A 115,343-nucleotide genomic window follows, 5' to 3' on the forward strand; every position below is an offset into this window, starting at 1 on the left:
TTCCCGACTGCTGGCTGTACTCATAATAAACTTTGATGTTGTCAAAAGCTTTGGTTGTCTTGATCTGGGCGGTTTTATGTTCCCAGTCATGGGACCTGGACTTGTTAAAGTGGAAGGTAAAGGTTTCTTGTAAAGTCGTTCCGCTGTACGTTTCGATGATATAACCGTAGATTCCTCCGTTTGGATTCGGATTTTGTACTTTGGAGAAACCGGATACGGTCAGCAGAGCCCCGGCTCCGCCGCTGAGCTTGACATCCTGGCGCAGCGATTTCCACAGGGCGGATTTCCCGACGATGCGGAAGGAGTGGTTGCCCGCATGTTTCTCCGTCGTATCAATTCCGTCTACACCCGTGGAAATCTCCATGCTGCCGTCGGCCAGCCAACGGTCCGGAATGTTATCGGCCGGGTCGGAATCGCGTTCAAGATCCCCGTTTTCCAGGACGTTATAGGCTCCGTTAAACTCTTCCTCCACTTGAAGACCGTCGAAATAGTAATCCCCTATCTTTCCTCCTGCCGAGACATAGGCGCGAATCTGTAATTGGTTAATACCGGCAGGGAAATCGCCCGGATGGATGACGACATGCAGTCGGGTCGAGTCTTGATTTCCGGTAATGCTGGCACTCCGATAGGCAATGTTTTGATAGACGCCATCCTTATAGCCGAATACGTAAATCGTGCCCTGTCCATTGGCATTCACTGTTTTTACATTTCCGCTGAACACATACGTTTTGGCTGGATTATAGGGGATGAGCTTTCCGCCTACAGCCGCACTCGTCTGTGGGTTGGAAATCTTCACACTCCTGCTCCCCAGAGTCACACCATCTGTAGTGAGTCCGGGGCTTGCCCACGAGAATGTCGCTGTCCCCGCCTTGGTTTCCCAATCATCCGGCCAGTTGTCCGCATTCCGGTCCAGCTCAAAGCTTCCATTGTTGGCCAGATTGCTGCCGGGGCTCATCGCGGATGTTTCTTCGATCACGTTTCCGTAAGCATCATATTTGGTCGCGGAAGATTTTTCGGCCGGGTCCGTGGTTGATGTCTGATTCGTTTTATCGTCGTACTCATTGGTTGTGGTATTGCCGTTGGCATCCGTTTCTTTGATCGGGTTGTTGTTTTCGTCATAGGTGGTGGTTGTGGTTTCGTTTAATGGATTGGTCACTTTGGTCAGGTTGCCGTTGGCATCGTATGTGTAGTTATAGGTCGCCGAGCTGTTGGCTGCGTTTGCATTGGCATCTTTTTGGCTGACCAGCTGGTTTTCATTGTTATAGGTAAAGGTTTGTTTGTAATTGAGGCCGGCCGGGTCCTGGGTAATTTGCACCACATTGCCGTAGTCGTTGTGGGTGTACAGGGTTTTAGTTCCCTTCGGATCGGTGACGGTGGTGAGTTTGTTTACCGTGTCGTAGGCAAAGGTGGTGGTCGCTGTCTGGACAGACCCGCCTACAGTAATGGGATAAGCAAGCGTCTGAACCTTGTCATCGGCGGTGTAGGTCACGGTTTTCTTGTTTCCGTTGGGATCGGTAAAGCCTTTCAGGTTATGGTTGGTTTCATATTCATAGGTGACGGTAGACAAGCTGGTACCCGCTGCATCTTTCTTGGTGACGCTGATCAGGTCGCCGCTTGCGTTGTAGCTGTACTCGATGGTTCGGCTGGCCGGGTCCGTGATCCTGGAAATTCGGTTATTGGCATCATAGGTGATGGTACTGATGCGGTTCGATGCATCGGTGATTCGGATCGGGAGAGCCCCTGAATAGTTAATGGTGGTGGTGTTCTCGTTCGGGTCGATCATTTTCCATATATAGCCGGTGGTCGTGAAAATGTATTGATTTTGGGATGCATCTGTCAGGGTATAGGTACCGTCGGCATTTTTCTTCAGCTCCAACTGAAGAACCTGGGAAGTATCATAGGTTCCATCCCCATTGGGGGTAAAGCTGTGCAGGGTGCCATCGGCGTCTTTGTACTGGATCGGTCCGTCTCCGCTGTCATAGAGATGCTGTTCGATATTGGAGGTCCAGCCGTAACCGAACAGCCCCGATGTGTTGGCCCGGCTGTTGTAGGCTCGGGAAACACTGGCAGGGATGCCGCGGCCCGGAATATTCAGGTCGGATTCGGGTAAGTAGAAGTTTCCGTTATAGGTGTTGACATTGGTTGCCGCAGATGTCCAGAATGGTTCTTCTCCCAGCGGACTGATCGTATAGGTGATGACCAGCTTGGGCTTTTGGGTCGGGTCGGTCGCATAGTCACTGGAACGAAATGATTTCCGGTCATTGGTTTCGGTCTGATGGCGAAGGGAGACTCCGTAGTTTTTGGTTGTCCCGCTGTACCAGCCCCGGGCGAGGGAAGTCAGATCCCAGCTGTATTCGCCTGCACCCCCGACGGTGGTCGAAGAAAGGAGGCTCCCAATGGACGGCTGATTGTTCCAGGTGACACTGGATGAAGACCAGTTGGAAGTGACCGGATACAGGTTGACCTGCTGGTTGGCCACCGTGGAATACTGGTTTAGGTAAAGTCTGGCTGAGCTGATTTGCGCTCCGCTCAACAGCGGTTGCAATTGAAACTTGATAAAGGAACGGGTGATTCCGTAGTCTGTATAGGTTCCGGTAATCAGGTAGGTTAGACTGCCATAATTGGTTCCTTGTACGGTTGTGTCCTTGTTACCGACAAACGCATCGTACGTATCGTTGGTTCCCTGGATCGTTAAGGAAGGGTCAATCGCTACCGGATAAGCACGTTTGGGATCTTTCAGCCATTCTTCGTCTGCTTTCACATCGAGATAGGTTTTGTTCCCTTCCGTGCGCAGTTCCAGTTTGACATCATGGGAGATGGAATCTTTCGCGTCTACCATGACCGGACGGGGGATGGTAAACAAGGCTTTCCCTTTGCTGTCGACAAACTGGATGGACCCGTCTTTTTGCGGGACGGGCTTCGCATGTTGCACGTTCATGCCCATGGTAAAGGTGGATTTCCCATTGTATTTGTGAAGAATCCATTCTTCTTTCACGCCGGAGTTGTCCGTGTGATAAACCAGGTCGGTCTCCGGATAAATGCCTTTGTAAGAGACTTTATTATTCTTCGTTTGAGCAGGCACATTTGCACCGTCGATCAGGTGGAAATCCACTTTGGCTTTTCCCAGTTGGAATCGGACCAATTTTTTGGATTTTGATTGTTTTGCGAATCCAATGCGGAATTTATTGGCTTTGTTGATGTAAGGCAGTTCGGGGTCCAGTGCTTTCGTTCCCGAAACAGCTACGACCTGGTTGTCGATCTCTTTCCAGGCGCCATCTTCCTGGTAGTGGACGGGTTCCAGGTATTCTTCCTGAATGTACGTTTTCCCGTCTCCTTTGATAAAGGTTTTGGAGTTTTCGGTCCTCAGCTCCACGACTTCCTGCCGGCTGTTAAAGAGTTCCTTTTTCGCCTTATCGGCTGCGTAGGCATCTGAGTAACCGGGTAAAAGAGTTGCACCCATTAAAGAGACAATCACAATGACAGAAATCCAGCTAAGCCTTTTCATCCATCTCTGACTCATGTGCTCTCTCCCTTTGTTAGGATGATTGGTATTGGTGAAAAGAACAGCAGGATCGGATGAAGATCAGCTCCCTCCTTACGCCTTAAGATCGCGATTTTTTAACAGATCGTTAAAAAACATTGTCAATTTAGTGACGTTTATAATTTACAGTCTTCTCATGTAATTTGTAAATATATTTTCCATTCGGACTTATATTAAATTTATGTTACGAAATTAAAGTAATAAATTTACCAATCCATGATGTGAGATTGGATAATTAGGAAAAATTTTATATTATATCTGGATATAAAGAAGAAATAGGGAGTTTTTACCGGTAGAAGAGATGACAATTTATGGGGATTTATTTGGTTGTTTCAACAGCAGTGATTAGCAAACTAAAAACAGAAACCAATTATTAGCAGGGAAAAAGGGGTTAAATCATTCGCAGCGAGAGCGGATTCATTGGAGTGCTTGTTGTTTTGGCTGGAAATGATGCGGTGGATAGAGTTATTTGGAAGATATTCATCTCAGATATGACAACATAAGTACGCAAAATATAAGATCTTTGGCAAGTTGCAGGTGGGAAAGAATCAACAATATAACAAACCCCGGTACTCACATTAAAAGTGAATACCAGGGTTTGTAGATGGAATGCGGAACTTCAATATTTTTAGAGAGACTCATTGTCTTTATGTATCCCTGACGCATGCATCCAATGTAGAAGGAGCCTACTTTTCACCTTCTTTACGGATCGGGTTCCGTATCATCGCCGAAGAAATGGATTTTCTCATTCATAAAAAGAACCTCCTTTTTCCCTTATTTAAGGTTCTGGTTCCGGATCATCGCCATAGAAACGGATTTTCCCGTCTATAAAAAGACCCTCCCTTTTCACCTTCTTTAAGGCTCTGGTACCGGATCATCGCCGAAGACACGAATCTTCTCACTCATAGGAAGAACCTCCTTTATTCATAAAGACCTTTAGCCTTGTAATAGAGTTTCGAATATTTGATGTAGTTGGTCTCGTCTCCCAGGAAGAGATATGCCTGCATCAACCCGTGGAGAGCCTCCAGGTTGGTATGTTCATCTGAATGGAGCGTGCAGGCTTCCGCAAATGCGGCCCGCGCCTCCTCATACTTGGCCTCCGACAGAAAGACCTTTCCGATCGAGAGCAGTGCTTGAGAGTATTGTACCATGTTATTTTCTCTTTTCGCAATTTTTTTCGTTTTCTCTAATATCTCACGGGCCAGCGGATAGTCCTTTTTTTCGATATAGACGATGCCGAGTCTGAGGCGGGCCTCAAGGATTAACCACTGCCTTCGTGAAATCTTTTCTTTCAGGTCGATTGCCGCCCGGAGGCATTGTTCCGCCCGGTGCAGCTTTCCGCTTTCCCGGTAGATGTCCGCCAGGGTGATGTACAGCTCTACTTCCCGCTCATGATTATAATTGATCCTGGCGATTTCCAGCCCTTTTTTCGCACAATCCGCCGCCGAGTCGTAAAGTTTGATGTCCTTTTTGAGCTTTGCTTTTAAAACATAGACCCCGATCGCGGCCCCAATATTGATCTCAAGAGAATCTATTTTGATTTCATCCAGTGTTTTCAACGCTTCTTCCGGCCGGCCGAGAGACCGTAAAAAGATTGCCTTATTCGTTAACAGATTGATGTAGTAATATCTCCGCTGTCCGTCGAGATCAAAAATCTTCAAGGCTTCCTCCACATAGCGCAACGCTTTCTCCTTATGGCCATGTTGTATGAATGCAATGACGGACAGGTGGGTCAGACAACAGGCTTTTAAATTGGTTCTCTCGTGATCTGTGGTTTTCTCCAGTAGTTGCAGGGCCCGATGAAAATAGTCAGCGGCCCGGTCATACTGCTCCACATTGTAAAAACAGACACCTTTGAGAAAATCGAGATGCGGACCCTTGTATTCAGCGGGGAGCCTGGATAATTCCGACAGTGTATCCCGCGGTTTGGAATTGGCTTTGTTTTCAAGGATCAAGAGATAAAGATTCCGGTCTTCTTCTTTCTCTTTTTCCAAGTCGGACAGTTCCGATAAATCAATGTCCAGCTTGCGCAAGATATACTGGACTTTCACCGGGTTCTGGCACAAGCCGCGCTCGATGGCCGACAGGGTGGTGCGGGGAATATGCTCGTCCGACAGATCCTCTTGCCTTAAATGTCGCTCTTTGCGCACTTTTCTGATTAATTTTCCGACCTTCTCAAAATCCATTACAAAATCCCTCCTTTTTTATCATTATTCACCATTTTTCTCCCATAGGCAATCATGATCGGAATGATTCATCATGACGAATGAAAAATGGTAATGGAAGCCATTTGATCCGATATGACAGGAACAGGAAAAAAATGAATCTAATTTCTGTAATTTGTTGAACACAATTTTCCAGGTTCCTATACTGTAATTAATCCGGATATTCAGAAAAAATTCAAAAGGGTTGTTGCATATGGTGATACCATTTGCTCCGCGCAAGAAACGTCCGGGCGCCGATGTAAACCATCTGACACACGCATTTATATTTTTAAAAACCCCGGACGGAAAATCCATCATCCTTCGCCTGGCTGATGTACAGGTGAAAACCGCAAACAGCCAAACGACCATCACGGGAAAAAGCATCCGCTTGCTGCGAAGGGAGGGAAAGAAAGGAGTTAAAATGTGAACGCATGCACAAAACATCCCGAGGCGGCAACCGGTGGGGTGAACAGAAAAAATGAGGTTGACTGTTTATGTGATTCGATTTGACCGGTTCAGGGAAGAACCAAAAAGGGGGGAGAGATGTGGAAGAAAGAGAGATTGTAATCAGACTGGACCGAGAAGCCAAACGGATCGTTTGCCGTTTGTTGCGTCAACATGTAGAAGCGCTCAAGGAGAAGGCAGAGGGGCAAAAAACGTTCACCCGGCTGCTGCTGGCACATGAAATGGACCGCACCAGCTGTGTTCTCGATCAAATTGCCACCCAATGGGCACAGGCGCTTCCATCATTGCCTGCAATGTCAGCTTTGCCGGAGCCGGATGCTCCTGAACAGTGAGAACAGGATGGGACAAGCTTGATCTCCTTGGTCTTGCAGACCTGAGTGTGAACGGATCTTGAGACATTTATCAAATTGAAAAGCGGTATCAACCATGACTGGGTGGATGATGCCGCTTTTTCTATTTTTCGATCAGGGCGCACCCGGGAAGAACACGTCCGCTTGTAAGGGAATAAATATAGAATTATAATAAAAATAAATACAAAAATGATGTAAATAAAAAATTTTATACAAACTCCATTGTTCATTGACAATCTTTTGACAGCAGATAAAAAAAAGAGCGCTATTTTTTGAGTAGAAGCCATCCCATAGGAAAAGGTGGAGCGACATCATGAGGCATAGGTGGAAGGTTTTTTACTCATTTATTTTCGTGCTGAGCCTTTTGTTTCCGCTGGTTCCCGAACGATCTGATGCCGCCGCTTATTCGGCGACGGTAGCCCAGGTGGTGGACGGGGATACGATTCACTTGACCGAGTCCGTTTTGGGAACGACAAAGGTTCGCCTGTTGTCCATCGATGCGCCTGAAACCAATTACAACGGGCAGGCGCAAAATCCGTGGGGAACAAATGCGAAAAACTATCTGGCTCAGTTGTTGCCCCCCGGAACCCGGATCACCATTGAAACCGATGTAGAGGAAAAAGATGCGTATGGGCGTCTGTTGGCTCATGTCTGGAAAGGAACCCTGGATGTGAATAAAGAGATGGTCCGGCAAGGGCATGCGGTCACCTATTACATCTGGCCCAACATGAAATACTTTGAGGACTATCAGTCTGCTTATCTGGAAGCAAGACAAGCCGGCAGGGGGATGTGGAATCCGTCCAACCCCATTCCGGAACTCCCGTTTGAATTTCGGGATCGTGTTTCGGGAAGCAGCCAGGATAAATATGTAGGGGATTACTACACGAAGAAGTATGTCGACCCGGCCGACTATAAACAAATTCCGATTGAGAACCGCGTCTTTTTCTTCACCGAAGCCGATGCCCAGTCGGCCGGATATTCGAAAGAAGGGGGAGGCCAACCCCCGGCCGGGCTGTATATTAACGAAGTTCTGCCGGCTCCACAGTCCAGGTATACGCAAGAATTTGTCGAGATTTACAATGCCGGTTCTTCTTCCGTCGATCTCAGCGGCTATGTGATTGACGATATTACAGGGGGCGGTTCAGCTCCGTACACCATTCCGTCCGGAACGGTCATTCCCGCCAAAGGTTATTTTGTCTGGGAAACCAACAACTACTTTAATAACGCCGGGGATACCGTTACGCTCAAAGCCAGGGATGGTACGGTCCTGGATCAATACTCCTATTCCGGTACCGCTTACGACGCATCCTGGTATCGCAAGCCGGATGGCGGGACCTGGAGCTCGCAACAAGATACGACTCCGACCAAGGGAGCAGCTAATTACTGAATACGTTAAAAAAGCGCTGTTTTCTCAGTTTTTAAGAGAGAACAGCGCTTTTTTCGGGTTGGAATGTGTTTATTCACGCTAACAGAGCTTCTAGCATCTTTTATGTTTACTCGGGTATAATTTTTGTACAATGGGATAATTAAAAATATTTTATACTTAATGGTATTACTTCGTAGCCGGACACTCCATGGAGGAATGGGGTGAATGGCTGTGATGAAGCTCTTGAGGAGAGCAGATTTCTTTTGAGGTTCCATCATTCATGAAAAGGGTGAATTCACATGCTGGAAGGGAAAGTTGCCCTGATCACCGGTGCGGGTACCGGAATCGGGCGGGCGATCGCCTTGCGTTTGGCCCGCGAGGGGGTGCGGATTGTCATCAATTATTCTCGCTCTCAAAAAGAAGCGCTCGAGACGCAGAAAGAAATTGACGCTTGCGGGATTCAAAGCCTGCTGGTTCAGGCGGATGTAGCGGATGACGCGGAAGTTCGCCGGATGGTTCAGGAAGCCGTCAATCAGTTTGGAAGGCTGGACATCCTGGTGAATAATGCCGGCGTGACCAATTTTGTTGCCCATGATGACCTGGAAGGCCTCAAAGATGAGTATTGGGACCGGGTGATGAATGTAAATGTAAAAGGCGTGTTTCATTGTTGCCGGGCCGCAGCCGCTGAATTGAAAAAGCAGAGGGGGTGTATTATCAACATTACCTCCATCGCGGGGATGACCGGATTGGGAAGTTCGATCGCTTATGCCGCTTCCAAGGCGGCGGCCATCAGCGTGACGAAATCATTGGCTAGGGTGCTGGCGCCGGAAGTGCGGGTGAACGGCATTGCTCCCGGAGTCGTTCGTACCCGGTGGGTGGAGGGGCATGAAGATCATGTGGAGAGGCTTGGCAGCGGCACCCCGCTCGGAAGGGTGGCGACTCCCGAAGATATTGCCGAAGTGGCGTTTTCGTTAATTGCCCATTCCCATTTTGTCACCGGGCAAAATATCGTTGTCGACGGCGGAATGTTTATATAAAAATAGCAAACAGAAAGCCTGCTCATTTCCGTTTGCAAGAAATGAGCAGGCTTGTCTTGTTCCTGAACTGCTTCCAAATAAATCGATATGCTTAACCGTTGATGGAAGCTTCATTCAATAGGGAGGATTTTTATTTTCTGGAAAGCTGGATATAAGCAGAAGTTCCTTTATTACCGACCTTTTTCAATTTAAATTGAAGTCCGTATTTGGGCAGGATCTTGCCTACGGTATCCACACCTTTTAATGTGTAATCATTTCCGTCGTAGAAGGTGGATACCCCCGGGAGACCGGGATAGTGCATCGAACCGAATGTCGCATAGTTCTCAATATGGATGTCGGAGGTCCGTTTGAAGTTGAAAGCAGCGTCTACCAACTGATAACGGTCCGTTGCGGGTGTGCCGGTGCTCCAGTAGTGAATGCGTTGGTGTGCGTCAACGACCCCGATCATTCCTTCTCCCGGATGGAGGCTGGTGTTGTTATCGAGATAGCGGCCGTCATAATACCAGACGATCATTCCCGGGTCGCTGGTAATGAAGCTGTTGCCGCGGCGCAGGTTAGCCAGGCCCCGGTCCACCCCGTTATGGGTGCGCCACTCGATCAGGTAATAGCTGGGATACATTTTACCTTTTCCATCGAAATGGATAAAGCCGGACAGTTCAAATTTCGGCGTGCCTTCCGCATCATCAAAGAAAACTTGGGTTCCGTCTGCGGTTACGGAGATGTTATCTGCATAAAAGCCTTCCTGCACCCAGCCGGCATCTGTAACATAGTTAAATTCAACTTTGATTTTTTTGCCGGCAAAGGAGGAAAGATCCAGCTCCTCTTTCACCCAGCCGCCGGTGGTGTCATCATAGGAGGTTAGCGTTGTCTTCTGGTTGGTTGCGACATCAATGATATTGACATACAGATAGTCGTATCCTGTCTCAATATCCCTCCAGGAATCGAAACTGAGGCCGGCCTTTGTCACGCCGGTCAGATCGATCTCCGGAGAGGTCATCCTGGTATTGACATTGTCGCCCAAATCGGAGAAGTAAGCATATTTTCCGGCTGCCGGTTGGGTAGGAGGTTTCTTTTCCACATCAGGCAGATTCACTTTTAAGACTTTATTTTCCGGTTTGAAGCTTACCGCTTCATTTACTTTATAAACCAGGCGTTTGTTCATGTTTTGATGATCGATCTCTACAGGAGAAATCCATTTTCCCCCGTAAGTTGCCTGTAAAAACATTTTGGACCACGGATCAAAGCCGGTCGGTTCCGTTCCCGCGATTTTGCCGTTCCATGAACCGCCGGACATCAACGACCAGGTTCCGACCGGGGAACCAAAACCTTGTCCGGTCGTATCATAGAGATCAGGCAATCCCAGGTTATGACCGTATTCATGGGCGAAAACCCCGACGGCACCATCTTCGGGTTGAATCATATAGTCATACGCTTTAAGTGTGGTTCCCGGAATCGCTGTCGGGGATTTCAGCGTCCAGCGGTGGGACCAGATCGCATCGCTTCCAAGCTCACCACCGCCTGCTTCTTCACCGACACCGGAGTGAACCAGCATTAAGTTATCCAATAATCCGTCCGGCTCCATCACTTGTTTGTCCCAGTCGATATCGTACGGATCGCGTTGATCGTAGAGCTTTTCCTTTCCTTTAATCGCTTCGCCCACCTGGCTTAATGTTTCCACAACCAGACCGCGGGGATCTTTATCATTTTCCGCAGCGGTTCTTTTGGACTCCATCCAGGGGGTTACCACACCATCCACGGTCCAGGTTCCGCCGGATTGTTGATAGTAGTATTGCGCCATGGTAGTCAGCTTGAGACCTTCCGGAGTCGTATATCCGTTTGGATTAAACAGCATGTTGCGGTAATGCTCCGGGTTAAAATCCTTGGTGTAGAGATAACCCTCTTCAGGTTTGAGACGGTTATGACTGTAGTCCGGGAATTCCACCAAGGCCATCACGATCCGATCTTTGTGGGCCTTTCGCGGTTTGGCATGGCGGGACTGGCTGTCTGCCTGTTTGGCCCCGCGCTGTTGGACACCTTTCAGGCCTTTTTCCGCTTTTTTGCCAAAGGTTGTGGAAGTGTCAATGCCACCATGAACACTGTGCTTGACCACATATGCCTCGACCGCTTTTTGGACTTCTTTTTCCGAGGCATCCCGGTCAATCTCTCCGCGCTGGATTAGCGCCTTGGACAAACGATTGAAGTCAACGGTCGCCCAATCCACATGCTTTTCATGTTGATCATTCGTGCTCGGTCGCGCAGAAGCCTGTGGAGCAGCGGCAAATACCCCAAGCACAAGAGCAGAGGATAAAACACCAGCCATCGTTTTTCTGAATTTCAATACGGTCACCCTTTTCCGGATTGGACTTGTTCGCACTATTCCGACAGGGAGGTACGGTATGTAAATAAATTCCGATTACTAGACTGCCGAGTCGAAATAGTCACAACTCTATTATATTTAATTATTGGAATATGTCAAAATAAACATAAAAAATATTATAATTTGTAGTATTTTATCTATATCCCTTGTTTAATTGATACACTTGAATTTCGTATTCTCAAGCCACATTTCACCGCATTTTTTTCTATTTGAAATCCGCATTCATCAAACGGGATTGAATGATGATTCTCTTTTATTCAATGTGAATCATGTATAATGGTACAAGCAGCATTCCGATTCAACGTAAAAGACAGAAACATTCGGCTCAATTTCTACTTGCGATTTGACGGGGACAAATTTCAGGGGAAGAGGGATGAAATTCCAGCATCAGAACCAGTCGCTGGCCGGCTAGTAGGGAACCCTTCAGTGGAAGGTGGATGGAGAGATGGAAATCAGCCTGTTTGTTTTATTGGCCACGGCAACCATTGTTTTGATTCCGCTTTTCATTTCCTATCAACAACATCTTGGCTTGGAGAAAGAAATTTTGTGGTCGACGCTGAGAGGCTCTGTCCAGCTCCTGTTGATGGGCTATGTCATCACATGGATCTTTTCGATCGAAACCGGATGGCTGTTGACAGGGCTTCTCTTGCTGATGATCGGCATCGCTGCCGAAAATTCATCCAAGCGCGGAAAATGGTTGAATCGTTCTTTTCTCATCGCTTTTACCGCCATTTTTTTGGGAGAAGCCGTTTCGCTTTTTGTATGGCTGATTTTTGATGTGGTTCCCTTCCGGGCTCAATATGTTTTGCCGATGAGCGGGATGGTGATCGGAAATACCATGGTCATCACCGCGCTGTCCTTTGAGCGGCTCTATCATGAATTTCAGCAAACCAAGGAGCAAATCATGGGTAAGTTGGCGCTGGGAGCCAATATTCGTCAGGCAAGCCAGGATCTGATCGAGACGACGGTCAAATCCGCGCTGATCCCCAGTATCGATTCATTTAAAACGATCGGACTGGTCCATTTGCCCGGAATGATGACAGGGATGATTATCGCCGGAGTTTCTCCGGTTACCGCTGTCAAGTACCAGATTCTCATCATGATGAGCTTGATGGCCTCTTCGGTGACATCCGCTTTAACAGTCAGTTTTCTCAGCTACAGGTCCTTGTTTAGAGCTTCGATATTCTAGAGCGCTTTACATAACCTGGATTTGAGGGAACAAAAAAACACCCGGTCTGTATGCGGTACAGAAGCCGGGTGTTGTTTTGAATCGGGACGGGCGACAGTGGCAAGAGTGAAAACAAAACATTGCGGAACGTGATTGCCTATTTTTCTTCCCCTTCTTCCACGCGGAAGCAGCTTTTGATTTCCTTGGTGACATCCATGTCTCTCAAGTAGAGGAGGGCCAGATCCAGGTCTCTTTTGGAGATCTTATGGGTGACCAGAACAATTTCGGCATGTTCTCCGCCATGATGAGGCTGCTGGATCACCTGGGCGAGGGAAATATGATTGTCGGCGAACAATTGGGTTATTTTTGCCAGCACTCCCCGTTTATCAGCGACGACCATGCGCAAAAAGTACTTGGAAAACTTTTTGTCATCCGTCTTTAATTTCTTTTCTTTATAAGGGGCGACCATGCCGCGGCCATTGACGCCCAGCTTCATGTTCTTCACCACAGTGACAAGATCGGAGACCACAGCCGTGGCCGTCGGCAGCTCTCCGGCCCCCGGCCCGTAAAACATGGTTTCCCCAACGGCTTCGCCATGCACGCAGACGGCATTAAATACTCCGTTGACAGAAGCCAGGGGATGGGATTTGTGCACCAGGGTCGGCTCTACGCTTACTTCGATCTCGTCATCATCACGTTGTGCCAGACCCAATAGCTTGATTTCATAACCCAGTTTTTTGCCGTAGGCGATATCCTCTCGCGATATATGGGAAATCCCTTTTACATCCACTTCATCCAGATTGACCGGCACGCGAAATCCCAATGTGGAGAGGATGGCCATTTTGCGGGCAGCATCGAGGCCTTCCACGTCGGACGTCGGATCCGCCTCAGCATATCCCAGTTTCTGGGCTTCTTTCAGGACCTGATGGTAGTCGGCGCCTTCCCGGCTCATTTTGCTCAAAATATAGTTGGTGGTTCCGTTTACTATCCCCATCATCTTTGTGATCCGGTCAGAAGAAAAGCTTTCCACCAGAGCGCGCAGGATCGGAATGCCTCCCGCCACGCTCGCTTCGTAAAACACATCACAGTTGTTTTCCTGGGCAGCGTTTAAAATCTCCGCTCCGTATACCGCCATCAGATCTTTGTTGGCCGTAATCACATGTTTCCCCTGTTGGATGGCAGCTAAAATCAACGGCTTAGTCTGTTCAACCCCGCCCATCACTTCAATCACAATATCAATTTCCGGGTCATAGATGATTTCGTCCGCATTTGTGGTGAGAAGCTGCTCATATCCGGTTAAACTTCGCTTTTTTTCCTTATTTTTTACCAGAATTTTATGAATCCCGATACGAAGCCCGGTTTGCTTAAACAAATCCTCTTGATGAGCGGATACGATCCGGACCACCCCTGTTCCGACCGTTCCAAATCCCATAAGGCCTACGTTGACTGATTTCCTCTCCATTCCGTATCCTCCTGTTGTGTCCGTGAGTAGTGAACATATGTGTATCAATTGAAGACAGTATAACCAAGAACAGCGGGAATGGCAACAGACAAAAATGAGCAATTTTTGTCCAAATCGAACGAATTGTCAGGCTGTGGCTCCAAATCAACCAACTTACAGGTTTTTCGACAATGTTTCGCGCTCCATCCGAGTTACAGGATCGCCTGCTTGATTGTCGCCGCAAATAACGAATCCCCGCGTATGGTACTGCGGGGATTGTTTCAGTGCATCCATTGTCTGCGATACATTGGATCACAATCTTCTTCTGAAGGCAATTTACCCTTGGGATCGGGGAACAGGATACGCAACACTTCCCTTCCTGATTCAGGGACTTTGATGAACTCCACCTGGTATTTTCCTCCGATCATCGCGTCATAGCGTTTCCCTTCCTCAAACACTTTACCTTCTTTGATTTGATCCACAAGTTCACGAAATATTCCCTGTACCGCTTCATGGGAAATGGGCAGAACGATTTGCAAATCCGGATGATTGAAGTTCTCGGAGAGACCGTGGGTATGGGCGTCGATCCGATTTCCATCGGTCTGGTAGTGGATGTACCAACCGTACTTCTCAAGCATCTCATTTTCCCAGTTTTTCGTATCATCCCTTGAGTCCATCGGAAATCCTCCTGATCGCTTTTTCCTAGTTTCAGCATTTCCCGGCATTTCAATCCCAACTGATGGACTCATGGCCGGAAAGCACGCTTCGCACATGCAAGCCGGCCCTTGCCGGAGGGCTTATGAGGTAATGTAAAGGCAGTTTGTTAGGATTGTTTTGAAAAATTTGATGATATCACTATATGTTTGGGTGATATTGCGGTTTAATTATTATAGGAGACGTTTTGATGATAAATCTTCATGGAGCGGGGGATGCTGACATCAATGAATAAGGGACATGAGTCCATTTTTTGGGGAGGTTGTTCAGAATGAGTAAACGCCAGGTGCATATTGTCGGAATCTGCGGGAGTCTGCGCAAGGATTCATGGAACCGGAAGCTGCTCTTCAATGCGAGTCAACTTCTGCCAAATGATTATCGGTTTACTCTGGCTGATATCTCATCCATTCCGCCGTTTAATGAAGACCTGGAAAGCCAACTGCCGCAGCCGGTGACGGATCTTGCTCGATTGGCCGAATCGGCGGATGCTTTCTTGATCAGCACCCCTGAATATAATTACTCGGTGCCGGGGGTTTTGAAAAATGTATTGGACTGGCTGTCCCGTCCATCCGCCGGGGCTCCGCTCGCTTTAAAACCCGTCGCGATCATGGGGGCGACACCGGGGCTATTCGGAACCGCGCGCGCCCAAACTCATTTGCGGGACATCCTGTTCGGCGTCAATATGGTTCCCGTCAACCGGCCGGAGGTGCTCGTCCCACAGGTACACACCAAATTTGATGAGCACGGGATGCTGACCGATGCAACGACCCGTAACTTTCTGCAGCAACTGATGGATGCTCTCGTTGCTTCGATCCGGTGAAAAAACAGTTTCATCTAAATGAAGAAATCTTCCTTTTGGCGGTCGATTCGCCGGAAGGAAGATTTCTTTTAAATCAAGATCTCATCAATCATCTGTACATTCATGTACCCGCACTCCGGGCAGTAAACCAGATGAGGGCAGCGATGGGTGGCCGCGTCCGGCAAACCATCCGTCATTTTTAAATCCTCAATGGGGCGGTAGGGGCTGTAGTCGGCGTAAAAATCCGGCAATCTTCCGTGATCCTCAAGCAAGTTCCCGCAGTCGGGACAACCGGAGAGAAAGTCGCTAAAACTGTTACAAACAGGGCAGGCGTAGGACTCTTGTTTGTTCATCGTTGATTCACCACGGGTCTTTCTCTTTTCCCATTAGCTTGTCACTTTCCGATCAAATCATTCAGCGGGTCAGGTTTAAAGGGGAAGAAAAAAGCATTCATCTGAATGTCAGATGAATGCTTTGCTCACAGATGAACTCACAGTTTGAGGTTGGAGCTGTGCATAGGCTGCAATTTGGCTTCGGGATCCAGATATTGTTTTGCGTTGTTGACTGCGGTCGGTGCCTCACCGAAGCCGACAGCGATCAGTTTGACTTTGCCGGGGTATGTGGCAATATCACCCGCAGCGTAGATTCCGGGAATATTGGTTTCCATTCGTGAATTTACTTTAATGCTTCCGTTTTCAATTTCAAGCCCCCACTCCTGGATCGGGCCCAGGGATGAGACAAAACCGAAGCTGACGATGACGGCATCCACGCTCAACTCTTCTTTGACACCGCTTTTTTTGTCAACGATGGTTACTTTTTCGATGCGTTCTTCCCCATGTAAGCTTTCGATTTCACGGGGTGTAATCACTTTGACCGTTGAGTTCATCATCTTTTCCACACTGTGTTCGTGAGCGCGGAATTTGTCGCGCCGATGAATGACGGTTACGCTTTTCGCGATGGGTTCCAGCATTAAGGCCCAGTCCACGGCGGAATCGCCGCCGCCCGCGATCAGGACATCTTTATCCTTAAATTGGTTCTTGTCTGTCACAAAATAATGCAGATTGGTTTTTTCAAACCGTTCGGACCCGGGGAGCCCGAGCTTGCGCGGTTCAAAGGCCCCGCAGCCTGCCGTGATAATGACGGATCGGGTCAGGTGCACCTGTTTTTGGGTAATAATTTCGAATAAACGTTCTTCTTTTTTGATCACTTTCAATACTTTTTCATCCAGACAGTACTGCGGTTGAAATAGATTGGCCTGTTCGATGAGATTGTCAACCAGTTCTTGGGCGAGTACTTTGGGAAAGCCGGCCACATCATAAATATATTTCTCGGGATAAAGGGCAGAAAGTTGTCCGCCCAGCTGAGGCATGCTTTCAATGACTTTTACGGAAGCCTTGCGCATTCCCGCATAAAAAGCCGCGAATAAACCTGTGGGACCGCCTCCGATAATCGTAATGTCCGTAACCGAGTGACTGTTCAACTGTTCAACCGTCAACGACCGCACCTCCGGCATATTCGAAAAATGATGGCACAGATATGTTATCACATTATCTATATCATACCACTAGAAAAGAAGAGAAGGAGTTATGGAGGAAAGTAAAAAAATTACCAATAAATCTATGCGGATATTAAAGGATATTTGGATACAATGTGAACAAAAACCTCTTGCCAAAAGTTCGTGAAAATCATATCATAATCATTGGCATGATTCAATAAGGATGTCGACTTACCATTGATGAAGATTGTGAGATTGTAATCATATATGAAATATGTAGATGGATGTGATCAAGGATGAGTGTACCTAAAATTGTTATTCTGGGCGCGGGATACGGCGGTTTGATGACGGCAAAAGGTCTCCAGAAAGAACTTAATCACAATGAAGCGGAAGTGACGCTAGTCAACCAGCATTCGTACCATTACATTACGACCAAGCTTCATGAACCGGCGGCTGGCACTTCCCATCATGATCATGCTCGCCTTTCCATCGCTTCTGTCATCAATACGAACAAGATCAATTTTATTCAGGATCGGGTAACGGCCATCAAATTGAATGAGAAAGAAGTGCATCTGGAAAACCGCGAGCCGCTGAAATATGACTATCTCGTGATCGGTTTGGGCAGCGCCCCGGAAACCTTTGGCATTAAAGGGCTTCTGGAAAATGCTTTCTTCATCCGCAACATCGACAGCGTGCGCATGATACGGGAACATATGGAATATATGTTTGCCCGTTACCAAAATGAGAAAAAAGAAGAACTCATCACCATCGTCGTGGGCGGGGCCGGATTCACCGGAATTGAGTATGTAGGAGAGCTGGTGGACCGTATGCCGGAACTCTGCCGCGAATATGACATCCCGCTCGAAAAAGTGCGCATTATTAACGTCGAGGCGGCGCCTACCGTTTTGCCCGGATTTGACAAGGAACTGGTCGATTACGCAGTGAAATATCTGGAAAGCAAAGGTGTGGAATTCCTCATCAGCACGCCGATCGAGGAATGTACCGAAAAAGGCGTTATTTTAAAAGGCGGAAAAGAAATCAAAGCTGCCACCGTTGTTTGGACGGGTGGGGTACGCGGAAACAAGCTGGTTGAGGAATCAGGAATTGAAACCATGCGGGGCCGCGTAAAAGTAGACGAATACCTGCGTGCGCCCGGTTATGATCATGTGTTTGTCGTGGGCGACAGCTCCCTCGTATTCAACGAAGAAGAACGCCCCTACCCGCCGACGGCGCAAATGGCTACCCAACAAGGTCAGCACTTGGGCAAAAATCTGGCAGCTCTCATCCGCGGCGGAGAGATGAAGCCGTTTAAATACATGCCCAAAGGAACCGTCGCCTCGCTCGGACGCAAAGAAGCGATCGGGGTTGTGGGTGACAAAAAGTATGTGGGCGGCATGGCAGCCTTCTTGAAAAAAGTGATCGATCTTCGCTGGCTGTTCTTGCTCGGCGGTGTTTCCCTCGTTCTGCGCAAAGGAAAACTGTAACCAAGAGAAAAGGCTCCTCTTTCAATAGGAGCCTTTTTTATTGATTCAATATTTTTTGCAATACTATAAAAACAGAAGGATTTACGAGTTGTTACCGCTTACATTGAGCGAGAAGTGGTAACAGGCAGAAATCTATTACTTTGCTTATGATATGATTATATGTATAATTATCAGAAAATGTAATTAAATGAGAAAGAGGTGAACGAAATGAAAAAATATACTCAAAATTTAAATTGCAACTATTGTGGCGGAGACGGGTATGTGCAATTGTTGCTGGGTGGTTCGGAAACTTGTTATGCATGCGGGGGAACCGGAAAGAAGGCTAAAGAAAAACAGTGCTAGTTTTAATAGACGAAAATTTCACAATTTTATATCAATTTTTGAAGGCGGCGCAGATCCGGCCGCCTTCTCTATTTCCCGAACTTTTTATAACGTATTCAACGCATCCATGATTTCCTGATGAGAGATGCATGTGAACATCGGCACGTCCCGCAATGTATAGCGGCTTGCTTCTGTTTCGCGCAGTTCCTGAACCAAATTTAAAAAGTCTTTGGGGTCGTCCGTTTCAAAGGCTACCACAAACTCCTGATCGTCGATCCCGAAGCTGTATGTGGTATTCAGTTTGACCGACGGATATTTGCTTCCCACCTGGATATGCTCATCCATCATGCCCTGACGGGTTGGGAAGGAGAGTTGGTACCAGTCGCGCGTTTTCACGAACGGATAGATAAACAGGTATTTACTGCGTCCCGGAATAATATGTGTACGCGGGTTTTGATGTTCCGGATCCATCTTATCCACATAAACGCTTCGCTTGGTCAGCGAGAGGAAAGAATATGTGATTTCGAGATATTTCCCCAAACCTGTTTTCATCAACTGGCTGGTCATTTCCTGGAAGACTTCCAATTCGTTGGCAATCCTCCACAACATGATTTCAGCATCCGCCCGGATCCCAACCAGAGAATAGGAGAGGACAAACATGCCGGGACGGTTTTGGTACTCTTTGACGACAGCGGCAAACTCCTGTTTTCCTCTCTCTTGTTCCTCTTCACTCAATCTCCGCCAGGCGGGGTCGACTTTGAAGAAGGAAAAGTTGACAAATTGGGTGGGCAAAACGGGACGGGACCCGGCCTCAGCAGCAGGCCTTGTTCCCGGTCTGCCGGGGAAAGAAGGTCTATCTTGTGGACGCATGAATGTTCCTCCTTTAAGGTAAGTCCATCCCTTATTGTAGCGAATGTCCGCAGAGGGAAGCAAACGGCCTTCGGCATTGTCAAAAAATTGACTTGAACGCTGGAATTGTTCAAGGTTTTGTATGGATTGGTCCGTTGACCTTGATCCTTATTTTCTGTAAAATGAAGGGCGGATTTAAAGATATGGAGGCGATGACTATGAGTCAGCCCCTGCTTCATGTAATGGCTGTCCAATCGATCAGCCTGCCGCAGTTAATCATTTCCATTCCGCTTTTTTTTGTGTTAACTTTTGGCATTGGCTTTATCCTGAACATGATCCTGAAAACGACATGGTTGCCCTTGGTCGTATATCTGGGCATTGTGATATACTTTTTGTTCAACCTGTCCACGTTGCGCGTACCGGATCTGACTGTGCTGATTTCCGGTCTCGCAGGGGCGGTCGGCGGCGGATGGACGATCAAAACGCTGCGGGCAAAAGGATATCGGATGTTTTGATAAGTCTTTCCTCCAGGAAAGGCTTTTATTTTTTTTCGCCGCATCATACGTCCTGCAAAACAAGGATTCGGTTGCGGAAAAAACGGTCTAGCCGGACGAATCCTTCACGATGGTACTCAGGAAAGGACGCTCGGGATCGGGAGCCAGAAAATGTTCGGGATAAAGCAGATGGGCCAAGTGTTTGATGCCTGTCAGCAGCCGGGGGGAGGGGCGGCAGTACCATCCTTCTTCGAGAATATGTATCCGCGAATCCCGGGCAAATTCTTTTCCTTGCCATTCTGCTCTTGAGGTGATCAGTTCTTTTTTTACTCTGTGCATGGGGATTCCTGTCCATACGATCAGCGCGAGATCAGGTTGTCTGGCTGCGACATCGCTCCAGTCTGTTTTTACGCTTTCCTGGTCCATATCTTCATAAATGTTGATGGCTCCCACCAATCGGCTGACTTCGGTCAGCCAATTCCTCCGTCCGGGAGTAAATACCGGTTTGGGCCACCATTCCCAATATAGCCGGAAAGGGGTAGTTCTTTTGGGGATGTGATTCCGGATCTGATCGATTTCAGCCAGGAATTGTTCGGCCGCATGATGAGCCTGTTGGTTTATGTTGAGCGCTTTGCCCAGCGTTTTCATGTCTTCGGCAATGTCTTCGATGGATTTGGGATTCAGCACGATGTAGTTGAATCCGGCTCGCTCCAGGCGTTCGATATTTTTTTCCATGCCGGGAACGCTGAGGGAGGCCACAACTAAATCCGGTTCCAAAGATTTGACTTTTTCGATATTTATGTTCAGATCGGGGCCCAAGCGGGGTAAATGGTTCCACGCAACAGGCCAATCAGAATAGTCATCCAGTCCCACCACTTGGTTTTCCATCCCGAGAAAATACAGGATCTCGGTATTGCTGGGGCAAATGGAAACAATTCTTGTCAATGGAGATCCCTCCTGGAAAAATTAATACCAGAGCCAATACATCAGCAGGGCTATGATAATGCCGAACCAGGCTCCTGTGAACACTTCGATGGGCTGGTGTCCCAGGATTTCTTTTAACTTTACCCGGGTTTCCGCAGACGGGTTGCCCTTGAAATGGCGCAATTCATTTAACAAAACGGAAAAATCCTCCACCAACTGGTTCAGAACTTGTGCCTGCATGCCTGCATGCCGCCGGACTCCCGCTGCATCGTACATCACGATGATCGCAACGATGGTGGAAATGGCAAAGGGAGAAGAGTCCCAGCCGCTCGTCAGGCCGACGGAAGTGGCGAGCGAGGTGACGGCCGATGTGTGTCCGCTCGGCATACCTCCTGTATTGACCAGCCAATTCCAGTCCCATTTTCTGGTGATGGTGTAGTTCCACGGAACCTTTAAAAATTGTGCCAAAGAGATGGCTACCAAGGAAGTCCATAATGGAAAATTGGATAATGCTTCAGCGAACATAGACAAAATGCCTTCCTTTCCTTCGCTTCGGGGGACCTGATCTGTCTCCGGTCCGGTCTTTGATTTTGGATTGAGGCGGCCGTGGGCGGCCGTTGGCCGGAGTATGTGAGATGCTGATAAAACTAAGTATTTGTTAAACTATTTCATTATATATCATTGTGATGCCTATGTTAAACTGAAACCACTTCCGGGATGGATTCTGTAATAAGCCGCAATCCTGCCAATCTTTTTATGCTTGAATCTTTTATGATTCCTGCTCAAATACCATAACTTGTTTTGCATACGAATGGGATAAAGAATATCGATCTGTGCCAAATTCCGCAAAAATCAATGAATAGTAAAGGATTTTGCTGATAATGATGAATTTTAAATCGAATGGATAGGATATTGCGGTTTACAAGTTTTTAGGGAATGATAAAATTATTTTGCTAACTGATATAGCTCGATATTTTAAATATATCTGAATACTTGATCAAGTTTGATTTTGGTGCTAGAATTCTATTACTCTCTCAAATGTCATTCCAAGGGGTATGAGATGTATGTGGGATTATCTGCCTAATCCATTGCCCATTCATAATGAGCTGAAATGTCCGCAATGCAACGGCCGTTTTAAGTTCGGTGATAAGGACAAGGTCCATCAGGGATTAACTTGTCCCCATTGCCAAAGGGTCAGCAAATTTTCCGATTGCATCTCCGAAGAAGCCATTTTTTATGAACTTACTTTGGCCCGCAAAAAAATGGAAGCAGCGCTGTTTAAGTCAAGAAAAAACCCCGGGTGTTCACGGTTTTCTCGAAATCAACGGCGCTGAACCCATGAAATGCCTGGCTTGCGGTCAGCCATGGATTCAAAGCCTTGTCTGTCATACGAAAGTATGGTATATTAATTTTCGTCTTTCACATCATTTGCCGAAGTGGCGGAATTGGCAGACGCGCACGACTCAAAATCGTGTTCCCAAAAGGAGTGTGGGTTCGAGTCCCACCTTCGGCACCAGATCCACAGACCGGATTTCCTGCCGGCGATCTCCAAATAACAAATGAAACCCTGTATTCCTAACGGAGTTTCATCGATCCCGTCATTCCTATTCATTCAGTCTTCATTCGCTCTTGGATTGCATGACAGCAGCCGTTTTATTTTGTCATCTGTTTTTGGAATGTTTTTTAAATTCCGTCATTACTTATCAAGAGATTGGGATCCTGCGGGTGAAGGGCTTTTTTTGGTCGGCTGCATGAGAACGTTCGCCTTTCAACATTTCCTCTTTTTCAGTTTTCATTTTTTCGAATCATCTTCCCGCTCCGAATTCGCAGCAGCCGTGTTCTACGGATATTCCGCATGGCTTCTTTCTGAAAGTGGCGGGGCCGGAAGGAGGGCATGAGCGAGCAGTTCTTTTTTATCCGGTTCTTCATAAATAACATCTAAGAGGTGTTTGAGCACCAGGTAAGCGGAGAAGGGTTCCTTTAAATAATTTTCGGTGTAACACAGATGGGTTTCCGGACAGAGTAGAATGGCTTTTAACTCCTCCAGCTTGTTAATTCTCTTCTTGATGATTCTGAGCACTTCAGGCTGATCCCCCGTCAATTCCCCGTCTTTCCAAATCAGGGTGATGTGATCGTACAACCAGCCTTTGATCATAAACTCCATTCCGGTTTTCTCCTTTCAGTTGTACAAACTGTGTTCCAATCGGTTCCGAACTCGATGTTTATAAGATATAAAGTACGTCAGAGCGGGAAAAGATCCTTCCGGAATGAGTATATAGGGGGGAGGCCGGTCTGGCAAGATTCTCCCAACATGGGGGAGGATAGAGGAAACGGATGGGTGAAAATAGAAAAAATATAACAATATAAATGATAAATGAGGGATGAGATGACTGCGGAAATCGGAATCATGAACAAGATGGCGGTGGCATTGGCGGCGGACAGTGCCGTAACCATCGGGATTCATAACGGGCAGAAGATCTATCATTCTGCAAACAAGCTGTTCGCTCTTTCCAAATATCATCCGGTCGGGATCATGATCTATGGAAACGCCCAGCTCATGGGAGTCCCCTGGGAGACGATCATCAAAGTATACCGGACGGAGCTCGGTCAGCGCAGTTTTCGCACACTGCAGGAATACTGCGAGGATTTTATCTCTTTTTTGAACACGAATAACGTCTACTTCCCCGAATCGGAGCAGAGCAGGTATATGCAAATCACTGCCTATCATTACTTTCAAAAAATAACGGAAGATATTGAAAAAGCGATCATTGAAAAGCTGAAAGGACAAAATTCAATTTCCGAACATGAGACGGAAGTGATCGTGCAGGACATCATCGCAAAGCATTATCGACAGTTGAAAAATATTGAGAGACTGCCTGCTTTTACGGAACAGTTCAGCAAAAATTTTATCAAAAAGCACCGACCGGTGATTGTAGAAATTATAAAAAAAGCTTTTGAGGGATTGCCTTTGGGCGATGTTCAAGTGGATCAGCTTCTTTATATTTGCGCTTGTTTATTTACGAGGAATCGCTTTCCGAAAGAAACTTCGGGCGTCGTGATCGCCGGGTTCGGGGAAGATGAAATCTTTCCGTCACTGTTTTCCTACAATATCGAGTGCATCATCGATAACACCTTAAAGTACAGGCGGGAGCAGGCCGAGAAAATTGGCGAAGAGACGACGGCGGCCATCATCCCTTTTGCGCAGAGTGAAATGGTTTATACGTTTTTGCAAGGAATCGATCCCAATTTGGACCTGATTTCCCGTTATTACCTGCATCATGTCTTTTACAGTTTTCCGGAGATTATTACTGAAGAATTGCTGAAAAAAGAAAGCAAAGAAATCAAGAAAAAGGTAAAAGAGAAATTAAGAAAATCAACGCTGACATTGTATAATAATTATATAGAACAACTGGAGAAGATCAGATTTGAACAATATACGCAACCCATATTGGATATCGTGCAGTTTTTGCCCAAAGATGAGCTGGCGGCGATGGCCGAATCCCTGGTCAACCTGACGTCCTTCAAGCGTAAAATAACAGTAGGTGCCGAGACGGTCGGGGGCCCCGTCGATGTCGCTGTCATATCCAAAGGAGACGGCTTCATTTGGATTAAACGCAAGCATTATTTTGAAGCCAAGTTAAATCCTCATTTTTTCGACCACTATACAAGAGGTGTTCAAAGTGGAAAAGAATAAAGTATTTCCGTCACTGGAAGAATGGGAAAAAGAATACCTGCCTGCCCGGGTCAGACAAAAAAAATACGAGGCGTTCAGAGAAGACCCCAAATCGGTGGGAATCGCCCTGGCCAAGGAGTCATTGGATAAGCTGAAAGTGGAGCTGACCGAATGACGTTCTGACTTGCCTTCTGCCTATGCAGAAGGCTTTTTGCAAACTGGCCGGGGATGTTTTCCGATTTGTTGTAAAAGTTGGACGAGTGATCAGCTGTATGGGAGAAATGGGTTATAATAAAAAAAGGAGGTGTTGCCGATGAAAGTCCCCATTTACGGTCAGAAGACCAAATACTCCTATGCCGATTACCTCAAGTGGAATGACGATGAACGTTGGGAACTGATCGACGGTGTTCCCTACAATATGGCTCCGGCACCTTCCTCCAAGCACCAGGAAATATTGGGCAACATCTTCGGGATCTTTTATAACTATTTAAACGGAAAACCGTGCAGAGCCTACCTGGCTCCGTTTGAAGTGAGGCTGTCCGAACACGATGACGACCATGAAACGTTTCATGTGGTTCAGCCAGACCTTTCCATCGTCTGTGATCGTAAAAAAATCGATGAACGCGGTTGCAAGGGAGCCCCTGACTTGATCGTGGAAGTGCTGTCCCCGGGGATTTCCGCAAAGAGAGACAAAATATACAAATTCGACCTCTATGAAAAATTCAAGGTCCAGGAGTACTGGATCGCTGATCCGCACAACGAGAATATTGAAGTCTACACGCTGCAAGATGACCATTTTGGTGAACGGGAGGTCTATACCCTGGGTGATCAGTTTCATGTAAGCATCTTTGACGATTGCGAAATTGATGTGAATCACATCTTTAAGGAGCCTTTTTAGTGAGAGGCTTTTTCTTTTTGCTCTGATCAAGCGGGGCGGCAAAAAAGGGAGCCATTGAAAGGAAAAGAAAAACCCCCGCTCAGGCGAAGGGTTGATTGTGAACTCCCGAGGTAGCCATTGAAAAGGAGTCCGCGAAGGAATTCAGATGTTGGCTTGAAACATGATGTGTGAATAAAAATACAATTACTATTATACTCATTCGACGGGCAAATGCAAATAGTTTTATCCCGGGGATCATTGCGTCAAAATGGATCGCAGACGAAGATCCCCGTCCGCTTCGCCATTGGTGCCCCTGGTTTGCCATAAAACCGGGAGAGACGCCATTCATCGATCCGTCAAAACATTTTGATCACCTCTTGCGAAGCGCTTTCAAATTCTATATACTCTAACTAAACCGGTTTACTAAACCGGTTTATCTCAAAGGAAGATTGAACATGAAAAAAGTAACCATGGCGGACGTAGCAAAATATGCGAATGTCTCAAAGAGTACCGTATCTCAATTTTTAAATCAACGATACGACTTCATGAGTCAAAAAACAAAGGAACGCATTGAGCAGGCGATCCGGGAACTGGGTTATCAGCCTAATTTCGTTGCGCGGAGTCTGAAACAAAAGAAAACTTCCACGATTGGCGTCATCGTCGCCAATATTTTGCACACCTTTTCCACTCAGGTGATCCGGGCCATTGAGGATGCGTGTCATGAACATGATTACCACGTCATTGTCTGCAACGCTGACGACGAGCCGGACAAAGAAAAGAAATACATCGACATGTTGACGGCAAAACAGGTGGACGGGCTGATTGTTTTTCCTACAGGTGGAAATGTGGATCTTTATCAATCCATGGTTGAGGCGAAGTTACCGCTCGTGTTTTTGGACCGGATCGTTTCAGATGTCTCGGTTGACGCGGTTCTTTTGGATAATGAAGCGGCTGCTAAGATGGCGGTGAACCATTTCATCAGCAAAGGCTATGAGCGAATCGGAATGGTTACCACTTCATTGATCCGTCACGTGACCCCCAGGGTTGAACGGATCGCCGGATTTAAAAAAGCTCTGGAGGAGAACGGGATTCCGGTATGCGATGATTATGTGAAAGGCCTTGAAGTAGAGTGGATCAAAGAGGGGTTAGAAAAGATGTTCTCTCTGGATAAACCCCCGCAGGCCCTTCTGGCCGGAAACGATCTGGCACTGATGGAGATTCTAACTTATGCAAAACGGAACAGCCTCACGATTCCCACAGATCTGGCAATAATCGGAATCGACGAAGTCTCCTTTGCGGATCTTTATCACCCGCCCTTGACGACGGTGAGACAACCTGCCTTTGAAATGGGGAAAAAAGCGGCTGAACTGTTGTTCGAAAAAATCGACGATCCGGATTCCCGGAAGAAAGCTTGTGTTTACCGATTCGCACCGGAGTTGATCGAACGCGCATCCTGTTGACTGCCATTTAGCTGTGAAAGAGAGTGATCGATTCGTGTTGGATGTAATTACCATCGGTGATGCCCTGATCACCTTTCAACCGTCAACAAGGGGGCCGATGAGGTTTGCCCATACATTTGAACGGAAGGTTGGCGGGGCGGAGTTAAACTTTGCGATCGGTTGTGCCCGGCTGGGATTGAAAACAGGATGGATCAGCCGTCTGGGCAATGACGAATTCGGCCGATATATCCAGCATTTTGTGCGCGGAGAAGGGATCGACATTTCCCGGGTCCGGCTGGTGGACGGCTACCCGACTTCTTTAAATTTCAAGGAAATGATGGAAGACGGAAGCGGACGGACGTTTTATTACCGTTTTCATTCGCCGACATCGACGATGACGCCCGATGATCTGGATGAAAATTATTTTAAGCGGGCAAAGGTACTTCATATTACGGGGGTGTTTCCCGCGATCGGCGGACGAAACTATGACATCATCAAACGAGCGGTTGAATTGGCGAAACGGCATAGGTTGTTGGTGTCGTTTGATCCCAACATCCGCCTCAGACTGTGGGGACGAGAAGAAGCGAAAGAGAAGTTGACCGCGTTGCTGCCTGATGTCGACATCATCCTGACAGGGGAAGATGAGGCAGAGCTGTTGCTGGGTGTCAAAAGTGTCCGCGCAATCATTCACAGCTTATCCGATTTTGGCATCGGCTGGATCGCCGTCAAACGGGGCGAAAAAGGAGCTGTTGGGCATCACAATGGAGTGACGGTTGAGTCGCCTCCGGTAAAACCCCGAAAAGTGGTGGATACCGTCGGGGCCGGGGACGGTTTTGATGCCGGATTCATTTACGGTGTGCTGCAAAATTGGCCGCTCGACCGAACACTGGCATTCGCCAATACGATCGGATCGATGGTCGTCAGTGTTTCAGGAGACAATGAAGGGCTTCCGTATCTGGAGGACGTGCTCATTCAACTGGGAGAAAAAGATTTTATCGAGCGGTAAATCGGGCAAGATGGGTTCACAGCATGCAGGAATGAAGGTAAGGTGGAGATCAGATGAGTTTATTGGAGCAGATAAAGGAAAACGGGATCGTAGCCGTCATTCGCGGTGCGACCACTGAAAATATTGTGGAGATTGCCAGAGCGCTCAAGAACGGCGGTGTGAAAGCGCTGGAAATTACGGTAGAAACGCCGAAGGTTCTCTCGATGATCGAGCGGGTGTCTGATGCATTCGGGGAGGAAGTGATCGTCGGTGCAGGTACGGTGCTCGATCCCGAAACAGCGAGAGCGGCCATTATGGCGGGGGCGAAGTTCATTTTCTCACCAACCGTTCATCCGGAAACGATCAAGATGGCTAAGCGTTACGGCGTGATCAGTATTCCCGGAGCGTTAACGCCGACTGAAATTTTAACGGCATATGAAAATGGGGCGGATCTGATCAAAGTATTCCCCGCCCATGTATTTGGTCCGCGTTATATCAAGGATATCCACGGGCCGTTACCCCACATTCCGCTGATGCCCACAGGCGGACTGGATGTTGACAATGTGGGGGACTATATCAAGGCTGGGGCTGTCGCCGCGGGAATCGGCAGTTCATTGGTGAATACAAAAAAACAGATGGACAGCGACTTTTTTATCGAACTGGAAAATAAAGCGGCCCAATTTGTACAGGCAGTGAAGGAAGCAAGAGCGTAAGATCGCCAAAGCGGGAGAAGTTCAACTCTCAGTGGAGCGGAGACGGCCAACATATGCTGGAGCGGGCCTTCATTCCATGGGTTGTGCCGTGCGGTCATGGACTGTATTTGTTGCAATCTGCATAACCAGAACAAACGGCGAGTAACACTGCCGCTGCATCGGAAACGGAGTCGCCAAAACGATTTCCGAGCGGGTCATAACAGAGCAATTTACCCCCAGGCTGTGTTCAGAATTCATGGCTGATTTTATAGGTGGTGTTTTAAAGATCAATCCCCAATCGGCCCGCAACCACTACTTTGTCTGATAAAAAAAGATCGTCGGGAGAAGCTAACGGCTGATCCGTCAGTTGGATTCCGACGCTTAAATAGGCATTGGTAATCAGCGTGGAACAAATAAACCGCCCGTGATTTTCTCCGCTTTGAGGCGGGATGCCGAATCCATACCGCAACAATTCCTTGAGGATGGCGGCATAATCATATTCTGTGCCGATCTGGGCTTTGACGTATTGGAGAATCTTGTTTTGTTGATCCCGGGTAAGTTTCGGGTATCGCAAAACCAGTGCATCCCCGAGAAAATCATCAATCGGTCGGTAATCCACTTGGCGAAATATTTGAGCCTCGATGCCTAAACGCCTTTCGGGATCAGCGATGATGGCTGCATGGCACCAAGGGGAATCTGTGATTACATCAATAACCGTACCCAAAATACCTGAGCTGTTGACCAACAAGATATCGGCCGGTTGCAGTGTCATAAAGTCTCATCCCTCAGTAACGATTTCTGGTTCCTTTTTCCATCGGCGTCTTCAGGTGAATATTTTCAACATGAAGGTGTCTACTCAACGCTTATTCGTTATTCTTCTTATTTGAATGGAGAGACATTCATCGTCCTTCATGTCCAATCTTGTTAAGTAAAAACGACGGTCACTTCACAGCCTGCCGGGTTCTGCGTGTCTATGGCTGGTGATCGTTGATGGATATAAAATCAGAGGACTCCTGCTTTCATCAAGGAGTCCTCATTTTTGTTGAAAAGGAGGGGCGGTTGACTTTTCTTATAATCAGATCCGGTTCTTCATCCGACAGGATTTCGCCGGAACTTTCAGATCTATGAGAACATGAGGCGCTGGCGTGACTCCGATGCCCTGCGGGGGAGTATTCAGGGGGGATCGACGGGGCTGAGCACCATTACCCCGGCTACGATTGTTTGACGCATGTGAGGATGATCTGCCTGTGGCTCGCTTTTGGGGGGTTGCCTTACTTCCGTATGCCCGTCTCGGTGGCCAGACGGGTGTAGGACCGGGTCTCTTCCTTGACAAACCGGGTGAAGTCAGCGGAATTCAAATATGAGCTCTGCACGTGGATATTGTTCAACTTTTTCAGAAACGCCGGGTCTTTCACCATTTTGGCGATCGTTTCATCCCACTTTTTCACCACGTGTGCCGGTGTGCCGGCCGGCATCGACACCCCCGTCCACCATTTGACGCTCATGCCCTTGATCCCCTGTTCTTCCGCTGTTGGTACATCCGGGAAATATGGACTCCGTTTTTCTGCCTGGACGGCCAATATTTTTACCTTGCCCGCCTTGGCCATGGAATACACCTCTGCCACTGAATGAACGGCCAACACCGCGTGTCCGCCTGCAACCTTGGGCATGGAGTCGGACGCTCCCTTCGTGGTGATCATCCGCGTCTTGGAGAAATCAACGCCAATCGCTTTCAACCATTCGGCCACCCCGAAAGCCGAAGTGCCGGCAGGTCCGACACTGGTCCATGTCAGTTGCTCGGGATGTTTTTTCACCCAGTCGGAAAACTCTTTAAAGTCTTTCCAAGGAGCATCCGCTTTGACCGTAAAGGCGATCGGGTCCTCCACGATGCGGCTGACAAACAGGTGATCGGAGAGCTTCACCGGCGGATCAGCCATCCCGGCGGCCATCATCGTCGTGCTCGACACGTTGTTTGCCATTACCGTATACCCATCGCGGGCGGACTGTTTCAACACGTATTGTGCAGCGACAGCCCCGCCTCCGCCCGGCTTATTGACCACGACCACCGGTTGCCCCCATTCTTCGCTCAGGTACTCTGCGACTGCACGCGCCACCAGGTCGGTACCCCCACCGGGAGCAAACGGAACCACGTATTCGATCTGCTTGGCGGGGTAGCCGCTGCCGGACTCAGCCGTTTGACCGGCCGGATCCGAAGCGGAAGGGAGGGGAGAACATCCCGTGACAAGCATGACGCCTGTCAACACAATCATGAGCATAAGCGGCAAACGGTTTCTCTTCATTGGTTTAAAACCCCCTCGATGGAAAGGACATCAGGCAATCTCCGCCTGCTGTCCGGTTTCTTGCCTCACCCGCTGTTTGGTGCGCCGCATCAAGTTCAGCGAGAGAAACAGCAGTGCCACGGACAGCACGATAATGGATAGAGAGAGTGGACGCTTGAAGAAAATCAGGGGATTGCCGGCAGACATGGCCATCGATTGTATAAATGATTGTTCCAGCATCGGCCCGAGAATAAAGCACAAGATCAACGGCGCTACCGGCCAGCGATATTTATGCAAGAGATAGCCCAACACGCCAAACACGAGGGCGACACTTACGTCGAACAGGCTGTTGCGTACCGTGTAAGCGCCGATCGTGCTTAGCATGAGGATGACCGGAGCCAGGATCCCGTACGGTACCCGGGTCAACCGGGCCCAGATGCCAACCAGCGGCAGATTCAGCACCAACAGCATGAGGTTGCCGATAAACATGCTGGCGATCACTGTCCAAACGAACTTGGGATTTTGTTCAAACAGTACCGGACCGGGAGCGAGCCCGTAGATCATCAGACCGGCCAACAGGACTGCCAATGGAGGAGAGGCAGGGATCCCCAATGCGAACAGCGGGATAAAACCTGCGGAGCTGGTCGCGTTATTGGCCGCTTCAGGAGCCGCTACTCCCTCCATCGCTCCTTTGCCAAACTGGTCGGGGTGTTTGGATGTTTTTTTCTGCAGGTCGTACGCCAAAAACGTGCTAACCGCCGCCGAACATCCCGGCAACAAGCCCAATAGAAAGCCCACCAATCCTCCCTGAAACATCGGTTTCACACTTTTGCGCAAATCCGCCATGCTCGGATAAATGCTGCCGATGTTGCCGAATGAGACGGCTGTTCGCTTTTCTTCAATTCCCTTCAATACCTCGGTGACGGCAAACAAGCCGATGATGATACTGATCATCTCAAAACCGCCGGTGAAGTCGTTGCTTCCGTAGGCAAACCTCGGCATTCCGGAAGAAGGGCCGATTCCCACCATGGACAGCAGATAGCCGAACACCCCCATGATCAAGGCTTTAACGATGGAGTTGCCGGCCAGATTGATCATTACCGTCAACGCCAGAAGCATCAGGGCAAAGTACTCCGGCGGACCAAACTTTAACGCCTGATCGGCCAGGAAGGGAGCGAAAAAGACCAGGCCGATCACGCCAAGCGTACCGGCGGCGAAGGAGGCGATGGCCGCCACTCCCAACGCAGGTCCTCCTCTCCCCTTTTTCGCCAGCGGGTAACCGTCCAGGCAGGTGGGCACGGAAGAAACCTCGCCGGGGATATTCAGCAAAATCGCTGTGGTCGACCCTCCATACATGGCCCCGTAGTAAATGCCCGCCATCATGATGATCGCCTGTGTGGGTTCCAGCACTGTCGTCAAGGGGAGGAGGATGGCAATCGCGGATGTCGGCCCTAACCCGGGCAATACACCCACAAACGTGCCCACCAGCGCACCGATTCCCGCCATCAGCAAGTTTTGCGGGGTCATCGCCTGCATAAAACCGGAAAGCAGCAGCTCAAAAGTTTCCATGCTCTCCCCCTCCTGCTAGAGTTTAAACAAACCGACGGGAAACGGAATTTTTAGCCACACCGCAAAGATCAGGTAGATCGACGCCGTCAGTACAATGGCAAAAACCAGCGACACGTGCCAGCGGTACGGCCCGATCTGTTTGAATAAGCCAAAGGAGACCAGGAGTGTGCTGAGCGCATATCCCAGGAGAGGAATCAAATACCGATAAGCGAACATTAAAGCGATAGACCCCAGAATCACGCTCAACCGGGGCTTTGCCGGAAATGGCACATCTTCCGGTCCGTTCCTTTTGGTAAACAGCAACAGCGCTCCCAGCACCACCAGTATCACGCCCAACAGGGCAGGCATCGTATGGTCGCCGACCATCGGGCTGGATCGATACGGATACAACCGGACCGCCTCGATGAGTGCGGCGATCCCCAGGATGATCCCCAGCAGCCCGCCTGCCCTGTCCGCCGTGATCTTTCTTTGAGACATGACACCCCTCCTGTTGGATGACCCATTTCATTTCGCATCTGCCGGGATGCAACAGATCAGCGGATCAAACTACAATTATTTAAACATTTATTTTATCAATTTTCAATATATTATAAATTATATATCATCATCGCATTTAGAAGTAAAGGGAATGGAAATGGCGTAAAATTCTAATGAAACATATGATTCTGTATTGGCGATTACAGTGGAGTCAACGAAGATGTAGGAACAAAAGATACGTATTCTCATCTATCTGTTCCCCATTGAGCCGTTGCGGAATGCGTTTTCGAAAGAGCTTGGGCGTCTCACGGATACCAGATCAATAAAAATGTGGTGATGGGATCATGCGCTATTGTAAAGCGGAGGAATTGATACAGTTGACGGAGGGAATCTTGCGCCGGTTGGGTGTTCCCGAGTTAGATGCAAAAGTAACTGCGGATTCTTTGGTCCAGGCCAATTTGGAGGGAACCGACAGCCACGGAATCAGCCGGCTGCCGATCTATGCCAGGCGATTGATGGATCAGCGGATCAATAAGAATCCGGATATCAAGATCGAGCGAAGCGGTTCGGTAATCAAAGTGGACGGAGATAACGGTTTAGGCCAAGTGGTCTCCTACCGGTCCGTTCAGGCGGCGATCCCTGTAGCCAAAGAAACGGGGATTGCGGGCATCGCCGTTCACCACAGCAATCATAATGGAACAGCCGCTTATTATTGCCAACACGCTTGTCGCGAAGAGATGATCTTGATTGCAATGACCAATTCCCCGTCCGGAATGATTCCCCACGGCGGAAGGCAGGCTTATCTCGGCACGAACCCCATTGGCTTCGGCTTTCCCGTGAGATCAGGCCCTCCCGTGATTGTGGATATGTCCTCCAGTGTAGCGGCCCGCGGAAAAATCATTCTGGCTGCCAAAGAAGGGAGGGAGATCCCGTCCGGGTGGGCAGTGGATGCCGATGGAGCGGTAACCACGGATCCGGTTGCCGCACTACAAGGAGGGGTGTTGCCTTTTGGAGGTGCCAAAGGATTTGCGCTGGCGACCGCAATCGAGATTTTGGCGGGGGTGCTTAGCGGAGCAGGCTTTGGCCCCCATGTGCAGAGCATCTATCATGACCGTCACGGGGCAGCTGATGTCGGGCATTTTTTTATCCTGCTTAATATTGCCCATTGGATGCCGATCGAGGCATATTATGACCGGCTTGATCAATTCATCAAAGAATTAAAAGCCATTCCTTTGGCCAAGCATGCGGAAGAAATCTGTTACCCTGGGGAGCGCCGCTTTCGCAGGTGGCAAGACCGGCGGAAAAACGGAATTCCCCTGTCCGGAGATGTGTGCATGGAGTTGCAGAAATTAGCAAAAATATGCAGGGTTCCATTTTCACTCGCCGACGAACAGGGCGGGGACACACGTCAGGGGGAAACCCATTGATCCCGGCTTGTATGATGTTGGATTGTGGACGGGACCAAAGAGAAAGCCGATTTTGATCCTGCCTTGAAACCGCTCGACCTCCTTGAACCAACAGGGATTTTTGAATTTTTTGTTTAATGTTCTATTGATGAAAGCATGAAAGGAGAGAAATCATGAGCAGGCGGTTCAGTTCTTTGTTGGTGAGTGTGATGCTGTTAACTGCAGGATTTTTTGCAGGGGTATTTTTTGGTCTGAACAGCGAAGCGGCAGTCGCCGATCAACCGGCCAAATCCCGGTGGGATCATCCGGTAAAATCACGGTTGGACAAGATTTTAAAAGAAGGCAAAATCCGTATTGGCACGACAGGGGATTATAAGCCGTTTACCTATTGGAATCCCGAAACCAAACAGTATGAAGGATATGACATCGATGCGGCCAAAATGTTGGCCGGTAGTTTGGGGGTAGAGGTGGAATTTGTCCGGACCTCGTGGCCCACGTTGATGAGCGATCTTCAAGAGGATCGATTCGATCTGGCTATGGGCGGAATCTCAAGAAATCTGGAGCGGCAAAAGAGGGCTCATTTTTCGGCCCCTTACATACGGGACGGGAAATCACCTTTGATCCGGAAAGAAGATAAAGAGCGTTTTAAAAGTCTGCAGGACATTGATCAGCCCTCGGTCAAAATCGCGGTGAATCCCGGCGGAACCAATGAAAAATTTGTGCGGGAGAATATTAAGCATGCCCAGGTGACGATCATTGAAAATAACCTGGACATCCCAAAGTTGGTGGCCGAAGGAAAATTTGATGTGATGATTACGGACAGCGTGGAAGCCCGATTCTATGCCAAACAAGATGAGCGTTTGTACGCCGCGCTGGCCGACCGTCCCTTTACGGTCCATGAAAAAGGGTATCTCATGCACCGGGGAGACTTAGACTTTCAAAATTGGGTCAATCTCTGGGTGGAAGAGATGAAATTGCAGGGTAAATTTAGGGAGCTGGAACGGAAATGGATTGAATAGGGATGGAAACGGGTGGCCAGGGGAACCTTGATGCCGTGATTCCTGTTTAGCCGCTCATCGTTGAACTGTTTGCTAGCTACCCCTGTGTTCACGCAAAGGGGGCAGGCCGGAGGTTAACCGGTTTTTCAGGTTGACCTCCTTATTTGTATTTAATGACAATGATTTTGCCGGTATAAAAAAGAAAATCAATTCATTGCGTTTTCAATGAAGGGATCGTCCATTCATGATGGACTGAATAGGATTAAGAATAAAATGAACATTAAAAATAATAGGATCATTCCCGTCTTTGTATTAGCATTCTGTTAAAAAACCTCCTTAGGATGAAAAACAGAAATGATTTCTGTATAATAAATGTATAATCATTAGTCAAAAGTTCTATTGTTTTGTCACCGGATTGTTCTGAAAAGTTACCTCTGAAACGATTCGGCACGTTTCCGGTCAACATCGGCAGCGGTGTAAGAGTTCGGGTCGGGTGACAAAGGAACGATTCCGGTCTTAACTAAGGGAGGTTCGAAAATGAGTGCGCATAAGCCCAACCCTAATGTTAAAGGGTCCAGGAATAAACTGCAATCGAACCTCGAAAAGCGACTAAAAGAATTGGATGATCGTCTTAAAATCGCCTTGGCGCAGCGAGCACTTCGAATTCATAACGAGGTGGAAAACATTTATCGAAAATTTGGATATGGGTTTCCCCCGGATGACGAAGACGACGATAAACCTTTGCACTGAATAACCCCTTCAGTTCCTTGTGTCTGGACAGGGCTCTCGGTATGAAACCGAAAGCTCTTTTTTGTTTTCTCAGGGTTTTGTGGGGAGGATGTTCATTTTCCATCGTTCTTTCGTACAGATCCGGCAGGCGTGAATAAGCACCAACCACAAAAGAACTTATACTCATTTTTGGACCGGGTATCGTTTTCCAAACCGGCTAAGAATCGGGCCGGACGTTTATGTAGAGGAGATTTCCCGCCAATCGGGGTGGCCCGCCCACGGTCGGTGTGAGCGGAAATCCAGCGATCCGATAAGCGGATCAGGCGCACAGCACCGAGTGAAGGATGGCCAGATTGGCTTGTTCATTCAGCCGGACTTGGTCGGCGTAACGCCAGATGTCGGCAGGCGTCAGCGGCAGTTCTCCGCAGATGTCGATTCCGAGGACGTTTTTCTCCCGGATCAGCGTCTGCAGGGTTTTGAGCAGTTCCCGTAAATGCATATTTCCATGGTCCCAGTTGGTGACGGCATGCGCACGATCCAGAACGTCTTTGTCAATACTGATGTAAATGTCTTCGGTAGGGATTCCGGCAAGCAGCTTCTCCGCATCGCCTGCGTTTGGCCACAGAACGATTTTACTTTGTGTATCGAGGGGACCGAGATTCTGCTCTCTGCTGACACCGACGATCACCGCCTGCCGGAGATGCGGTAAGCGAAGGACCGCTTCGGACACCCACGATCCGCAAGACAACAACCCCGGCACGCCGCCCGGAAGCTTTGCATCCGTATGGTTGTCGAATAAGATTAGGCTGAACGGACGGTTGATCTCGCTGAGCAAAAGATAGGTGACATAGTGATAATTTCCGTTTCCGATAAACGTGATGCCGCGGCGGGTGCGGCCGGACAGCCTGTTCCCGATTTCCGTTAACGCCCGGTCGGCGCAAAACAGGTTGGCCTCGGTGACATCCGAAAGATCGATCCACTCGCCGGCAAAGCCGGACAGCTTGCGCTGCCAGAGATAAGCGTCATCAAAGTTCAGCAATGTCACGTCATGATGAAGGAGTCCCATGATCATCAATTCCTTTCCTTGCGAGAATCGAAATGGAGGATCAGGTTTTCCTTTCATGAAGTGTCAGATATGAACTTTGTCTATACATTCATGATAGCAAATGGATGCAAAGGGTTCTATCTCCATCATGTTAGAGTCTGAACAATGGTAAAATTGGCTCTTAGTCCAGCGGGTGATTACTCAAAAAAGTACTCGGTTACATAAGGAGAATGAAGCATGGAAGATCAAAAGAAATCAGATAAAAAGAATTTGGAAAGAGGGCGAATCAGGGAATGGGTGCGGGATGCAGTTGAAGAAGGACTGATCCATATGATAGGAAACGCTGTCTTTAAAGGAATTCGCTTACCCGTCAAATGGATGGGGAGAATCTTTTTTGATTGAGATTGATTCGAGTTTCTTTTCCCCGCTCGTTCAGTTCCCTGTCGATTTTTGTCACAAAACGGCCGGTTTCATCGTCATAGGGAGTGAAAATGAAGTTGGGAGTGGATGATGATGAAACGGTTATTTGAAGAAGATCATAAGTGGGATGCAGTCATTGTCGGCGGGGGATTGGCCGGTCTGACGGCTGCCACATTTCTGGGGCGCTCCGGCAAATCGGTGCTTCTGTGCGAGAAGGCGGACCGTATGGGAGGGCGAGCTCAAACCCAGGACAAAAACGGCTGTTTGTTTAATCTCGGCCCCCATGCCCTCTATAAAAAAGGGGCGGGCATGAAAATTCTGTCTGAACTCGGAATCGAACCGCAGGGAGGAACTCCTCAAATCAACGGTAAATTGGTTTATGAAGGAACGATTCATCCCATGCCTCTCTCTCCGGCTTCCGTGTTCACATCCAAACTGTTTGCCTGGCAGGAGAAAAAAGAGCTGGGAAGCTTTCTTCAACGCCTTTATAAGACGGATTATACACAGCTGTATGGCATCAGTTTGGAAGAGTGGATCGGTGAACAGATCCAATATGAAAAAGTAAAGAAGTTTTTCCTTACTCTTTGCCGCCTGGCCACTTATACGAATGAACCGGAACTCGTGAGTGCGGGGATTGTAATCCGGCAATTGCAAATGGCTTCCGACGGTGTGCTCTATCTTCACGGAGGCTGGCAAACGCTGATTCAAAGTTTGCAGGAAAAAGCGATTCAGGCCGGGGTACGGATCTGTTCGGGGGCAAAGGTGGCTGAGATCCGTGGGGCTTATCCGGAAATGGTAGTGAGACTCGCCGATGACATCAAAATCCGGACTAAATATGTGATTTCCACAGCGAGCCCCGCTGAAACGTTTCAAATGGTTGAGGAAGCAGACAAAACCGGCCTGGCTGCCTTGAAAGAGGAGCTCATCCCCATTGAGGGAGCTTGTCTCGACCTGGCATTGCGGCGGTTGCCCCGTCCGGAGCTTTCCTTTGCTCTTCATCTGGAACAACCCTACTATTATTCCAATCATTCCAGAGTGGCCCGCCTCACGGAAAACCCGGATCATGTAGTCATTCATCTCTATAAATATTGTAGTTCACGGGAAGAAGCGGATGCGAATCAACCCAAACGGGAGCTGGAAGAGTTTTTCAACCTCATTCAGCCGGGCTGGCAACAGGAGTTGATCACCATGAGATATCTGCCGCGAATCAGGGCTTCACACGGATTGATCACCCCCCTGAGAGCCGGGCGGTTGGATCAGGAGAGCACCATCGTTCCCGGGATCCCGGGTCTGTTTCTCGCCGGGGATTGGTTGGGCAAAGACGGGTTGCTCGCAGATGCTGCCATCAGCAGCGCAAAAAGAGCGGCCGCGCAGCTGATTCAGCATGAATGGAAAGAGGGTGAGCTTCATAGAGATCACACCGACATTCTATCAAACCTATAAACCCCTACTGTTTTCCCTTGCTTACCGACTGCTGGGCAGTGTGACGGATGCGGAAGATATGGTGCATGAAATCTTCATTTCTTGTGAAAAAGTGAAGCGGGGACAGGTTGAGGATGTAAAAGCCTATTTGTGCAAGATGATTACCAACCGATGCCTCGACTACTTGAAATCAGCCCGCAAACAAAGGGAGAGCTACATGGGTCCCTGGCTCCCCGAACCCATCATCATCGATGAAGAAACCGAGAGACCCGATCGAAGAGTGTTAACCCGTGAATACCTCAGCATCGCCTATCTCGTCCTGATGGAACGCCTTACCGCGACGGAACGGGCTGTATTTGTTTTGCGCGAAGTGTTTCAATTCGATTACCGGGAAATTGCCGAAATCGTGGAGAAAAGTGAAGAGAATTGCCGCAAGATTTTCAGCCGGGCCAAGCAAAAGCTGGATGCCCGCGATCCCGAACCGTCCGCGAATTACAAACAACACAAAGGGATTTTGGAACGCTTTGTCCAAGCGATCCAAGCAGGAGACAAAGAAGCGATGCTCCGCCTTCTTTCCAAGGATGTGATTCTCTATACGGACGGTGGGGGCAAAGTCAAAGCAGCCATCAATCCCATCCAATCGTCCAACCGGGTGTTACTGTTTTTGCAAGGTGTATACAGCAAAAATTCGAAGCTGGACCATTCTGTCATCGTCAACCTGAATGGCACCCCCGGATTGCTCTTGTTTCGGGGTGAGGAGCTGGACAGCACCCTGTGCTGCAAATTTACCGACCAAAAAATTGAAGCGATCTATATTGTTCGAAATCCGGATAAACTGCATCACATCCGCAATCATATCGGAATGACAAGAAAAAAATCAACATGAAACCCGACTTTCCGGCAAAACTAAAAATCATCGGAGAAAGGAAGGGTTTCCATGCACGAACCAAAACATCCCCGCGAGGCAACAGAAAATGAATTTTTCTTCACGGAAGAAGAATCGATATCAGCACCAACGGATCCGGACGATGATTGTCTGGATATACGTATTCCCGCCCATGAAGTGAATGAGTTGCCAGACTAGTACCCCTTCGCAGTCGGACCCGGCATGCTCCATTCCGGAGTGGGCCGGGTTGTTTGTTAACCGGTAGGGATTATTGTCTTGATGACGGATGATGCGGACCGGCCTAGTAGGCATAATCGGTTCTTTGAGCGTTTTCCAATTTTTATGTTGCAAGCCGGTCAACATCGTTAATCGCGAGAGGAAGAGTTTCTTCTCATGATCTTCTGAGTTGATATCCAAAATGAATGGCAAACGAGCAAAATAGATATAATTGATTGAAATTTCAGTATAAAAGGGTTGTGCTACGATGCCTTGTTCCGTTACAGTTAAAAGTAGAGGATGTGGAAGTCGTTGGAGTTCTGCACAGTACAGCACCAGTGCGAAATGAGGGAAAGAAAAATAATACTGAAAGGAAAACGTATAAAATTGATTCCGTGTTCGGTCCGGATTGCCAAGCTTATCTTCGATGAAGACAGAGATCAATTGAGCCGTCTACTGGGAGCAAAAGTACCATCAGAATGGCCGACACAGGATACGAAAGACATTGTTCCGTTGTATTTGAGCAGCTTGGAAGCTGATCCGGAGATGCTAGGCTGGGGAATCTGGATCGCTATTCATCAGAAAGAGAATACGGTAGTGGGAGATATGGGATTTAAAGGAAAGCCGGACGAATCCGGGACCGTTGAAATCGGCTACGGCATTATTCCCTCCTACCGCAACAACGGATACGCTACAGAAGCTGCGGGACTGCTGATCAATTGGGCCTTTTCCCATTCTGCTGTCAAGAAAGTGATCGCCGAATGTCTGCCCGATCACGCACCTTCCGTGCGCGTTCTTGAAAAGCTCAACATGCAGCGCACAGTTGTAGAAGACAACATGCAGAAGTGGGAGCTGACCAGACAGGGCACTTGATTGGGACTCCCGGATTACGGTTGGCACTCATCATACATGACCCGCCGGATGGTTCAGTCGATCCTCCCTTTCCTGCTACCGGTGACAATGTGTAAAACAACGCGACGATGAAATCAGTGCTGTTCACGGAGAAAAAGCAGGGGTACGCAAGTAACGGAAATCTGACAAAATCGAAAAACTGCTTAGGATACTTCAATGATATACGAAGTTATTTCTTTTACTTTTGCGTTTTTGCCTGCACTGCTGAAGCGGTATACATGACAAAAAGCAAATTCTCTTTTATTTTCCATTTTAAATACACCATTCACAGAACCGGTGTTCCCGTGCGTGATGATGTTGCTGATCGATAATTCTGTGGCTCTGTGAACCATCATTTGTTGAAGAGCGTCGACAAACCGATCTTTCCCTTGGATCTGTTTGCTGCCTGCTAAATTCCACAATAGATTGTCCGCAATATGTTCAGTAATAAAGCCAATATCCCTTTGTACAAAAGCTATGTTGAATTCTTTCAGAACCTTCTTTTTAGGTGCATTCCCACAATCTTCAGCGCATGTAATCTGCAGGTCTGTGTATTCGGGATTGATGCTGCCCATTGTTTTCCTCCTTGATCGTGCCTTTTTGCCCCTCTCCAATGAATAATATCATTCTCATGTGCCTACTTGGAAGTTTATGACACTTTTCTGTTTAGTTTGATTATCGTACTTGTGTAAGAGCCGGCAATCAAGCTTTTTATGACGATGGGCTGTTTCCGGGTATCAGCCCGGCCATTTGGATGCCCACGGACCGATTTCCCTCATGATCGGTTCAACTTCTCTGCCTATTTCCGTCAGTTATATTCGACTGGGGGACTTCAGGATCAATTATACGGGTGACCATTTCGGCAGCTTCGAGCTCCTTTAATCACTCAGACAGAAGACGGCCGCTCATACGGGTATCCCCTTCCAACTGACAAAAAGTTCGGTCCGGATCGAAGTTGAAACAAAATCATAATTACCATTTCTTTCCTGCTATCTCCATTGCTTCGTTAACAGGGCATTTCTTTTGTTGTTTCAAACGGATAAATCCCTCTGATTTGATCATGGTTATATTTATAAAAGTTACTTGAAATATGTTAGTTACTATTATATATTTTTATTACAGAAAGTAAGTAAGGTGAAACCGAACTTGCCAATCAGCTTTTTCTTTTCAATGCTTCAATACGTGCTTTCAGTAGTCTGGTTATTCATAAATCACTTATGAAAGGAAGGTCAATTGGACATGAATAAAGGTCTGAACATTGCAGGCAAGGTACTTCTGGTCGTCGTGGGTTTGTTTTTTGTGATGAACGGTTTTTTCAAGCTGTCAGGGGCCGAGCAAGCGGTTACTTCGTTTCAGAAATACGGATTTCCTGATTGGTTCCGGGTGTTGATCGGTTTGGCAGAACTTGTGGGCGGAGCCGGTCTGATCTTCCGGAAAACATCTTTCTATGCTGCTGCTTTGTTGGCGGCCGTTATGGTTGGAGCGGTTGGAACCCATTTGCTTAACGGTGAATTTGCGGCGCTGCTCATGCCCATTGTCCTTTTCGTGATCCTTGCCATAACTGTTGTGAAGAGAAAGCCGGCAAAACAGGTTGATACCCGGCAATAAATAGGAGGTTTTCGAGTGGTTCCGGCTTTATTTATCGGTCACGGTTCGCCTTATCTGGCTGTGCAGCAAAATGAATATTCACGCTTCCTTCACCAATTGGGCCAACGGTTCAAACCCAAAGCGATTGCGATATTCAGCGCACACTGGGAAAGCGAGACTCTTTCGTTGACGTATACGGATGATGTTCTTGATACGGTCTATGACTATTACGGTTTTCCGGAAGAGATGTACCGGGTGAAATACCCGGCAAAAGGTTCTGTCAAAATTGCGGAGATCCTCGAAGATCGGTTCGATCGTTACGGGATCAAAACAAGAAGGGAAGAAAAGCGGGGATTGGATCATGGGTCGCATTGCGGCATATGTATCCAGACGCTGACATCCCTGTCATTCAATTATCCGTCCATCCTTTCCTGTCACCCAAGGAACAGTACAATATTGGCAGGGCGCTAAAAGGTCTCGGATCGGAAGATATTCTGGTCATCGGCAACGGAACAACCGTGCACAATCTTCGCTGGCTTTTTCCCGACGCTGAGGAACCAAAACCTGAAGCGATACAATTTGATGATTGGATCATTGAAATGGTACAAAAACGGGATATCGACTCGTTGGATCGTTATCTGGAACTGGCTCCCCATGCCCGGCTGGCAGTTCCGAGAGCCGAACACTTCGTTCCGCTCTTTCTGGCCATGGGCAGTGGTGATCAAAGCAGGACCCCGATTGTCATTCATCGATCGTATGAATTTGGTACATTGAGCAATTTGTGTTTCGAATTTTGAACGCTCCCCCGCCAAAGAAGCGGGGGCTTCTTTTTCACGCTGCTGTGAAAGAAGGAGACTTATAAGAATTCGATTCCTTCACAAATCATCCGTGGATCCACACGTAAGGGCTGAATCCGAAAAATAGCGGCAAAAAAATTTTAAGATTTTTCTAAATTAATATTCACAGGGCATCCGCCCAATGAATAGGATGACGATGTGCATGATGCCATTTTTTCGGATGGAGAGTGGGCAAAGGATGCTGATGACCCATGAGAGAGCCATGCGATTAACCCTTGGTCAAATGAGGGAGGCGATTCGAAACGGTCTGAAGAAAACGGCGTTCCCCAAAAAGATTATCGTTGTGGGGGCGGGCATGGCCGGTCTGGTCGCCGCGTCGCTGTTGAAGAAAGCAGGACATGAAGTGAAAATCCTGGAGGCGTCGGATCGGGTGGGAGGGCGCGTTTACTCCATTCGTTCTCCGTTCACCCATGGAGGGTATTTGGAAGCGGGAGCGATGCGTATTCCCAATACGCACCATCTGACCTTGGATTATATCCGCAAATTCCGGTTGCCCCTGAATGAGTTCATCAATGCCATTCCCAACGACATTCATTATGTGAACGGAGTGAAAACCCGCGCCCATGTGTACCAACGCAATCCGGATATCCTGCGCTACCCGGTCGCTCCCCACGAAAGGGGCAAGACGGTGGAGCAGCTCCTGGAGGAAGCGGTCCGGCCCATCGTCGACTTTATCCGGGAAGATCCGGAACGGAATTGGGATATCGTGGCCAGAAACTACGACCATTATTCATTTGAAACCTTTTTGCTGAACAATCCGGTCGGGAAATCGTTGTCTCGGGGCGCTCTTGAAAAGTTGAAAGTCCTGATGGGTGTGGAGGGGTTTCCCGAACTTTCGTTCTCGGAAATTTTCCGGGATATCGTGGATATCATTTTCAATCCCGATATCCGCTTCTATGAAGTGGAGGGCGGCAACGAGCGGCTACCCCGATCTTTTTTGCCGCAGTTGAAAGAGAATATCCTTTTCCGGCACGAGTTGAAAAAGATTGTGCAGCACCGGGACAGCGTGACGCTTCACGCGATCCATACCGTCACCAGGAAGCCGTTGCAACTGACGGCCGACCTGGCGATCATCACCATTCCGCTCACGTTGATGCAATTCGTGCAGGTGGAACCCCGGGAGTCTTTCAGCCGCGACAAATGGCAAGCGATTCGCGAACTTCATTACGTCCAGTCGGATAAAATCGGAATCCAGTTCAAAACCAAGTTTTGGGAAAAACATGGCATGCGCGGCGGAAAAACGATCACCGACCTTCCCATCCGTTTCGCCTATTATCCCAGCCATGGCATCGGCGAACCCGGGCCCGGCGTGATGTTGGCCAGTTACACCTGGGAAGATGATTCATTGCTTTGGGAGAGCAAGGGAAAAAAACGAAGCATCGAAGAAGCCTTGAGACAATTGTCCGTCATTCACGGAAAACAGGTCTTTCGCCACTTTCAGACGGGAGTTTACCACAGTTGGACCACTTGGCCCTACTCCGCCGGCGCGTTCACCATCTTCAAACCGGGGCAGCGGACGGATTTCGGCCACCGTATCGCTTCACCGGAAGGAAGGGTTCATTTTGCGGGCGAACACACCTCGGAAATCCACGGCTGGATTCAGAGCGCGATCGAGTCGGGGATCCGCGTCGCCTTTGAAGTGAATGACATTCCCAAGTTCATCTCCGCCGGGAAATGAATGGAGTCCGGTAATTTCTCCGGTTTGAACAAAAGGGTCTGGGGATATATTTTAAAAGATTACACATACGAGACGGTTAAATAGCCGTCTTTTTTGCTGATACCGCTCCGAATTGAAGATTCAACTCATGGAACGGGATCAGAAGTATCTTTTTACACTACTTATCCATCGCTTTTTTTGTGTATACTAACCAAAGAAAATACTGGAAGGGGAAAACGAATGAAGATACAACATGCGGATCGGAAACCCAACCGTCTGATCAACGAAAAATCGCCTTACCTCCTGCAACACGCCTACAATCCGGTCGACTGGTATCCGTGGACGGAAGAGGCGTTTGAGAAGGCAAAAAAAGAAGATAAACCGGTCTTTCTGTCGATTGGCTACAGTTCATGCCATTGGTGTCATGTGATGGAGCGGGAATCGTTTGAAGATGATGAAGTGGCGGCCATCCTGAATGAGCACTTTGTGTCCGTCAAAGTGGACCGCGAGGAACGGCCGGATGTGGATCATGTGTACATGACCGTGTGTCAGGCGATGACCGGCCACGGGGGTTGGCCGTTGACGATCATCATGACTCCGGAGAAGAAACCGTTTTTTGCCGGCACCTATATTCCCAAGGAAGACCGGTACGGGCGCACGGGTTTGATCAAGCTGTTACATAAAATCGTCGGGCTGTGGAAATCGGAACGGGGCAAGGCGGATGAGATGGGCAACCGGGTGGTGGAAGCAGTCAGGGGCTATCTCAATCCGGTGGCAGAGGGAGAGCTCGAGGCGGGTGTGCTGGATCATGCGTTTGAACAGTTTGCCCGGCAGTTTGACGATCTTTTCGGAGGTTTCGGGGATGCGCCGAAATTTCCGCGTCCGCATGATCTCCTATTTCTGCTGAGGTACTGGAAACAGAACGGGGAGGAAGAAGCTCTCCACATGGTGACGCATACGCTGGACTGCATGCGGCGGGGAGGCATTTATGACCATGTGGGATACGGCTTTGCCCGTTACTCGGTGGACAGGGAATGGCTGGTTCCCCACTTTGAAAAGATGCTTTACGACAATGCCCTGCTTGCCCTGGCTTATCTGGAGGGGTATCAAGCCACCCGGGATGAAAAATACGCGCAAACGGCCAGGGAGATTTTCAAATATGTGCTCAGGGACATGACCTCTCCGGAAGGCGGCTTCTATTCAGCGGAGGATGCCGACTCGGAAGGGGTGGAAGGCAAGTTTTACGTCTGGACTCCGGAGCAGATTGTAGAGGTGCTCGGCCAGGAGGAAGGGGAACTGTTCTGCGCTTGCTATGATGTGACCGGGGAAGGGAACTTTGAAGATCACACCAGTATCTTGAATCAAATTCATGTTTCGCTGGAAGAGATTGCGCGTGAGCGGAAGCTGACCCTGGAAGAGCTCGAAAAAAGATTGGAAGATGCAAGGGAGAAGCTGTTTACAGCCAGGGCCAAACGGGTTCATCCGCTCAAGGACGATAAGATTCTCACATCCTGGAACGGGTTGATGATTGCCGCCTTGGCCCGCGGGTTCAGGGTATTGGGCGAAACGGAATATATCGAAGCGGCTTCGGAGGCGGTTCAGTTTATCAACCGCAAATTGCGGAGAGAAGACGGGCGTTTGCTGGTGCGCTACCGGGACGGGGAATCCGCCTATCTCGGCTATTTAGACGACTATGCGTTTCTGTCCTGGGGATTGATGGAGTTGTATGAAGCCACCTTCCGGGCGGAATACCTGCACCAGGCGATTGATCTCACCAAGGAGATGCTGGAATTGTTTGGCGATCCCGAAGAGGGGGGGCTTTATTTCTACGGAAAAGACGGGGAAGAGCTATTCTCCCGGCCGAAGGAGATTTATGACGGAGCTGTGCCGTCCGGAAATTCGGTGGCCGCATACAACCTGATCCGGCTGGCCAAGCTCACCTCGGATGAACGGTTTATACAGGAAGCGGACAAGCAGTTAAAAGCGTTTGCCAAGTCGGTCGCCTCTTCGCCGATTTCCCATTCTTTCTTCCTGCTGGCGATGCAGTTTGCCCTCGGGCCGAGCAAGGAAATCGTGATTGTCGGCGAACCGAATGATGTCAGTACCAAAGAGATGATTCGCGTGGTGCAGCGGGCTTATCTGCCGGATGCGGTTATCGCCATGGTTCCGCAGGGGGATGATGTGAACACGATGAAATTCTGGATTCCCGATGCGGATGAAAAAGCGGCGGGAACAGACAGCAAAGCGACCGTCTATCTTTGCGAGAATTATGCTTGCCAGGCGCCGATTACTGATGTGGAGGAATTGAAGAGACAATTGGAGATACGGACAGGATGACAAGCGGATCTGAAGGGGAGAGTTTCGGGTGAACCTGAAGAAACCATAGGGAACCGGAAATTGTTTCCATGCGGCTGAAGCGGATAAAAATTCCGCTTCTTTTTTTTGCAATAGGTATTTACAATATTGATTCTTATATTATAATTATTATAAAAATGTTTCTCTAAACAAAGATAGTTGCCTTGAACAAAAATAAGAATCATTATCAATGCGGCTCCGGTCGGAGTCGCATCCGCCGTTATTAGGGGATTAAAAATGATCATTATTCTCATGTAGAAACGGGTGAGGAGAAATGAGCGCATCGATGGCGATGTGGAAAAATGAGGGTATAGAAAAGATGGGGAAAACACCGTCTCAACCGCAAAAAACTTCCGATCTGTCGGCATGGTTCAAGCGTCATGGCGAAATGGCGGCTGCTCTCGTGAGTGGGGGACTGATTTTGTTGGCCTGGATCTTGGAGGATCGATTTTCTGCGATGGCGATTCCTCTTTATCTGATCGCCTACGCAGCCGGGGGATTTGTGAAGGCAAAAGAAGGGCTGGCCACGCTTGTGCGGGAGAAGGAATTGGATGTCAACCTGCTGATGCTGTTGGCGGCGATCGGTGCGGCTGCGATCGGTTATTGGACCGAAGGAGGCTTGTTGATCTTTATCTTTTCCGTGAGCGGGGCCTTGGAAACCTATACCATGGCCAAAAGCGAACGGGATTTGTCCGCTTTGATGGAGATGAAGCCGGACACGGCCCGGCTCTACACGGAGACGGGAGAAGAAAAGCTGGTTCCCGTTGAAGAGTTGCAAGCGGGTGATCGGGTGGTGGTCAAGCCGGGAGAGCGGATTCCTGTTGACGGAATCATCCGGGAAGGGGGCTCTGCGGTGAACCAGGCGGCGATTACCGGTGAGTCGCTGCCTGTGGATAAATGCGCGGGAGATGACGTGTATGCGGGTACGGTGAATGGGTCCGGTTCCTTAATTGTCGAGGCGAAGCGTACGGGTGAGAACAGTTTGTTTTCCAAGATCATCCGTTTAATTGAGGAATCCCGCACCCGGGTGCCAAAAAGCCAGCATCGCATCGATCGACTGGAAAAAGGGTATGCCAAAGTGATTCTTCTGGCCACCCTGCTCCTCATCGTGTTGCCTCCGGTCCTCCTGAACTGGAGCTGGACAGAGTCATTGTACCGGGCGATGGTGTTTCTGGTGGTGGCTTCTCCGTGCGCCCTGGTGGCTTCCATCATGCCGGCCATTCTTTCGGCGATTTCCAACGGGGCACGCAAAGGAGTGCTGTTCAAAAGCGGAATCCAGCTGGAAGCGCTCGCCGATATTCAAGTGGTCGCATTTGATAAAACAGGAACACTCACGAAAGGGCAGCTTCAAGTGACCGACTGGACCGGATACGGAGAAATGAACGGGGAGGAGCTGCTGCAGGCTGCCGGCTCGATTGAAACGCTGTCTGAACATCCCGTTGGAAAAGCGATTGTGGAGAAAGCGAAGCAGATGAATCTCCCCCTCACCCGTCCTTCCGGGTTACGGGCAATGTCCGGATGGGGAGTGGAAGCGGAATATGACGGAGCGCTTTGGAAAATTGGAAAACCGGGGATGTTTCCATCGATGGACGGGACGATCCGGCAAGATGCGGCCAGATTGGAGCGGGAAGGAAAAACGGTGGTGCTCGCAGAGAAAGCAGGGAAGATCGTCGGATTGATCGCGCTGCGCGATGAGATTCGCCCTGAAGCCTGCCGGGCCATTCAACAGTTGAAGCGAATGGGGATACAAGTGGCGATGCTGACGGGGGACCAGCGCATCACAGCGGAAGCGATTGGCCGGGAAGCGGGGATTGATCGGGTCTACAGCGGGCTTCTCCCGGAAGATAAAGTGAAAAAGATTGAACAACTGGGGCAAACCGCGGGCAAAGTGGCGATGATCGGCGATGGAGTGAATGACGCGCCCGCGCTGGCCGTCGCTCATGTCGGGATTGCCATGGGAGGAGCGGGCAGCGATGTGGCCTTGGAAACCGCTGACGTGGTGCTGATGAATGACGATCTGGAGAAGGTTTCCCATGCGATTCAACTGGGGAAACGCATGAAGCGGGTGGTAAAACAAAATGTCTGGTTTGCTCTGTCGGTGATCGTCCTCTTGATCACGCTCAACTTTTCGCAAGCCGTCTCATTGCCGTACGGAGTGGTGGGACATGAGGGAAGCACGATCTTAGTGATTTTAAACGGTTTGCGGCTGTTGAGATAAAAGTGAAGCGGAAAAAGGAGCCCGGAAAATGTAACGTTCCGGGCTCGATCTTTGATTATAACGTCGCTTTGCCTCTCTTCAGATCGAATTGATGGGGTTTGAAGGAGACGAGGCGGCCGGTGGTATGGAAAATGCGGTGCGGTTTTGTTTCGTGACCATGTTTCGCCAGCCAGGCATATCCGATTTTTTTCGCCTCTTCATCTGTTTGGGCGGAGATGGGTTCATCGTAGAGCTTGTTGCCGTTTTCATCATACACGGTCATATGATACATCACAGTTCACCTCAATAAAAGAGTCATGATTTCCTAATGATTTTATTATAGTCATTTTTGCAACATTTCGCCTTCCATGCTTTTCCTGCGGCAACACATTTATAATTCCGCATGGTCCAAGGCTTTTTTCAAGTCCTTTCGGAGTTCCCGTTCCACTTCCGCTTGCTGCCCGTTTTCCGTACGAACCAGCACGCGGATGACGGCTTCGCTGCCGCCGATATTTTGTACGCCCAAAACTTTCGGCCCTTCCACAACCCCTGTCAGGCGCTTGGCCAGTTGCTCACACTCTTTTTGCAATACTTCGATCGCCCGTTCGATATCCGCCTCGGCCGGGATCGGAATATCCACTTCCGCCTGCCTGAGACCGCGGGAATGGTTGGTCAAGGCTTTGATGTCCCGGTTGGGGATGAAGTGAAGATCTCCGTTATCGGCCCGAATCTTGAGCACGCGCAAACCCACATCTTCGACGGTTCCGGAAAAACCGTTTACGGTTACGCGTTCGCCTACATTGATCTGGTTTTCCATCAACACGAAAAATCCGGTGACGAGATCGCTGACCAAATCCTTCGCCCCAAACCCGATGGCCAGGCCGATGATCCCGGCGCTTGCGATGATGGCCGAGGCATTGATGTTGAATTCACCTAAAATGGCGACGATGGTAATAAAAAAGATGGTGTAACTTGCCAAATTCGTGAGCAAGCTTTGCAAAGTCTGAATGCGGTGCTGCTCTCCCTGGCCCGGCGGACGCTTGTTCGTCATCACCCGGCGGATCAGTCTTTTAGCGATTCCGTTGATCACAAAGGCAACGGCCAAGATGATGATGCTGGTCAGAATGGATTGGACAATCGGCAACATCAGCTGACTCCTCTCTCCATGTTCATGATCGGTAAAAGTTCCATGATCTGCGGTCAGGTGGATTATAGCATATTATTTCGTATTGCTGACCATTTGGCAAAGGTTCTATAATCGGTCTAGACTTGATTTTTCTAACAGGGGGCAGCCGATATGGTACATACGTGGTCTGTGAAACGGTTTCGGATTCTCGTGCTCATCGTGGGTGTAGCCGGGATGTCCCAAGGGCTGCTCATCCCGCTGTTGACGACTTTGCTTGAGGAGCAGGGTGTCAGTTCCAGCCACAACGGATTGAGTGCTGCGGCCTTATATGCGGGGATTTTGCTCATGTCTCCATTCTGCGCTCCCGTTGTGAAGCTGTTGGGATACAAACGTTCCATTATCGCGGGTTTATGGGTGACCACTGTGGCCGTCATTTTATTTCCGGTGTATACCGGGATCTGGATGTGGAGTTTCCTGCGCTTTTGGGTGGGAGTGGGAGACAGTCTGCTTCACTATGCCACCCAGCTTTGGATTACCCTGACGGCACCGGCTGAGGAACGCGGGAAACGCATTTCTCAATATGGCTTTGCCTATGGACTGGGCTTTGGGATCGGCCCGCTCGGCATCAACTTATTGCAATGGGGTTTCTATGCTCCGTTTTTGGTACTGTTGGCCGTTTTGGCGGTGACATTTTATTTTGCCGGACAGCTGGACTCACCTGCATGGAGATCAGAGTCGACAGGTGAAGGGCATACGGGAAAAAACCGGGCGGGGTCTGTCCGGATTTTCGAAATTTACCGCGTGGGGCTCATCGCGTTGTGCCCGGCCGTGTTGTACGGATTGTTGGAAACGGCTCTGGCCGGCAGTTTCCCTGTTTACGGGCTGCGGGAAGGAATGTCAAAAGCCTGGGTTTCCGTCTTGATCTCCGCATTTGTCTGGGGGAGCCTGGCTTTTCAGGTTCCGCTCGGGATCCTGGGGGATAAGATGGGGCGCAAAAAGTTGCTGATGGGTGTATGCTTGTTGGGCGCGATCGGAATGGGCCTGATCCCTTCGCTGATCCCCAATGTGTATCTGTTGTTCATCGCGTTTGGGTTGACGGGCGGTCTGGTTGGCTCCCTCTTTTCGCTCGGGCTCGCCCATCTCACCGATTTGTTGCCTCCTTCCCATTTACCGACAGCCAATGCTGTCGCCTCCGTGCATTTTAGTGTCGGAAGCATTTTAGGGCCCTATGTGGGGGGACTGCTCATTCAATGGACAGGTGGTAAATCCTTATTCTATTTTCTTGCATTCTCTTTGCTTTGCTTCGTTCTGCTGGCGAGCCTTTACCGCGTGAGGGAGAATACGGCGGAAAAGAAGAAGCCAACAACGAAACCTGCCGTCTGATGGGTTCATGGCCGGCCGGGCTGAAACTGGCTGAATTTCTGGTTGAGGGCTGAAAGTGCCCTCTTTTTCTTTTTTATCAACATTTTTTTAATGATCGTCCATCGAGGGCTGCCTGACCACCCCTGTCTTTGCCCGCTTCACAAAACCGGTATCGGAAATCAAACTAACTTTACTAAAAATACTATAAAAATCCCAGGAAAATGTTACCTGAAGGCGGAGGGGACAGAAAAAGGAAGAAAACGTGAAAAGCCTGATATCACAGGGTTTTCTGCGTTTCTTGTCTGGAGAATTCGTAATGTAAATCGACAAATTACTCTTAGATGTATAAAATTTACAGCCAATTTCCCCTCGGGTCTATGTTAATATGTTTGATGTATTACGAAATTCAACAAAAAAGGGAGGATACGATGAAACTTACTATTAAATGGAAAAAAGTTGTCGTCGCTTCTGTAGCCTTGTTGTTGAGCACTTCGATTCTGCCGCTCGGACATGCCGATGCAGCATCCAAAACATTGAACAGTTCGCAACCCTACTCCTTGATCGAATCCCTCTTTGGTAAAATGGGTTTGGGAACATTCCTGAATTCGAAAAATACAGGAACAACCAAATATTCGGTCACTCCGGTGAATGCCCAACCCGCTGATTCGACTGCCCAACAAAGCAACAGCAGCGACCAAGTCGTGCCGAAGCCAAACCATCAGCAAGCAGCTGGGGAAGAAACCAATACCAGCTGGGGAGACAAAATCATCGCAACTGGTGAAAAATATATGGGTACCCCGTATAAATTCGGTGCTCCCACTACAACCACGAAAGTATTTGACTGCTCCTCGTTCGTTAAGCGAGTGTTTGCTGAAAACGGAATCGATCTCCCCCGTACTTCCAGACAGCAAGCTGAGGTAGGACAAGAAGTTTCCCGCAGCGAGTTGCAAAAAGGGGATCTGGTCTTCTTCAAAATCAGTAGCCGTCCTGGCATTGGACACGTCGGCATTTATGCTGGTAACGGTAAATTGCTGCACACTTGGGGTCCCGGAGGCGTCCGCTACGATGATATGAGCGACGGATGGCTGGATCGGGGCTTTGTGAAAGCTACCCGTGTTACCCCGGATACCGTTAAATAATGTGGAAATCATTCAACCCGCCCTCAGATTACAGGGCGGGTTTTGTTTGAAAGTTTAGAATAATGGAAGTCACAACGAAACCTGGCATGATGGTTCGGGAAGACTATTCAAGTACATAGGAATGTTGGTTTTGGTTGCTTACCTTCTCATCTCCCATCCATTTCCTGACCAGGTGAGGGACAGAGGTTGCCCGTTTTCTCCTGTGACCGTTGGATCTTTCAAATACCACCCTCTGCCGTTAACCGTTGCGTCCGTATGGTAACGGAAACGGAGGTATTTCATTCCCTTTGGAATGGCAATAACGTGCCGCGTCCATCCGTCACTGCTTCCCGTATAGGAGGAACCGATGGTGGACCAGTTGACCCCGTCGATGGATGCTTCGATTATGCCAAAGTCAGCTCCGGGTTCGATGCGATACCAGGTGGCAAATGCGAGTGTGCGTGTTTCCGGGCCGGATGAATCCGGGAGTTCCGCGGTTAAGGTCCGGTCCAAATGGTCCCCGTAGCCGGAAAACCAAGCGGGGGAGTGGCCGGGAATGGGAACCGGGATTGCATCGGCAGTCAACCTGGCTACCTGACGGCGTACAGGATTGGTGGAAACCGTTTGGCGGGTCGGGTGAACGCGATTGGTTAACGTGATGGCGATTGCGGCTTGATCCCGATTGATGACGATCGATGTGCCTGTATATCCGGTATGCCCCATCGCATGCGGACTGGCCAGCGCATCCATAAACCAGCCTTGGTTCAATTCCCATCCAAGTCCGTGGTCATCGCCGGGAAAGGCCTGGTTTTGGTTTTCTTCCATCCATTCCACGGTTTCGGGTTGTAAGATGCGGGTGTTACCATACTTTCCCTTCATTAAGATCATGTGCGCGAACGTTACCAGATCGCGGGCGGTGGAAAAGAGGCCGGCATGTCCGGCCACGCCGTCCAAAGCGGCGGCATTTTCGTCATGCACTTGTCCCCACACCAATCCGCGTCCGGTCCAAGGCTGATACTCCGTGGCGGCGATTCGTTCTTTTAAAGAGGCGGGGGGATTGTACATGGTATCCTTCATGTGCAGAGGTTCGGTGATGTTTTCCCGGATAAACACATCCAGCCGTTGGCCGGATAGCCGTTCCACCAGCGCTCCCAGTGTAATCATGTTTAGATCGCTGTAGACATAAGTGGTTCCCGGCGGATGGTCAAGGGGATAGGCAAAGACGATCTGCAAGCGTTCTTCACGGTTTTTGCCCATTTGCCAAAGGGGGATGCCGGGGCGGAAACCCGAAGTATGGGTCATCAATTGGCGAATGGTCACTTTTTCTTTTCCGTTTTGCGCAAACTCCGGTATGTACCTGGCAACCGGGTCATCGAGCCGGAACTTCCCCTGCTCATAAAGTTTCATGGCAGCGGTGGAGGTGAAGATTTTACTGATCGATGCAAGGTCAAAGATCGTATCTTCGCTCATCGGAATCGGCTTGTCCATCGGCGTAAACCGGTCATCCTGGTACCTGGCGGCATAACCGTATGCCTGGTGTTTGACAATGGCGCCCCGGCGGGCGATCAACACAACCGCTCCCGGCATCACGTTGTTTTCGATCGACTCTTGCATAAAGGGATCAATCGCTTTGAGCGGCTCTCTGTCCATGCCGGCAGAGGCGGGAGTACCGGGATGGAGAACAGGACTTGACGGAAGAGGATGATCCCATGAGGACGGACGGGTCGATGAAGGATGCAGCTCTTTTGTTTCCTTCTGTTCGATGCTTAAGCCGGTTGAGAGAGAAGTTCCATTTGCCCGGACTTGGAACGGAGTGAGTAACAAAACCAGCACCAAGGCAAGCATGAAACGGCGACAACGCTGTTGCTGCATGGCGAACCCTCCCATAATCTCTGATAAGACTATTTTAACAAATGAAATCAGATAATTTTATATTAAATTTAGAATCGGAATATTTAGTCCATCATTTGAACTTTTCGCCATTGTCCGCTTCCATCACACCAGCCGCAGGAATGGATGATTGACAGGTAGAGTGAGCAGTTATATACTTGACAACAATTGTTTTTTTCGTATTACGAACCATCATTTGCACAGAGCGATGTGATCACGGATACTGGAGGATGAAAAAATGGAGAAGCAGTCTTGGATGTCGCTCCGGTTCTTTACCTTTTTCTTTACGTGGGGCGTATTTATTCCGTATTGGACCGCATGGTTAACGACCAAAGGATTTTCAATCGAAGATGCCGGACTGTTCGTCGCGGTGGGCCTGATCGTTCGGGCCATCGCCACTTTCTATATTTTTCCGGCCTTGTGCAGAAGGTTTCCTTTATCTTCATTATTCAAATGGGTTCCGCTCATCTCCACGGTCGTGTTGCTCGGTTTTATCCCCTTTGATCGGGTTGAGATTCTCATGGCCGTCACAGTGATCTTTGCGCTCACCTATCCGATCTTATTGCCGATGAATGAAACGATGGCGACGCTTCTGGCCAGGGATCATCAGCTCGATTACGGAAAAAGCAGATTATGGGGGTCCGTGGGGTATATCGCGGCTCTGGTTTTAACCGGATGGCTCACTTCCCGCTACGGGGACACCCTCATCGTATATATTATGCTGGCCAGCTGTGCCGTTTTATCTCTGCAAGCTTTTGCGGGAGAGGCGAAAACGGTGCAATCCAGGCAGGAACAAGCGAAAGCGCCGTTGATGGATTTATTTAAATCACCCGCGTTTGTCATCTGTCTGGCCATTTGCATGCTGATTCAAGGAGCCCATGCCGCCTATAACGGTTTTGGCGTCGTTTATTTGCAGCAATTAAAAGTTGACAATACCCTGATCGGATGGATTATGGTGTTGGCGGTCATTTCGGAAATCGCCTTTTTCTATTTGTCGAAACGTTTCTTTACAAACATGTCCGTTCCGGTCATGTTTACAATCGCCGCTATTTCATCGGTCATCCGATGGTTGGCCGTATACCTTTTCCATGATGTCACGGTTTTTCTCCTTTCGCAAACTATGCATTCGATGACATTTGGCTTGACCCACTTTGCATTTATCAAGTTCGTCAACGAACATTTGCCGGGCGATACGATCGCGCCCGCCCAAGGAGTGTATTCCGCGTTAGCCATGAGTCTGTTTCCGGGAATCCTGACGGTGGCGTGCGGCTACTTATATGCCTTTTCCTCTCATCTGCCGTTTTTGGGGATGGCGCTTGTATCTTTTCCCTGTCTCTTCCTCTGTTATATGTTGCAGAAGCGACTGGCCGGGATGCAGATGAATTCGTCATTTCAGCAGGGAGCCGGCGCGGTTGCGCGGGCGAAACCATGAACCATGCTCAGCGGGAGGGAACCTCATAACTCCAGCCGTCATGAGCCAAGTAGGTACGCGGAAAAATGGCTCTCGCTTCCGCAAGCATCTCTTCACATTCTTCTTCCGAATAGCGGGAGCTGATGTGGGTGAGGATGAGTGTCCCGACCTGCGACTGGCGGGCCACCTCTGCCGCCTGGACGGAGGTGGAATGAAAAAAGGCTTCGGCCAGCGCTTCTTGTCCGGCTCGCAAAGTGGATTCATGAATCAACAGATCCACCTGTTCAGCCAGTGCAAAACAGGTGGCTGTCATCCGGGTATCACCCAGAATGGCTGCCTTCATCCCCTGTTTGGCGGGGCCCAGAAAATCGCGGCCGTCGATCACCCGGCCGTCCGGGAGTTCGGCGGTTTCTCCGCGTTTTAAACGTTGGTAAACCGGGCCGGGGGGAACCCCTATTTGCTTGAGGCGTTCTGCGTCGAGCGATCCGGGCCGGTCTTTCTCTTCAATCCGGTATCCGTAAGAAGGGAGGCCGTGTTCCAGCAATCCTGCCGTGATGGTGAAATGTTCGTCTTCTGCCGTGAAACCGTGCTCCACTTCCACGATGTCCAGCGGATAGCGCAGGTGGGTTTGGCTGGTTGCAAGCGCAACCTCCACAAAGGTTCGGAGTCCTTTCGGTCCGTATAAAGTGAGCGGGGTTTCCGTTCCTTGAAAGGAGCGGCTTCCCAATACCCCGGGTAACCCGAAGAGATGGTCTCCGTGAAGATGGGTGATAAAAATCCGGTTTACTTTGCTCAAAGTGACCGGAGATGATAAAATCTGATGCTGAGTGGCTTCACCGCAATCAAACAGCCAGGTCTGTCCCTGATAACGCGGCCAACTGAGTGCCAGCGATGAAACATTGCGCATCTTGGAAGGGACTCCGGCCCCTGTGCCTAAAAAGTACAGTTTCATGAGAATGGTTCCTTTCCTTCTTTTGGAATTTTTTAGAGCGGGCGGATGATCAGGAGAGAAGAGCAAAAATAGGCAATGATTTTTCCCGTTTATTCTGATAGGCTTATACTATTAAAAATACCGAACATGAAGGGAAAGGGGAATTCCCATGCAGAAGAATTTGACGAACTCCACCAGACCTCCTTTCGCTTCCCTTGTGCGGGAGTTGCCGTCGGTCGTGCCGTTTGTCCCTCCCGAAGCGTTGGAGAGGCAGAGCGGGAAAAAGATTCAGATCCGGATTGGAGCCAATGAAAGCACTTTTGGAATTTCTCCTCTCGCGCAAAAAGCGATGGCCGAAGCCGTTACGGAGATTCACTGGTACGGAGATTCGGAATGTTATGATCTGAGAAGCGAATTGGCCCGTATTCATCAGATCCGGATGGATGAGATCGTGATCGGGAGCGGAATTGACGAACTGTTGGGACTGATTGTGCGAGCCTTCTTGGAACCGGGCGATCGGGTGGTCAGCTCGCTGGGTGGGTATCCCACGTTCAACTATCACGTGGCCGGGTTTGGAGCCAAACTGGAAACCGTTCCTTACCAAAATTTCATGAATGATCTCGATGCGTTGGCCGCCAAAGCCGTGGAGACGGGAGCGAGAATGGTTTATCTGGCCAACCCCGACAACCCGACCGGCACCTTCCATTCGGCCCGTGCGCTGGAAAAATTTATGGACAAATTGCCGAAGGACTGTCTGCTGCTGCTGGATGAAGCTTATATCGAGTTTGCGCCTGCCGCTGAGACCCTTCCGCTGGATCTGGAGAATCCCCGGATCATTCGCACCCGCACATTCTCAAAAGTGTACGGGATGGCCGGAGCAAGAATCGGATATGCGCTGGCGGAACAAGAAATCATCCGGGCCATCGACAAAATCCGCAACCACTTTGGCGTCAACCGGGTGGCCCAGGCGGGGGCGATCGCATCCCTTCAGGACACCGAGTTCCTCCGTCACGTGGTTCAAGCGGTTGCAGAGGGAAGAAAAGAATACGAGCAGCTCGCAAAGAAACTGGGCTTTACCGCCATTCCTTCCCACACCAACTTTGTTGCCATTGATGTCGGCTGTGATCAAAAGGCGGCGGCGATTCGTGAAGCATTGTTTGAAAAGGGGATCTTCATCCGCGTTCCCCAGGTGGCTCCGCTGAACCGCTGTTTGCGGGTGACCGTGGGAACTCCCGAAGAAAGGCGCATCTTTGCCCAAGCGCTGGAAGAAGTTGTTTCAGAATGATAATTGTCACTACCTGCTGAGTGTCCAAAACGGGAGTGACTGTGAGACCGCCGGATACACCATCGCTGAAACAAAGAGCTTTGCCTTCTCCTGTGGGAAGGGCAAAGCTCTTTTTGTTTTCAGGCTTGCATGGCTGCCTGAGCATTGTAATCCAGGACCCATTCCGCCGCTTCAGCCACGGATTTGGCAGTGTGTCGGGCTTCTTTTTGCACTTCCGGATCGGCATGGAACATGGCAAAGCTGTGCGGGGTGAGCTGAAGCATGGAGATATCATTGTAGGAATCCCCGATGCATGCCGTTTCGTGAGGCTTCAGATCCAGCTTGTCGAGCAATCGCTTTAAACCTGCTCCTTTGGAGATGTTGGGCGGCATCAGGTCAATGCAGTCTCTGTCCGAGATGAACGTATCCACGCGGCCGGGAAATTGCTGATGAACTCGGGTTTCCAATTGCCTGATCTTCCCGATGTCCCCGATGAAACAAATTTTGCTCGGCTGAATGGTTGTGCCGATTTCTTCGAGAACACCGGGATGCTCTTCCACGGGAAACATCATGCGGGATTCAATCCGGCGGACATCTTCGGTGACGGAAGGGACCAGCATCCGGTCTTCCATACTGATGAAACCAACCAGCCCAAACGGAGCGGCTGCTTCATACAGATGGCGGGCCAGGTTGCCTTCAAAGCTTGCCGCAAGCAGTCGCTCGCCCTCACGGGTGTATACGAACGCCCCGTTTTGGCTGATTCGGTGAAACGAACCGCCCAGTTGTTCCATCACCGATACCAGCTCCTTGTCCATTCTTCCCGAAGCGAGGCAAATGTGAATTCCCGCGTCCATCAGGGCGCGAATGGCCCGGCGGTCGTCTTCGCTGATCTGTTTTTCGTCATTAAACAAAGTGTTGTCCAAATCGCTCACAAATAGCTTGATCATGGCCTCTCTCTTTCTATCCGTAAAATACAATCTCTAGCTTACCATAATCCGGCGAACCTGTCAGGCGGGGCATGTTTTAAGGATCACCCAAATGTTACGGAATATTAAAGCCGGTATAAACCTTTTATGTCAGGATCGGAATAGGGGAGGGATCTGATGAAGAAGGATTGTGGGGATGGGAAAGGGTAGGGTATAATTGACGGTTGTAAGAAACGAGAAATTTTAGGGGATAGAGGAATGAAGCTCATAGTCACAATTTTGCTGGTGATGGGAAGCCTTCCCTTTATTGCATTTTTCGCATTTTTCGTCTGGTTTCGCGCGATCAAAACCCCGAAGCCGCCGTACAAACAGCCTTCCCGTTGGCTGAAGCCGCTGGAATGGAAGGATGATCAGGTGACGGTTGGCTGGGTAGGGCATTCAACAGTATGCATGAATGTTTACGGCACAAAAATCATGACCGATCCCGTGCTCGGGAATCGGGTGGGCCAGCATTTGGATTCAGAGGGCCGATGGCAAGTGGGCCCCAGACGCCATACCGCTCCTGCCCTCTCCCCGGAAGATGCGGGCCGAATCGACCTGATATTGCTGTCTCACGCTCATTTCGACCACTTTGATATCCCGACACTTACCAAATTGGCTTCTCCGGACACGCGGGTCATTACGGCAAAAGGAACTTCTCACTTGCTCAAAAACATCCCGTTCGGGCAGGTGACGGAGCTGGACGGGGAAGAGAGTGTTTTACTGGACGATGGTGTCAAGGTGACGGCTGTTCCGGTGAAACATTGGGGGAATCGCTATCCCTGGAATCGAAGTTACGGGCATACCGGCTATTTGATTGAAAAAAACGGCACCCGCATCTTTTATCCCGGTGACACCGCCTACACGCCCGGCTTCCGCAAGCTGAGGGAAACAGGGGAGATCGATCTGGCCTTTATGCCGATTGGAGCGTATGCTCCGGATGCCTTGCTGAGGGCCCATTGCACCCCTGAACAGGCTTGGGAGATGTTTCTCGATACAGGGGCGAGATGGCTGGTGCCCATTCACTGGGATACATTTGTGCTCTCCCACGAACCGGTGGATGAACCCATCCGGCGGCTATTGGAAGCAGCGGGGGATCAACAAGACCGCATTGTGATCAGAGAACACGGCGCCGTGTTTCAATTCGTGAAAACACCGGTCATATCCGAAGGCAGCCCATTTCACACGGCGGGATGAAATGGGCTATGTCTTGGCTGAGAGGAGAAGCTGCCGTTTGGCGATGGCCGCTTTGATGGCCATATAAGTGACCTCTTCGGGAAGGGCATCCTTGATCGGGCGCAGTTTTTGCGCACCAAGTTCTTCGATTTTCTGCATGATCAGTTCTTCATGCTCAGCGGGGATGAACCGGTTCCAATCCAAAGGAAGGCCATCCACTCCGCAGCGGAACAGATGATCTTCGATGGTTCCCGTGGAGAGTCCGCGCGTTTCGGCAATGTCGGCGATCGATTTTCCCTGTTGGTAGAGGCGGTAAGAAATCAAATGGCTGGGTTCTTTTTCGCTTTGTCCGGGCTCTGCCTCGTGTGTCACCAGAGGCGAGATGCCGTTTTGTTTCACATATTGTGCGATCACGGCCAAAAATTCTTCACCGTACATTTGATATTTCCGCTCACCCACTCCGGAGATGAGGAGCATGGCTTCTTTGTTCTGCGGCAGACGTTTGCACATTTCCTTCAAGGTACTGTCCGGAAAGATCATATACGGCGGTATTTGTTCCCGCTGTGACAGTTTCAGGCGCACGGCCCTTAATTCTTCAAACAAGCCGCCTGCCTGCCCGGACTGTTTCGGGCCATCTTTATAGATCTTTCTGAGTCCGGTTACTTTCCGCTCTCCTTTCAGCACTTCAATGGCTTTCGGTGTCAGTTTGGCAACCGGCAGCGAGTGGTTGTTCAAACGGATGTGAAGATAACCTTCGGCCACCAGTTCCAGGCAGAGCTGGTGGATTTGTTTTTCCGTATACTCCTTCATGATTCCGTATGTAGAGAGCCCATCCAATTGCCATTCCAAAATCCGCTTGCTTTTGGAGCCTTTCAACACTTTCGAGACCGTCGATAACCCGAAACGCTCCTTCATCCGCTTGATGCAGGAAAAGATCTTTTGTGCTTCGGTGGTGAGATCGATTTCCTCTTCTTCCGTCAGTTTGCGGCAATTGCTGCACTTTCCGCAAGGCTCGCTGCCCGGATCGCCAAAATATTTCACAATCGTGGCTTGCAGGCACTGGCTGGTGTAACAATAATTGTGCATCTCTTGAAGTTTGCCGAATTCATGCTGTTTTCGCTCGGGAGAAAGCTCCGATTGTTCGATGAGAAACTTTTGCGTGTGCACATCCTGCGGACTGTACAGCAAGATGCATTCGCTCTCCTCCCCGTCACGGCCCGCCCGCCCCGCTTCCTGGTAATACGATTCCAGGTTTTTGGGAAGGTTGTAGTGAATGACAAAACGGACATTGGATTTGTCAATTCCCATGCCGAATGCATTGGTGGCGACAATGGCTTGCAGCTGGTCATAGGAAAATTTCTCCTGGGCCCGTTCGCGTTCCTCGTCGCTCATGCCCGCATGATAGGCGGCCGTGGCAAATCCTTGCCCGGAAAGATCCTGATGGAGCTGGTCCACCTCTTTGCGGGTAGAGCAATAAATAATCCCCGTCTGCCGCGGATGCGCTTCCAGATACGCTCTGATAAACTCCCGCCTGTCTTCTTCATGCCTGACAGAAAAACTTAAATTGTCCCGCTGCAATCTCGTTGCATAGATGTGAGCCGGCTCGATGGATAAAAGGGAAGCGATGTCTTCGCGCACCTCAGGCGTTGCCGTCGCGGTCAGGGCAGCGATGATCGGCTTTCTGGGCAACTGCCGGATCATCTGGGCCATCGACCGGTAGCTGGGGCGGAAATCATGTCCCCATTGCGAGATACAGTGCGCCTCGTCGATCGTGACCAAATAGACGGGCAGGGTCTCAAAGATGGCGCGAAAGCGGCCGGATTCCAACCGTTCCGGCGCAATATACAGAAGCTTGTACTTCCCGGCCGTCATTTCCCTGATCCGCTCATCCATTTCTGTTAGGGTAAGTGAACTGTTTATGTATGTAGCGGGAATTCCCAGCTGTCTGAGCCCGTCCACCTGATCTTTCATCAACGAGATCAGCGGAGAGATCACAATCGTGATACCCGGAAACATCAAGGCCGGAATCTGGTAGCAGATCGATTTCCCTCCGCCGGTCGGCATAATTCCGAGTGTATTGTAGCCAGCCAGGATGCTCTCGATGATTTGCCGCTGACCGGGCCGAAAAGAAGAGTGCCCGTAGTACTTTTGCAGCAGTTCTTCCGCTTGCCGGAGCGTCAACGCCGATCGCCCCTTTCGACAAAAATCGTTCTCTATTTCCTATATATTACACGAACAAGTGTATTTGAGGACAGCCTTTCTTCCTGATTCTCACTTTATAAAAGAAGTCAAAGGAAATAGAGTTGCAGTGAACGACAGGCAATCTGGCAAGCAAAAATGAAAGATCTATGAAAACCAGCCGTATTGTTCTACAATAAATGGGCAAAGATTCGCAGTCCAAGGGGGGACCCTCGTTGCTGTTTATAGATAACCAGAACATTACCGATCCGCGCATCAATCTGGCGATTGAAGAATATGCGCTCAAACATCTCGACATGGAGGATACGTACCTGCTTTTTTACATCAATGAGCCTTCGATCATTATCGGGAAACATCAGAATACGGTGGAAGAGATTCATGTCGACTATGTCCGTGAACACAATATCCATGTCGTGCGCCGCTTGTCGGGAGGCGGGGCGGTCTACCATGACCTGGGCAACTTGAATTTCAGCTTTATCACCAAGGACGACGGGAAGAGTTTCGCCAATTTCCGCAAGTTTACCGAGCCGGTGATCCGGGCCTTGCGCAAACTGGGTGTTCCGGCGGAGCTGAGCGGGCGCAATGATATTCTCGCAGACGGGAAGAAGATCTCCGGCAATGCCCAATTTTCCACACGCGGCCGCATGTTCAGCCACGGGACGCTGATGTTTAACGTCGACCTGGAGCGGGTGGTCCAGGCACTCAATGTGAAGCAGGAAAAAATCGAGTCCAAAGGGATTAAATCGGTGCGCAGCCGGGTGGCCAACATCAGTGACTACCTGAAAGAGCCGATGACGATTCAGGAATTCAGACAGGTGCTCCTGGATTCGATTTTTGAAGGGCAGGCTCCCGTCCCTGAATATATTCTCACGGAAGCGGATTGGGAGAAGATCCGCGAGATTTCCAAAGAGCGCTACCAGAATTGGGACTGGAACTACGGCGAATCTCCGGAGTTTAACGTCCGGCACAGCAAGCGCTTCCCGGTAGGTTCCATCGATATCCGCCTCGAAGTGGGAGAAAAGGGAATCATCCAAAACTGCAAGATTTACGGGGACTTTTTTGGTATCGGAGATGTCGCGGACATTGAACAGCGCTTGATCGGCAAACGTTATGACCGGCAAGAGATTGAGCAGGCGTTGGCCGATGTGGACGTAAAACATTATTTTGGAAACATTACGCGGGAAGAATTCATCGATTTGGTGTATTAGTCCGGCGTGGGAAACACTTGGTTTTTCCTGTATACGAAAGGAAGCCAAGTGTTTTTTTGTTCAAACACAAAATATTAATCATAATGGTGGAATGCGAATGAACAGGATCATCATCTTTCGGTGCTTGGGGGAGGCGGAGGGAAGAAGCGTTAAAAGGAACAGACATAAATTTTTATTTATATATCAATGCGGTTCCATTTTTTTGATATGATTGAATTGCAGGTAAATCATTCGTTTGAGGGGGAGCATGAATGAAAAAGCCGTTAAGCCAAACATGGGATTTGGATGTGTTTTTTCCGGGCGGAAGCCGTTCCAAAGAATTTGCTGCCTTTCTTCAGCGATTGGAGAAAGATATTGAGCATCTGCAAAAACAGATCAAACAAATGGAGGTTCCCCAATCCACGCAAGCAACCGGAGATTTGGTCCAAACGGTCTACCTGGCCGATGAGATCCAGGGGCGGCTCAAGGAAGCGATCGCCTTTACGGAATGTTTGACTGCTCAAAATGTAAAAGATGAGCAAGCCAAGCTTTTGTACGCCCAGGTGGTTCAATTACATAGTGCTTACGAATCGGCTCTGATTGAACTTGACAAACTGATCCTGCAAATTCCGCAGGCGGTGTGGAACGAGTTTCTCGCAACCAAACCGATCAGTTCCGTCTCGTTTCCGCTGAACGAGCGCAGGGAACAGGCGATGGAGAAGCTCCCCCCGGAGCAGGAAGTGTTGGCCAACGATCTGGCCGTGGATGGTTATCATGCATGGCACGATTTGTATAACAAAGTGGTGGGGAGGGTAACCATCCCTGTTGAGAAGGATGGCAAGGTTCAGGAGCTTTCCGCGGGGCAGGCCTGGAACTTGTTCAGCCATGAAGACCGCTCCGTTCGCGCTTCCGTGTTTGCCAAGTGGGAGGAAAAATGGGGCAAGGAAGCCGAATTTTGCGCCCACGCCCTCAATCACCTGGGCGGTTTCCGCCTCCAATTATACCGGCACCGCGGCTGGAACTCCGTCCTGAAGGAGCCGTTGAAGATCAACCGGATGTCCGAACAAACCCTGCAGACCATGTGGGAAGTGATTGACCGGAATAAAGATCTGCTGGCGGCCTATTTACATCGCAAAGCCAAGCTGCTGGGGCTGGAAAAGTTAAGCTGGTACGACATTTCCGCCCCGGTTGGCGAAGTGTCCAAGAAAATCAGCTATGACGAAGCGGCCGACATCATCGTGGAGCAGTTTGAGCGCTTCAGCCCCAAGATGGCCCGGTTTGCCGAAAAAGCGTTTGAAGAGCGCTGGATCGAAGCGGAAGACCGTCCCAACAAAGGGCCCGGCGGTTTCTGTACCCCCTTTGGAGTGAGCAGGCAGTCGCGGATCTTTATGACCTATTCGGGAACCCCTGACAACGTGTCCACATTGGCTCACGAACTGGGGCACGCCTATCACCAGTATGTGATGGACGATCTCCCGCAACTGGTGCAAAACTATGCCATGAACGTGGCGGAAACGGCTTCCACCTTTGCCGAAATGCTGGTGGCCGATGCAGCGGTCAAAAATGCGGCCAACGAGCAGGAGCGTGTGGTGTTGCTGGAAGAGAAAGCGCAGAGTTGCACCGCGTTTCTGATGAATATTCACGCCCGCTTCCTGTTTGAAACGGAATTCTACGAAAAGAGGAAAAAAGGGCTGCTCAGTGTGGAAGAACTCAATGAACTGATGGTCAGCGCACAGAAAAGGGCCTACCGGGAAGCGCTGGGCGGCTATGACCCGTATTTCTGGGCTTCCAAGCTCCATTTCTACATCACGGAAGTTCCGTTTTACAATTTTCCTTATACTTTCGGCTACTTGTTCAGCTACGGCGTCTACGCCCGCGCGCTGGAAGAAGGCCGGGCGTTTGAGGAGAAATACATCCATCTGCTGCGGGATACCGGCCGCATGACGGTGGAAGAGCTGGCCCAAAAACATCTGGGTGTGCACTTAACCCGGCCCGATTTCTGGGAGAGCGCCGTCCATCTGGCTCTTGCCGATGTGAAGGAGTTCCTGCGGTTAACCGAGTAGAGGGAAAATGCTGATCAACACGGGGCTCTTTTTCTGTCGAGCAGTCCTGGAAAGAAGTCTGTCTTAAAGGATTGCGCGCGTTACAATAAACTCCTCCCTGGCGGGCAGATTCCGTCAAGGAGGAGTTTATATGCTTATGAGATTATTCTTTTTCCGGTGATCTTTCCAACAGCCCGCTGTGCTTTTTCGTCTTCGCGATGCCGACTTGATCGATCGCTCCGGTATGTTCATTCATGCCGTGCAATTCGCCGCTGATCTCCGTCAGGTCTTCACGCCTTCTTTTGTTGTCCGCTTTATCCATCACGAAACCTCCACTGTTTTACAATATTTGCTCTTCTTAGGATGGAGCCCCAGCGAAAAATTATGTATTCGGGATTCAATTGTGGTTTTGCTTACGGGTTCAGCCGAATGGATCAATACAAATATTAAACAACCTATGGAGAATTTAATGGATAATAATCAAATAACGCATGCTTTTTTTGAAAATATACTTTGTCATATGCTTGTCTAATTTTTCAGACTTCCCCATATAAAATAGGCTAATAATTATATTCTTCGTTTTGAGTCAAAAACTTAAAACTTGATAATTATAAAAATATCAACTAAATCATTGAAAAATAGAATTGTAAGAGAACTAGCAAATGATCCTAAACTCTCCAGAGCATTAAGAGGGGAAATAAAACGTGATATTAACGAAATTAAGAGAAAATCGAAGAATAGACATGTACGAGTCAGAAAAAATATAAGAGTCCCTCAAGGGTATGATCTACATCATCGAAGAGGTTTTGAAGCAAGAAAAGGATTTAGTTATAGATATTCTGTTTTACAATTGAGGAAAGATCATAAAAGGTATCACAAAATACATGGTTATAGAAGATAGTTTCCTGTATGTTTTTATAACGTGAAAATTTAGGGGGACCATGTCCCCCTCCTATTCGATGTATTGTTAAATTTTCTTAGCACATATCAAGTATTAAGGGAGTAGTAGTTGAAATGAAAGATATAATAAATTTGATTTACGGTGGCAAACCCGGTGTAGATGAGGAAACACTAAATACTACCGAAAATTCTCTGGGAGCTAGTTTTCCTTCGCAATACAAAGAGCTCGTAAAACTTATAAATAATTGCGAAATAGGTGAATGGATTTTCTATCCGATTAAAGATCCCAAAAATATTAGGAAAACTTGGGATGACATTGTTAGAAATAACCAACCGTCAGTTAGATTTACCCATATACCGGAAGATTTAATCCAATTTGCTGAAAACGGAACTGGAAATAAACTTTGCTTTAAAATAAATAATAATAAAATGGAAGAAGCAATATATTTTTGGGATTGCGAAACGGGTTTAACGGAAAAAATAGCTGATAATCTCAAACAGTTTATTCAACAAGAATATGAATTGGATAATGAAGTTGATCTAGATGATGAATGATTGTTTATCTAACGTAGTGCACGAATATAGGGAGATGGTATTGTGTCTGATAAACTGGATTTAACTATAAATTCATATAAATTCAAATAAAAGGTATTATAGATTTTTAGAGAGAATTATCTCAAATCAAACAGTGTGAGGCCTAAAATCGGAAAAAGGATGGTGTGTCTCGCCATCAAATGATTGGGAAGACACAGAAGTCATGTTGTTTTGGTCAGATCGTGCATATGCAAGCCAATGTGCAAGAGAAGAGTGGTCTAATTATGTACCCACTGAAGCGCTTGGAAAAGTATTGACAAAAGATGATCAACAACACATCCAGAGATTACAACAATTTCTGGATCGAAAACTTTACAGACGCCCCATCTGGAAGTTTTGGCATTGGATGGCCGGATTATCTGAAGACGTAGAAGAGGCACTAAAAAAATTTTGATTAAGAGGTGAAAGGATGGGTTTTTGGGAAGAAACCACTAAAGAAAACAATAGATTGCTAATAGGCGATGAGCCATTTGACATTTTAATCGATGCTTTTCAAGAGTTATCTAATGTTTACTTGGAGGATGCAGGAAGGAAGCCAACCAGTGAAGAATTGGGCAAATTAATAGCTCTTGCATTAGATTCAATGAATTTTGAATGTCTGTCAGATATGGAAGGGTTTACGTTAAGTGAGTGTAAGATCAAGAAGAAAAAAGTAAAAAAGATCAAATATAAACCAGGCGATCTATTTGCAATTCCACTTAATGATGGAGAAGTTTATGGTTATGGTATGGTGTGTACTGGAGGTAAGCCGATGGAAGATGTGTATATAGAATATTATAATATATTCACAGATAATATTATTTCTATCAACCAATTTAAAAGGCTGAAGAAAGAGGTTGTATTTACTTTACTAAGTGGAGTTGCAGGCATCTTAGACAATGAATGGAAAAAAATAGGATCTATTCCTTTTGATGAATCCAAATATCAAATTCCTGATTTTTATGATAAAATGCATGGTGACGTATATTATATCAGTAAAGGTGCTGCAAATAATCCCGATGCTCGAATTTTTCCTGTAACTAAAGAAGAAGCATTAAAGGTAAAAAACCCTGATGGATTAATTGGAAGCGGTATTATCGAAGAGTGGTTGTATGAAGAATATCTTAAACAGAAAACAGGGGAGTCATAAAAAATTAAAATTGTAAACTCAATTTGCATTAAGATAATCTCTAGTATAACTGCTAGAGATTATTTTAATGCCTGAAAAATTTAACTTAATTCGAATCCTTTTACAATCCTAGTTGATTTTGGGATCATTTACCTAATAATAAGTATTACTATTTAGTAAGTACTTAAAATTGTAAATAAATTTCCCTCCCTCAGCGAATGCAGCTATAGGTATAGACATCACTACAAACGCCAAAGCCAGAAAAGCTACTACTTGTTTCCTCACTCTGATCAACCTCCTATAATTTAAACAATATCCTTAATATGACGCAAAATTAATTATAATACAATTATATGATAAATGTAAAAATTTTTGCTTATATTTATTTTCTGTCTATACTAATATTATTATTGCAAGGATATTGTATTAATTTTAGCTGCTCTGGTCATGGTTTTTGGTGGTACATCTGCGGCTTTTGCTAATGCAGGTACTCCTCAATTAACTCAAGCGCAATTGAAAGAGATTTGAGCAAGGAAAGAAAGACTCTGCGGAAGTAACAAAATCAGCAAAGTGGAAGAAGCCAGTTGATGCGGCAACCCTTGAGCGTTATCATAAAGCTAAAGGGCTCAATCCAATTTCTGTAATGACTCCTACTAATGGTGTAGGGACCAGAGGAGATATTTTATATACTCCCTCTTTCAGTGGCAGTGGTGATCAAACATGGGCTGGTGGACATGTGGGAGTGGTATTATACACTTCTGGAAGCCACGTAGCTGAAGCCTTTGGTATCGGCAAGGCTCCAGTGTCTGGTCAATATAAGGTTTATAAAATGGTTAATGACTGGAAAACAAGATCAGGATATTCCACTGTAAGAGGTCTGTGGGTGTCTGGAGCTGATAGCTCGGATTACAGCTATGTTTCTTCTTATGCAGATGCTAGAATCAATTACCCATACAATCACTTCTTTACGAATAAGACAAGAACAGATGCATTCTATTGCTCACAACTGGCTTGGCGTGCTTGGACTAATACAGGATTTGATATAGACGCTAATGGTGGCAGTGCTGTCTGGCCAGTAGATATTTTTAATGACAGCCAAACAACCGTTTTCTATTCGAAGGGTTAAAAAGACCAAAGTACTTAAGCTCGATAGGTTGCTTGAAAATCAAAAAAGAGCGAGAGGTGACTTTCGCTCTTTTTTATCTAGGGGGATTTCTGTGAGAAAAAGAAGTTTATTATTCATAATATTGTTCAGCATTTCTGCGCTTATTATAGGTTGTAATAACAATCAGCCTCTCATAAAAAATATATCAGATAGTCATATCGCTGTTATATATACAGATGCAACCAAAGAAGATAGTGAACTTGTTTTTATAGATGATAAAAAACAAATTTTAGGATCTCATCAAATGAAACAGATGTATATAAAGCGAATAGAACGAGGTGAGAATAATGAACTCCTCCTTCCTGTTGCATTTGGAGATAGTATTATCACCATCCAAGCTGACGGGAAAATAAGCGAAAGAGAAACTCCTATTATGCCACTAGATATATTTGTACATAAAGGTGTTGAAATAAGTAGTTACAATACAGATTACAGTACTGGAACATTGGAAAAGAAGCAAGAAGATCAAGTAAAAAAGACCACGTTATCAGGTTTACTAGAAGCTGTCGCTATGGATGATGATTATGTATATGCAGTTGGAAATGCAATCAGTGACAAATATAATGCCCTTTATATTCTGGAAAAAGATACTTTAAAAGTGCATAAAGAAATTGGGCTGGGTCCTCAATACGGAATAGGGAAAGAGATCCAAATTCTTGATGGCAAGCTTCTATTAACATCTCCACAGACCAAATCACTTACCATTGTGACTAAAGGAACGCGGGAGATGAAACAAGTAAAACTCCCTTATAAAGAACCAGATGATCTGCTCATAGACCAAGATTCCATTTACGTTACTTATATGTTGGGGAATCATATTACAAAAATAGATCGAAAGACACTTCAAGTTAAAGGGAGTTTTAGCACAGGAGACCAGGCAGTTTTAAGGGCAGATATGGATTCTCAGAATATATACGTGCTATCTCAGGCACAAAATGATCCACAACCTAGACAGGATATTGTTGGGAGAATAGGCATCTATAACAAGCAGACTGGTAATAAAGTGGGAATGATTGAACTTCCGAATAAACGTAATATGGGAGTACAAGACTTGATTATCACTAACCCGTCAAATCCTTAGACTCTCATTAATGCGAAGATCAGCAGATAAGGGACGAATGAGTTTGAATAAAAAACTAAGTAGCAAAATCCATAGAAAAGAGGTGTTCCAAGTATACCGGAATACCTCTTTGGTATTTTTGCACATCCCCGAATAAGAAGATAGAAACCTCACTTTCCAAGACTCCGTTGGGGTAACGATCCAGGACTACTCCCGTAAATCGGGTGGAAGTAGCGAACGTTGATTTTGGGATCATTTACCTAATAAATGGAAAATGACTTGAGATTGCATATGAAGCAACTCAAGTCATTCGTATTTATACGGGAAACTCAGGAATGAAACGTTCAAATTCGTCCTGAGTATCGGTAATGGCTAACTTAGAAGATACCTCAAGGGATTTACAGCAAGTCATTTTCTATTTATTGGACTGATGGCGGCAACTCGACAGAGGCTGCCCCCATCCCCCTTAGAGAAAAACATTAAAGTAACGATGCTAAACTTTATTGGGGAAAATCAAGGATTTTCCGGATTTATCTTAGCACTTGCATAAATGTTGTACGATTAAGCTAGATACCAAAAGGAGGAGATTTTATTGGAAAATGATCATCTTGCTCCCACGCTGCACCGGAGCGCAATGCTCGGTGAAATCATTACTTTTGGCACTTATCCGCAGACGGCGGATGGCTCAGACAGAACGCCGATCAAGTGGCGGGTGCTGCAAAATTCGGGGAGCGAGCTGTTTATATTGAGCGAGTATATTTTGGATTGCAGACGGTATCATGGCGAGTCTGCGGATATTAAGTGGCGTGATTGCGTGGATATTACGTGGCGTGACTGTGATTTGCGCAAGTGGCTGAACAACGAATTCTATCACACTGCATTCGATGCTGCCGAACAGGAATTGATAAAAACGACTCATTGCACGGACAACGGAGAAGGGTGCCCGGATACGGAGGATAAGGTTTTTTTGCTTAGCGTTACCGAGATAAAGGATTTATCTGATCTACACGGCAAGGATTTGCGACGCGCCGTTGGAACGGACTTTGCCAAAACAAAAAAACCCGATGGATGCCACTTGTATGTGTACGATAAAACGAACAAAGATAACTATATCATCATAAACGGCGAAGAGTTTGGCTGTTCCTGGTGGTGGCTGCGAACACAAGGAAACAAGCCTTCGCGTGCATTTTTTATCGGTACAAGTGGCAGTATTCGCAGCTATGCGAATAACAGTATATCCCGTTATGGTGTGCGTCCTGCTTTAAAAATTAATCTTCAATGATAAAAAGCGGGGCGTTCAGGGCTTGTCACTGATAACGAACAGGTCAAAGAGTGCCCTAAACCGGGGCATTTCATTGTCTAACACGATCATGTCACCGCAAATAACCATGTAGCGATCCCATAGTAGCTTAACAAAATGGCTTGGGGCCCAGCGGCTTTTTCCATTTATTGGGGAAATGAACCCGAAATCGACGTTCGCTACCTCCACCCCTATCTTACAAGCTCAATGTGACAACATTGTTTTTCATCAGATGCCTTCCCAAAAAATAAGAGCAGGCTGTACACGGGATACGTGATCAGTCTGCTCAATTCACAGTTTACATGACTGTATTTCATATTCTTCAACGTAATTCCGATACTTCTTCGCACAATAGGAATTAATGATGTCTGAGTTTAGTTCGGCTATGGGTATCCGTTTTTTTGCTAACAGGGAACGATATACATGAAATTAAAAGGGATTGACACATTCCAGGTTTATATATTTTTCCACGCATGGTAAAATAGAAAAAGAGAAAATATCCCTAGTAATGACTACTAGGGATAAGGAATAGATTTAGCAAGAAACTCAGTAAATTCTGCTGAGTTTTTTACTTTAAGTGCTAGGTGGCTCACCGGAATTATGCTTGGCAATCATATCATTCACCTCTGAAGGCGAGTTTTTTACTTTAATCGTCAGGAGGCTCGCCGGTGGTATTTCGCTTGATATTTTCGTTAATGACCATTTTACTCTCACCTCCTTCAAGAGTTTCGACATAGGAGCAAAAAAAGTCCAAAGCATAATCTTTAAAATTGGGATCACCGATTTCACGCAAATATTTAGCCAATATCAGAAGAGTTTCGTTTTTTTGATCTACAAAAGAATGTTGTTCGGCAAGACGTAAAGCTTCTTTCAAATGAGAAAGAACCTGATCCCGTTTATTCCGTTGAATCGAACACTTTCCTAATCCTATGAGCGCTTGTATTTCGTGATATACATCATTGGTTTTTCTGCTATACTCTAATGCTTCAAAATATTTTCTTTCTGCACCGGGGATGTCTTCTTGTTTATAGTACAACATTCCTAATTGAGTGTAAACGTATGCCGGAAGGTACTCACTTTTGATTTTTTTCTCCAGTTTTAGAGCCGTTGTAAAACAGCATTCTGCCAAATTCAGTTTATTCAGCTCTATGTAGATACTTCCCAACGTGGTCCATAACTCAAATGAGCGATCATACATTTTATCGATTCGAGCCAGCTCAATTCCCTTTAAAGCGAACTTTATCGCTTGAGGAAGTCTCCTTCCCTTCAACAGCAGTTTCGCCTGCATTTCATACATATTCAGTGTCGATTCTTTGCTCTCGCTGTGATATTGATCTGTTTCCGTTTTATATTTTGCGGGGGAGTCGGACGCGATGTCATCCAATACGGCTTGGGCATCTCCAATGCGGTTCAACTTTTCAAGATAGATCACTCTGCTGATGCGTATCATATCTTTATAATATTTTCTTTCTCCGTCAGGAACAAAATATTTGGAAGCTGCCTCGGAATATTTCCACGCTTGATGGAAGTTGTTTTGCAGGTATTCAATCAGACTCAGCTTGTGATAACAGGCACTTTTAAAGTTCGTGTGGTTCATTTCGGAATAGTGCCGGTCAATCATATGAATGACGTTAAAAAAATGGTTATAAGCCCTTTTCCAATTTTTCTTTCGTAAATAGAGCTTCCCTTTTAAATATTCCACCCAAACATGAAACGGATGTTTGGGTGGGAGGGAAAGCTCCCGCAACTCTTCCGAGGCTTTGTCCGGCCCCACCAAGTTAATGGTATTTTCTATGGAAATCAGTTTGATCTGCAACTCCTCATCCATGGAATCTTCATTCTGTTCCGATTCCTGGAGATAGAATTTCGTCAGATCTTCTTCAAGACCCAATTTCTTCAAAACATATTTCATTTTCTCTTCACTGACTTGCCCTTTGCCGCTTTCAATGTTGCTGAGCACGGGTTGGGAGAGAAATTCATCGACTAAATCGCCCTGGCGAAGTTTTTTTGCTTTCCTCTGTTCCCGTACAAATTTACCAAATTCAATTCGATCCACGCGATTCTGGCTCATCGAAACATTCACCTCAAAAAAATTTTTGCCTGCCTCTGTGCTAAACCGTGCGATTTTTCACCGTTTTTACGAAATACCCTTTAATTTAAAGAGCGATATTTCGTTATGTTCCAGTCTTAGACTTCATGTTGACTAATTTATAAATATTTTTTGGGTGGAATTTAGAAATTTGCCTTAACTTTTCTGAATATTATATAATGCGGTTAAGAAAAGAATCAATATTTAATCATTCAATTGTTTTATAAATTTCTCAGAGGTGGTAAAATTGCTGACAATGAGGATTGAAGGGCCGAGAAAAGAAGTAAGCGCTTTCATCCGGGACATTAAAAACAACCCGCAACATCAGGTCATTGCCCAATCGATGCCGTACATGGAGGATGTTCTCGAAAACAACGACGTGGTTTCTTACTGCCAATTCCGGTATACTCCTCTCTCAGAAGTTGGGAAGGCATTCAGCATCACGCTTCACACGACCAGCGGGGAGAATCCGGAAATTCGCCTGGATTACGGGAAAGTCATTCGGATCGGCAATATTGTCCAAGTTGTGGGGAAAGTAGCAACAAGGCTTCCTCAAATCCCGCCAGACAATCCGTTACTGGATGAGTTGTAATTCTGTTATAATTATACAAATAATTGTATTTTTATTCTGAGATGAAGAGGGATGCTTGATGTCAATCCATAAACAGGAAGAATTTATCAAACAACTCTCTTATAAGATTGAAGAAGAATTGAGAGACATGATCATGAAAGGGCCTCATCCAAGTCTTACCACACTCGTGGCATTCTGTCAGGTCTGCTTGAATTTCCGCGACCGAAGAGACTGCGCCCTGGTCGACTTACCGGGCGGGGAAACGCTGGTTTGCAAGATGTGTCGGGAAAAGAGGGGATTAAAAGAATCCCAATCAAGCGAAGCACTGGAATACCAGGCGATGACACTGGCTATTCTGCGGATTCGGGGAATGAGATAAGAAAAGTTGGGATCATTTGAGGGGAGGTGACTGGCATGGTGACTATCATCAGGCGACACACCGGGCCGCCAGGAGGCTAAGTTTGAATTGGGAGGAGGGAATTCTGTCCTGGTCAGCAAACCAACCGGGCAGCCTAAAAAGCAAAAAAAGAAACCTCATTCTGGAAACAAGGTTTCTTAAAAACATTCACTTTATCAGCTACATTATATCGAACCTCTTAACGTCCTGTCCATTGCCTGTAGGAGCTTTGGGCGGGGCGTTCGAAAAGTCTATTCGCCTATCAAGTGTCACCAAGTTAGTCGGTGAAAATTCTCTAGGAGGAGTAGCATGGAGCCATCAGGTGATTGGCATGACTATAGAACATACATGTATGAAGCATTAACCAAAGCCGCTAATCATTTTCGTGTTGTTTTGCATGGCAAGCCGACATTCGGCTGGCATGATCGTTCCATCGGCTCGAAAGTGAGTGGCAAGCATGAAAAACACTGGCTTCGTGTCGTTTCCGAGAAAAAATGGTGGGCACAAGGAGACTGGTGGGAAGGGAACCTTGTCGCCAATAAACTCAAAGGAATTCCGAAGCCTTATGTAATTGACGTTTATGAGTGGGAAGATGGAGAAATTCAATTACGAGCGGAGCGAATGACCTTTGCTGAAGGACAAGTCTGTTCACCCACTCAGGAGTTGAGATCGCGCCTGGAACTCTCAGACCTCTGGTGGTCAGAGTTACGCGCATCTCTGGACACGCTCTCCAGTTGGCAAACGGAGCGTACAATCACAGGCCAAGAAGAAGTGAACCGTCGTTTTTTGGTATTCTACGGTGATGACGTTGAATCTGAAGTGACTCGTTGGACCACTGCCCACGGTGATCTTCATTGGGCAAACTTAATGTCCCCTCAGCTCACCATCCTCGATTGGGAAGGTTGGGGGAGGGCTCCAGCCGGATATGATGCTGCTACACTGTATTGTTATAGTTTGCTTATTCCTGAAGTTGCCGAACGGGTGTACAAAACTTTTGAAGATATTCTCGACACTCCAGAAGGAGCCCTAGCCCAACTTTATGTGATCACTCGCCTCCTTCGCCGAATCGATAAAGGTGATTATATGGATCTTGCCGGTCCTCTTCATCGTCATGCGCGAAAGCTTCTCGCTCGTCTGTCTTAGATAAATGGTTAAAGGGAGTCGTGTCACCATGTCTCAAGAACGTTTTACTGCCCCTGTATCTATAAGTATATTTCATGAAGATTTATATCGATTTAAAGACCCTTAATAGACTTGTCTTTTCATAACACCTGCTATATATTCTCTAAGTAGATCAAATTTTTTGAATAATAATGGAACAAAGCGGCATCATTGGAAGAAAACAAAAATGAAGGTGGAAAAGAATGAAGATCGCCAATATTGAGGTGTTTGCCTTAACACTGCCGATGAAATCGGATTTTTCCATTTCGGGAGGGCAAGTGGGGAACCAGCAACAGGGAGCCCCCCATGTTTATGTGAAGATGACCGGTTCGGACGGGACAGTAGGCTGGGGAGAAGCCCGGCCCAGCCACCGTTGGAGTTACGAAACACTGGAATCGGTGACCACAACCATCCATCACTATCTGAAACCTGTGCTGGTGGGTGAACCGGCATGGGACTTGCGCCGTATTCACCATAAAATGAACCGGCAAATCGCGGCCGGATGGAATAAAGGGATGCCGATCGCCAAAGCGGCGGTGGATATGGCTTTGCATGATTTGCTTGCCAAACATCACGGTATACCCTTGCCCCGGCTCTGGATGGGGGCATTTAAAGATTCGATCCGGCTGTCTTATCTCATCAGTACCAACGATCCGGAAACTGCCTATGAAAAGGCGAAATATGCCAGGGAGAATGGCTTTCTCGCCGTGGATGTCAAGATTGGGCTGAATCCGCAGCAGGACGTCCGGATTTTGGAGGCAGTCAAACAAGCCGCCCCGGATCTGTACTTCCGGGTGGATGCCAATCAGGCCTATGATCTGACACAGGCGGTCCGCTTGGCCAGGGAAATGGAGCGGATCGGCGTCGATGTGTTTGAACAGCCGTTGAAAGCGAACCAGTTGCACGGTCACGCCGAATTGCGAAGAAAAACCGTCATCCCCATTGCCTTGGATGAGAGCATTTGGACCGCCGGCGACCTGATCCAGGCCATCCGTCAGGAAGCCTGTGATATGGTGGTGATTAAAGTGACCAAAATGGGCGGCTTAACAGAAGCCAAACTGTGTGGTGAAATTGCCGGGGAGGCCGGCCTGGGCTTATTGGGTGGCGGATTGACCGAATCCACTCTGGGGCTGACGGCAAGTGCCCACCTGTTTAATTATCTCGATATTCAAATCCCGGTCGATCTCAACGGTCCGATCTTTCTCGCCGATGACCCGGTGACGGATGGATTGAAAGTGGAAAAGGGCACCGTCCCCCTGTCTGGCCAAAGCGGGATCGGTTGCACGATATCAAACGACAAACTCGAAAAATACGGGACGAAAACGTTGTAACGTTTCGTCGAGGGAACAAAGGATGGAGGCCGGAAATGGTCTCTGTCCTTTTTTTGGGCGATCCGGCTGGATGTTTGTTCTCATTTCCCGATCGCTTGCGTCGCAGATCGAAGGAGCCATCCTTTCGTTATAAATCGGGAAAGGACCGCCTTTTGCTGTCACTCGTTAGGACGGCTCATTTCAATTTCAACTCCCACACGACTTGAATCCAATCGTCCTGTTTTTAAAATAGAGGAAATCATTTCAATATGATGTGAAGAACGTATTCTTTTAATCGGTTGTTTGACCATGATGAACTTTCTCTTTTTCCCGCAACTGCTTTAAGGCATGTTTGACGATGGCCTGCACCACGGCGGCCGGCCGGGTTTGATGCTTGTTGGCGAGTTCTTCAATTTGCTCAATTTCTTCATTGGTCAACCAGAAATTGTAGGACATGAATGCATCTTCGCTCACGTACTTGCGGTTGCGACGCGTAAACATGCCGACCAACACTCCTCATCGCCTGTTTCTGAAAAGACCCGTACAAGTAGTATAATATGGGATTGAGCGAAGAAAATAAAGAATCTTCTATCTCTTTTTCGGGAAAATGACGTATGAAAATGTGATGAGCGCATCGATCATTAAAATCAGCATCCAGACCTGGCTGATTTGGCTGGCGATCTGCGAACCGTACAACGGGTAGTCGCCCCAACGGGAAAAGTCCATTTCGGCCAGGGTGCCCAGGTGTACCGTCATACCGTATCGGAGGGCAAAGAAGACCTGAACAGTGACAAATACGAGCATGTGAAGAGCGAACCCTTTTAATTCTTTTTTGGTATGTGCCCAGCCATACAGCTGTTCTTTCCGCCAGGCGCGCAATGCTTCGGGAACGGGTTGCCCGCGGAGTTCCAACACTTTTCTCTGCACGAACCGGTCCAGTCGCTTGGCATCCTGTTTGCCGTAAGTCAACGCATAGATGAGAATGGCAACGATGATGATCAGATAAGTGGAAAACCTGCCCGTTTGCTGAAAATCCATCACTCCCAGCGCGATGATCCAACCTTCATTCAGCAACGTAACCGCTAACAGGATGTAGCTGATCTTGTGCAATTGAAAGACGTAGCGCAAGATCAAAAAGGCCAGCGTGGACACCCAGAAGACCACTTCGGCAGTGATGAGCAACGACCAGCGATGTTCAACGATCCATTCAAACACGTTCATGTTCACCCCTGAGGTAAATCTCGGTTGCTTGGTCAATGAATTCGATCATTTGTTCGTCGAAAGGGTAGAAGCGCAGATGTTCATCTGGATTTTTAATCATTTCCCAGAACTTTTCCACCATCTCCGCATCCCCGTCAAACCATGCCAGGGTTTCACGGTATAATTTTTTGGCAATCTGCTGTGCCTGCTCACACCCCGGGTCCAACTGTTGATGATATTTCACTTCTTTTAAAAGGGAAACCCATTTCTGTAAGGCCAGCTCATCCTGATCCAATTTCGGCACTTTGCTGAGAATCTCCATCTCTTCGCCGGAAAGTTGCCGGGATAAAACCTTCTCCCTTTCAGAAGGGGCCGTCTTGGAGTATTCAAACATTTGGAAAAGAGTTTCCCATTTTATTTTCCCTTCGATCTGATAAGAAAAGAGAAGAGCCTTTAATCCGTTTTCCATCAGTTTTAAGCGTTCTTGCTCTTCTTTTACGATTTTAAGCTGCGTGCGCAAGGAATCTTCCCATGAGTCCTCCCTGTCCAAAATTTGGCGAATCGCCTGAAGGGAGAATCCCAAACTCTTCAATAATACGATTTGTTGCAGCCGGATAAAATCCTGATCCGAATACAGACGATGTCCGCCTTCGGTTGTCGCGGATGGCAGGAGCAATCCGATCTCTTCGTAGTGATGCAGGGACCGGACCGTGACACGCGCTTTTCTGGCAAACTCCCCGATGCTGTACATGTAAACGCCCCTTCTATTCTTTTCTGCAAGTTTATTTTATAATCTCACGTTACGTCAGATTCAAGCGGGATTTCATCAACAAAATGACCCAATCGGACCATTTTTCGTTTCCCCGGTTTTCTGCATGTGGTTGCTGGAAACGCTAAGGAATAACGCATGCAGTTTTAAAATATCCTTGACAAGTATGAGAATTTTCTATTACGATTAAAACAAACAAGCGCTTGTTTTAAGAGAAGGGAATCTGTTATGCCAAAAGTAGGACGAAGAGAAGAGATCTTGGCCATTGCCTGCCGGCTGTTCAGCCAAAAAGGTTACCATGGGACAACCATCAGGGACATTTCCGATGCCTGCGGGATCTTGGCAGGAAGTTTGTATGCGCATATCAACAGCAAAGAAGATTTGTTATATGAGATCACCGAGCGGGGGGCGCGGGCGTTTCTCGAATCGCTGCGGCCCATTGTGGAAAGTGAACAGACAGCCGTTGAAAAGTTGCGGCAGGGCTTAAAAGCCCATATCCGCGTGATTGAGAACAACTTGGAAGCAGCCACCGTCTTTTTTCATGAGTGGAGAGCCCTGAGCGAGGAACGGAGAGCGAAAATACAGGCGATGCGCGATGAGTATGAAGCTCTCTGGGCGCGCATCCTGTCTGAAGGAGTGGAAAAAGGGGAATTTGGCGATCTGGACCAAAAATTTGCCCGATTGCTCATTTTGTCGGCCGGCAACTGGCTCTATCAGTGGTATTCCCCGGGAGGGAAACTATCCGCGGATGAGATCGCTGACCGGTTCGTGGATATGATGCTCGGAGGTTTTCAGAAATAGAAAAGGGAGGGTAAAAAATGACGGAGGATGTGCGCTACGCCCGGTTTATGGAGCGGATCGAGCGGGGGGAAAAGATCGAAGCGACGGATTGGATGCCGGATGAATACCGTCATCTGCTAATCAAACTGATCCACATGCATGCGGTCAGTGAGATTATGGGGGCTTATCCGGAAAAGGAATGGGTTCCCAAGGCTCCCACCCTGCGGCGTAAACTGGCGATTATGGCTAAAGTGCAGGACGAAATGGGGCATGGCCAGCTTCTGCTCAGGGTAGCGGAAGATTTGGCCGCACCGCTGGGCAAGACGAGGGAAGACCTCGTGGAAGACGTCTACAAAAGCCGGGTCAAGTTTCACAATGTCTTTCACATGGAAGCCAAAACGTGGGCCGATGCGGGCGTGATCGGCTGGTTGGTCGACGGTGCCGCCATCATCAACCAGGCGGCGCTTCTGGAAACGTCTTATGCCCCGTATGCCCGGGTGTTAAAAAGGATTTGCGCGGAAGAGAGCTTTCACATGCAACACGGGGAAAACATCATTCTGGCACTGGCGATGGGCACCGAAGAACAGAAGCAGATGTTGCAGGATGCACTCAACTACTGGTGGGAATCGCTGCTGTTCTTCTTCGGGCCGAAGGAGGTCACTCCTGCTGCCGAGCGGATGCTTCATTACAGGATCCGCACCAAAACCAATGAAGAGTTGCGGCAAAAGTTTCTGGATAAATATGTGCCCCGCATCTGGTCGATCGGGCTCACCATTCCCGATCCCCATCTTCGATACGATGAAGAGAAAAAAGAATGGGTATACACGGAACCCGATTGGGAAAAATTCGGGCGGATCGTGCGCTACAATGAGGGACCGAAATCGAAGGAGCGGATGGAACTGCGCCGTACCGCTCATGAAGGGCAACGCTGGGTGCGCGAAGCGATGATTCGCTCCCGGATGGCGACAGCAGCGGTGTGAGGTGGGACGGATGGAAGAAAAGCAAACGGAATACAGCATCTTTGAAGTGTTTATCCAACGCACGCAAGCGGAGCACCATGTTCATGTCGGCAGCCTGGTCGCTCCCTCCCCCGATGTGGCCATTCAAACAGCAAGGGAAAATTTTTTGCGCAGGGAGAAAGCGGTCAACATCTGGGTGGTTCCGCGCGATCAGATCACAGCCACCCCCTACGAACCCGACTTCTTTACGCGGGAAATGGACCGTAAATACCGCGAAGTAGCCGGTTATACCGAAAATGGCCGTTTGTGGCGGATGTTTAAAGAAAAAGCGATTACCCTCGAAGAGATTGTCGCCTATGTAGAAGGGCGCAAAGCGAGAGAGCGAAAAAAACAAGCATGAAGGGGGGAGAGCGAGTGAAGTTTGAAAATGCGGCACAGGCGAAACAAAATGAGAGGGTTTTGACCATTCTGAAGGATTTGCTGTTCCAGCTGGCGGATGATGAGCTCACGTTGGGCCATCGCGATTCGGAATGGCTGGGGCTGTGTCCGGACATCGAAGGGGATGTGGCCTTCAGCTCCATTGCCCAAGATGAGGTGGGACATGCTGTTTTCTTCTTTGATCTTTTGCACGAGCTGGGCGAAGAAGATCCGGATTCCCTGGCGTTCAACCGGAGCAGCAAAGCAAGGCGCAACGGCGTACTATTGGAGAGAGGGAATGGAGATTGGGCCTACTCCGTGGCGCGCCATTATTTCTACGATCTGTTCGAAGATCTCCGGCTGCAAGCGATCGCGGATTCCAGCTACCTGCCGCTGGCTCACGGAGCAGCCAAGATTCGCAGGGAAGAGGTTTATCATCTGATGCACATGCATCTGTGGTTTACCCGGCTGGGAAAAGCGGGCGGCGAAGCCAAAGAGCGATTGGAAAAGGCGGTTCAAAGCATCTGGCCGGAATTGGGAGGGCTGCTTAGCTTCGGTTTGCATGAGCAGGAATTGCTGAAACACGGAATCATTTCTTTTGATACTCATGAACTGCGCCGCCGGTGGACAAGCCGGATGAAAGCGGCCTTTTCCGAAGCGGGACTCATGTGGCCGGGAGAAATCCCCGAACCCCGGATGGATGGGCGGAAAGGGGAGCACAGTGAAGAGCTGGATGAGCTGCTCTCCACCATGACAGAGGTTTACCGCATGGATCCGGCAGCCAATTGGTAAAGGCAGTTCAGACGGAGAAGGGAAAGAAATCTTCCCTGGTGAAGGGGGGAGAACGATGGGCTTTGTTTCAGAGGAGCGGATGTGGGATGTATTGCAGGATGTGAAGGACCCGGAAATTCCCACGGTCAGCGTCGTGGAAATGGGAATGGTCAGTAAAGTGTTCATCAGGGGTTCCACGGTAGAGGTAGAGATGATGCCTACTTTTGTGGGATGTCCCGCGTTGGATATCATCCGTGAACATGTGAGCGGGCGTCTGTTGCAGGAAGCAGGGGTCGAGCAAGTGGAAGTGAGGTTTGTCTTTGATCCGCCCTGGACGAGTGACCGCATTTCCCCGGAAGGATACAAGAAATTAAAGGAGTTTGGCATCGCGCCGCCTGCAGCCGAACCGACCGCTCTGCCTCGTTGTCCCTACTGCGATTCGGGAGAGGGAATGGTGGAGAATTTGTTCGGGCCCACAGCCTGTCGCGCTATCTATTATTGTAAGCGCTGTCACCAACCGTTTGAGGCCATGAAAAAGGTATAAAAGAATCACAAGCAGGGGATGGAGGTGGATGGCCCTTGTTTCAGCCGGAGATTGAAAGCATGGAGCGAAAAGAACTCACCCGTCTTCAGAACCAGCGTTTAAAGGAAACCGTCGAGCGGGTGTACCACTCGGTCCCGTTCTACCGGGACAAATTGAAGGAAGCCGGGCTCCATCCGAATACATTCAATGGATTGGACGAGCTGACGAAGCTGCCTTTTACCGTTAAAAAAGATCTTCGCGATCATTATCCGTTTGGGCTGTTCGCCGTCAAACAGGAGGAAGTGGTCCGCCTGCATGCCTCTTCCGGTACCAAAGGAAAACCGACTGTTGTCGGATATACGAGAAAGGATCTGGATCATTGGGCTGATGTATGTGCCCGGGCGATTGTGGCTGCCGGCGGACGGACGGGAGATGTGTTTCATAACGCTTATGGTTACGGATTGTTTACCGGAGGCCTGGGGATGCATTATGGTGCGGAGCGCTTGGGAGTCACCACCGTGCCTGTATCCGGCGGCAACCGGACGAGACAAGCCCTGTTGATCGAAGATTTCCGCCCCCGCGGGATTGCCGGAACCCCGTCCTTTATATTAAGCCTGGGAGAAGCGATGATTCAGGCAGGCAAAGATCCGCGGGCCACTTCGGTCGAATACGGCATTTTCGGTGCGGAGCCGTGGACGGAAGAGATGCGGCAGGCACTGGAGGAAATGTGGGATATTCATGCCTTGGATATTTACGGGTTGTCGGAGGTGATCGGACCGGGAGTAGCCATTGAATGCTGGCAAGCCAAAGACGGCCTCCATATTGCCGAAGACCATTTCCTGGTCGAAGTGATCCATCCGGACACCGGGGAACCCGTTTCAGACGGTGAATTAGGTGAACTGGTGTTCACCACTCTCACCAAAGAAGCGATCCCGGTCATCCGCTACCGGACAGGGGACCTGGCGTCTGTCAGCCGTGAACCTTGCCGCTGCGGGCGGACGCATGCACGCATGTCCCGGATCAAAGGGCGGATTGACGATATGCTGATCATTCGCGGTGTCAATGTTTTCCCGTCGGAAATCGAGCCGGTTGTTCTGGCTCAGGCAGAATTGGCTCCCCACTATCAGCTGGTGGTGGAACGGGAAGGCGGGCTGGATCAGCTCACAGTGGAGGTGGAAGTGACGGAGGATTACTACGATCACATCGGCAGAGAATTAGAGGCCGGCGAACAGGCGGAAATGTTGAAAAAGCGCTTTGCTCACCAGTTGAAAGACCTTCTCGGTCTCACTTCCCAAGTGAAGCTTTATGCACCCGGGGCGATCCCGCGCAGTGAAGGAAAAGCCGTGCGCATCATCGACCGCCGGAAATTGCTGAACAAACAATCCTGATCAAGAAAAGGGGTTTGAATGATGGTCAAGTTAGTTGCACTGTACAAACAGCCGGAGGATGCCAAAGCGTTTGATGAACATTATTTTCAAACTCATCTTCCTCTTGCAAATAAAATGCCAGGTCTGATTAAGGCGACGGTGACGAAATATACCGGAACCCCGATGGGTGGAGAGTCCCCGTATTATCTGCAAGCTGACATGTATTTTGAAAATATGGAAGCGCTTCAGAGCGCAATGGCAAGTCCTGAAGGCAAAGCGGCCGCAAAGGATTTGATGGGTTTTGCCGGAAAACTGGTCACCATGATGGTGGGGGAAGAAGTAAACGGTGAGAGCCAGTGAGTCCCCGGTCATTTCAACGGCCCGCAGTCATCGGGGCGGGCACGATGGGATTGGGAATCGCCGAAGTCCTGGCCGTTGCCGGTTATCAGGTGCAAGTGGCCGAGCTTTCACCGGAGATTTTTGAGCGGGCGGTTGACGGCTTGCGCAAACGGCTGGTCAGACAGGCGGAAAAAGGCAGATTCACTTTGGAATTTGCGGATACGGTGATCAGCCGGATCCAGCCGGTGTATCAGTTGGACGAACTGAAGACGGCGGATGTGATTATTGAGGCGGCAGTGGAGCGGTTGGAGATCAAAAAAGACATCTTCGCCAAGTTGGATGCGGTTACATCCCCGGATGCGGTGTTGGCCACCAACACATCTTCTCTCTCCGTCACCTCGATTGCTGCGGCAACCAAACACCCGCGGAGGGTATTGGGGCTCCACTTCTTTAATCCGGCCCCGCGGATGCCGCTGGTGGAAGTGGTGCTCGGCGCAGAGACGGACTCGGAGCTGGCCGAAGCTGTCTTCGGCTGGATGAAACAGCTCGGGAAAAAACCGGTCAAAGTGGCCGACTCGCCAGGGTTTCTGGTGAACCGGGTGGCCCGGCCGTTCCATCTGGAAGCGTACCGCATCATCGGGGAAGGTCTGGCATCCAAGGAGCAAACGGATCGCATCCTGCGCGCGGCGGGATTTAAAATGGGGCCGTTTGAACTGCAAGACCTGATCGGAATCGACATCAATTTTGCCGCTTCCGTTTCTGTCTACGAAGGATTTTTCCAAGATCCGCGCTTTCGCCCCCATCGTTTGCAACAGGCGATGGTGGAGAGGGGAGCCTTAGGCAGGAAGACAGGAAAGGGGCATTACAACTATGAGAAATAGTGTGGTACTGATCGGGCGGGGCCCCCTGTTTTGGGAAGTCAAAGATTTTCTCACGGATTACCATTTCCGGGTGGTCACGCCGGATGAGCTTTCGTCGGAGATTCGCGCCGTCATCGATGTGGAAACGGGCGTGGATGAAGTCAAAAAGCATACACTCGTGCAGGTGGAAAGCCGGATTCCCTCCGGGGTGCCGGTATTTACATCGGCCTTGCACCGGACCGCTACCGAAATCGCATCCTGGCTCAAGCACCCGGAGCGGGTGGCTGGCTTTTCCCCACTCTTGCTCAGTGAAATGACAACCGTGGAGATCAGCCGCCCTTTCCAGGCCGATGACGAAAACGTCTGGAACCAGTGCCTGCTCTTCTGGAAGGAACTTGGCAAACAAGTTGAGGTTGTCGGGGATGAGCCGGGTCTCGTTTTTCCCCGCATCCTGTCTCTCCTGGTCAACGAAGCGGCTTTTGCCCTGTCCGAAGGGATTGCCAGCGCGGAAGATATTGATTTGGCCATGAAACTGGGGACCAACTTCCCGTCCGGCCCATTGGAATGGGCGGATGAGATCGGGCTCGATCAGATTGTAGCCATCCTGTCCGGCTTGCATCGGGAGATGGGGGACGATGGTTACCGTCCGGCTCCCTTGTTGAGAAAAATGGTGTATGCCGGCTACCTGGGACAGGCTTCGGGCCGGGGATTTTACCGCTATGATCGAAAATAGCTTTCTCACAATAAGGTGGTGAGGCGTGGAATGAGACGTGAAGTCGTCATTGTGGATGCCGTTCGCACCCCGATCGGCCGTTTTCAGGGCAGTTTAAGCCCGGTCCGCCCGGATGACCTGGCCGCCCATGTGATCCGCGGTCTGCTCGACCGTCACCCGGAGCTGGACCCTGCACAAGTGGAAGACGTCATTTTCGGATGCGCGAACCAAGCGGGAGAAGATAACCGCAATGTGGCCCGAATGGCTCTTCTCCTGGCCGGTTTGCCGGAGCAGGTGGGCGGAAGCACGGTGAACCGCCTGTGCGGGTCGGGCCTGGAGGCGGTGAATCAGGCCGCTGCCGCCATTGCGATGGGCTGTGGGGATGTCATGATTGCCGGGGGTGTCGAGAGCATGTCCCGGGCACCGCTGGTCATGTTGAAGCCGGAAGAGATCCTGGCCCGCGGAAATCAGACGCTGGTCGATACCACATTGGGCTGGCGATTTGTCAACCCGCGGCTGGCCGAGATGTACGATCCAATCAGCATGGGAGAAACAGCGGAAAATGTGGCTGAGAAGTACGGGATTTCGCGCGAAGATCAGGATCAATTTGCTTTCACCAGCCAGCAAAGGACAAAGGCAGCCTGGGAACAAGGAAAGTTTGCGGACGAAATCTTGCCGGTTCCTGTGACTCAAAGGAACGGGGAATCGGTGGTCGTTGACAAAGATGAACATCCCCGCCCCAACACCACGCTGGAAAAACTGGCACAGCTCCGCCCCGCGTTTCGCCGGGGAGGCAGTGTAACGGCCGGGAACTCTTCCGGGATCAACGACGGGGCTTCCGCCGTGCTGTTGGCGGAGAGAGAAACGGCGCACAAACTGGGGTTCAAACCGCTTGCGAAAATCATCACCTTTGCTGTTGCCGGCGTTCATCCCGACTATATGGGGATCGGTCCGGTGGAAGCTACTCGCAAAGTGTTGAAGAGAGCCGGACTCACCGTGAAAGACCTGGATCTGGTCGAGCTGAATGAAGCATTCGCCGCCCAGGCTGTGGCCTGCATGCGGCAACTGGATCTCGATCCGGACAGGGTCAATGTGAATGGGGGAGCCATCGCGCTCGGGCATCCCCTCGGGGCCAGCGGAGCCAGAATCCTGACCACACTGGTTCATGAGTTGAAGCGGCGCGGCGGAAAATACGGACTTGCCACCATGTGCATCGGTGTGGGCCAGGGAATCGCGACCTTGGTCGAACGGGCAGATGACTGATACAAAGAACCGGCGAAGGACTTCAGGAGTGGAGAGAAATCGTATGAACGTCTCTGGTGACAGCGGATTTTAACTGCCGCCCGGGAGGGGCCGAAGCGGTCAATCCTGCTTCTTGGCCGGACGAATAGATAAACGACCTCCCTTAAACCATTTACTTGCTTTGATATAAGGATCTTGCATCCAAATTATTCGTGTGAGGAGAGGATCGCATGTTAAAGGAAAAAAACGGACTCTTGAAAGAACAGTATCACCTGTTGATCAACGGAGAACATGTTCCGGGCGGTTCCGGGCAATATTTCGATGTGTATAATCCGGCAACCGGGGAAAAACTGGCGCAAGTAGCCAAAGCCACCCGGGAAGACGTGGACAAGGCGGTCGCTTCCGCCCGTGAGGCGCTGGAAAACAGCAAATGGGCCAAATGGCCGGCTTCGCGTCGCGGACAAATTTTAAATAAAGTGGCGGCCATCATGCGTCAGCGTTTTAACGAGCTGGTTGAGCTGGAGGTTTTAAACTCGGGGAAAGCGCTCTCTGCCGCCAAAGGGCAAGTGATGCAAGCCATCGAAGACTTTGAACTTTATGCCGGTGCGGTTACCACGATTTCCGGAAGCACCAAACCCGTTCCCAACGGATTTTTCCATTACACCACCAAAGAACCGGTCGGCGTGTGCGCGCAAATTGTTCCCTGGAACTACCCGCTTATGATGGCAGCCTGGAAAGTAGCTCCGGCTCTGGCCGCCGGATGCACCATCGTCCTCAAGCCGGCCAGCCTCACCCCGCTGACAGCGCTGGTGCTCGCCGATATTTGCCATGAAGCCGGTGTGCCGGCAGGTGTGATCAACGTGATCACCGGCAGCGGTTCTGACGTAGGAGCCTACCTGGTCGAACATCCCGGTGTGGACAAAGTGGCGTTTACCGGAGAAACCACCACCGGCAAAGACATCATGGCGAAAGCGTCCGAAACGTTAAAACGCGTGACCCTGGAACTGGGCGGAAAATCACCCAACATCGTGTTCTCCGATGCGGATCTGGAAGCGGCCGTCAATGGTTCCATCTTCGGCATTTACTACAACACCGGCCAGTCCTGCGAAGCCCGCTCCCGTCTCTTTGTGCATGAGGACATCTATGATGAGTTTATCGAAATGTTCATCGAAAAAACGAAAAAACTGAAACTGGGTGATCCGCTGAGTGAAGAAACCCATGTCGGAGCAGTGATTTCCCAGTCGCAATGGGACACCATCCACTCTTATGTGCAACTGGCCAAAGAAGAAGGAGCCCGTGTCGTTTACGGTGGCAAACGTCCGGAAGGAGCCGAGTTTGAAAAAGGGTACTGGTATGAACCAACCGTCATCGTGGATGTGACCAATGACATGCGTGTCGCCCAGGAGGAAATCTTCGGACCTGTGGTCGTCGTCATGAAGTTTAAAGATGAAAAAGAAGTGATCAAACTGGCCAACGACACCATTTACGGTCTGGCAGCTGCCGTCTGGACCAAAGATTTCGGACGTGCCCATCGTGTCACTTCACAGCTCAAAGCCGGTATCGTCATGATCAACAACCCCTTCTCCGCATTCCCGGGTCTGCCGTTCGGCGGTTACAAACAATCCGGATTTGGGCGGGAACTGGCCATCGAATCGCTGGACCTCTATATGGAGACGAAGAGCGTTCTCTCCTATGTCGGTCCGAAACCGCTCAATCCGTTCGGCGTCTAGGAGTGTATGATGAAGCCGGGACTTGTTCCGGGTTGCGAAGAGCGGATGACGATCACCGTCACGGACGAAATGGTCGCTTCGTTTGGCGGGAAAGTCATTCATCCCACCTTGTCCACCGTCACCATGGTTTACTACATGGAATGGGTGGGGCGAAAGCTGATTCTTCCCTTTCTCGAAGAAGGGGAAGAAGGAGTGGGGGCATCCATCAACGTCAAGCACCGGGCCCCCGCCCCCGTAGGCAAACAAGTCCATTTCTTCGCCAAAGTGACGGAAGTCACCCCGAGCAAGGTGGTCTGTACGGTCATTGCCGAGCATGACAGGGCCATTGTCGGTGAAGCTGAGTTTACGCAAGTGATCCTGCCGAAAGAGCGGATTCGGGAAAACATTGAACGGATGAGATAAATCATTCAAGCAGCCTCCGGGAAAAACGGAGGCTTTTTGTTGTTTTACACTCTGTTCAGCGGACCGATGAAAGCCTTCACGCAGCTTGCGTAATGCAAAAGGCGCGGGGAGTCCGGAAGACGAAACCCGCATGCTTCCGCCAGGGTATTGTTGGCGATTTCCGCCTCGGCATATTGAAGGGGCCAGGAAAGATGAAACAGGTCGCCGCGATGCACTCTGTGGCGATGAGCGGTAAACAGGACATACCGTTCGGTGAGCCAGGAATCGAGTGAGCCTTTTTGAGCATGAAAAACGGATGAGACCGGTTGATACCTGCAGTCAAATACCGCCTCCGGAAAGTGATGCGAACCGCTTCGGCGGCTGAAAAAATGAATGTGTGACCCTTCCTTTTGCATCCGGATGCGCGCTGCATAAAACGGCAGATGCAAAAAAGTGCGGGCCACTCCGGCCGCCAATCGGTTGGACGCATCCAGGCTGAAAAAATACACTCCGGGTTGCCGGTTGTAGACCACATACGTGCGCAGATTCAACTGAAGCAATCCGCTCATGAACGGAAGCGGGGGGAGCCAGCGGAGACGGGCCTCGTTTACGGCAAACGGCACAATCGTGACCCATGCCGATTGCTCATATGTATCAATCTCCAGCATGGAAGGAACCTGATCGCGAATCAGCTCCGGCGGGACAGGCCAGTGAGCAAGTAAGAGATCCGTCCACGTTTGGGTCATCACCCAGCCGATCGGGGGGTTATGATTGGATTGCCTCATGATCCGTCGCTCCTTCGTTGACTGGAGGAATACAAAAATTTTTTTATAAAAGTATTGACACTACAATCATTCCATGATAGATTATATCTTGTCGTTGCGAATCAAATAGGACATGCCGAAGTGGCGGAATTGGCAGACGCGCACGACTCAAAATCGTGTTCCCAAAAGGAGTGTGGGTTCGAGTCCCACCTTCGGCACCAATCGATCAACAGCGGATGGCGTCCATGCATCCGCTGTTTTTCTTTAGTATGTGCAATACGACCGGTTAGCCATTCCATTCCCGGTCATCCTGGACATGATTCAAACGGATAACAAGGGAAACGCCTGGTGATCCGTTTTCCACCGGCGGCGGATCGGAATTCATCTTTTTGTGTTCAAACAGGCGCTAATAAAGAAAAACATCTATTGACAATGTGAATATTGTATGTTAAATTAAATCCTGTCTCTTGAAGCGATTGACATAAAATAAAAAATAATAACGGGATGTGGCTCAGCTTGGTAGAGCACCTGGTTTGGGACCAGGGGGTCGCAGGTTCAAATCCTGTCATCCCGACCAGATTAAAACACCCTAACAACTGGTTAGGGTGTTTTTGCTTGGGGAACCGGAAACATTAAGTGGTTGTGGATCAGATGAGCCACGCCGTCTTCATTGTTGGACGGGACGATCACCTTTGCTTGCTGTAAAACGGCGGGATGTGCATTGGCGACAGCGGCTCCCAGACCTGCGAGGCTGAGCATGGACAAATCGTTGCAATGGTCCCCGATGGCTGCTGCTTTGTCCGGGGTAAGCCCGATTTTTTTCAGCAACGCGGACAGAGCATTTCCCTTGGAAGCGCCCGCAGGCAGGATCTCAAAATAGTTGTCTGAAGAAGGAATGAAATCGACGGGAAAGTCGGCTGTCTTTGACCAGTCGAGAAGGAGCTTCATGTCTTCACCGGAGGCCACGGCGATCACCTTGATGCACAAGATGTCCGGAATTTGCTCAAATGACCCGAGCATCTCGACATGAAAATCGATTTGGTCGACTCCGGCCTCCGCCAGCGGGCCCATGCGGGTCGCATACACCGTGTTTAACCCGTAAGCAAAAAGATCGACCGAAGAAGGGAGTTTTCGCTCCAATTCATGCAGAAGGGACAGCATTAACTCCCTTGGCATGGTATGAACAGGGATGACAGACTCCGAAGCGGGTTCGTAAAGAACGGCGCCGTTGCATAAGATGACGGGCAACCGGGGCTCCAGCTGTTCAATGTATCTTTTCGCTTCCATATAGCTTCGGCCCGTTGCCAAAGTAAATAATCCCCCCATGCGGCAAAAACGGGAGATGCTCTCCATGTTATGTCGCGAGATCTCTTTGTCATTGTTCAAAAGCGTGCCGTCGATGTCTGAGACCAATAAAGGATATCGGAGAAGGCTCATGCGGGAGATCAGCTCCTTTGCAAAATAAACATACCTGAAAAACTTCAACCTGCTTTTGAGGCATTGTAAAGTTTTTTCAACGACTCAGTCGGATCGTAAGGATGTCAGATAAATATATCATATTTTTACCGGAAAATGTTGAAAAAAGAGCCAATCCCTGCAAATGAGGGCATTGGCTGCTTCAGGCTGATCAGCTGGCTGCTTTTTGTTCGATTGTCGCTTCCTTCCGGTTGCGGTTGACCCACCAATAAATCGGCAAACCGGCCAGCGTGATGACGATGCAGAGGAAAGTGCCCTTTGGATCGTTGATCACGGTGCTGACAAGAATGAAAATGGTACCCAACAGAGCCACAATGGGAATGAACGGATACAGCGGCACACTGTAGGGACGGGTTTTTCCCGCATTCCGTTTGCGCAGAATAAATACGGCAAAAAATGCCTGGGCAAAGAACAGGAAAATGGCAAAGACGGAGATATCCGTAAGTTTGTCCGGATTGCTGACGATCATCAATACAATGGCCAGCAGCGCCTGGGACACCGTTGCGATCACAGGTGTCCTGAATGTTGGATGAATCCGTGCCAGATAACGGGAACCCGGCAATTGCCCCCGAATAGCCATGGCATAAGGAACCCGCGGGAAGCTGAGAATTTTCGCATTCAGGGTTCCGAAAATGGAAACGATGATCCCGATGCTGATCAGCTTGCCGCCAAGATCTCCGAATACAAGGGTGGCCGCCGTTCCGGCTGCATTCTCTCCAAGCGATACGATTTTGTCGGCCGGAAGCACATGGAGCAAGGCAATATTGACACTGAGATAAATGACGGTTACCATGAGGAGTCCGACAATGATCGCGCGCGGGAGGATTTTGTCCGGATTTTTTATCTCCCCGGCAACAGATCCGACCAGAAGCCATCCGTCATAAGCAAAAAGGGTGGCAAGAATGGCTGCGCCAAGATTGACGTCGCCGGCTATGCCGCTTTCCATGTCCAAAACCGGGCTCTGCCCTTTCCAAATTCCAAAAATGATGATCAGTGCAATGGGAATCAGTTTTCCAACCGTAAATAAAGTCTGGATGAATCCTCCGTATTTGGTTCCGAGGCTGTTGATCAAGGTCAGGAACAAGACGGCTCCAATCCCGATGGAAATCTTCCAATGTCCATCCAAAGCGAACAGATGAGCAACCAATGAACCGAAATAAAGCCCCAATGCGCCGATGATGGCTGGTCCGTAAATAATCGTCTGCACCCAACCGCTTAAATATCCCCAAAATTTGCCGTAAACCTCTTCCAGGTAAACATATAATCCGCCGGTTTTAGGGATTTGCGCGCTGATTTCCGCGATGGTCAGGCCGCTGGCGAGCGTCAGGATCCCTCCCAAAAACCATGCCCATAATGCCATGGTGGAGTCTCCCGAATAGGCGATAACCGTTCCGGGTTTCATGAACACCCCTGAACCGATCACCGATCCGACGACAATAGAAAGGGCGACGGTGAAACCGATATCTTTTTTCAGCTTATTTTCCCCAGTTGGTCGCATGGTGTCCTCCTCCGATGAGCATCTGTATCATTCTTCAACATGTTAAAGTATATCATCGATCTGCTAAAATAACAGCAACCATTTCATGGTTTTATCATAAATACAAAAAATTTAATATAGCGCACATTTTCTTATCTGTCAGTAGTCTGAAACGGATCCGTTCTTTTGTTCATTTTATTTCTGACAGCTAAAGTTATAATGTAAAGAAGAAGAGTCAGTGAGCAGGGGAAAAGGGGAATGGGGAAAATAGAGAGCCGAAATCAGACTTGAGATTTTACATGGAAGGGAAATGGTTATGGAACGTTTGCGGCAGATGTTAAATCGCATAGATGGAAAAGGATACAAAGCGTACAAGCAGATTCAAGGAGAGTATCAGTTTCCTCTGTTTACTCTCTGCATCGATTACGTGCAGGGAGATCCTTTTGCTTCGCCTTCCCGCCTTCGGGTCCGGATGCCGCAAAGCCGGGCAAAGTACCCCTCGGACTGGTATCAATCTTCTCACCGGAAAATTGCGCTTGAAGATTGGTTGACGCGCAAATGGGTGAACAGCATTGACCGGCAATCACGGAGGGTGGATGGAAGCGGCAAAAGCGGGCTGATTGCCGTGGACCGGCCAGGACAAGAGATTCTGCAAAGAACGTCTGTGATCGTGAATAACGATTTCGTCGAAGTGCGTCTGACGGTTGGTTTGCCTGCACGGGGAAGAACGGTGCTCGGGTGGCAGGCCAGCCAGATGCTGCTTTCAGATCTTCCCTCGCTGGTCGAGCGGTCTTTGTTGCTTGACAACGAGGACCGGGCTGCGGTGGAACAGAGAATGAAACTGGCGGACAACCAGCGGGCAATCCGCGATGCGATGCGTGAACGGGGCTGGGTGGCTTTTATCGCCGACGGATCGGTGCTGCCGCGGGAAAGCGGTGTGAGTGACCGCCCGTTGAAAGGTGAACGGGCCGTTCCCTTTCAATCCCCCCCCCTCATTGCGGCAAACGGTGGAAGTACCGCATGGCCCTGCGATCAGCGGGATGGCGATTCCCCGAGGAATCACTTTAATCGTGGGCGGGGGATATCATGGGAAGAGTACGTTGCTCAAGGCGATCGAACGCGGTGTCTACGATCACATCGAACGGGACGGCCGGGAGTATGTGCTGACCGATCCGGATGCCGTCAAAGTGCGAGCCGAAGATGGGCGCAGGGTGGAAAAAGTCAACATTTCTCCTTTTATCAATAACCTGCCGTTTGGAAGGAGTACGGAAAGCTTCTCGACTGAGGATGCGAGCGGCAGCACCTCACAAGCGGCCAATATCATGGAAAACCTGGAGATGGGCTGTTCTTGCCTCTTGATCGACGAAGATACAAGCGCGACCAACTTTATGATCCGCGATGCCCGGATGCAAGCCCTGGTCAGTAAAGGAAAAGAGCCGATCACTCCTTTTATCGACAAGGTGAGACAGTTGTATGAACAAAAAAATGTGTCTACCATACTCGTGTTGGGAGGGTCCGGTGATTACTTCGACATCGCCGATCGTGTCATCTTGATGGATCATTATCTTCCTTACGATGTTACTGCCGAAGCGAAACGGATTGCCCAAACCCACACCCTGGGGCGCCAGCCTGAGGGAGGGAAACATTTTGGCGAAATCACACCCCGAAGGCCGTTGTCAAAAGGATTAAATGCCCGGAAAGGGAATAAAGAGAAAGCGGATGCCAAAGGATTACATACCATCATGTTTGGGACGGTACAACTGGATCTCTCGGCGCTGGAACAACTGGTAGATCCCAGCCAAACCCGGGCGATTGCACTCATGCTGAAAAAATTTGGAGAGATGGCGGACGGTCAATATTGTTTGTCCGAGCTGGTGGGGAAACTCTATTCCGAGATCGGCGAACGGGGATTGGACATCATCTCTCCCTTTTACGGACAGCATCCCGGAGACCTCGCCCTGCCGCGAAAATATGAGTTGGCCGGCGCCCTGAACCGGTTGCGCACACTGGTTGTGAAATAGGGGGAGAAAAATGAAAGAAGTGATTATCTACACAGACGGAGCGTGTTCATATAACCCCGGTCCCGGGGGATGGGCCGCCGTCCTGCTGTACGGGAACCACCGGAAGGAACTGTCCGGCGGCGACAAAGAGACGACGAACAACCGGATGGAATTGACGGCGGTAATCAAGGCCCTGGAGGCGCTGAAAGAGCCTTGCCGCGTCAAAGTCCACTCCGACAGCGCCTACATCGTCAACTGCTTCCGGCAGAAATGGCACGTGAAATGGGAAAAGAACGGCTGGATGACTTCCGGCAAAAAGCCGGTGGAAAACAAAGATTTGTGGCAACGCCTTTTGACACTGATGAAAAAGCACGAAGTGGAATTCATCAAAGTAAAGGGACACAGCGATGTGGAATTAAACAACCGCTGTGATGAATTGGCCCGGGCCGCTGTGCCCAAGTAAATCCATCGGAACGACAAAGAATCAGCCTGTTTAATATATCATTATATATACAAATGTGATATAATAATAATCTGCATTTATGAACGGACGAATGGAGGTGAGATAAGTGAGACCGGCTGAATTAAAGCAAAAATTGATCGACCGTGCCAAGGAGATCGGCATTGACAAAATCGGATTTGCTTCCGCCGATCCTTTTATCGAGCTGAAGGCCCGGCTGATCGAGCACCGGAAAAAAGGGTATGAGTCGGGATTTGAGGAGCCGGATATCGAAAAGCGGGTACGGCCGGATTTAAGCCTACCGGAGGCGAAAACGATCATCGCCATCGCCCTTGCCTATCCCTCCAAATTGAAGAATCCGCCCCGTTCGGAACCGGGAGCGTACCGGGGAATCTTTTGCCGTGCTTCCTGGGGAGAGGATTACCACCATGTGTTAAGGGATAAGTTAAACCGGTTGGAAGCGTATCTGCACGAATGGGTGCCGGAGGCGCGGACCAAAATCATGGTGGACACCGGAGCCCTGTCCGACCGTGCTGTGGCTGAACGGGCCGGGATCGGCTGGAGCGGCAAAAACACGTCCATCATCACCGAAGAATTCGGGTCGTGGGTGTACCTCGGCGAGATGATTACCGATGTGTATATTCCTGCCGATCAACCGGTGACGGATGGGTGCGGGGATTGCAATCTGTGTATCGAAGCATGTCCAACAGGTGCTTTGGTGCAACCGGGCCAGCTGAATTCCCGGTCCTGCATCGCTTATCTCACCCAAACGAAAGGCTTCCTTCCGGAAGAGTACCGGTCGAAAATCGGTAATCGCTTGTACGGCTGCGACACCTGTCAGACCGTTTGCCCGAAAAACCGGAAGGTTCATTTTGACCATCACGAAGAGTTTCAACCGGACCCGGAGAAAGTCAAACCCCTGCTCAAACCGCTTCTATCCATGAGCAATCGCCAGTTTAAGGAAACATTTGGGCAGATGGCCGGGTCCTGGCGGGGCAAGAAACCGATTCAGCGGAATGCCATTCTCGCACTGGCTCATTTTAAAGACCAAACGGCCATCCCCGACCTGACCGAACTGCTTCACAACGACCCCCGTCCGGTGATCCGCGGAACTGCCGCCTGGGCTTTGGGCAAAATCGGGGGTGAAGAGGCGAAAAAAGCCCTTATCACCGCAGCGCAGAATGAAAAAGATGAAGAAGTGAGGAAAGAGATTATCAAAGGGATGGAGCTGCTGGGTCAGGAAAAAATTTATCACTAAGTGCAACAAAGGCGGATTTCATTCCGTCTTTTTTTATGAGGGCGTTTTCGTGTAAATGACGGGAAAACAATCGAGAGCCCAGAAGTTAGCATATTGTGTAAAAGGTGGATGAACCCTCGTCAAATATAGAAAATCGTTGTAAAATAAAAAGAATCGCTGGTAGGGAGGGTTTTCAATGGCCCCAGCATCGCAAACGATTGTTTGGAGTCAGATGGACAGCCCGATTGGTCCTTTAACTTTGGCGGTAAGCCACAAGGGGTTGTGCCAACTTACATTCAGCAAGAAATGCGACCCGGTAGTAGGTCTCCAAGTATGGTTGAACCACTGGTTCCACAATCCCAGACTGGAGAGAAACGATCACGAAGTGCTTCCTTTCATTCAACAATTGGATGAATATTTCCGCAAAGAAAGAAGGCAATTTGAGCTTCCTGTTGACTTGTACGGAACACCGTTTCAAAAGCTGGTTTGGAAACAACTTCAGGAAATTCCTTACGGTGAAGTTCGTTCCTACAAAGAGATCGCCCAGGCGATCGGTGCCCCAAAAGCAGTCAGAGCGGTCGGGGGGGCCAATAACAAAAACCCGGTATCGATCGTTGTTCCTTGCCATCGTGTAATCGGTTCCAATGGATCGCTGGTCGGATACGGAGGCGGGCTGCAGATTAAAGAATATTTATTATCGCTTGAAGGTTGGATTCATCCGAAAAATGTATGATCTCCATAAAAAATGAAAGGCGGGGCGGATCGCTCCGTCTTTTTTGCTTTGGTTGGGTGCTACTTTTGATTCTGAATACATACGTTTTGTAAAGAAAGGGGAGTACGTATGAGTGACAAGGATTACCGGAAAATTGTGCATGACTGGCTTCGGCTTCAGAACGAGTGTTGGCTGGGCGGAGACTTCAACGCATTTTTTGACTATATCACCCCGGGATGTGAACGGGAGCTTCAGGAGGAACGGAAGAGGTGGAGGATGATCCGAAATTTGCAGGAAAAGCGCCGGATGACCCCGGTGAAATGCGAGACGAACATCTTATCTGTGGACGAAAGAGCAGGCGGAAACCAGATCGACGTACAAGTGCTTGTCTCCGTACAACATGTGTACTCGATTCAGCATCAGTTGTTGGATGAAGAAAAGGAAGAATGGGCTTGCTTCCGGTTGAATCGGACTCGGGATGGCTGGAAAATCGCAAAGTTTACGACGGCTGATTCTCCCCGTCCGGGCCTCCATAACCGGCTCATCACCATTCCGTCAGCCGTGAATCCGGAGCCGGGAGCCCGGTCAACTTCTTCCGGATACAACCGGGCGAAAGCCGTTCAATATGCGGAAACGCATTGGAATGCTCCCAATCCCGGCTATCTTTATTTTTCCCAGGATGATTGCACCAACTTTGTATCCCAGTGCCTGCACGCCGGCGGCATTCCGATGCAATTTTCACAGAGGCGTGATCAAGGCTGGTGGTACAGGCAAAGCGGGAGAAATCATGTCTGGAGTTACAGTTGGACGGTTGCCCAGAGTTTTTATCAGTACTTGAAAGGGCAAAGATCCAGGGGACTCAGAGCCGTTCAAGTGCAGAGCGCCGAACAGCTCGAACCGGGAGATATTATCTGTTATGACTGGGAAGGTGACGGCAGGTGGAACCATAACGTGATCGTAACCGGTTTTGATCCCAACGGAGCGCCACTGGTCAATGCTCACACGACAAACAGCCGCCACCGTTATTGGGAGTACAAAGATTCCCCTGCCTGGACCCCGAGGACGAGGTATGCTTTTTTCCATATCCTCTAAGGAAAGTTGATCCAATTCCTTCTTTTCAGGTACAATAATATAGAAATTGGCACAAGTGGAAGGGATGTAGCCGTGACCGTTCACATTGTTCTTGTTGAACCAGAGATCCCGCAAAATACAGGCAATGTTGCCCGTACTTGCTCGGTGACGGGGGCCGTCTTGCACTTGGTTCACCCGCTTGGCTTTAAAATTGACGATGCCAAATTGAAGAGAGCGGGTTTGGACTACTGGAATGAACTGGATATTCGTCATTATGATTCCTTTGCCCAATTGAAAGAAAAGTACCCGAACGGGCGCTTTTTTTGTGCCACGACAAAAGGAGCCAAATCCTATACGGACTTTCGCTATCAGGAAGGCGATTTCTTTGTGTTTGGCAAAGAAACGAAGGGATTGGCCCCGGAAATTCTGGAGCAGCATCGGGATACACTGATCCGAATCCCAATGCGACCGGTGAGCCGTTCGCTCAATCTTTCCAACTCCGTGGCGATTGTTGTCTACGAAGCATTCAGGCAAATGGGCTTCCCGGACTTAACATAGCCGCATTCGACAGCAACAGACAAAAACCTGTATCCCGTATGGACAGTTCGGGAGTTGCGCGGAGAGCATGATCCGCGATGGGGAACTTCATCACCTGAAGGATATGATCGGGCCTGTTTGGCATGACAGCTTGTACCGGTTCGAGTGACGGCCGGGAAAAACCTCGCTGTGAGACCCCGCAGCAAAAGGATTTCACTGAGTAAAAGATAGGGATAGGAAGAAGGGAATACGGTTGATCAAGGCTTGTTTATTTGACTTGGACGGAACGCTGCTTCCGATGGAGACCGAACGATTTGTGGAAGTTTATCTAAAAGCCTTAGCCCCTCATGTGGCGCACCTCATCCCGCCGGACAAGCTGGTCCCGATGATCTGGAAAGCGACGATGGCGATGATTGAAAGCCGGGAATGCGAGCTAACCAACGAGCAGGTATTTGAGCGGGAGTTTTTGAAGATGGCCGGACTGCAAAGAGAGGAAATCTGGCCGGAATTTGAACGTTTCTACGAGACGGAGTTTCCGAAGTTGCAACCGTACACGGGGTATAACCCCATCGCCCGCGACGTCGTGCAAGCGGCGTTGAAACGGGGATTCAAAGTGGCTGTGGCAACCAATCCCGTATTCCCGAAAGCAGCCATCATGGAACGGTTGCGCTGGGCGGGCGTCGCTGATTTGCCATTTGAGTGGGTGACGGTTTACGAGGAAACCCATTTCTGCAAGCCCCGGCCCGAATATTATCGGGAAGTGGCGGACCGCCTCGGTGTGAAGCCGGAGGAATGCGTGATGATCGGCAACGATATGCAGGAAGACATGGTGGCGTCCACGGTCGGCATGAAAACTTTCTTCCTGTCCGAACATCGCATTGACCGCGGAAAACCCACGTATCGTGTGGATCAGGAAGGAACCCTGGCCGATCTTCTAGGAGCGATTGAAACGGGTACGGGAGTTTTCCAGAATGAAACAATTACAAGTGAGATAAAAAAAATGTAAAAAACCTTGGGATTTTCCTCAAGGTTTTTCTATCTTTTTTCTTTATTTTCTGATAAAATAGAAGTAACACCCTTCTATTTGTCGCATATATATGTAATAGATATCGCCTTTTACTTTCTTACTTCAGTCAGCTTTTAGGCACCAGGAGTCAAAGCTAAGGCAGGTATGAAACGCAGCAGGTTAATGGCACTAATTTCGAAAGAAAATTTTGACTGGGGAGAGGAGGCTACCATGGACATCTTAAAACGCATTGCCGATTATCGGGAACGCGAAAAAAAGTTGGCGTGGGAAGGGACCTTCAGCGAGTATCTCGAGCTTGTGAAAAAACAACCTCAAGTGGCTCAAACCGCTCATTCCAGAGTATACAATATGATCGCCAGAGCAGGCGTAGAGACAGATTCCAATGGAAATAAAAAGTATCTGTTTTTCAGCAGAGAACTTTTTGGATTAGATCGTGCCATTGAACGTTTAGTCGAAGAATATTTCCATTCGGCAGCCCGCCGCTTGGACGTCCGGAAACGGGTTCTCCTTCTGATGGGTCCGGTCAGCGGAGGAAAATCCACCATCGTCACCTTGTTGAAAAAAGGATTGGAAGAGTATTCCCGTACGGACGAGGGCGCTCTCTATGCCATTAAAGGTTGTCCGATGCACGAAGAACCTCTCAATCTGATTCCACGCGATCTGCGCCCCGAGTTTGAACAGGAATTTGGAGTGCGCATTGAAGGTAATCTGTGTCCGCATTGCCGCTTCCGTCTCAATGAAGAATACGGCGGACGAATTGAGGATGTGATGGTGAAACGGGTTCTTTTGTCGGAAGACGAACGGGTCGGGATTGGGACATTTAGTCCGTCAGATCCCAAATCCCAAGATATTGCTGACTTGACGGGAAGTATTGACTTTGCGACCATTACGGAATATGGTTCGGAGTCAGACCCGAGGGCGTATCGTTTTGACGGGGAACTCAACAAAGCCAACCGCGGACTGATGGAATTTCAAGAGATGTTGAAGTGCGATGAGAAATTCTTGTGGAATTTGCTCTCGCTCACTCAGGAAGGAAACTTTAAGGCGGGACGGTTTGCCTTGATTTCCGCGGACGAGTTGATCGTCGCCCATACCAACGAAGCGGAATACAGGTCGTTTATCGCCAACAAGAAAAATGAGGCGCTGCAATCCCGGATCATCGTGATGCCGATTCCGTACAACCTGAGTGTGTCGGAAGAAGAGAGAATTTATAAAAAACTGATCCAACAAAGCGATTTGGCCCATATCCACATTGCCCCGCACTCGCTTCGCGCTGCCGCCATTTTCACCATCTTAACCCGTCTCAAGGAGTCCAAAAAGCAAGGAGTCGACCTGCTGAAGAAAATGCGCCTGTATGACGGAGAATCCGTCGAAGGCATGAAAGATATCGATGTGGAAGAATTGAGAAACGAGTTTCTGGATGAAGGAATGTCCGGAATCGACCCCCGCTACGTGATCAATCGCATCTCCAGTGCTCTCATCAAAACGGACGCCAATTTCATCAATGCGCTGGACATTCTGCGCTCACTCAAGGAAGGTCTGGATCAACATCCGTCCATCACCCCGGAGCAACGGGAAAAATACCTTCACTTCATCTCCATCGCCCGCAAAGAGTACGATGAAATCGCCAAAAAAGAAGTGCAAAAGGCTTTTGTCTACTCGTATGAAGAGTCGGCCAAAACGTTGATGGACAATTATCTGGATAACGTCGAAGCGTATTGCAACTGGCAAAAGCTCCGCGACCCGATCACAGGAGAGGAATTGGAGCCCGATGAAAAGCTGATGCGCTCGATCGAAGAGCAAATCGGCATTTCCGAAAATGCGAAGAAAGCGTTCCGCGAAGAGATTTTGATACGCATCTCCGCTTACGCCCGCAAAGGGAAACGCTTTGACTACAACAGCCATGACCGCCTGCGTGAAGCGATCCAGAAAAAATTGTTTGCCGACCTCAAAGATGTGGTAAAAATCACTACCTCTACCAAAACTCCGGATGAAAACCAGTTGAAGAAAATCAACGAAGTGATCAACCGTCTGGTAGCGGATTACGGCTATACCCCGGCAAGCGCCAATGAATTGTTGAGATATGTTGGAAGCTTGCTCAACCGTTAACGCTGGTCTGTCAAGTTGGAAACGGGAGGTGAATAATGATGACGCACCCCCTTTTTATCGTTTCCCAAGAGGATTGGTCCCTGCACCGAAAGGGATATCAAGACCAAATGCGACACCAGGATAAAGTCAGGGAAGCCATCCGCAAAAATTTGCCTGATTTAATCAGTGAAGAAAGCATTATCATGTCGGATGGGAAACATGTGATCAAAATCCCGATCCGTTCCATGGAAGAATATCGGTTTCGGTTCAACTACAACAAGGCAAAGCATGTGGGTCAAGGAGACGGGAACAGCAAGGTGGGAGATGTACTGGGACGCGAATCTCCTGCCGGACAACAAGGCCCCGGAAAAGGGCAGGGAGCGGGAGACTCGGCAGGGTCGGATTATTACGAAGCAGAGGTCACTGTAGCCGAATTGGAGGGAATTCTCTTCTCCGAAATGGAGCTGCCGCGTTTAGAACGCAAAGAACAAGACGAAATGACTGTGGACGACATCCGGTTTAACGATGTCCGGAAAAAAGGGTTGATGGGAAACATTGATAAAAAGAGAACCCTCCTGGAAGCCATTAAACGGAACGCCTTGAAAGGCAATCGCGGCAAAGCCCGCATCTCCATCGATGACCTGCGCTTTAAAACCTGGGAAGATATTGTTGTTCCCCACTCCAATGCCGTCGTCATCGCCATGATGGATACCAGTGGAAGTATGGGAATATTCGAAAAATATATTGCCCGCAGTTTCTTCTTCTGGATGGTCCGTTTTCTTCGCACCCGTTACCAAAATGTAGAAATTGTCTTTATTGCCCACCATACCGAGGCAAAAGAAGTGAGTGAAGAAGCTTTCTTCACCAAAGGAGAGAGCGGGGGAACCATCTGTTCCTCGGCTTACCGCAAGGCGCTTGAAATCATTGACTCCCGTTATCCGCCGCAACGTTACAACATCTATCCTTTCCATTTTTCCGACGGCGACAACCTGACCTCGGACAATGAACGCTGTGTCGCCCTCGTAAAAGAACTGATGAAACGATCCAACATGTTCGGCTACGGGGAAGTCAATCAGTATAACCGTCATTCATCAATACTCACTGGCTATAGAAACTCAAACCTTTTCCAAGATCCCAAATTCATGTACTATGTCATTCGGGATAAGAGTCAAGTATATGACGCGCTCAAACACTTTTTTGGGAAAAAAGAGGCCGTATAAGCCTCTCATAATCGGGGGAATAACTCAATATTAAAGTGATCTATCTGCTTCCAATTGATATCCCGATAATAAGTCGCTTTCTCAAGCACTGACTTGAGAAGGCGATTTTTCTTTTCTATGTCATCCGTAGCGCGATAAGCAGCCAACACATTTTTTATCCGTGGTACAAATTCATTTTGCTTTTTCTCTTTTTCTTCCTCCCGTTTGATTTCTTCCTTTAGCTGATCAATCTGTTCTTGAGTGGTTTTAATTCGATCGCTGACGATTTGTTGCCGTTCCATAAAAACCTCAATTGTATAAACCTTTTTTTCCAGCAATTCATGTAGGTTGTTTTTTTGTTCAAACAATTCCTCCAGTTCCTTCTCCTTTTGTTTTAACTGTGCCAGCTTGAAAGGGATCACGGAGGTTGTCTTTTGTTTCTTAACTTTGCTTTCATCAGCTTCGAAAGTGGCTACAATTTGTTCCAGCCCTTCTAAAATTCGTTGCTCAACTAATTCTAAAACAGCACCTTTTTGTTTTCCTTTACAACTTGTTTGTACGCAGCGTAGTTGATCCCGTTTGTGAGGATAGTAAAATTTCATCATTGCGTGTCCGCATAGCGCACAAAACAATACACCGGCTAAGGGATTTGAAAGTGGTTTAGTTGGACGAGTGGGGGGCCTCCACCTTCCGGAGTGAGCCAGGTTAGCTTTTCGGAATAACTCTTCTGATACGAGAGGTTCATGAGCATTGTTATGTCTTGTCCATTGTTCGGGTGGCATTTTCTTTCGGATGTATTTCCCATTGCGCTTGATGTACTTGATTTTTCCCCATATGATATGTCCGAGATAAACCTCATTTTTCACGATCTCAGATATCGTTGATGCCCGCCAGTAATCATCTCCACTTGGTGACTTTATCCCCATTGCATCTAATTCCCTTGCTATCTGTATGCGCCCCGCACCTTCGGCCATTCTCTCAAAAATGAGTTTTACTACCCATGCTGTTTCCGGGTCCGGATAAAGCTTTAGGTTTTCGTCTCGGAGGTAGCCGTATGGGGGTTTTTTGCTGATCGATTTGCCTTCCTTTGCTGATGCCCGCCGGCCGCGTTGCATCCGCTTGTTGATCGCTTTCAATTCTTCCCTGGACAATATGCTTTTTACTCCAAAGATCAGCTCTGATCCTTCAGCGTTGGGGTCTATAACCTCCGTCGGGGTGATAATCAGGGTTTCTGAATACTGCAATACCCGGAAAATGGAGCCCATGTCGAACATGTCTCCCCGGCCTAAGCGATCCAGATCCATGACCAGGATCGCATCGACAGCCCCCTGCTCAACTTCCCGAAGCATTCTCTGTATTTCTGGCCGATCAATGATATATTCCCCGGAAACCACTTCCTCGAAAATCTCGACGATATGATGGTTCTCGCGTCGAGCAACCTCTAGGAGTTGCAGCCGATGCCGCTCCAGGGTGTCGAACTCTCTCCCCTCATTTTGGGCTTTTCGTTCTTCTTCAACGTCCTTTCGACTTTTTCTAAGGTAAATGAAGCAGTCAAGTCCAGTAGGCCGATTCATGTCACGTATCACCTTCTAAGACACTCGTTGTTTTGATTATAACATGCACAAAAATTTTGAGAGCGATGATGATCTGGATGAAGGTGAGGGATTGGGAATAAAAAAGTATTCCATTTTTTGGTTACCCTTTTATGGACTTATGTTGTTTTAAAAGAAAATGGTTGTATGACGTATCACGAACTAGCGTTCGAGAAATATTATATTATAACAGGAATTTTGCGAAATTGACACCCGTGCAGAATTATCATATCCTAAGCTTACAAGTAGTAATTTTTTTTATGATTATCTCGCCTAATAACCGTAAACACTAAAGGAAACCTCGATCAATTAATCGGAAGGAGGATGATTATTATGGCAAGCATCCTCGATGTAGCTGAGTATTTTTTATCAAAAGTGGATCTCGAAGCTGGAGAAAATATGACCCATCTAAAATTGCAAAAGTTATGTTACTATGCTCAGGCATGGCATCTTGCTATTCATGACACACCACTATTTGATGAAAAATTTCAAGCTTGGGCTCATGGGCCAGTTAGTCCAACACTTTATAAAAAGTATGCTGATTATAAATGGCAACCGATTGAGATTCCTGAATATCCAGAGTATGATTTGAGCCCTGGTCAAATGGAGTTTCTGGATGATATTTGGAATGTTTACGGGATTTATGACGCAAAATATTTGGAGCGGCTTACCCACCAAGAAGATCCTTGGCTTAACGCTAGAGGTAATTTGCCTGAAGGTGCATATTGTACTAATGTAATTGATGAAGAAGACATGAAGCGTTACTACAGGGAGATGACAGAAGATTAATGGGTCGCAATAAAAACAAAAAGAAAAAGCCTTTTGTCGAAAGGCCAGATGCTAATATCGGTGATAAAAAAATTAAAAGAGCTGGTTTGGAAGCAAGGGATGAAGGTAATACAGATGACCAGCATCCCGTTTTTTCTTTCCTTTATGTGGACGAGCGACTTCCTATAACGAATATGAATGATCAACAATTAAAAAACATGATGAATTTATTCATCAGATTAGAGCAAATGACATGGAAGGACATAAAGAAAAATAAAAATTACTATAAAGGGAATCTGGATATAAAGACATTCAAGGTTCCTTGGCCTACTCACAAAATAGATCCTTTTTACAAGGTTAGTGAACTTCGGTGTAATTGCGGGACGAGGATTTTTGGTTTTAGAACTGGCAGAACATTTAGGATTGTGTGGTTTGATGCAAATCATGATGTTTATCCTCATAAGAAAAATGGATAAGTGACAATAGAAGACAAAATACATAAAAACCGGCCACGCGGACCGGCTTTTTGTTTTTTGGGTTTTACCTATGGTATAATCAAAAACGCAAACATATGTTCCTGGTGCTAAAGTCATAAAATAACTTTTGCATCCAATAAACCAGGGATCTGTAAATCGACATGGATGTTTGAAGAATCATGATGATCGGCATAACTATTGTTCTTTTTGAGATCTTTATCACTGGGTATATCAGGTGGATCGATAGGAGCTTTTTTAGGTTCTTGGTTTGGTTGATCCTTTTTGGGTCTCTCTGGATTTATCGAAGGGTATAGATCGATTCGTTTATTTGGAGAATTAGAATTTCGGTGATTAGGGCCCATGCGAGTTTTACGTTTCCTTTGGTTTGGATTGACCTTTTGAGCATATTGTTCCTCAGGTTTGGCTGGAGTATCAACTATGGTTTCTTGTTGTTTTTTTTCTAAGTTTTCTTGTTGCTTTTTTTCTTCATTGCTGCCATTATTTTGAGTTTCTATCTTAGCTATCAGACGCTTATGTTTGTACTCCAGTTGAGTTATTTTATTCTTTAATTCACTGTAATCCTTTTTTAGTTCTACTATTTGCCGTTCGGAGGCAGTATACTTGGCATGATTGGCATACGCGGAATACACATGTAGAATCAATAAAAGTGATGTGACGGAGACTCCAATGAGAAGACAAAATTTCCTTCTTCGTTTTTTGTCTCTCTCCTTAAAGAAATCAGTCTTTTTTTGGATATGATCAAAAACCTTCTTTTTTAAATCTTTCGGCACTTCATATTGCGGGAGACTATCTAATAGATGATCAACGACTGGATCTAACTCGCGTAGTTCTAACTGGCAATATGGGCATTCTTCTAGATGAGCCTCAAAAAGTCGTAACTCTTCTTCTTCAAGACCACCCAGGGCATAGACTTCAACCAAAGAGCAAAGATCATTTTTAACGTTCATTAACGCCTAACCAACCTTTCAACCTCAATTTAAGCCTTTTTAGTCCTAGTCTCACCCGACTTTTTACGGTTCCTTCGGGAATGGATTTTAACTTTGCAACTTGTTTGTATGTGTAACCCTTCAGAATCAACTGAATCGCTTCCTGCTGTTCTTGAGGTAATTGCTGGATCGATTCTTGGATAATGGTTTGATTAATAAGCCGATCCTCAAAGCTATCATCTATTTTCCTTAGCGAATCCTGCACTTCTATAATAAGTGATCGTTTCTTGGTATCCTTTAGTTTTTTCAAAGCTGTGTTTTTGCAAATGTTTAATATCCATGTTTTGAATGAGGATCTAAATCGAAAAGTATGGGCTTTTTCAATTACCTTAACAAATGTGTCCTGAACTACATCCTGTGCTAAGTGATGGTCTTTTACAATTATTCTAGCGCAACGATAAATCGTTTCTTCATATCGGTCATATAAAATATTGATCGCTTCGTAATCCATCTGAACAATCCGCACGACCAATTCATCGTCCGAGATGTTCCCTTTCAATATCGAAACCTTCTTTCTTATTCAGTTTTTACCTAGAGTGAGACTAGGTTTTCAATTCAAAAAAAGTGATCTAAAAATCAATTTTTAGGGTCTATATAGATAGAAGCGCCTAAAAAAAGAGTTGAGAGGGAGAGAGCAGACTTGGAAAAAAATCTGACCATCTTCTCATCACTAAATTGTATCGGAAAAAAATGCAATGAGATTCGAACGTTAGTACCTTTAATTCAGTACAAATGCCAGAATTGTAAAGTCGGATTAAAAGAATATAATTGCTGTTTATTGGCCGCGTCATTAAAACATGAGTTAGGTATTTTACATAAACAAAAAAATCCTGAAAAGAACTATTAGTTATCATTCGTTTTTTCTTTTTGAATTTGAGTATCAACAAAGATTTCTAACACAGTCATAAGTTTTGTTAGAAACTCCTCGTCTTTCGTCTTTATGACAGTTCCGATAAGGCTGAGGAGTTTTTCTAGTTTTTCAGGATCATTCATTGCTGCATCGACTTCTGCACGATCTATATTAAACAACTTGAGAATGTCTGGATCATTTAGTATCGTTTGGTCAATCACATGGCCTTTTGGGTCGTCGGTTTGACCAGTTAGATAGTCTAAACTTACTCCAAAAAAATCGGCAAATTGTCGAGCTAACTCTAATGAAGGTTCGCGTTCTCCCCTTTCATACATACCGATGGCACTTTCGCTTAATTTAAATCTTTTTCCAAGCTCTTTTTGAGTTATTTTTTTGTGTTGACGTAATTCACGAAGTCGATTTCCAAAAATCTTCATATTCATCACCTGTCAACATATTAACACAAAGCGTGTTAATTTAGTATTTGACAGCACATAATGTGTTGACAACGCACATTATGTGTTGTAATATTGAATCAACAACACGAAACGTACTAAAAAGGGTGGTGAAAAGATGAATAAAAAACTAATCGCTGCAAAACTAATCTCTCTACGAGGAGACAAATCACGAGACGAAGTAGCAAAAGCAATAGGAATCAGTGTAAGCGCACTTCAAATGTATGAAAACGGGCGAAGAATTCCTCGCGATCCAGTGAAAATTAAATTAGCTAAGTATTATGGTGTATCTGTACAGGAAATTTTTTTTGGAGATCAACCGCACGAAATGTGCGGATAAAGGAGAGTGATCCAAATGGCCATATCACTACCTCAACGTAAATCGGGCATTGAACCTCGCGAATTCCAATTTGGCAACACCACGGTCCGGATCCATTCCAAACTGGCCTGGATGACCGAAGAGGAGCAACGCGCCTGGTATAAGGAGCAATGGCAAAAAGGGAACCCTATACTCCAACGGATCGCCGAAGCCATGTTCGAATAACTGGAATTATTATGTAAATTCCAAAAAATACTCCTCTTCATTTCTACCATTTAACCGTCCTCTATACAAGAGATTCATAGAAATTAATTTTTGGTAAGGAGGTCACCAATGAATCAACTTAGCCGCGTTTTCGACTACCAAGGAAGCCAGCTCAGAACGATCATCAAAGATGGTGAACCTTGGTTCGTTGCAAAAGATGTGTGTGATGTGTTGGAAATTTCGGATGCTAGGCAGGCAGTTGGACGGCTTGATGAGGATGAGCGGTGTTTAATACCGGTCACCGATTCCCTAGGTCGTCAACAAAATACATTCGCAGTAAATGAACCTGGTTTGTACTCGCTAATCCTTGGAAGCCGCAAACCCGAAGCAAAAGCCTTCAAGCGCTGGATCACTCATGAAGTCATTCCGTCGATCCGGAAGACCGGTCAATACAGCGTGAATGAATCACGGTTCCAGATTCCTCAAACCCTTCCTGAAGCTCTCCGGCTGGCTGCCGATCTCGCTGAAGAGAAGGAGCGCCTGGAACAAGAGAACCGGGTCCTGGCACCGAAGGCAGAAAGCTTCGATACCTTCATGAGCGCTGATAACGCGCAACCAATCGGAACCGTGGCAAAAGCCCTAGGAATCGGGCCCAACAAGCTATTTGCACGACTGAGAGAAGAGAAAATTCTAATGAGCGGCAACCGGGACAAAAAGAACCTTCCCTATCAAGAGTACATCGACCGTGGGTACTTCCGGGTTAAAGAAACACCGATCGTTATGGGTGACAAAACCATTAACCGGACACAAACACTTGTCACACCCAAAGGTGTTGACTGGATCGCTGGCCGGCTAGGATTGAAAAAGAACCTGCCAGCGGTGCCACAGTAAGAGGGGGATGATACGATGAAACCTGCACTGGACGAAAAGCTGATCAGCCTGAACCAGCAAGAAATCGATGAGATCTTGACCGCTTTGGAAACTCGAATCGAGAAAATCGAAGAACAAGTAAGAGTTTGCAGCACTTTCTACCCAGAAAAACCTGACCTTGCGAAGTATTGGAGCAGGAGATTAGAAGCATCCCAAAGCGTTTTGGAGTCATTTCGGCAAAAAGTATATGGGAGGTAATCACATGAAGATCCCTGGAGTTAAACGGATCAGCGGATTTATCCACGACGGCGTGCCGATGATCAGAATCTACTGGGAAACCGGTGTAAAAACACCTGCCGTACAGATGATGCCGTACATGGCTAGTCTACTTGGCGGCATCGGCATTCATGACGCCATAGGAGGAGGTGAAAATCATGAAGCAGCTCAACCAAGAACAGAGGAAAATCATCATCAAGTCTCTTGGCCTTTTGCAAAAGCAGATTCAGGATGTATTGGATATCCTGACTGCTCCAGGTGAGTATCGGATCACGATGACTCAATATGAGTTAAAACAAGTTTCTTCAATCATCGAGACGCTTAAATCCGATGAAGAGGTGATCTTATGAGGGTCACAGCGGGCGATTGGTTGACGCTTACCGATGAGCAAAAACTCGGGTTGATTGGATTAGCCGTCATCATGAACCGAGCCGGGCGGCTAAAAGTAGGAAAGCCCGCCAAAGTGGGGAAAGGCGAGCTTTCACAAAAAATTATTTGGATCTCATCTAAGTGTATCAGATCGGCGCACTTAGAGCAACGAGGGGAGGGAATCTGATGAAACCTCACCTTCGACGAATCGCGGAACTGTGGTACAAAGCGAATCACATCGCTCCGCTCACGGAATCCGAAACCCGTGAGTGGAGTGAATCCCATCAAGCGAACCGACTAAACAAACAACCGGCGCGCGCTTACGAGGTAGTCATGGGCTATCTCTGGGACCGGGCCATCAAACATGAATTGTGCCAGGTCGAAATGAATTTGCTGATTTGGGCGCTTGATAAAAACCTTGATCAGTATTGGCAGTGGCGCAAGTTAGAAAACTGCTCTCTCATCGCGCAACAAGCTGGCGACAAGAAATGGCAACGACAAATTGAGCGACTGAAAGAGGTGTTTCTGTAATGAGTCAGCGTCATCTTCAAGTAGTTGAAAACCAACAACCGGCACCGGTTCAAAACGTCGGGATGATTACACCTGCAGCTTCGCTGGATGAAGCAATCGAGCAATTTCATCTGTATCAGCAGTTAAAAGAAAAACTTGGCACCCCTGAAGATTTCCAACGAATTGGTGATAAACAACACCCCAAAAAGTCTTTTGTCCGCAAAGTACAACGCTTCTTCAATGTCTCCTGCGAGATCATCCAAGATGAACCCTTGAAAGATCAAGACGGAAACATCATCGCTTGGTTGGCTAAGGCCCGGGCAATTCATCGACAAACGGGGGCTTTCCAGGAGGCGGATGGTTCCTGCGGTTTTGATGAAAAGGTCGATAAATATGGCAACCCAGATAAGAAAAGGCAGACCATCCACAACATCCGTTCACATGCAGTTACTCGGGCAAAAAACAGAGCCATTCTGGATCTTGTCGGTTTCGGTGAAGTCAGTGCCGAGGAAATCATCGACGACAACGGAGGATATCAACAGCCAGAGCAACGCCAGGATAAACGGAAGCAACCCACTCCAGAGGAGCGCAAGCAAAAGGGAATCCGATCCATGTATGCAGTTGCTAAGGGTGAAAAGAAGCTGAGTGAAGAGAGGCTTCCTTAAATGGGATATGTCAAAAAGCCGGTTTTATATCGAATGGGAAACCGTTTGGCAAGCATAAATTACGGGCGGCGGCCGATCGCCCCGCCCTTCTCCCAAACCTTCCGGGAATTTCCCGGAACTTCCTAAACAGTCTAAGAAACTCAGGAGTAGGTGAGGAAACCATGGCAGAGCGCAGGATGATTAGTAAAAGTATTAGTGTGTCGGAAAAGGTCAATGCGATGTCAATATTTGCCCGATTGCTGTTTACCTGGATGATCCCGCATACAGACGATTTTGGAAGAATGCCCGGATCACCAGCAAAAGTAAAAGCCTTAGTCGTGCCAATGGCCGATGAAACAAAGCAAGACGTTGAAAATGCTCTTTATGAGATGGTCGAACAAAATCTAATTGAATGGTACCAGGTTGATGGTAGCCAATACATCCAGATCGTTGATTTTGAACGGCACCAGACAGGGCTTCATAAACGCACAAAATCAAAGTTTCCCGGCCCTGACGATCCGAATGCCAAGAAGGTTTCCGAACCTTTCCGGGAAATTCCGGGAAACTCCGAAATTTACCGCCATGAAGAGAACAGAACAGAAGAGAATAGAAAAATACTACAACAGCCTTCGGCACCGTCTGGCGACGGTGTGGTTGTAGCTGATAAACCACCAAACAATAAAGAGCTCATTGCCGAGTTAGTTTCCAAATATCGTAGTATCCCCGGAGTCAAACAGCACAAAGGCGACTATGCTTTCATCGGCAAGATGTATAACGAATTTGGTTACTCCGAGGTTTATTCTGCCATTGACACTCTGGAAGCAAAGATGTTGATAGAACCGATTGATAAAACATTAGCCTACCTGAAAGGCATCTTAGAAAATAGCCGTGGGAAAGTGCTCCCGCTGCCGCAGAGGCCACCTAAAGAGCGATCATGGAACAAAGAACCGGTCCGGGTGAACCAGCCGACAGACGAGGATCTTGAGCGTCAACAGCAAGTCGAGGAAGAGATGCGCCAGCTGATGCTTGAACGCCAGCAGAGAAGGAAGGGTGCCGTGAATGGAGATTAAACCGGCATTTGATACAGCACTCGAAGAAGAAATCATTGGAAGCATGATCTATGATCCGGCCTGTATCGCTGAAATTGCAGATTTTATTAAGCCGGAATACTTCTATCATCGCCAATACCAGCTGTTGTATGAACATATCATTGAGCTCTGGCAAGACGATGAGACTCGAGTTCATCTAGTTGAAATGGCACCGTTTTTGCAAAAACACGGAATTGATATCGCAAAGCTCAACAGAATGATGGGCGCCATAACAACTACGGCCACCATTGTCTATCATGCTACCCGGTTAAGGGATTTATGGGCGTTGCGCGAAGCCATGAAAGTTGGGTATGAGCTTATCCAAGCTGGACATCTGCGGGATCGGGATGACATCAAGGAGGCCATTGGACAGGCGGAAGCAAAGCTGGCAAAGATTACGGATACGACTGCTTCCACCGAAACAATGACAACGATGATGTCTGCATTGATGGAGTTTAGTGAGGAATTTGATGAGTTGTATCACAAGGGTGAAGGGATTGTTGGGCTATCAACGGGTTTTAAAGATTTAGATCTAAAAACTACTGGTCTTAAAAACGCCGATTTCATTGTAATTGGCGGTCGCTCGAGTATGGGGAAAACGGCATTCGCTCTTCAGCTGGCAAGAAATATTAGTGTCGATCAAGAAAAGCCCGTTCTTTTCTTCTCGTTGGAGATGAGTAAAAAGTCATTGGTTCGACGGATGCTTGCATCAGAAGCAATGATCAACATTCAAAAAATGAATTCAGGTTTGATCCAACCCGATGAATATGAACGGTATACAGAAGCAATGGGGATTCTTAGCAGAGCTCAATTGGTCATTGATGACCAGCCGGGGCTCACTGTTGCAGATATGAAAGCTAAAGCGAGGAGGATGAAACGAGAACGAGGGCTCTCATGTATCATTATCGACTATTTGCAGTACGTGAGAGGATCGGGTCGGCAAGAAAGATACCTGGAGCTTGGGGAGATCACTTCTCAACTCAAGGGCATGGCTAAGGAGTTTGATATTCCTGTTATAGCCCTGGCTCAGCTGTCTCGCGGCGTAGATCAACGTCAGGACAAACGGCCAGTGATGAGTGATCTGCGGGAGAGTGGAAACATCGAGCAAGATGCGGACCTGATTATGCTTTTATATCGGGATGAGTATTACAATCCTCAAACCGAAAAGAAAAACATCGTTGAAGTGATCATTGGTAAACAACGAAACGGGCCAACCGGGGTTGTAGAGCTTGGATTCTTCAAGGAAACCAATAGATTCTTTGACGTTGAGAAATTGAAGAATAGAGGGGGATCATCATGAACCGTTGGTGGGTGTATGAATTCATGAAAAATCGATACTTGGAGACCGGGGTTATCCCGCAAAGGCGCGAGATATTGGCGAAATTCTCCGGGATGGAAACAAAAGAGATCAGCGAGGGAATGATCGAATTCCACCTGGCTTACCCTCGGTTTAAAGAAATACGGGACGACTACGAAGCTCTGAAAAAAGAAATGGGAGCGTGACATCATGGAAGCAGCAATCACCTGGAAGCAAACACAACTTAAGAAGCCAATTAAATCATCGCTGCCGGCAGACGATGAGGTTATCATTCCCGGAAAATGGCGCGGGAAAGACGTGAAAGAGTTTGTGCACATGTGGAAGTGCGGTCTGGCTCTTAAAGATATCGCCAAAGGGTGGCCGGATCGAACCACCAATGATTTAAGGTTTCTTCACGATTACGCGCTTAAAAAGGGATGGATCAGCGAGAGACCAGGCGGGGAAGACGGCCGGCGGAGGTGTGGTGCATGAAACAGCGCATCAAGGG

General features: G+C 48.4%; 114 protein-coding genes, 3 tRNA genes and 3 pseudogenes (1 of these 120 running past the window's edge). 84 read left to right on the forward strand and 36 right to left on the reverse strand.

Annotated features, from left to right (window positions below; translation table 11 throughout):
• Positions 1–3,520 (reverse strand): DNRLRE domain-containing protein (locus tag BMW55_RS13940; protein ID WP_139179504.1); only part of this gene is annotated, 3,520 nt, incomplete at its 3' end.
• Positions 3,521–4,461: 941 nt separating this feature from the next.
• Positions 4,462–5,727 (reverse strand): helix-turn-helix domain-containing protein, encoded by a 1,266-nt coding sequence (locus BMW55_RS13945; protein ID WP_089970521.1) that lies wholly within the window; start codon positions 5,725–5,727, stop codon positions 4,462–4,464.
• A 232-nt stretch (positions 5,728–5,959) separates the two neighbouring features.
• Here BMW55_RS13945 and BMW55_RS13950 point away from each other — a divergent pair, with 232 nt between their 5' ends.
• The 4 genes from BMW55_RS13950 (at position 5,960) to BMW55_RS13965 (ending at position 8,963) form a co-directional block, all read left to right on the forward strand.
• A complete protein-coding gene (locus BMW55_RS13950) occupies positions 5,960–6,172 on the forward strand; it encodes a hypothetical protein (protein ID WP_089970524.1) in 213 nt (70 codons plus the stop codon).
• A gap of 118 nt (positions 6,173–6,290) precedes the next feature.
• A complete protein-coding gene (locus BMW55_RS13955) occupies positions 6,291–6,542 on the forward strand; it encodes a hypothetical protein (protein WP_089970527.1) in 252 nt (83 codons plus the stop codon).
• A 331-nt stretch (positions 6,543–6,873) separates the two neighbouring features.
• Positions 6,874–7,947 (forward strand): thermonuclease family protein, encoded by a 1,074-nt coding sequence (locus BMW55_RS13960; protein ID WP_089970529.1) that lies wholly within the window; start codon positions 6,874–6,876, stop codon positions 7,945–7,947.
• Between the two features lie 278 nt (positions 7,948–8,225).
• The gene (locus tag BMW55_RS13965; RefSeq protein ID WP_089970532.1) at positions 8,226–8,963 is read left to right on the forward strand and encodes an SDR family NAD(P)-dependent oxidoreductase; all 738 of its coding nucleotides are present in this window, start codon (positions 8,226–8,228) and stop codon (positions 8,961–8,963) included.
• Positions 8,964–9,093: 130 nt separating this feature from the next.
• On the opposite strand, the gene BMW55_RS13970 is transcribed toward BMW55_RS13965, so the two are convergent.
• Complete coding sequence (locus BMW55_RS13970) at positions 9,094–11,310, reverse strand: immune inhibitor A domain-containing protein (protein WP_244527568.1); 2,217 nt, start codon at positions 11,308–11,310, stop codon at positions 9,094–9,096.
• Positions 11,311–11,785: 475 nt separating this feature from the next.
• Here BMW55_RS13970 and BMW55_RS13975 point away from each other — a divergent pair, with 475 nt between their 5' ends.
• Entirely contained in the window at positions 11,786–12,529 is a 744-nt protein-coding gene (locus BMW55_RS13975) for an ABC transporter permease (RefSeq protein ID WP_089970535.1), read from the forward strand.
• Between the two features lie 136 nt (positions 12,530–12,665).
• Here BMW55_RS13975 and BMW55_RS13980 read toward each other — a convergent pair whose 3' ends face one another.
• Both BMW55_RS13980 and BMW55_RS13985 read right to left on the reverse strand, forming a co-directional pair.
• Entirely contained in the window at positions 12,666–13,970 is a 1,305-nt protein-coding gene (locus BMW55_RS13980; protein WP_089970538.1) for a homoserine dehydrogenase, read from the reverse strand.
• A 260-nt stretch (positions 13,971–14,230) separates the two neighbouring features.
• Complete coding sequence (locus BMW55_RS13985; RefSeq protein WP_170839945.1) at positions 14,231–14,626, reverse strand: DUF4262 domain-containing protein; 396 nt, start codon at positions 14,624–14,626, stop codon at positions 14,231–14,233.
• A gap of 308 nt (positions 14,627–14,934) precedes the next feature.
• Between BMW55_RS13985 and BMW55_RS13990 the strand changes: the two genes are divergently transcribed.
• A complete protein-coding gene (locus BMW55_RS13990) occupies positions 14,935–15,483 on the forward strand; it encodes an NADPH-dependent FMN reductase (protein ID WP_089970544.1) in 549 nt (182 codons plus the stop codon).
• A gap of 68 nt (positions 15,484–15,551) precedes the next feature.
• Here BMW55_RS13990 and BMW55_RS13995 read toward each other — a convergent pair whose 3' ends face one another.
• Positions 15,552–15,815, reverse strand: coding sequence for a hypothetical protein (locus tag BMW55_RS13995; protein ID WP_211663679.1), 264 nt, complete (start codon positions 15,813–15,815; stop codon positions 15,552–15,554).
• A gap of 137 nt (positions 15,816–15,952) precedes the next feature.
• Positions 15,953–16,957 carry an NAD(P)/FAD-dependent oxidoreductase gene (locus BMW55_RS14000; protein WP_280139785.1) on the reverse strand — a complete coding sequence of 335 codons (1,005 nt, stop codon included), beginning with the start codon at positions 16,955–16,957 and terminating at the stop codon, positions 15,953–15,955.
• A 296-nt stretch (positions 16,958–17,253) separates the two neighbouring features.
• Here BMW55_RS14000 and BMW55_RS14005 point away from each other — a divergent pair, with 296 nt between their 5' ends.
• Entirely contained in the window at positions 17,254–18,441 is a 1,188-nt protein-coding gene (locus tag BMW55_RS14005; RefSeq protein WP_089970550.1) for an NAD(P)/FAD-dependent oxidoreductase, read from the forward strand.
• A gap of 207 nt (positions 18,442–18,648) precedes the next feature.
• Entirely contained in the window at positions 18,649–18,783 is a 135-nt protein-coding gene (locus BMW55_RS19480; RefSeq protein WP_170839946.1) for a YuiA family protein, read from the forward strand.
• Between the two features lie 84 nt (positions 18,784–18,867).
• On the opposite strand, the gene BMW55_RS14010 is transcribed toward BMW55_RS19480, so the two are convergent.
• On the reverse strand, positions 18,868–19,632 hold the full coding sequence (locus BMW55_RS14010; RefSeq protein WP_089970553.1) for a chlorite dismutase family protein: 765 nt from the start codon (positions 19,630–19,632) through the stop codon (positions 18,868–18,870).
• Between the two features lie 197 nt (positions 19,633–19,829).
• Between BMW55_RS14010 and BMW55_RS14015 the strand changes: the two genes are divergently transcribed.
• Entirely contained in the window at positions 19,830–20,126 is a 297-nt protein-coding gene (locus BMW55_RS14015; RefSeq protein ID WP_280139786.1) for a YuiB family protein, read from the forward strand.
• Positions 20,127–20,213: 87 nt separating this feature from the next.
• Here BMW55_RS14015 and BMW55_RS14020 read toward each other — a convergent pair whose 3' ends face one another.
• Both BMW55_RS14020 and BMW55_RS14025 read right to left on the reverse strand, forming a co-directional pair.
• A complete protein-coding gene (locus tag BMW55_RS14020; RefSeq protein WP_089970556.1) occupies positions 20,214–21,050 on the reverse strand; it encodes a cobalamin-binding protein in 837 nt (278 codons plus the stop codon).
• Positions 21,051–21,071: 21 nt separating this feature from the next.
• Positions 21,072–21,554, reverse strand: a complete 483-nt coding sequence (locus BMW55_RS14025; RefSeq protein WP_089970559.1) for a divergent PAP2 family protein — start codon at positions 21,552–21,554, stop codon at positions 21,072–21,074.
• A gap of 905 nt (positions 21,555–22,459) precedes the next feature.
• Between BMW55_RS14025 and BMW55_RS14035 the strand changes: the two genes are divergently transcribed.
• Positions 22,460–22,545 (forward strand) — tRNA-Leu (locus BMW55_RS14035).
• A gap of 324 nt (positions 22,546–22,869) precedes the next feature.
• Here the strand turns inward: BMW55_RS14035 and BMW55_RS14040 are convergent.
• Entirely contained in the window at positions 22,870–23,193 is a 324-nt protein-coding gene (locus tag BMW55_RS14040) for a hypothetical protein (protein WP_089970565.1), read from the reverse strand.
• A 222-nt stretch (positions 23,194–23,415) separates the two neighbouring features.
• Between BMW55_RS14040 and BMW55_RS14045 the strand changes: the two genes are divergently transcribed.
• The 6 genes from BMW55_RS14045 (at position 23,416) to BMW55_RS14065 (ending at position 28,716) form a co-directional block, all read left to right on the forward strand.
• Complete coding sequence (locus BMW55_RS14045; RefSeq protein WP_089970569.1) at positions 23,416–24,723, forward strand: hypothetical protein; 1,308 nt, start codon at positions 23,416–23,418, stop codon at positions 24,721–24,723.
• The gene (locus BMW55_RS19485) at positions 24,710–24,877 is read left to right on the forward strand and encodes a hypothetical protein (protein ID WP_170839947.1); all 168 of its coding nucleotides are present in this window, start codon (positions 24,710–24,712) and stop codon (positions 24,875–24,877) included. The genes BMW55_RS14045 and BMW55_RS19485 overlap by 14 nt, the downstream gene beginning before the upstream one ends.
• A 138-nt stretch (positions 24,878–25,015) precedes the next feature.
• Positions 25,016–25,600: a Uma2 family endonuclease gene (locus tag BMW55_RS14050; protein ID WP_089970571.1), complete on the forward strand. Its 585-nt coding sequence runs from the start codon at positions 25,016–25,018 to the stop codon at positions 25,598–25,600.
• Between the two features lie 434 nt (positions 25,601–26,034).
• On the forward strand, positions 26,035–27,039 hold the full coding sequence (locus tag BMW55_RS14055; protein ID WP_089970574.1) for a LacI family DNA-binding transcriptional regulator: 1,005 nt from the start codon (positions 26,035–26,037) through the stop codon (positions 27,037–27,039).
• Between the two features lie 34 nt (positions 27,040–27,073).
• Positions 27,074–28,024, forward strand: a complete 951-nt coding sequence (locus tag BMW55_RS14060) for a sugar kinase (protein ID WP_170839948.1) — start codon at positions 27,074–27,076, stop codon at positions 28,022–28,024.
• Between the two features lie 53 nt (positions 28,025–28,077).
• Positions 28,078–28,716 (forward strand): bifunctional 4-hydroxy-2-oxoglutarate aldolase/2-dehydro-3-deoxy-phosphogluconate aldolase, encoded by a 639-nt coding sequence (locus BMW55_RS14065; protein ID WP_089970578.1) that lies wholly within the window; start codon positions 28,078–28,080, stop codon positions 28,714–28,716.
• A gap of 259 nt (positions 28,717–28,975) precedes the next feature.
• Here the strand turns inward: BMW55_RS14065 and BMW55_RS14070 are convergent, their stop codons facing one another.
• From BMW55_RS14070 to BMW55_RS14085, 4 genes are all read right to left on the reverse strand, one after another.
• Entirely contained in the window at positions 28,976–29,467 is a 492-nt protein-coding gene (locus BMW55_RS14070) for a YiiX/YebB-like N1pC/P60 family cysteine hydrolase (protein WP_089970580.1), read from the reverse strand.
• A gap of 499 nt (positions 29,468–29,966) precedes the next feature.
• On the reverse strand, positions 29,967–30,944 hold the full coding sequence (locus BMW55_RS14075) for a tripartite tricarboxylate transporter substrate binding protein (RefSeq protein ID WP_425283867.1): 978 nt from the start codon (positions 30,942–30,944) through the stop codon (positions 29,967–29,969).
• Between the two features lie 81 nt (positions 30,945–31,025).
• Positions 31,026–32,543 carry a tripartite tricarboxylate transporter permease gene (locus BMW55_RS14080; RefSeq protein ID WP_089970583.1) on the reverse strand — a complete coding sequence of 506 codons (1,518 nt, stop codon included), beginning with the start codon at positions 32,541–32,543 and terminating at the stop codon, positions 31,026–31,028.
• Positions 32,544–32,558: 15 nt separating this feature from the next.
• Positions 32,559–33,020 carry a tripartite tricarboxylate transporter TctB family protein gene (locus BMW55_RS14085; protein WP_089970587.1) on the reverse strand — a complete coding sequence of 154 codons (462 nt, stop codon included), beginning with the start codon at positions 33,018–33,020 and terminating at the stop codon, positions 32,559–32,561.
• Between the two features lie 344 nt (positions 33,021–33,364).
• Here BMW55_RS14085 and BMW55_RS14090 point away from each other — a divergent pair, with 344 nt between their 5' ends.
• The 3 genes from BMW55_RS14090 to BMW55_RS14100 all read left to right on the forward strand — a co-directional run bounded on the left by BMW55_RS14090 (position 33,365) and on the right by BMW55_RS14100 (position 36,174).
• Positions 33,365–34,447 carry an Ldh family oxidoreductase gene (locus tag BMW55_RS14090; protein ID WP_089970590.1) on the forward strand — a complete coding sequence of 361 codons (1,083 nt, stop codon included), beginning with the start codon at positions 33,365–33,367 and terminating at the stop codon, positions 34,445–34,447.
• Between the two features lie 152 nt (positions 34,448–34,599).
• Positions 34,600–35,445, forward strand: a complete 846-nt coding sequence (locus BMW55_RS14095; protein ID WP_089970593.1) for a transporter substrate-binding domain-containing protein — start codon at positions 34,600–34,602, stop codon at positions 35,443–35,445.
• A 516-nt stretch (positions 35,446–35,961) separates the two neighbouring features.
• Complete coding sequence (locus tag BMW55_RS14100; RefSeq protein WP_089970596.1) at positions 35,962–36,174, forward strand: hypothetical protein; 213 nt, start codon at positions 35,962–35,964, stop codon at positions 36,172–36,174.
• Positions 36,175–36,472: 298 nt separating this feature from the next.
• On the opposite strand, the gene BMW55_RS14105 is transcribed toward BMW55_RS14100, so the two are convergent.
• Positions 36,473–37,225, reverse strand: coding sequence for an arginase family protein (locus BMW55_RS14105; RefSeq protein WP_244527570.1), 753 nt, complete (start codon positions 37,223–37,225; stop codon positions 36,473–36,475).
• Positions 37,226–37,435: 210 nt separating this feature from the next.
• Between BMW55_RS14105 and BMW55_RS19490 the strand changes: the two genes are divergently transcribed.
• The 3 genes from BMW55_RS19490 (at position 37,436) to BMW55_RS14115 (ending at position 39,926) form a co-directional block, all read left to right on the forward strand.
• Positions 37,436–37,600 carry a hypothetical protein gene (locus BMW55_RS19490; RefSeq protein ID WP_170839949.1) on the forward strand — a complete coding sequence of 55 codons (165 nt, stop codon included), beginning with the start codon at positions 37,436–37,438 and terminating at the stop codon, positions 37,598–37,600.
• Positions 37,601–37,711: 111 nt separating this feature from the next.
• Positions 37,712–39,061 (forward strand): phytoene desaturase family protein, encoded by a 1,350-nt coding sequence (locus BMW55_RS14110; RefSeq protein WP_170839950.1) that lies wholly within the window; start codon positions 37,712–37,714, stop codon positions 39,059–39,061.
• Entirely contained in the window at positions 39,018–39,926 is a 909-nt protein-coding gene (locus tag BMW55_RS14115) for an RNA polymerase sigma-70 factor (protein WP_244527571.1), read from the forward strand. Before BMW55_RS14110 ends, BMW55_RS14115 begins: the two co-directional genes overlap by 44 nt.
• A gap of 120 nt (positions 39,927–40,046) precedes the next feature.
• Here BMW55_RS14115 and BMW55_RS19040 read toward each other — a convergent pair whose 3' ends face one another.
• The gene (locus BMW55_RS19040; RefSeq protein WP_139179505.1) at positions 40,047–40,277 is read right to left on the reverse strand and encodes a hypothetical protein; all 231 of its coding nucleotides are present in this window, start codon (positions 40,275–40,277) and stop codon (positions 40,047–40,049) included.
• Between the two features lie 177 nt (positions 40,278–40,454).
• Between BMW55_RS19040 and BMW55_RS14120 the strand changes: the two genes are divergently transcribed.
• Positions 40,455–41,015 carry a GNAT family N-acetyltransferase gene (locus BMW55_RS14120; RefSeq protein ID WP_170839951.1) on the forward strand — a complete coding sequence of 187 codons (561 nt, stop codon included), beginning with the start codon at positions 40,455–40,457 and terminating at the stop codon, positions 41,013–41,015.
• Between the two features lie 182 nt (positions 41,016–41,197).
• Here BMW55_RS14120 and BMW55_RS14125 read toward each other — a convergent pair whose 3' ends face one another.
• Entirely contained in the window at positions 41,198–41,608 is a 411-nt protein-coding gene (locus BMW55_RS14125) for a nuclear transport factor 2 family protein (RefSeq protein ID WP_089970606.1), read from the reverse strand.
• A gap of 664 nt (positions 41,609–42,272) precedes the next feature.
• On the opposite strand from BMW55_RS14125, the gene BMW55_RS14130 reads away from it, so the two are divergent.
• From BMW55_RS14130 to BMW55_RS14150, 5 genes and pseudogenes are all read left to right on the forward strand, one after another.
• Positions 42,273–42,641 carry a DoxX family protein gene (locus tag BMW55_RS14130; protein WP_089970608.1) on the forward strand — a complete coding sequence of 123 codons (369 nt, stop codon included), beginning with the start codon at positions 42,273–42,275 and terminating at the stop codon, positions 42,639–42,641.
• Between the two features lie 60 nt (positions 42,642–42,701).
• A pseudogene (locus BMW55_RS14135) lies at positions 42,702–43,417 on the forward strand (DODA-type extradiol aromatic ring-opening family dioxygenase).
• A 244-nt stretch (positions 43,418–43,661) separates the two neighbouring features.
• Positions 43,662–45,155: a flavin monoamine oxidase family protein gene (locus BMW55_RS14140; RefSeq protein ID WP_089970872.1), complete on the forward strand. Its 1,494-nt coding sequence runs from the start codon at positions 43,662–43,664 to the stop codon at positions 45,153–45,155.
• Between the two features lie 219 nt (positions 45,156–45,374).
• Positions 45,375–47,471, forward strand: coding sequence for a thioredoxin domain-containing protein (locus tag BMW55_RS14145; RefSeq protein WP_170839952.1), 2,097 nt, complete (start codon positions 45,375–45,377; stop codon positions 47,469–47,471).
• 292 nt (positions 47,472–47,763) lie between these two features.
• The gene (locus BMW55_RS14150; protein ID WP_244527572.1) at positions 47,764–49,707 is read left to right on the forward strand and encodes a heavy metal translocating P-type ATPase; all 1,944 of its coding nucleotides are present in this window, start codon (positions 47,764–47,766) and stop codon (positions 49,705–49,707) included.
• Positions 49,708–49,762: 55 nt separating this feature from the next.
• Here the strand turns inward: BMW55_RS14150 and BMW55_RS14155 are convergent, their stop codons facing one another.
• Together BMW55_RS14155 and BMW55_RS14160 are read right to left on the reverse strand one after the other, a co-directional pair.
• Complete coding sequence (locus BMW55_RS14155; protein ID WP_089970611.1) at positions 49,763–49,978, reverse strand: YhzD family protein; 216 nt, start codon at positions 49,976–49,978, stop codon at positions 49,763–49,765.
• 99 nt (positions 49,979–50,077) lie between these two features.
• On the reverse strand, positions 50,078–50,833 hold the full coding sequence (locus BMW55_RS14160; protein ID WP_244527573.1) for a mechanosensitive ion channel family protein: 756 nt from the start codon (positions 50,831–50,833) through the stop codon (positions 50,078–50,080).
• A gap of 150 nt (positions 50,834–50,983) precedes the next feature.
• Between BMW55_RS14160 and BMW55_RS14165 the strand changes: the two genes are divergently transcribed.
• Positions 50,984–52,195 (forward strand): MFS transporter, encoded by a 1,212-nt coding sequence (locus tag BMW55_RS14165; protein WP_089970614.1) that lies wholly within the window; start codon positions 50,984–50,986, stop codon positions 52,193–52,195.
• Positions 52,196–52,602: 407 nt separating this feature from the next.
• Positions 52,603–53,313 carry a C40 family peptidase gene (locus BMW55_RS14170; RefSeq protein ID WP_244527574.1) on the forward strand — a complete coding sequence of 237 codons (711 nt, stop codon included), beginning with the start codon at positions 52,603–52,605 and terminating at the stop codon, positions 53,311–53,313.
• 138 nt (positions 53,314–53,451) lie between these two features.
• Here the strand turns inward: BMW55_RS14170 and BMW55_RS14175 are convergent, their stop codons facing one another.
• The gene (locus BMW55_RS14175) at positions 53,452–55,164 is read right to left on the reverse strand and encodes a serine hydrolase domain-containing protein (protein ID WP_089970617.1); all 1,713 of its coding nucleotides are present in this window, start codon (positions 55,162–55,164) and stop codon (positions 53,452–53,454) included.
• Between the two features lie 256 nt (positions 55,165–55,420).
• On the opposite strand from BMW55_RS14175, the gene BMW55_RS14180 reads away from it, so the two are divergent.
• A complete protein-coding gene (locus tag BMW55_RS14180; RefSeq protein WP_089970619.1) occupies positions 55,421–56,614 on the forward strand; it encodes a 3-phenylpropionate MFS transporter in 1,194 nt (397 codons plus the stop codon).
• 7 nt (positions 56,615–56,621) lie between these two features.
• On the opposite strand, the gene rnz is transcribed toward BMW55_RS14180, so the two are convergent.
• Complete coding sequence (gene rnz / locus BMW55_RS14185) at positions 56,622–57,545, reverse strand: ribonuclease Z (protein WP_089970622.1); 924 nt, start codon at positions 57,543–57,545, stop codon at positions 56,622–56,624.
• A 148-nt stretch (positions 57,546–57,693) separates the two neighbouring features.
• On the opposite strand from rnz, the gene hisC reads away from it, so the two are divergent.
• Positions 57,694–58,809: a histidinol-phosphate transaminase gene (gene hisC, locus BMW55_RS14190; RefSeq protein WP_089970625.1), complete on the forward strand. Its 1,116-nt coding sequence runs from the start codon at positions 57,694–57,696 to the stop codon at positions 58,807–58,809.
• Positions 58,810–58,928: 119 nt separating this feature from the next.
• Here the strand turns inward: hisC and BMW55_RS14195 are convergent, their stop codons facing one another.
• On the reverse strand, positions 58,929–59,735 hold the full coding sequence (locus BMW55_RS14195) for an HAD family hydrolase (protein ID WP_089970628.1): 807 nt from the start codon (positions 59,733–59,735) through the stop codon (positions 58,929–58,931).
• Between the two features lie 237 nt (positions 59,736–59,972).
• Between BMW55_RS14195 and BMW55_RS14200 the strand changes: the two genes are divergently transcribed.
• Positions 59,973–60,950 carry an MBL fold metallo-hydrolase gene (locus tag BMW55_RS14200; RefSeq protein ID WP_089970631.1) on the forward strand — a complete coding sequence of 326 codons (978 nt, stop codon included), beginning with the start codon at positions 59,973–59,975 and terminating at the stop codon, positions 60,948–60,950.
• A 6-nt stretch (positions 60,951–60,956) separates the two neighbouring features.
• Here the strand turns inward: BMW55_RS14200 and recQ are convergent, their stop codons facing one another.
• Complete coding sequence (gene recQ, locus BMW55_RS14205) at positions 60,957–63,110, reverse strand: DNA helicase RecQ (RefSeq protein ID WP_089970634.1); 2,154 nt, start codon at positions 63,108–63,110, stop codon at positions 60,957–60,959.
• 233 nt (positions 63,111–63,343) lie between these two features.
• Here recQ and lplA point away from each other — a divergent pair, with 233 nt between their 5' ends.
• Complete coding sequence (lplA, locus tag BMW55_RS14210; protein WP_089970637.1) at positions 63,344–64,336, forward strand: lipoate--protein ligase; 993 nt, start codon at positions 63,344–63,346, stop codon at positions 64,334–64,336.
• Positions 64,337–64,587: 251 nt separating this feature from the next.
• Positions 64,588–66,378, forward strand: a complete 1,791-nt coding sequence (locus tag BMW55_RS14215) for a M3 family oligoendopeptidase (protein WP_089970640.1) — start codon at positions 64,588–64,590, stop codon at positions 66,376–66,378.
• A gap of 142 nt (positions 66,379–66,520) precedes the next feature.
• Here the strand turns inward: BMW55_RS14215 and BMW55_RS19495 are convergent, their stop codons facing one another.
• Entirely contained in the window at positions 66,521–66,679 is a 159-nt protein-coding gene (locus BMW55_RS19495; protein WP_170839953.1) for a hypothetical protein, read from the reverse strand.
• 309 nt (positions 66,680–66,988) lie between these two features.
• Between BMW55_RS19495 and BMW55_RS19975 the strand changes: the two genes are divergently transcribed.
• The 7 genes and pseudogenes from BMW55_RS19975 (at position 66,989) to BMW55_RS14245 (ending at position 72,466) form a co-directional block, all read left to right on the forward strand.
• A complete protein-coding gene (locus tag BMW55_RS19975; RefSeq protein ID WP_425283868.1) occupies positions 66,989–67,258 on the forward strand; it encodes a polymorphic toxin type 8 domain-containing protein in 270 nt (89 codons plus the stop codon).
• Between the two features lie 113 nt (positions 67,259–67,371).
• A complete protein-coding gene (locus BMW55_RS14225) occupies positions 67,372–67,812 on the forward strand; it encodes an SMI1/KNR4 family protein (protein ID WP_089970647.1) in 441 nt (146 codons plus the stop codon).
• A gap of 151 nt (positions 67,813–67,963) precedes the next feature.
• A pseudogene (locus BMW55_RS14230) lies at positions 67,964–68,245 on the forward strand (DUF2750 domain-containing protein); the annotation flags it as partial.
• Between the two features lie 15 nt (positions 68,246–68,260).
• Positions 68,261–68,980, forward strand: coding sequence for an Imm26 family immunity protein (locus tag BMW55_RS14235; RefSeq protein WP_089970653.1), 720 nt, complete (start codon positions 68,261–68,263; stop codon positions 68,978–68,980).
• A gap of 715 nt (positions 68,981–69,695) precedes the next feature.
• Positions 69,696–70,085, forward strand: coding sequence for a hypothetical protein (locus BMW55_RS19045; RefSeq protein WP_139179506.1), 390 nt, complete (start codon positions 69,696–69,698; stop codon positions 70,083–70,085).
• 91 nt (positions 70,086–70,176) lie between these two features.
• A complete protein-coding gene (locus BMW55_RS14240; protein WP_089970656.1) occupies positions 70,177–71,205 on the forward strand; it encodes a YncE family protein in 1,029 nt (342 codons plus the stop codon).
• 571 nt (positions 71,206–71,776) lie between these two features.
• On the forward strand, positions 71,777–72,466 hold the full coding sequence (locus BMW55_RS14245) for a DUF6273 domain-containing protein (RefSeq protein WP_244527575.1): 690 nt from the start codon (positions 71,777–71,779) through the stop codon (positions 72,464–72,466).
• Positions 72,467–73,130: 664 nt separating this feature from the next.
• Here BMW55_RS14245 and BMW55_RS14250 read toward each other — a convergent pair.
• Positions 73,131–74,555: a helix-turn-helix domain-containing protein gene (locus BMW55_RS14250; RefSeq protein ID WP_089970658.1), complete on the reverse strand. Its 1,425-nt coding sequence runs from the start codon at positions 74,553–74,555 to the stop codon at positions 73,131–73,133.
• Positions 74,556–74,820: 265 nt separating this feature from the next.
• Here BMW55_RS14250 and BMW55_RS14255 point away from each other — a divergent pair, with 265 nt between their 5' ends.
• The 4 genes from BMW55_RS14255 (at position 74,821) to BMW55_RS14275 (ending at position 78,033) form a co-directional block, all read left to right on the forward strand.
• Positions 74,821–75,165, forward strand: a complete 345-nt coding sequence (locus tag BMW55_RS14255) for a hypothetical protein (protein WP_139179507.1) — start codon at positions 74,821–74,823, stop codon at positions 75,163–75,165.
• A 58-nt stretch (positions 75,166–75,223) separates the two neighbouring features.
• The gene (locus BMW55_RS14260) at positions 75,224–75,523 is read left to right on the forward strand and encodes a hypothetical protein (protein WP_089970663.1); all 300 of its coding nucleotides are present in this window, start codon (positions 75,224–75,226) and stop codon (positions 75,521–75,523) included.
• Positions 75,524–75,850: 327 nt separating this feature from the next.
• Positions 75,851–76,684, forward strand: coding sequence for a hypothetical protein (locus BMW55_RS14270; RefSeq protein ID WP_211663680.1), 834 nt, complete (start codon positions 75,851–75,853; stop codon positions 76,682–76,684).
• A gap of 221 nt (positions 76,685–76,905) precedes the next feature.
• The gene (locus BMW55_RS14275; RefSeq protein WP_089970672.1) at positions 76,906–78,033 is read left to right on the forward strand and encodes a mandelate racemase/muconate lactonizing enzyme family protein; all 1,128 of its coding nucleotides are present in this window, start codon (positions 76,906–76,908) and stop codon (positions 78,031–78,033) included.
• 270 nt (positions 78,034–78,303) lie between these two features.
• Here the strand turns inward: BMW55_RS14275 and BMW55_RS14280 are convergent, their stop codons facing one another.
• The 3 genes from BMW55_RS14280 to BMW55_RS14290 form a co-directional block, all read right to left on the reverse strand.
• Positions 78,304–78,513 carry a hypothetical protein gene (locus tag BMW55_RS14280; RefSeq protein WP_089970675.1) on the reverse strand — a complete coding sequence of 70 codons (210 nt, stop codon included), beginning with the start codon at positions 78,511–78,513 and terminating at the stop codon, positions 78,304–78,306.
• An 87-nt stretch (positions 78,514–78,600) separates the two neighbouring features.
• Entirely contained in the window at positions 78,601–79,227 is a 627-nt protein-coding gene (locus BMW55_RS14285; protein WP_089970678.1) for a hypothetical protein, read from the reverse strand.
• A complete protein-coding gene (locus BMW55_RS14290; RefSeq protein ID WP_089970681.1) occupies positions 79,220–79,963 on the reverse strand; it encodes a MerR family transcriptional regulator in 744 nt (247 codons plus the stop codon). The genes BMW55_RS14285 and BMW55_RS14290 overlap by 8 nt, the downstream gene beginning before the upstream one ends.
• Positions 79,964–80,209: 246 nt before the next feature.
• On the opposite strand from BMW55_RS14290, the gene BMW55_RS14295 reads away from it, so the two are divergent.
• The 12 genes from BMW55_RS14295 to BMW55_RS14350 all read left to right on the forward strand — a co-directional run bounded on the left by BMW55_RS14295 (position 80,210) and on the right by BMW55_RS14350 (position 90,083).
• On the forward strand, positions 80,210–80,782 hold the full coding sequence (locus BMW55_RS14295) for a TetR/AcrR family transcriptional regulator (protein ID WP_089970685.1): 573 nt from the start codon (positions 80,210–80,212) through the stop codon (positions 80,780–80,782).
• A 17-nt stretch (positions 80,783–80,799) separates the two neighbouring features.
• Positions 80,800–81,741 carry a 1,2-phenylacetyl-CoA epoxidase subunit PaaA gene (gene paaA, locus BMW55_RS14300; RefSeq protein ID WP_089970688.1) on the forward strand — a complete coding sequence of 314 codons (942 nt, stop codon included), beginning with the start codon at positions 80,800–80,802 and terminating at the stop codon, positions 81,739–81,741.
• Between the two features lie 10 nt (positions 81,742–81,751).
• Positions 81,752–82,120 carry a phenylacetic acid degradation protein gene (locus tag BMW55_RS14305; RefSeq protein WP_089970691.1) on the forward strand — a complete coding sequence of 123 codons (369 nt, stop codon included), beginning with the start codon at positions 81,752–81,754 and terminating at the stop codon, positions 82,118–82,120.
• A gap of 14 nt (positions 82,121–82,134) precedes the next feature.
• Positions 82,135–82,929 carry a 1,2-phenylacetyl-CoA epoxidase subunit PaaC gene (paaC, locus tag BMW55_RS14310; RefSeq protein ID WP_244527576.1) on the forward strand — a complete coding sequence of 265 codons (795 nt, stop codon included), beginning with the start codon at positions 82,135–82,137 and terminating at the stop codon, positions 82,927–82,929.
• Between the two features lie 55 nt (positions 82,930–82,984).
• Positions 82,985–83,452, forward strand: a complete 468-nt coding sequence (paaD, locus tag BMW55_RS14315) for a 1,2-phenylacetyl-CoA epoxidase subunit PaaD (RefSeq protein ID WP_089970697.1) — start codon at positions 82,985–82,987, stop codon at positions 83,450–83,452.
• Between the two features lie 35 nt (positions 83,453–83,487).
• Positions 83,488–84,819 carry a phenylacetate--CoA ligase family protein gene (locus BMW55_RS14320; RefSeq protein WP_170839954.1) on the forward strand — a complete coding sequence of 444 codons (1,332 nt, stop codon included), beginning with the start codon at positions 83,488–83,490 and terminating at the stop codon, positions 84,817–84,819.
• Positions 84,820–84,840: 21 nt separating this feature from the next.
• Positions 84,841–85,158 carry an EthD family reductase gene (locus BMW55_RS14325; protein WP_089970700.1) on the forward strand — a complete coding sequence of 106 codons (318 nt, stop codon included), beginning with the start codon at positions 84,841–84,843 and terminating at the stop codon, positions 85,156–85,158.
• Complete coding sequence (locus tag BMW55_RS14330) at positions 85,155–86,018, forward strand: 3-hydroxyacyl-CoA dehydrogenase NAD-binding domain-containing protein (protein WP_244527577.1); 864 nt, start codon at positions 85,155–85,157, stop codon at positions 86,016–86,018. The genes BMW55_RS14325 and BMW55_RS14330 overlap by 4 nt, the downstream gene beginning before the upstream one ends.
• Complete coding sequence (locus tag BMW55_RS14335) at positions 86,008–86,730, forward strand: 3-hydroxyacyl-CoA dehydrogenase family protein (protein WP_244527578.1); 723 nt, start codon at positions 86,008–86,010, stop codon at positions 86,728–86,730. Before BMW55_RS14330 ends, BMW55_RS14335 begins: the two co-directional genes overlap by 11 nt.
• Positions 86,731–86,760: 30 nt before the next feature.
• On the forward strand, positions 86,761–87,972 hold the full coding sequence (gene pcaF / locus BMW55_RS14340; RefSeq protein ID WP_089970706.1) for a 3-oxoadipyl-CoA thiolase: 1,212 nt from the start codon (positions 86,761–86,763) through the stop codon (positions 87,970–87,972).
• A gap of 209 nt (positions 87,973–88,181) precedes the next feature.
• Entirely contained in the window at positions 88,182–89,681 is a 1,500-nt protein-coding gene (locus tag BMW55_RS14345; RefSeq protein WP_089970709.1) for an aldehyde dehydrogenase family protein, read from the forward strand.
• Positions 89,682–89,690: 9 nt separating this feature from the next.
• Positions 89,691–90,083: a thioesterase family protein gene (locus BMW55_RS14350; RefSeq protein WP_089970712.1), complete on the forward strand. Its 393-nt coding sequence runs from the start codon at positions 89,691–89,693 to the stop codon at positions 90,081–90,083.
• A gap of 44 nt (positions 90,084–90,127) precedes the next feature.
• On the opposite strand, the gene BMW55_RS14355 is transcribed toward BMW55_RS14350, so the two are convergent.
• Complete coding sequence (locus BMW55_RS14355; protein ID WP_244527579.1) at positions 90,128–90,847, reverse strand: YqjF family protein; 720 nt, start codon at positions 90,845–90,847, stop codon at positions 90,128–90,130.
• A gap of 114 nt (positions 90,848–90,961) precedes the next feature.
• Here BMW55_RS14355 and BMW55_RS14360 point away from each other — a divergent pair.
• Together BMW55_RS14360 and BMW55_RS14365 are read left to right on the forward strand one after the other, a co-directional pair.
• Positions 90,962–91,047 (forward strand) — tRNA-Leu (locus BMW55_RS14360).
• Positions 91,048–91,326: 279 nt separating this feature from the next.
• Positions 91,327–91,403 (forward strand) — tRNA-Pro (locus BMW55_RS14365).
• 23 nt (positions 91,404–91,426) lie between these two features.
• On the opposite strand, the gene BMW55_RS14370 is transcribed toward BMW55_RS14365, so the two are convergent.
• On the reverse strand, positions 91,427–92,263 hold the full coding sequence (locus BMW55_RS14370) for a Cof-type HAD-IIB family hydrolase (RefSeq protein ID WP_089970720.1): 837 nt from the start codon (positions 92,261–92,263) through the stop codon (positions 91,427–91,429).
• A gap of 190 nt (positions 92,264–92,453) precedes the next feature.
• The gene (locus tag BMW55_RS14375) at positions 92,454–93,800 is read right to left on the reverse strand and encodes an APC family permease (RefSeq protein ID WP_089970723.1); all 1,347 of its coding nucleotides are present in this window, start codon (positions 93,798–93,800) and stop codon (positions 92,454–92,456) included.
• A 295-nt stretch (positions 93,801–94,095) separates the two neighbouring features.
• Between BMW55_RS14375 and BMW55_RS14380 the strand changes: the two are divergent.
• The 9 genes and pseudogenes from BMW55_RS14380 (at position 94,096) to yhbH (ending at position 104,131) form a co-directional block, all read left to right on the forward strand.
• Positions 94,096–95,800, forward strand: a pseudogene (locus BMW55_RS14380) (ABC-ATPase domain-containing protein).
• Positions 95,801–95,810: 10 nt separating this feature from the next.
• Positions 95,811–96,242, forward strand: coding sequence for a ribonuclease HI (gene rnhA, locus BMW55_RS14385; RefSeq protein WP_089970726.1), 432 nt, complete (start codon positions 95,811–95,813; stop codon positions 96,240–96,242).
• A gap of 106 nt (positions 96,243–96,348) precedes the next feature.
• The gene (gene queG, locus BMW55_RS14390; protein WP_089970730.1) at positions 96,349–97,497 is read left to right on the forward strand and encodes a tRNA epoxyqueuosine(34) reductase QueG; all 1,149 of its coding nucleotides are present in this window, start codon (positions 96,349–96,351) and stop codon (positions 97,495–97,497) included.
• Positions 97,498–97,672: 175 nt separating this feature from the next.
• Positions 97,673–98,209 carry a methylated-DNA--[protein]-cysteine S-methyltransferase gene (locus tag BMW55_RS14395; protein ID WP_089970733.1) on the forward strand — a complete coding sequence of 179 codons (537 nt, stop codon included), beginning with the start codon at positions 97,673–97,675 and terminating at the stop codon, positions 98,207–98,209.
• Between the two features lie 108 nt (positions 98,210–98,317).
• Positions 98,318–99,280, forward strand: coding sequence for an amidase domain-containing protein (locus BMW55_RS14400; RefSeq protein WP_170839955.1), 963 nt, complete (start codon positions 98,318–98,320; stop codon positions 99,278–99,280).
• Positions 99,281–99,352: 72 nt separating this feature from the next.
• On the forward strand, positions 99,353–99,817 hold the full coding sequence (gene trmL, locus BMW55_RS14405; protein WP_089970736.1) for a tRNA (uridine(34)/cytosine(34)/5-carboxymethylaminomethyluridine(34)-2'-O)-methyltransferase TrmL: 465 nt from the start codon (positions 99,353–99,355) through the stop codon (positions 99,815–99,817).
• A 232-nt stretch (positions 99,818–100,049) separates the two neighbouring features.
• Positions 100,050–100,802: an HAD family hydrolase gene (locus BMW55_RS14410; protein WP_089970740.1), complete on the forward strand. Its 753-nt coding sequence runs from the start codon at positions 100,050–100,052 to the stop codon at positions 100,800–100,802.
• 231 nt (positions 100,803–101,033) lie between these two features.
• Positions 101,034–102,932: a PrkA family serine protein kinase gene (locus BMW55_RS14415; protein ID WP_089970742.1), complete on the forward strand. Its 1,899-nt coding sequence runs from the start codon at positions 101,034–101,036 to the stop codon at positions 102,930–102,932.
• A 38-nt stretch (positions 102,933–102,970) separates the two neighbouring features.
• Positions 102,971–104,131 (forward strand): sporulation protein YhbH, encoded by a 1,161-nt coding sequence (gene yhbH / locus BMW55_RS14420; protein ID WP_089970897.1) that lies wholly within the window; start codon positions 102,971–102,973, stop codon positions 104,129–104,131.
• Between the two features lie 5 nt (positions 104,132–104,136).
• Here yhbH and BMW55_RS14425 read toward each other — a convergent pair whose 3' ends face one another.
• Entirely contained in the window at positions 104,137–105,684 is a 1,548-nt protein-coding gene (locus BMW55_RS14425) for a recombinase family protein (protein ID WP_089970746.1), read from the reverse strand.
• Between the two features lie 351 nt (positions 105,685–106,035).
• Here BMW55_RS14425 and BMW55_RS14430 point away from each other — a divergent pair, with 351 nt between their 5' ends.
• A complete protein-coding gene (locus BMW55_RS14430) occupies positions 106,036–106,491 on the forward strand; it encodes a Panacea domain-containing protein (RefSeq protein WP_089970750.1) in 456 nt (151 codons plus the stop codon).
• The gene (locus BMW55_RS14435; protein ID WP_089970752.1) at positions 106,491–106,946 is read left to right on the forward strand and encodes an MAG6450 family protein; all 456 of its coding nucleotides are present in this window, start codon (positions 106,491–106,493) and stop codon (positions 106,944–106,946) included. The genes BMW55_RS14430 and BMW55_RS14435 overlap by 1 nt, the downstream gene beginning before the upstream one ends.
• 113 nt (positions 106,947–107,059) lie before the next feature.
• On the opposite strand, the gene BMW55_RS14440 is transcribed toward BMW55_RS14435, so the two are convergent.
• From BMW55_RS14440 to BMW55_RS14455, 3 genes are all read right to left on the reverse strand, one after another.
• The gene (locus BMW55_RS14440) at positions 107,060–107,914 is read right to left on the reverse strand and encodes a zf-HC2 domain-containing protein (RefSeq protein WP_089970755.1); all 855 of its coding nucleotides are present in this window, start codon (positions 107,912–107,914) and stop codon (positions 107,060–107,062) included.
• Positions 107,904–108,452: an RNA polymerase sigma factor gene (locus tag BMW55_RS14445; protein ID WP_089970757.1), complete on the reverse strand. Its 549-nt coding sequence runs from the start codon at positions 108,450–108,452 to the stop codon at positions 107,904–107,906. The genes BMW55_RS14440 and BMW55_RS14445 overlap by 11 nt, the downstream gene beginning before the upstream one ends.
• A gap of 344 nt (positions 108,453–108,796) precedes the next feature.
• Positions 108,797–109,240: a helix-turn-helix domain-containing protein gene (locus tag BMW55_RS14455; RefSeq protein ID WP_244527580.1), complete on the reverse strand. Its 444-nt coding sequence runs from the start codon at positions 109,238–109,240 to the stop codon at positions 108,797–108,799.
• Positions 109,241–109,376: 136 nt separating this feature from the next.
• Between BMW55_RS14455 and BMW55_RS14460 the strand changes: the two genes are divergently transcribed.
• The 13 genes from BMW55_RS14460 to BMW55_RS14520 form a co-directional block, all read left to right on the forward strand.
• Positions 109,377–109,598 carry a helix-turn-helix transcriptional regulator gene (locus BMW55_RS14460; protein WP_089970767.1) on the forward strand — a complete coding sequence of 74 codons (222 nt, stop codon included), beginning with the start codon at positions 109,377–109,379 and terminating at the stop codon, positions 109,596–109,598.
• Positions 109,599–109,613: 15 nt separating this feature from the next.
• Positions 109,614–109,802, forward strand: coding sequence for a hypothetical protein (locus BMW55_RS14465; RefSeq protein WP_089970770.1), 189 nt, complete (start codon positions 109,614–109,616; stop codon positions 109,800–109,802).
• A gap of 108 nt (positions 109,803–109,910) precedes the next feature.
• Positions 109,911–110,672: a phage antirepressor KilAC domain-containing protein gene (locus BMW55_RS14470; protein ID WP_089970773.1), complete on the forward strand. Its 762-nt coding sequence runs from the start codon at positions 109,911–109,913 to the stop codon at positions 110,670–110,672.
• Between the two features lie 15 nt (positions 110,673–110,687).
• A complete protein-coding gene (locus tag BMW55_RS14475) occupies positions 110,688–110,909 on the forward strand; it encodes a hypothetical protein (protein WP_089970776.1) in 222 nt (73 codons plus the stop codon).
• Between the two features lie 176 nt (positions 110,910–111,085).
• Complete coding sequence (locus BMW55_RS14480) at positions 111,086–111,277, forward strand: hypothetical protein (RefSeq protein WP_089970779.1); 192 nt, start codon at positions 111,086–111,088, stop codon at positions 111,275–111,277.
• On the forward strand, positions 111,274–111,483 hold the full coding sequence (locus BMW55_RS14485; protein ID WP_089970783.1) for a hypothetical protein: 210 nt from the start codon (positions 111,274–111,276) through the stop codon (positions 111,481–111,483). Before BMW55_RS14480 ends, BMW55_RS14485 begins: the two co-directional genes overlap by 4 nt.
• Entirely contained in the window at positions 111,483–111,827 is a 345-nt protein-coding gene (locus BMW55_RS14490; RefSeq protein ID WP_089970787.1) for a DUF7667 family protein, read from the forward strand. Before BMW55_RS14485 ends, BMW55_RS14490 begins: the two co-directional genes overlap by 1 nt.
• On the forward strand, positions 111,827–112,471 hold the full coding sequence (locus tag BMW55_RS14495) for a hypothetical protein (RefSeq protein ID WP_089970790.1): 645 nt from the start codon (positions 111,827–111,829) through the stop codon (positions 112,469–112,471). Before BMW55_RS14490 ends, BMW55_RS14495 begins: the two co-directional genes overlap by 1 nt.
• Before the next feature lie 161 nt (positions 112,472–112,632).
• Positions 112,633–113,520: a hypothetical protein gene (locus BMW55_RS14500; RefSeq protein WP_089970793.1), complete on the forward strand. Its 888-nt coding sequence runs from the start codon at positions 112,633–112,635 to the stop codon at positions 113,518–113,520.
• Complete coding sequence (dnaB, locus tag BMW55_RS14505; RefSeq protein ID WP_089970797.1) at positions 113,510–114,838, forward strand: replicative DNA helicase; 1,329 nt, start codon at positions 113,510–113,512, stop codon at positions 114,836–114,838. The genes BMW55_RS14500 and dnaB overlap by 11 nt, the downstream gene beginning before the upstream one ends.
• On the forward strand, positions 114,835–115,041 hold the full coding sequence (locus BMW55_RS14510; RefSeq protein ID WP_089970802.1) for a hypothetical protein: 207 nt from the start codon (positions 114,835–114,837) through the stop codon (positions 115,039–115,041). Before dnaB ends, BMW55_RS14510 begins: the two co-directional genes overlap by 4 nt.
• A 4-nt stretch (positions 115,042–115,045) precedes the next feature.
• Positions 115,046–115,327: a hypothetical protein gene (locus BMW55_RS14515; RefSeq protein ID WP_089970805.1), complete on the forward strand. Its 282-nt coding sequence runs from the start codon at positions 115,046–115,048 to the stop codon at positions 115,325–115,327.
• A protein-coding gene (locus BMW55_RS14520; RefSeq protein ID WP_089970808.1) for a hypothetical protein crosses the window boundary here: on the forward strand, positions 115,324–115,343 show its 5' end (the start). Its footprint extends 223 nt past the window's final position; only the first 20 of its 243 coding nucleotides appear in the window; its start codon is at positions 115,324–115,326; its stop codon lies off the right edge, out of view. The genes BMW55_RS14515 and BMW55_RS14520 overlap by 4 nt, the downstream gene beginning before the upstream one ends.

Origin of the sequence: Lihuaxuella thermophila (assembly GCF_900110165.1) — a bacterium.
GTDB classification, from domain to species: domain Bacteria; phylum Bacillota; class Bacilli; order Thermoactinomycetales; family Thermoactinomycetaceae; genus Lihuaxuella; species Lihuaxuella thermophila.

Excerpts from the sequence above, each read along its gene's own strand:
- BMW55_RS13945 (WP_089970521.1), bottom strand. The coding sequence starts at position 5,727 with ATGGATTTTGAGAAGGTCGGAAAATTAATCAGAAAAGTGCGCAAAGAG.
- BMW55_RS13950 (WP_089970524.1), top strand. The coding sequence starts at position 5,960 with ATGGTGATACCATTTGCTCCGCGCAAGAAACGTCCGGGCGCCGATGTA.
- BMW55_RS13960 (WP_089970529.1), top strand. The coding sequence starts at position 6,874 with ATGAGGCATAGGTGGAAGGTTTTTTACTCATTTATTTTCGTGCTGAGC.
- BMW55_RS13965 (WP_089970532.1), top strand. The coding sequence starts at position 8,226 with ATGCTGGAAGGGAAAGTTGCCCTGATCACCGGTGCGGGTACCGGAATC.
- BMW55_RS13975 (WP_089970535.1), top strand. The coding sequence starts at position 11,786 with ATGGAAATCAGCCTGTTTGTTTTATTGGCCACGGCAACCATTGTTTTG.
- BMW55_RS13980 (WP_089970538.1), bottom strand. The coding sequence starts at position 13,970 with ATGGAGAGGAAATCAGTCAACGTAGGCCTTATGGGATTTGGAACGGTC.
- BMW55_RS13985 (WP_170839945.1), bottom strand. The coding sequence starts at position 14,626 with ATGGACTCAAGGGATGATACGAAAAACTGGGAAAATGAGATGCTTGAG.
- BMW55_RS13990 (WP_089970544.1), top strand. The coding sequence starts at position 14,935 with ATGAGTAAACGCCAGGTGCATATTGTCGGAATCTGCGGGAGTCTGCGC.
- BMW55_RS13995 (WP_211663679.1), bottom strand. The coding sequence starts at position 15,815 with ATGAACAAACAAGAGTCCTACGCCTGCCCTGTTTGTAACAGTTTTAGC.
- BMW55_RS14005 (WP_089970550.1), top strand. The coding sequence starts at position 17,254 with ATGAGTGTACCTAAAATTGTTATTCTGGGCGCGGGATACGGCGGTTTG.
- BMW55_RS19480 (WP_170839946.1), top strand. The coding sequence starts at position 18,649 with ATGAAAAAATATACTCAAAATTTAAATTGCAACTATTGTGGCGGAGAC.
- BMW55_RS14010 (WP_089970553.1), bottom strand. The coding sequence starts at position 19,632 with ATGCGTCCACAAGATAGACCTTCTTTCCCCGGCAGACCGGGAACAAGG.
- BMW55_RS14015 (WP_280139786.1), top strand. The coding sequence starts at position 19,830 with ATGAGTCAGCCCCTGCTTCATGTAATGGCTGTCCAATCGATCAGCCTG.
- BMW55_RS14025 (WP_089970559.1), bottom strand. The coding sequence starts at position 21,554 with ATGTTCGCTGAAGCATTATCCAATTTTCCATTATGGACTTCCTTGGTA.
- BMW55_RS14040 (WP_089970565.1), bottom strand. The coding sequence starts at position 23,193 with ATGGAGTTTATGATCAAAGGCTGGTTGTACGATCACATCACCCTGATT.
- BMW55_RS14045 (WP_089970569.1), top strand. The coding sequence starts at position 23,416 with ATGACTGCGGAAATCGGAATCATGAACAAGATGGCGGTGGCATTGGCG.
- BMW55_RS14050 (WP_089970571.1), top strand. The coding sequence starts at position 25,016 with ATGAAAGTCCCCATTTACGGTCAGAAGACCAAATACTCCTATGCCGAT.
- BMW55_RS14055 (WP_089970574.1), top strand. The coding sequence starts at position 26,035 with ATGAAAAAAGTAACCATGGCGGACGTAGCAAAATATGCGAATGTCTCA.
- BMW55_RS14065 (WP_089970578.1), top strand. The coding sequence starts at position 28,078 with ATGAGTTTATTGGAGCAGATAAAGGAAAACGGGATCGTAGCCGTCATT.
- BMW55_RS14070 (WP_089970580.1), bottom strand. The coding sequence starts at position 29,467 with ATGACACTGCAACCGGCCGATATCTTGTTGGTCAACAGCTCAGGTATT.
- BMW55_RS14075 (WP_425283867.1), bottom strand. The coding sequence starts at position 30,944 with ATGCTTGTCACGGGATGTTCTCCCCTCCCTTCCGCTTCGGATCCGGCC.
- BMW55_RS14080 (WP_089970583.1), bottom strand. The coding sequence starts at position 32,543 with ATGGAAACTTTTGAGCTGCTGCTTTCCGGTTTTATGCAGGCGATGACC.
- BMW55_RS14085 (WP_089970587.1), bottom strand. The coding sequence starts at position 33,020 with ATGTCTCAAAGAAAGATCACGGCGGACAGGGCAGGCGGGCTGCTGGGG.
- BMW55_RS14090 (WP_089970590.1), top strand. The coding sequence starts at position 33,365 with ATGCGCTATTGTAAAGCGGAGGAATTGATACAGTTGACGGAGGGAATC.
- BMW55_RS14095 (WP_089970593.1), top strand. The coding sequence starts at position 34,600 with ATGAGCAGGCGGTTCAGTTCTTTGTTGGTGAGTGTGATGCTGTTAACT.
- BMW55_RS14100 (WP_089970596.1), top strand. The coding sequence starts at position 35,962 with ATGAGTGCGCATAAGCCCAACCCTAATGTTAAAGGGTCCAGGAATAAA.
- BMW55_RS14105 (WP_244527570.1), bottom strand. The coding sequence starts at position 37,225 with ATGATCATGGGACTCCTTCATCATGACGTGACATTGCTGAACTTTGAT.
- BMW55_RS19490 (WP_170839949.1), top strand. The coding sequence starts at position 37,436 with ATGGAAGATCAAAAGAAATCAGATAAAAAGAATTTGGAAAGAGGGCGA.
- BMW55_RS14110 (WP_170839950.1), top strand. The coding sequence starts at position 37,712 with ATGAAACGGTTATTTGAAGAAGATCATAAGTGGGATGCAGTCATTGTC.
- BMW55_RS14125 (WP_089970606.1), bottom strand. The coding sequence starts at position 41,608 with ATGGGCAGCATCAATCCCGAATACACAGACCTGCAGATTACATGCGCT.
- BMW55_RS14130 (WP_089970608.1), top strand. The coding sequence starts at position 42,273 with ATGAATAAAGGTCTGAACATTGCAGGCAAGGTACTTCTGGTCGTCGTG.
- BMW55_RS14140 (WP_089970872.1), top strand. The coding sequence starts at position 43,662 with ATGACCCATGAGAGAGCCATGCGATTAACCCTTGGTCAAATGAGGGAG.
- BMW55_RS14145 (WP_170839952.1), top strand. The coding sequence starts at position 45,375 with ATGAAGATACAACATGCGGATCGGAAACCCAACCGTCTGATCAACGAA.
- BMW55_RS14150 (WP_244527572.1), top strand. The coding sequence starts at position 47,764 with ATGAGCGCATCGATGGCGATGTGGAAAAATGAGGGTATAGAAAAGATG.
- BMW55_RS14155 (WP_089970611.1), bottom strand. The coding sequence starts at position 49,978 with ATGTATCATATGACCGTGTATGATGAAAACGGCAACAAGCTCTACGAT.
- BMW55_RS14160 (WP_244527573.1), bottom strand. The coding sequence starts at position 50,833 with ATGTTGCCGATTGTCCAATCCATTCTGACCAGCATCATCATCTTGGCC.
- BMW55_RS14165 (WP_089970614.1), top strand. The coding sequence starts at position 50,984 with ATGGTACATACGTGGTCTGTGAAACGGTTTCGGATTCTCGTGCTCATC.
- BMW55_RS14170 (WP_244527574.1), top strand. The coding sequence starts at position 52,603 with ATGAAACTTACTATTAAATGGAAAAAAGTTGTCGTCGCTTCTGTAGCC.
- BMW55_RS14175 (WP_089970617.1), bottom strand. The coding sequence starts at position 55,164 with ATGCAGCAACAGCGTTGTCGCCGTTTCATGCTTGCCTTGGTGCTGGTT.
- BMW55_RS14180 (WP_089970619.1), top strand. The coding sequence starts at position 55,421 with ATGGAGAAGCAGTCTTGGATGTCGCTCCGGTTCTTTACCTTTTTCTTT.
- rnz (WP_089970622.1), bottom strand. The coding sequence starts at position 57,545 with ATGAAACTGTACTTTTTAGGCACAGGGGCCGGAGTCCCTTCCAAGATG.
- hisC (WP_089970625.1), top strand. The coding sequence starts at position 57,694 with ATGCAGAAGAATTTGACGAACTCCACCAGACCTCCTTTCGCTTCCCTT.
- BMW55_RS14195 (WP_089970628.1), bottom strand. The coding sequence starts at position 59,735 with ATGATCAAGCTATTTGTGAGCGATTTGGACAACACTTTGTTTAATGAC.
- BMW55_RS14200 (WP_089970631.1), top strand. The coding sequence starts at position 59,973 with ATGAAGCTCATAGTCACAATTTTGCTGGTGATGGGAAGCCTTCCCTTT.
- BMW55_RS14215 (WP_089970640.1), top strand. The coding sequence starts at position 64,588 with ATGAAAAAGCCGTTAAGCCAAACATGGGATTTGGATGTGTTTTTTCCG.
- BMW55_RS19495 (WP_170839953.1), bottom strand. The coding sequence starts at position 66,679 with ATGGATAAAGCGGACAACAAAAGAAGGCGTGAAGACCTGACGGAGATC.
- BMW55_RS14225 (WP_089970647.1), top strand. The coding sequence starts at position 67,372 with ATGAAAGATATAATAAATTTGATTTACGGTGGCAAACCCGGTGTAGAT.
- BMW55_RS14235 (WP_089970653.1), top strand. The coding sequence starts at position 68,261 with ATGGGTTTTTGGGAAGAAACCACTAAAGAAAACAATAGATTGCTAATA.
- BMW55_RS14250 (WP_089970658.1), bottom strand. The coding sequence starts at position 74,555 with ATGAGCCAGAATCGCGTGGATCGAATTGAATTTGGTAAATTTGTACGG.
- BMW55_RS14260 (WP_089970663.1), top strand. The coding sequence starts at position 75,224 with ATGTCAATCCATAAACAGGAAGAATTTATCAAACAACTCTCTTATAAG.
- BMW55_RS14270 (WP_211663680.1), top strand. The coding sequence starts at position 75,851 with ATGGAGCCATCAGGTGATTGGCATGACTATAGAACATACATGTATGAA.
- BMW55_RS14275 (WP_089970672.1), top strand. The coding sequence starts at position 76,906 with ATGAAGATCGCCAATATTGAGGTGTTTGCCTTAACACTGCCGATGAAA.
- BMW55_RS14280 (WP_089970675.1), bottom strand. The coding sequence starts at position 78,513 with ATGTTTACGCGTCGCAACCGCAAGTACGTGAGCGAAGATGCATTCATG.
- BMW55_RS14290 (WP_089970681.1), bottom strand. The coding sequence starts at position 79,963 with ATGTACAGCATCGGGGAGTTTGCCAGAAAAGCGCGTGTCACGGTCCGG.
- BMW55_RS14295 (WP_089970685.1), top strand. The coding sequence starts at position 80,210 with ATGCCAAAAGTAGGACGAAGAGAAGAGATCTTGGCCATTGCCTGCCGG.
- paaA (WP_089970688.1), top strand. The coding sequence starts at position 80,800 with ATGACGGAGGATGTGCGCTACGCCCGGTTTATGGAGCGGATCGAGCGG.
- BMW55_RS14305 (WP_089970691.1), top strand. The coding sequence starts at position 81,752 with ATGGAAGAAAAGCAAACGGAATACAGCATCTTTGAAGTGTTTATCCAA.
- paaD (WP_089970697.1), top strand. The coding sequence starts at position 82,985 with ATGGGCTTTGTTTCAGAGGAGCGGATGTGGGATGTATTGCAGGATGTG.
- BMW55_RS14325 (WP_089970700.1), top strand. The coding sequence starts at position 84,841 with ATGGTCAAGTTAGTTGCACTGTACAAACAGCCGGAGGATGCCAAAGCG.
- BMW55_RS14335 (WP_244527578.1), top strand. The coding sequence starts at position 86,008 with ATGAGAAATAGTGTGGTACTGATCGGGCGGGGCCCCCTGTTTTGGGAA.
- pcaF (WP_089970706.1), top strand. The coding sequence starts at position 86,761 with ATGAGACGTGAAGTCGTCATTGTGGATGCCGTTCGCACCCCGATCGGC.
- BMW55_RS14345 (WP_089970709.1), top strand. The coding sequence starts at position 88,182 with ATGTTAAAGGAAAAAAACGGACTCTTGAAAGAACAGTATCACCTGTTG.
- BMW55_RS14350 (WP_089970712.1), top strand. The coding sequence starts at position 89,691 with ATGAAGCCGGGACTTGTTCCGGGTTGCGAAGAGCGGATGACGATCACC.
- BMW55_RS14355 (WP_244527579.1), bottom strand. The coding sequence starts at position 90,847 with ATGAGGCAATCCAATCATAACCCCCCGATCGGCTGGGTGATGACCCAA.
- BMW55_RS14370 (WP_089970720.1), bottom strand. The coding sequence starts at position 92,263 with ATGAGCCTTCTCCGATATCCTTTATTGGTCTCAGACATCGACGGCACG.
- BMW55_RS14375 (WP_089970723.1), bottom strand. The coding sequence starts at position 93,800 with ATGCGACCAACTGGGGAAAATAAGCTGAAAAAAGATATCGGTTTCACC.
- rnhA (WP_089970726.1), top strand. The coding sequence starts at position 95,811 with ATGAAAGAAGTGATTATCTACACAGACGGAGCGTGTTCATATAACCCC.
- BMW55_RS14395 (WP_089970733.1), top strand. The coding sequence starts at position 97,673 with ATGGCCCCAGCATCGCAAACGATTGTTTGGAGTCAGATGGACAGCCCG.
- BMW55_RS14400 (WP_170839955.1), top strand. The coding sequence starts at position 98,318 with ATGAGTGACAAGGATTACCGGAAAATTGTGCATGACTGGCTTCGGCTT.
- BMW55_RS14415 (WP_089970742.1), top strand. The coding sequence starts at position 101,034 with ATGGACATCTTAAAACGCATTGCCGATTATCGGGAACGCGAAAAAAAG.
- yhbH (WP_089970897.1), top strand. The coding sequence starts at position 102,971 with ATGACGCACCCCCTTTTTATCGTTTCCCAAGAGGATTGGTCCCTGCAC.
- BMW55_RS14425 (WP_089970746.1), bottom strand. The coding sequence starts at position 105,684 with ATGAATCGGCCTACTGGACTTGACTGCTTCATTTACCTTAGAAAAAGT.
- BMW55_RS14430 (WP_089970750.1), top strand. The coding sequence starts at position 106,036 with ATGGCAAGCATCCTCGATGTAGCTGAGTATTTTTTATCAAAAGTGGAT.
- BMW55_RS14435 (WP_089970752.1), top strand. The coding sequence starts at position 106,491 with ATGGGTCGCAATAAAAACAAAAAGAAAAAGCCTTTTGTCGAAAGGCCA.
- BMW55_RS14440 (WP_089970755.1), bottom strand. The coding sequence starts at position 107,914 with ATGAACGTTAAAAATGATCTTTGCTCTTTGGTTGAAGTCTATGCCCTG.
- BMW55_RS14455 (WP_244527580.1), bottom strand. The coding sequence starts at position 109,240 with ATGAAGATTTTTGGAAATCGACTTCGTGAATTACGTCAACACAAAAAA.
- BMW55_RS14460 (WP_089970767.1), top strand. The coding sequence starts at position 109,377 with ATGAATAAAAAACTAATCGCTGCAAAACTAATCTCTCTACGAGGAGAC.
- BMW55_RS14465 (WP_089970770.1), top strand. The coding sequence starts at position 109,614 with ATGGCCATATCACTACCTCAACGTAAATCGGGCATTGAACCTCGCGAA.
- BMW55_RS14470 (WP_089970773.1), top strand. The coding sequence starts at position 109,911 with ATGAATCAACTTAGCCGCGTTTTCGACTACCAAGGAAGCCAGCTCAGA.
- BMW55_RS14475 (WP_089970776.1), top strand. The coding sequence starts at position 110,688 with ATGAAACCTGCACTGGACGAAAAGCTGATCAGCCTGAACCAGCAAGAA.
- BMW55_RS14480 (WP_089970779.1), top strand. The coding sequence starts at position 111,086 with ATGAAGCAGCTCAACCAAGAACAGAGGAAAATCATCATCAAGTCTCTT.
- BMW55_RS14485 (WP_089970783.1), top strand. The coding sequence starts at position 111,274 with ATGAGGGTCACAGCGGGCGATTGGTTGACGCTTACCGATGAGCAAAAA.
- BMW55_RS14490 (WP_089970787.1), top strand. The coding sequence starts at position 111,483 with ATGAAACCTCACCTTCGACGAATCGCGGAACTGTGGTACAAAGCGAAT.
- BMW55_RS14495 (WP_089970790.1), top strand. The coding sequence starts at position 111,827 with ATGAGTCAGCGTCATCTTCAAGTAGTTGAAAACCAACAACCGGCACCG.
- BMW55_RS14500 (WP_089970793.1), top strand. The coding sequence starts at position 112,633 with ATGGCAGAGCGCAGGATGATTAGTAAAAGTATTAGTGTGTCGGAAAAG.
- dnaB (WP_089970797.1), top strand. The coding sequence starts at position 113,510 with ATGGAGATTAAACCGGCATTTGATACAGCACTCGAAGAAGAAATCATT.
- BMW55_RS14510 (WP_089970802.1), top strand. The coding sequence starts at position 114,835 with ATGAACCGTTGGTGGGTGTATGAATTCATGAAAAATCGATACTTGGAG.
- BMW55_RS14515 (WP_089970805.1), top strand. The coding sequence starts at position 115,046 with ATGGAAGCAGCAATCACCTGGAAGCAAACACAACTTAAGAAGCCAATT.